103 protein-coding genes, 1 tRNA gene and 1 riboswitch (2 of these 105 cut by a window edge) are annotated in these 115,343 nt (G+C 44.0%); of the genes, 38 read left to right on the top strand and 66 right to left on the bottom strand.

What is annotated here, in order from left to right:
• The 13 genes from R7Z50_RS04280 to R7Z50_RS04220 form a co-directional block, all read right to left on the bottom strand.
• Positions 1-324 carry the 5' portion of a serine/threonine-protein kinase gene (locus tag R7Z50_RS04280; protein WP_025888136.1) on the bottom strand. The gene continues 1,146 nt to the left of window position 1, outside the view, so the window shows 324 of its 1,470 coding nt (coding positions 1-324); it begins with the start codon at positions 322-324; the stop codon falls past the left edge of the window.
• Complete coding sequence (locus R7Z50_RS04275; protein WP_198596168.1) at positions 321-878, bottom strand: hypothetical protein; 558 nt, start codon at positions 876-878, stop codon at positions 321-323. Before R7Z50_RS04275 ends, R7Z50_RS04280 begins: the two co-directional genes overlap by 4 nt.
• Complete coding sequence (locus tag R7Z50_RS04270; protein ID WP_017188276.1) at positions 871-2,556, bottom strand: helicase HerA domain-containing protein; 1,686 nt, start codon at positions 2,554-2,556, stop codon at positions 871-873. Before R7Z50_RS04270 ends, R7Z50_RS04275 begins: the two co-directional genes overlap by 8 nt.
• Positions 2,546-3,703, bottom strand: a complete 1,158-nt coding sequence (locus R7Z50_RS04265; RefSeq protein ID WP_026000123.1) for a hypothetical protein — start codon at positions 3,701-3,703, stop codon at positions 2,546-2,548. Before R7Z50_RS04265 ends, R7Z50_RS04270 begins: the two co-directional genes overlap by 11 nt.
• Positions 3,704-3,705: 2 nt before the next feature.
• Entirely contained in the window at positions 3,706-4,554 is an 849-nt protein-coding gene (locus R7Z50_RS04260; protein WP_318148904.1) for a hypothetical protein, read from the bottom strand.
• A 10-nt stretch (positions 4,555-4,564) separates the two neighbouring features.
• Positions 4,565-8,851: a hypothetical protein gene (locus R7Z50_RS04255; protein WP_318148903.1), complete on the bottom strand. Its 4,287-nt coding sequence runs from the start codon at positions 8,849-8,851 to the stop codon at positions 4,565-4,567.
• A gap of 20 nt (positions 8,852-8,871) precedes the next feature.
• Positions 8,872-10,182 carry a hypothetical protein gene (locus R7Z50_RS04250; RefSeq protein WP_318148902.1) on the bottom strand — a complete coding sequence of 437 codons (1,311 nt, stop codon included), beginning with the start codon at positions 10,180-10,182 and terminating at the stop codon, positions 8,872-8,874.
• Between the two features lie 2 nt (positions 10,183-10,184).
• A complete protein-coding gene (locus R7Z50_RS04245; RefSeq protein WP_318148901.1) occupies positions 10,185-11,720 on the bottom strand; it encodes a hypothetical protein in 1,536 nt (511 codons plus the stop codon).
• The gene (locus tag R7Z50_RS04240) at positions 11,717-13,864 is read right to left on the bottom strand and encodes a class I SAM-dependent DNA methyltransferase (RefSeq protein WP_318148900.1); all 2,148 of its coding nucleotides are present in this window, start codon (positions 13,862-13,864) and stop codon (positions 11,717-11,719) included. The genes R7Z50_RS04245 and R7Z50_RS04240 overlap by 4 nt, the downstream gene beginning before the upstream one ends.
• Positions 13,865-13,916: 52 nt before the next feature.
• On the bottom strand, positions 13,917-14,300 hold the full coding sequence (locus R7Z50_RS04235) for a hypothetical protein (RefSeq protein WP_318148899.1): 384 nt from the start codon (positions 14,298-14,300) through the stop codon (positions 13,917-13,919).
• Positions 14,301-14,308: 8 nt separating this feature from the next.
• The gene (gene mads1 / locus R7Z50_RS04230) at positions 14,309-14,491 is read right to left on the bottom strand and encodes a methylation-associated defense system helix-turn-helix domain-containing protein MAD1 (protein ID WP_132699715.1); all 183 of its coding nucleotides are present in this window, start codon (positions 14,489-14,491) and stop codon (positions 14,309-14,311) included.
• 204 nt (positions 14,492-14,695) lie between these two features.
• On the bottom strand, positions 14,696-14,854 hold the full coding sequence (locus R7Z50_RS04225; RefSeq protein WP_186584364.1) for a hypothetical protein: 159 nt from the start codon (positions 14,852-14,854) through the stop codon (positions 14,696-14,698).
• Positions 14,855-15,021: 167 nt separating this feature from the next.
• On the bottom strand, positions 15,022-15,225 hold the full coding sequence (locus tag R7Z50_RS04220; protein WP_186584366.1) for a helix-turn-helix transcriptional regulator: 204 nt from the start codon (positions 15,223-15,225) through the stop codon (positions 15,022-15,024).
• Positions 15,226-15,496: 271 nt separating this feature from the next.
• On the opposite strand from R7Z50_RS04220, the gene radC reads away from it, so the two are divergent.
• From radC to R7Z50_RS04190, 6 genes are all read left to right on the top strand, one after another.
• Positions 15,497-15,973 carry a RadC family protein gene (radC, locus tag R7Z50_RS04215; RefSeq protein ID WP_017188287.1) on the top strand — a complete coding sequence of 159 codons (477 nt, stop codon included), beginning with the start codon at positions 15,497-15,499 and terminating at the stop codon, positions 15,971-15,973.
• Entirely contained in the window at positions 15,970-16,410 is a 441-nt protein-coding gene (locus R7Z50_RS04210) for a DUF2787 family protein (RefSeq protein ID WP_186584368.1), read from the top strand. The genes radC and R7Z50_RS04210 overlap by 4 nt, the downstream gene beginning before the upstream one ends.
• 72 nt (positions 16,411-16,482) lie before the next feature.
• The gene (locus R7Z50_RS04205) at positions 16,483-16,923 is read left to right on the top strand and encodes a DUF2787 domain-containing protein (protein WP_318148898.1); all 441 of its coding nucleotides are present in this window, start codon (positions 16,483-16,485) and stop codon (positions 16,921-16,923) included.
• A 386-nt stretch (positions 16,924-17,309) separates the two neighbouring features.
• Positions 17,310-18,170 carry a hypothetical protein gene (locus R7Z50_RS04200; protein ID WP_318148897.1) on the top strand — a complete coding sequence of 287 codons (861 nt, stop codon included), beginning with the start codon at positions 17,310-17,312 and terminating at the stop codon, positions 18,168-18,170.
• 373 nt (positions 18,171-18,543) lie between these two features.
• Entirely contained in the window at positions 18,544-18,828 is a 285-nt protein-coding gene (locus R7Z50_RS04195) for a hypothetical protein (RefSeq protein ID WP_186584374.1), read from the top strand.
• 245 nt (positions 18,829-19,073) lie between these two features.
• Positions 19,074-19,238, top strand: coding sequence for a hypothetical protein (locus R7Z50_RS04190; protein ID WP_176134350.1), 165 nt, complete (start codon positions 19,074-19,076; stop codon positions 19,236-19,238).
• Between the two features lie 72 nt (positions 19,239-19,310).
• On the opposite strand, the gene R7Z50_RS04185 is transcribed toward R7Z50_RS04190, so the two are convergent.
• The 5 genes from R7Z50_RS04185 to R7Z50_RS04165 form a co-directional block, all read right to left on the bottom strand.
• Positions 19,311-19,967: an inovirus-type Gp2 protein gene (locus R7Z50_RS04185; protein WP_318148896.1), complete on the bottom strand. Its 657-nt coding sequence runs from the start codon at positions 19,965-19,967 to the stop codon at positions 19,311-19,313.
• 204 nt (positions 19,968-20,171) lie between these two features.
• Positions 20,172-20,411, bottom strand: coding sequence for a helix-turn-helix transcriptional regulator (locus R7Z50_RS04180; protein WP_318148895.1), 240 nt, complete (start codon positions 20,409-20,411; stop codon positions 20,172-20,174).
• Positions 20,412-20,442: 31 nt separating this feature from the next.
• Positions 20,443-21,921 (bottom strand): YfjI family protein, encoded by a 1,479-nt coding sequence (locus R7Z50_RS04175; protein ID WP_318148894.1) that lies wholly within the window; start codon positions 21,919-21,921, stop codon positions 20,443-20,445.
• Positions 21,922-21,961: 40 nt separating this feature from the next.
• Entirely contained in the window at positions 21,962-22,198 is a 237-nt protein-coding gene (locus R7Z50_RS04170; protein ID WP_078531841.1) for a helix-turn-helix transcriptional regulator, read from the bottom strand.
• A gap of 144 nt (positions 22,199-22,342) precedes the next feature.
• Positions 22,343-23,416, bottom strand: a complete 1,074-nt coding sequence (locus R7Z50_RS04165; protein WP_318148893.1) for a hypothetical protein — start codon at positions 23,414-23,416, stop codon at positions 22,343-22,345.
• A gap of 353 nt (positions 23,417-23,769) precedes the next feature.
• Between R7Z50_RS04165 and R7Z50_RS04160 the strand changes: the two genes are divergently transcribed.
• Complete coding sequence (locus R7Z50_RS04160) at positions 23,770-25,941, top strand: hypothetical protein (protein ID WP_318148892.1); 2,172 nt, start codon at positions 23,770-23,772, stop codon at positions 25,939-25,941.
• A 120-nt stretch (positions 25,942-26,061) separates the two neighbouring features.
• Positions 26,062-27,027 carry a viperin family antiviral radical SAM protein gene (locus R7Z50_RS04155; protein ID WP_186584384.1) on the top strand — a complete coding sequence of 322 codons (966 nt, stop codon included), beginning with the start codon at positions 26,062-26,064 and terminating at the stop codon, positions 27,025-27,027.
• A 449-nt stretch (positions 27,028-27,476) separates the two neighbouring features.
• On the opposite strand, the gene R7Z50_RS04150 is transcribed toward R7Z50_RS04155, so the two are convergent.
• The gene (locus tag R7Z50_RS04150) at positions 27,477-28,715 is read right to left on the bottom strand and encodes a tyrosine-type recombinase/integrase (protein WP_017188305.1); all 1,239 of its coding nucleotides are present in this window, start codon (positions 28,713-28,715) and stop codon (positions 27,477-27,479) included.
• Positions 28,716-29,700: 985 nt separating this feature from the next.
• Here R7Z50_RS04150 and R7Z50_RS04145 point away from each other — a divergent pair.
• The 3 genes from R7Z50_RS04145 (at position 29,701) to R7Z50_RS04135 (ending at position 33,237) form a co-directional block, all read left to right on the top strand.
• Positions 29,701-31,377 carry a hypothetical protein gene (locus R7Z50_RS04145; RefSeq protein ID WP_318148891.1) on the top strand — a complete coding sequence of 559 codons (1,677 nt, stop codon included), beginning with the start codon at positions 29,701-29,703 and terminating at the stop codon, positions 31,375-31,377.
• 176 nt (positions 31,378-31,553) lie between these two features.
• Complete coding sequence (locus R7Z50_RS04140; protein ID WP_031781197.1) at positions 31,554-32,108, top strand: recombinase family protein; 555 nt, start codon at positions 31,554-31,556, stop codon at positions 32,106-32,108.
• 190 nt (positions 32,109-32,298) lie between these two features.
• Positions 32,299-33,237, top strand: a complete 939-nt coding sequence (locus R7Z50_RS04135; RefSeq protein ID WP_244265812.1) for a hypothetical protein — start codon at positions 32,299-32,301, stop codon at positions 33,235-33,237.
• A gap of 127 nt (positions 33,238-33,364) precedes the next feature.
• On the opposite strand, the gene R7Z50_RS04130 is transcribed toward R7Z50_RS04135, so the two are convergent.
• The 4 genes from R7Z50_RS04130 to R7Z50_RS04115 all read right to left on the bottom strand — a co-directional run bounded on the left by R7Z50_RS04130 (position 33,365) and on the right by R7Z50_RS04115 (position 38,766).
• Positions 33,365-35,068 carry a site-specific integrase gene (locus R7Z50_RS04130; protein ID WP_318148890.1) on the bottom strand — a complete coding sequence of 568 codons (1,704 nt, stop codon included), beginning with the start codon at positions 35,066-35,068 and terminating at the stop codon, positions 33,365-33,367.
• 93 nt (positions 35,069-35,161) lie between these two features.
• Positions 35,162-35,249 (bottom strand) — tRNA-Ser (locus R7Z50_RS04125).
• Positions 35,250-35,393: 144 nt separating this feature from the next.
• Complete coding sequence (locus tag R7Z50_RS04120) at positions 35,394-35,843, bottom strand: L-alanine exporter AlaE (RefSeq protein ID WP_054575116.1); 450 nt, start codon at positions 35,841-35,843, stop codon at positions 35,394-35,396.
• A 502-nt stretch (positions 35,844-36,345) separates the two neighbouring features.
• Positions 36,346-38,766, bottom strand: a complete 2,421-nt coding sequence (locus R7Z50_RS04115; RefSeq protein WP_258479503.1) for an ATP-binding protein — start codon at positions 38,764-38,766, stop codon at positions 36,346-36,348.
• A 51-nt stretch (positions 38,767-38,817) separates the two neighbouring features.
• On the opposite strand from R7Z50_RS04115, the gene R7Z50_RS04110 reads away from it, so the two are divergent.
• Positions 38,818-39,429, top strand: coding sequence for a YecA family protein (locus tag R7Z50_RS04110; RefSeq protein WP_203345782.1), 612 nt, complete (start codon positions 38,818-38,820; stop codon positions 39,427-39,429).
• A gap of 73 nt (positions 39,430-39,502) precedes the next feature.
• On the opposite strand, the gene R7Z50_RS04105 is transcribed toward R7Z50_RS04110, so the two are convergent.
• The 21 genes from R7Z50_RS04105 to aspS form a co-directional block, all read right to left on the bottom strand.
• Positions 39,503-40,669: a glutathionylspermidine synthase family protein gene (locus R7Z50_RS04105; RefSeq protein ID WP_203345781.1), complete on the bottom strand. Its 1,167-nt coding sequence runs from the start codon at positions 40,667-40,669 to the stop codon at positions 39,503-39,505.
• A gap of 8 nt (positions 40,670-40,677) precedes the next feature.
• Entirely contained in the window at positions 40,678-41,247 is a 570-nt protein-coding gene (locus tag R7Z50_RS04100) for a DUF1190 domain-containing protein (RefSeq protein WP_025766906.1), read from the bottom strand.
• A gap of 8 nt (positions 41,248-41,255) precedes the next feature.
• On the bottom strand, positions 41,256-41,672 hold the full coding sequence (locus R7Z50_RS04095) for a DUF350 domain-containing protein (RefSeq protein ID WP_005378281.1): 417 nt from the start codon (positions 41,670-41,672) through the stop codon (positions 41,256-41,258).
• Positions 41,672-42,715 (bottom strand): potassium channel protein, encoded by a 1,044-nt coding sequence (locus tag R7Z50_RS04090; protein ID WP_258479491.1) that lies wholly within the window; start codon positions 42,713-42,715, stop codon positions 41,672-41,674. The genes R7Z50_RS04095 and R7Z50_RS04090 overlap by 1 nt, the downstream gene beginning before the upstream one ends.
• 118 nt (positions 42,716-42,833) lie before the next feature.
• Entirely contained in the window at positions 42,834-43,895 is a 1,062-nt protein-coding gene (gene nadA / locus R7Z50_RS04085) for a quinolinate synthase NadA (protein ID WP_064367997.1), read from the bottom strand.
• 251 nt (positions 43,896-44,146) lie between these two features.
• Positions 44,147-44,899 (bottom strand): tol-pal system protein YbgF, encoded by a 753-nt coding sequence (ybgF, locus tag R7Z50_RS04080; RefSeq protein WP_005378285.1) that lies wholly within the window; start codon positions 44,897-44,899, stop codon positions 44,147-44,149.
• 15 nt (positions 44,900-44,914) lie between these two features.
• The gene (gene pal / locus R7Z50_RS04075) at positions 44,915-45,439 is read right to left on the bottom strand and encodes a peptidoglycan-associated lipoprotein Pal (RefSeq protein ID WP_005378293.1); all 525 of its coding nucleotides are present in this window, start codon (positions 45,437-45,439) and stop codon (positions 44,915-44,917) included.
• Positions 45,440-45,469: 30 nt separating this feature from the next.
• Positions 45,470-46,822, bottom strand: a complete 1,353-nt coding sequence (gene tolB, locus R7Z50_RS04070) for a Tol-Pal system beta propeller repeat protein TolB (protein ID WP_318148889.1) — start codon at positions 46,820-46,822, stop codon at positions 45,470-45,472.
• Positions 46,823-46,834: 12 nt separating this feature from the next.
• Positions 46,835-47,902 carry a cell envelope integrity protein TolA gene (gene tolA, locus R7Z50_RS04065; RefSeq protein WP_042522108.1) on the bottom strand — a complete coding sequence of 356 codons (1,068 nt, stop codon included), beginning with the start codon at positions 47,900-47,902 and terminating at the stop codon, positions 46,835-46,837.
• A gap of 13 nt (positions 47,903-47,915) precedes the next feature.
• On the bottom strand, positions 47,916-48,359 hold the full coding sequence (locus R7Z50_RS04060) for an ExbD/TolR family protein (protein ID WP_005378298.1): 444 nt from the start codon (positions 48,357-48,359) through the stop codon (positions 47,916-47,918).
• A 3-nt stretch (positions 48,360-48,362) separates the two neighbouring features.
• Positions 48,363-49,061, bottom strand: coding sequence for a protein TolQ (tolQ, locus tag R7Z50_RS04055; protein ID WP_005378301.1), 699 nt, complete (start codon positions 49,059-49,061; stop codon positions 48,363-48,365).
• The gene (gene ybgC, locus R7Z50_RS04050; protein WP_017820044.1) at positions 49,051-49,470 is read right to left on the bottom strand and encodes a tol-pal system-associated acyl-CoA thioesterase; all 420 of its coding nucleotides are present in this window, start codon (positions 49,468-49,470) and stop codon (positions 49,051-49,053) included. The genes tolQ and ybgC overlap by 11 nt, the downstream gene beginning before the upstream one ends.
• A gap of 172 nt (positions 49,471-49,642) precedes the next feature.
• Entirely contained in the window at positions 49,643-49,945 is a 303-nt protein-coding gene (gene ybgE, locus R7Z50_RS04045) for a cyd operon protein YbgE (RefSeq protein WP_005378304.1), read from the bottom strand.
• Complete coding sequence (gene cydX, locus R7Z50_RS04040) at positions 49,938-50,045, bottom strand: cytochrome bd-I oxidase subunit CydX (RefSeq protein WP_000270284.1); 108 nt, start codon at positions 50,043-50,045, stop codon at positions 49,938-49,940. The genes ybgE and cydX overlap by 8 nt, the downstream gene beginning before the upstream one ends.
• A 12-nt stretch (positions 50,046-50,057) precedes the next feature.
• On the bottom strand, positions 50,058-51,194 hold the full coding sequence (cydB, locus tag R7Z50_RS04035) for a cytochrome d ubiquinol oxidase subunit II (protein ID WP_006742909.1): 1,137 nt from the start codon (positions 51,192-51,194) through the stop codon (positions 50,058-50,060).
• 17 nt (positions 51,195-51,211) lie between these two features.
• On the bottom strand, positions 51,212-52,798 hold the full coding sequence (gene cydA / locus R7Z50_RS04030; RefSeq protein WP_005378311.1) for a cytochrome ubiquinol oxidase subunit I: 1,587 nt from the start codon (positions 52,796-52,798) through the stop codon (positions 51,212-51,214).
• 462 nt (positions 52,799-53,260) lie between these two features.
• Positions 53,261-54,265: a Holliday junction branch migration DNA helicase RuvB gene (gene ruvB / locus R7Z50_RS04025; RefSeq protein WP_005378312.1), complete on the bottom strand. Its 1,005-nt coding sequence runs from the start codon at positions 54,263-54,265 to the stop codon at positions 53,261-53,263.
• A gap of 287 nt (positions 54,266-54,552) precedes the next feature.
• Positions 54,553-55,164, bottom strand: a complete 612-nt coding sequence (ruvA, locus tag R7Z50_RS04020; protein ID WP_005378313.1) for a Holliday junction branch migration protein RuvA — start codon at positions 55,162-55,164, stop codon at positions 54,553-54,555.
• Positions 55,165-55,231: 67 nt separating this feature from the next.
• Positions 55,232-55,753, bottom strand: coding sequence for a crossover junction endodeoxyribonuclease RuvC (gene ruvC, locus R7Z50_RS04015; RefSeq protein WP_005387909.1), 522 nt, complete (start codon positions 55,751-55,753; stop codon positions 55,232-55,234).
• Positions 55,754-55,845: 92 nt separating this feature from the next.
• The gene (locus tag R7Z50_RS04010; RefSeq protein ID WP_017635061.1) at positions 55,846-56,592 is read right to left on the bottom strand and encodes a YebC/PmpR family DNA-binding transcriptional regulator; all 747 of its coding nucleotides are present in this window, start codon (positions 56,590-56,592) and stop codon (positions 55,846-55,848) included.
• Between the two features lie 143 nt (positions 56,593-56,735).
• Positions 56,736-58,514, bottom strand: coding sequence for an aspartate--tRNA ligase (gene aspS, locus R7Z50_RS04005; protein ID WP_005378401.1), 1,779 nt, complete (start codon positions 58,512-58,514; stop codon positions 56,736-56,738).
• Positions 58,515-58,787: 273 nt separating this feature from the next.
• On the opposite strand from aspS, the gene R7Z50_RS04000 reads away from it, so the two are divergent.
• The 7 genes from R7Z50_RS04000 (at position 58,788) to R7Z50_RS03970 (ending at position 65,430) form a co-directional block, all read left to right on the top strand.
• Entirely contained in the window at positions 58,788-59,654 is an 867-nt protein-coding gene (locus tag R7Z50_RS04000; protein ID WP_042522110.1) for a DUF72 domain-containing protein, read from the top strand.
• A gap of 93 nt (positions 59,655-59,747) precedes the next feature.
• On the top strand, positions 59,748-60,485 hold the full coding sequence (cmoA, locus tag R7Z50_RS03995; protein WP_017635063.1) for a carboxy-S-adenosyl-L-methionine synthase CmoA: 738 nt from the start codon (positions 59,748-59,750) through the stop codon (positions 60,483-60,485).
• An 81-nt stretch (positions 60,486-60,566) separates the two neighbouring features.
• A complete protein-coding gene (gene cmoB, locus R7Z50_RS03990) occupies positions 60,567-61,538 on the top strand; it encodes a tRNA 5-methoxyuridine(34)/uridine 5-oxyacetic acid(34) synthase CmoB (protein WP_053307473.1) in 972 nt (323 codons plus the stop codon).
• Between the two features lie 276 nt (positions 61,539-61,814).
• The gene (locus tag R7Z50_RS03985) at positions 61,815-62,561 is read left to right on the top strand and encodes an ATP-dependent zinc protease (RefSeq protein WP_005378391.1); all 747 of its coding nucleotides are present in this window, start codon (positions 61,815-61,817) and stop codon (positions 62,559-62,561) included.
• An 11-nt stretch (positions 62,562-62,572) separates the two neighbouring features.
• Positions 62,573-64,078, top strand: a complete 1,506-nt coding sequence (locus R7Z50_RS03980; RefSeq protein ID WP_005378389.1) for an inactive transglutaminase family protein — start codon at positions 62,573-62,575, stop codon at positions 64,076-64,078.
• 3 nt (positions 64,079-64,081) lie between these two features.
• Positions 64,082-65,050 carry an alpha-L-glutamate ligase-like protein gene (locus tag R7Z50_RS03975; RefSeq protein ID WP_005378387.1) on the top strand — a complete coding sequence of 323 codons (969 nt, stop codon included), beginning with the start codon at positions 64,082-64,084 and terminating at the stop codon, positions 65,048-65,050.
• A gap of 227 nt (positions 65,051-65,277) precedes the next feature.
• Positions 65,278-65,430 (top strand): hypothetical protein, encoded by a 153-nt coding sequence (locus R7Z50_RS03970; protein ID WP_005378381.1) that lies wholly within the window; start codon positions 65,278-65,280, stop codon positions 65,428-65,430.
• A 143-nt stretch (positions 65,431-65,573) separates the two neighbouring features.
• On the opposite strand, the gene mukB is transcribed toward R7Z50_RS03970, so the two are convergent.
• From mukB to cmoM, 4 genes are read right to left on the bottom strand one after another with little or no spacing between them, the layout of a single operon-like run.
• A complete protein-coding gene (gene mukB, locus R7Z50_RS03965; protein ID WP_318148959.1) occupies positions 65,574-70,037 on the bottom strand; it encodes a chromosome partition protein MukB in 4,464 nt (1,487 codons plus the stop codon).
• A gap of 2 nt (positions 70,038-70,039) precedes the next feature.
• Positions 70,040-70,765 carry a chromosome partition protein MukE gene (gene mukE, locus R7Z50_RS03960; RefSeq protein WP_005378379.1) on the bottom strand — a complete coding sequence of 242 codons (726 nt, stop codon included), beginning with the start codon at positions 70,763-70,765 and terminating at the stop codon, positions 70,040-70,042.
• Positions 70,746-72,083, bottom strand: coding sequence for a chromosome partition protein MukF (gene mukF, locus R7Z50_RS03955; protein WP_318148888.1), 1,338 nt, complete (start codon positions 72,081-72,083; stop codon positions 70,746-70,748). Before mukF ends, mukE begins: the two co-directional genes overlap by 20 nt.
• Before the next feature lie 2 nt (positions 72,084-72,085).
• Positions 72,086-72,877, bottom strand: a complete 792-nt coding sequence (gene cmoM, locus R7Z50_RS03950) for a tRNA uridine 5-oxyacetic acid(34) methyltransferase CmoM (RefSeq protein ID WP_005441671.1) — start codon at positions 72,875-72,877, stop codon at positions 72,086-72,088.
• Positions 72,878-72,991: 114 nt separating this feature from the next.
• Here cmoM and elyC point away from each other — a divergent pair, with 114 nt between their 5' ends.
• The gene (gene elyC / locus R7Z50_RS03945; RefSeq protein WP_318148887.1) at positions 72,992-73,777 is read left to right on the top strand and encodes an envelope biogenesis factor ElyC; all 786 of its coding nucleotides are present in this window, start codon (positions 72,992-72,994) and stop codon (positions 73,775-73,777) included.
• 72 nt (positions 73,778-73,849) lie between these two features.
• On the opposite strand, the gene torR is transcribed toward elyC, so the two are convergent.
• Entirely contained in the window at positions 73,850-74,560 is a 711-nt protein-coding gene (gene torR / locus R7Z50_RS03940) for a two-component system response regulator TorR (RefSeq protein ID WP_213868326.1), read from the bottom strand.
• Positions 74,561-74,826: 266 nt separating this feature from the next.
• Between torR and torD the strand changes: the two genes are divergently transcribed.
• The 5 genes from torD (at position 74,827) to R7Z50_RS03915 (ending at position 79,174) form a co-directional block, all read left to right on the top strand.
• Positions 74,827-75,474: a molecular chaperone TorD gene (gene torD, locus R7Z50_RS03935; protein ID WP_005378369.1), complete on the top strand. Its 648-nt coding sequence runs from the start codon at positions 74,827-74,829 to the stop codon at positions 75,472-75,474.
• Between the two features lie 469 nt (positions 75,475-75,943).
• Positions 75,944-76,948, top strand: coding sequence for an HTH-type transcriptional repressor PurR (gene purR / locus R7Z50_RS03930; RefSeq protein WP_005378368.1), 1,005 nt, complete (start codon positions 75,944-75,946; stop codon positions 76,946-76,948).
• A 287-nt stretch (positions 76,949-77,235) separates the two neighbouring features.
• Positions 77,236-77,325: riboswitch (cyclic di-GMP riboswitch) on the top strand.
• Between the two features lie 116 nt (positions 77,326-77,441).
• Positions 77,442-78,032, top strand: coding sequence for a TfoX/Sxy family DNA transformation protein (locus R7Z50_RS03925; RefSeq protein WP_005378367.1), 591 nt, complete (start codon positions 77,442-77,444; stop codon positions 78,030-78,032).
• Between the two features lie 114 nt (positions 78,033-78,146).
• On the top strand, positions 78,147-78,833 hold the full coding sequence (locus tag R7Z50_RS03920; RefSeq protein ID WP_318148886.1) for a TVP38/TMEM64 family protein: 687 nt from the start codon (positions 78,147-78,149) through the stop codon (positions 78,831-78,833).
• A 20-nt stretch (positions 78,834-78,853) separates the two neighbouring features.
• Positions 78,854-79,174, top strand: a complete 321-nt coding sequence (locus R7Z50_RS03915; protein WP_017820033.1) for a DUF2007 domain-containing protein — start codon at positions 78,854-78,856, stop codon at positions 79,172-79,174.
• A gap of 31 nt (positions 79,175-79,205) precedes the next feature.
• On the opposite strand, the gene R7Z50_RS03910 is transcribed toward R7Z50_RS03915, so the two are convergent.
• From R7Z50_RS03910 to topA, 4 genes are all read right to left on the bottom strand, one after another.
• Positions 79,206-80,009, bottom strand: coding sequence for an alpha/beta fold hydrolase (locus R7Z50_RS03910; protein WP_017820032.1), 804 nt, complete (start codon positions 80,007-80,009; stop codon positions 79,206-79,208).
• Positions 80,010-80,118: 109 nt separating this feature from the next.
• Positions 80,119-81,576 carry a glycogen synthase GlgA gene (gene glgA, locus R7Z50_RS03905; protein WP_017634725.1) on the bottom strand — a complete coding sequence of 486 codons (1,458 nt, stop codon included), beginning with the start codon at positions 81,574-81,576 and terminating at the stop codon, positions 80,119-80,121.
• Positions 81,566-82,783 (bottom strand): glucose-1-phosphate adenylyltransferase, encoded by a 1,218-nt coding sequence (gene glgC / locus R7Z50_RS03900; RefSeq protein WP_017634726.1) that lies wholly within the window; start codon positions 82,781-82,783, stop codon positions 81,566-81,568. Before glgC ends, glgA begins: the two co-directional genes overlap by 11 nt.
• A 608-nt stretch (positions 82,784-83,391) precedes the next feature.
• Entirely contained in the window at positions 83,392-86,022 is a 2,631-nt protein-coding gene (gene topA, locus R7Z50_RS03895) for a type I DNA topoisomerase (protein ID WP_213965357.1), read from the bottom strand.
• A 434-nt stretch (positions 86,023-86,456) separates the two neighbouring features.
• Between topA and R7Z50_RS03890 the strand changes: the two genes are divergently transcribed.
• Complete coding sequence (locus R7Z50_RS03890; protein WP_005387884.1) at positions 86,457-86,705, top strand: YciN family protein; 249 nt, start codon at positions 86,457-86,459, stop codon at positions 86,703-86,705.
• Positions 86,706-86,768: 63 nt separating this feature from the next.
• On the opposite strand, the gene aroA is transcribed toward R7Z50_RS03890, so the two are convergent.
• Together aroA and R7Z50_RS03880 are read right to left on the bottom strand one after the other, a co-directional pair.
• Positions 86,769-88,049, bottom strand: a complete 1,281-nt coding sequence (gene aroA, locus R7Z50_RS03885) for a 3-phosphoshikimate 1-carboxyvinyltransferase (protein ID WP_005387883.1) — start codon at positions 88,047-88,049, stop codon at positions 86,769-86,771.
• Positions 88,050-88,339: 290 nt separating this feature from the next.
• Positions 88,340-88,816: a glycine zipper 2TM domain-containing protein gene (locus R7Z50_RS03880; protein ID WP_005378348.1), complete on the bottom strand. Its 477-nt coding sequence runs from the start codon at positions 88,814-88,816 to the stop codon at positions 88,340-88,342.
• Positions 88,817-88,855: 39 nt separating this feature from the next.
• On the opposite strand from R7Z50_RS03880, the gene aat reads away from it, so the two are divergent.
• The 3 genes from aat (at position 88,856) to infA (ending at position 90,561) form a co-directional block, all read left to right on the top strand.
• On the top strand, positions 88,856-89,563 hold the full coding sequence (gene aat / locus R7Z50_RS03875; protein WP_182038218.1) for a leucyl/phenylalanyl-tRNA--protein transferase: 708 nt from the start codon (positions 88,856-88,858) through the stop codon (positions 89,561-89,563).
• Positions 89,560-90,261, top strand: coding sequence for an arginyltransferase (locus R7Z50_RS03870; RefSeq protein WP_213965358.1), 702 nt, complete (start codon positions 89,560-89,562; stop codon positions 90,259-90,261). Before aat ends, R7Z50_RS03870 begins: the two co-directional genes overlap by 4 nt.
• Before the next feature lie 81 nt (positions 90,262-90,342).
• Positions 90,343-90,561 (top strand): translation initiation factor IF-1, encoded by a 219-nt coding sequence (gene infA, locus R7Z50_RS03865; RefSeq protein ID WP_001040192.1) that lies wholly within the window; start codon positions 90,343-90,345, stop codon positions 90,559-90,561.
• A gap of 133 nt (positions 90,562-90,694) precedes the next feature.
• On the opposite strand, the gene clpA is transcribed toward infA, so the two are convergent.
• Complete coding sequence (gene clpA / locus R7Z50_RS03860; protein WP_005387879.1) at positions 90,695-92,962, bottom strand: ATP-dependent Clp protease ATP-binding subunit ClpA; 2,268 nt, start codon at positions 92,960-92,962, stop codon at positions 90,695-90,697.
• A 50-nt stretch (positions 92,963-93,012) separates the two neighbouring features.
• Positions 93,013-93,333 (bottom strand): ATP-dependent Clp protease adapter ClpS, encoded by a 321-nt coding sequence (clpS, locus tag R7Z50_RS03855; protein WP_005378419.1) that lies wholly within the window; start codon positions 93,331-93,333, stop codon positions 93,013-93,015.
• A 704-nt stretch (positions 93,334-94,037) separates the two neighbouring features.
• Between clpS and cspD the strand changes: the two genes are divergently transcribed.
• The gene (gene cspD, locus R7Z50_RS03850; protein WP_005378407.1) at positions 94,038-94,256 is read left to right on the top strand and encodes a cold shock domain-containing protein CspD; all 219 of its coding nucleotides are present in this window, start codon (positions 94,038-94,040) and stop codon (positions 94,254-94,256) included.
• Positions 94,257-94,439: 183 nt separating this feature from the next.
• Here cspD and R7Z50_RS03845 read toward each other — a convergent pair whose 3' ends face one another.
• Positions 94,440-96,665, bottom strand: a complete 2,226-nt coding sequence (locus tag R7Z50_RS03845) for an NADP-dependent isocitrate dehydrogenase (protein WP_005378404.1) — start codon at positions 96,663-96,665, stop codon at positions 94,440-94,442.
• 311 nt (positions 96,666-96,976) lie between these two features.
• Between R7Z50_RS03845 and R7Z50_RS03840 the strand changes: the two genes are divergently transcribed.
• Positions 96,977-97,678, top strand: coding sequence for a pseudouridine synthase (locus tag R7Z50_RS03840; protein ID WP_005387874.1), 702 nt, complete (start codon positions 96,977-96,979; stop codon positions 97,676-97,678).
• 85 nt (positions 97,679-97,763) lie between these two features.
• Here the strand turns inward: R7Z50_RS03840 and R7Z50_RS03835 are convergent, their stop codons facing one another.
• Positions 97,764-98,441 carry a DUF2057 family protein gene (locus tag R7Z50_RS03835; protein WP_130546618.1) on the bottom strand — a complete coding sequence of 226 codons (678 nt, stop codon included), beginning with the start codon at positions 98,439-98,441 and terminating at the stop codon, positions 97,764-97,766.
• A gap of 76 nt (positions 98,442-98,517) precedes the next feature.
• The gene (locus tag R7Z50_RS03830) at positions 98,518-99,597 is read right to left on the bottom strand and encodes a porin (RefSeq protein ID WP_005378424.1); all 1,080 of its coding nucleotides are present in this window, start codon (positions 99,595-99,597) and stop codon (positions 98,518-98,520) included.
• Between the two features lie 515 nt (positions 99,598-100,112).
• Here R7Z50_RS03830 and dinG point away from each other — a divergent pair.
• The 5 genes from dinG (at position 100,113) to xthA (ending at position 104,596) form a co-directional block, all read left to right on the top strand.
• A complete protein-coding gene (gene dinG, locus R7Z50_RS03825; protein ID WP_285399667.1) occupies positions 100,113-102,188 on the top strand; it encodes an ATP-dependent DNA helicase DinG in 2,076 nt (691 codons plus the stop codon).
• A gap of 14 nt (positions 102,189-102,202) precedes the next feature.
• Positions 102,203-102,988, top strand: a complete 786-nt coding sequence (locus R7Z50_RS03820; RefSeq protein ID WP_005387866.1) for a sulfite exporter TauE/SafE family protein — start codon at positions 102,203-102,205, stop codon at positions 102,986-102,988.
• The gene (locus R7Z50_RS03815) at positions 102,985-103,530 is read left to right on the top strand and encodes a primosomal replication protein (protein WP_005378431.1); all 546 of its coding nucleotides are present in this window, start codon (positions 102,985-102,987) and stop codon (positions 103,528-103,530) included. Before R7Z50_RS03820 ends, R7Z50_RS03815 begins: the two co-directional genes overlap by 4 nt.
• Positions 103,530-103,694 carry a pleiotropic regulatory protein RsmS gene (gene rsmS, locus R7Z50_RS03810; protein ID WP_005378432.1) on the top strand — a complete coding sequence of 55 codons (165 nt, stop codon included), beginning with the start codon at positions 103,530-103,532 and terminating at the stop codon, positions 103,692-103,694. Before R7Z50_RS03815 ends, rsmS begins: the two co-directional genes overlap by 1 nt.
• A gap of 95 nt (positions 103,695-103,789) precedes the next feature.
• Positions 103,790-104,596, top strand: a complete 807-nt coding sequence (gene xthA / locus R7Z50_RS03805; RefSeq protein WP_005378433.1) for an exodeoxyribonuclease III — start codon at positions 103,790-103,792, stop codon at positions 104,594-104,596.
• Between the two features lie 93 nt (positions 104,597-104,689).
• On the opposite strand, the gene R7Z50_RS03800 is transcribed toward xthA, so the two are convergent.
• From R7Z50_RS03800 to R7Z50_RS03775, 6 genes are all read right to left on the bottom strand, one after another.
• A complete protein-coding gene (locus R7Z50_RS03800) occupies positions 104,690-107,413 on the bottom strand; it encodes an ImpA family metalloprotease (protein WP_170897177.1) in 2,724 nt (907 codons plus the stop codon).
• A gap of 154 nt (positions 107,414-107,567) precedes the next feature.
• Positions 107,568-108,245 (bottom strand): ABC transporter permease, encoded by a 678-nt coding sequence (locus R7Z50_RS03795; protein ID WP_053349436.1) that lies wholly within the window; start codon positions 108,243-108,245, stop codon positions 107,568-107,570.
• 3 nt (positions 108,246-108,248) lie between these two features.
• The gene (locus R7Z50_RS03790) at positions 108,249-108,989 is read right to left on the bottom strand and encodes an ABC transporter permease (RefSeq protein ID WP_005378436.1); all 741 of its coding nucleotides are present in this window, start codon (positions 108,987-108,989) and stop codon (positions 108,249-108,251) included.
• Positions 108,990-109,070: 81 nt separating this feature from the next.
• Positions 109,071-109,841, bottom strand: a complete 771-nt coding sequence (locus tag R7Z50_RS03785) for an ABC transporter substrate-binding protein (protein ID WP_005378437.1) — start codon at positions 109,839-109,841, stop codon at positions 109,071-109,073.
• Positions 109,842-109,924: 83 nt separating this feature from the next.
• Positions 109,925-110,695 carry an ABC transporter ATP-binding protein gene (locus R7Z50_RS03780; protein ID WP_005378438.1) on the bottom strand — a complete coding sequence of 257 codons (771 nt, stop codon included), beginning with the start codon at positions 110,693-110,695 and terminating at the stop codon, positions 109,925-109,927.
• Positions 110,696-110,936: 241 nt separating this feature from the next.
• Positions 110,937-112,400, bottom strand: coding sequence for a 54K polar flagellar sheath protein A (locus tag R7Z50_RS03775; RefSeq protein ID WP_170897178.1), 1,464 nt, complete (start codon positions 112,398-112,400; stop codon positions 110,937-110,939).
• A gap of 454 nt (positions 112,401-112,854) precedes the next feature.
• On the opposite strand from R7Z50_RS03775, the gene R7Z50_RS03770 reads away from it, so the two are divergent.
• Together R7Z50_RS03770 and pflB are read left to right on the top strand one after the other, a co-directional pair.
• Positions 112,855-114,402, top strand: coding sequence for a DUF3360 family protein (locus R7Z50_RS03770; protein ID WP_005378441.1), 1,548 nt, complete (start codon positions 112,855-112,857; stop codon positions 114,400-114,402).
• A 303-nt stretch (positions 114,403-114,705) separates the two neighbouring features.
• Positions 114,706-115,343: the beginning of a formate C-acetyltransferase gene (pflB, locus tag R7Z50_RS03765; protein WP_170897179.1), read on the top strand. 1,639 nt of this gene lie beyond the right edge of the window; 638 of the gene's 2,277 nt are visible here — the first part of the coding sequence; the start codon lies at positions 114,706-114,708; its stop codon lies beyond the right edge, outside the window.

The raw sequence follows: 115,343 nt of genomic DNA, 5'->3' as shown, positions 1-115,343 counted from the left end.
ATCGTCAAGTTTTTGTGCCAAAGTCTGACTAGGGAAATACTCCATTTCAATATAGAACCATTCGTTATCGATTCGGCCCATATCAAAAATTTGTACAATGTTATCGTGAGGCTCGACTTGCAATAACTCTTTACCTTCAGCAAGCTGACGGTCTTCCCTCGTTATATCTTTAGGTATTTTTACAGCAACAATCTGACCATCATTTAAGCGCTCAGAACGCCATACCCAGCCATGACTGCCATCACCAAGACATTCGAGCAATAGGTATTTATCACCTAATCGCTTGTTTGTACCTGGTAAAAAGTGTGCTGATTTTACATTCATATCAACACCTCGTAGTGAATTCTATCCAAAGCGATAGTGTTTAGATTTTTAACAAACTGGAAACGGCTAAACACGACTTCAACATCGTTCGATGCCCTTACTTGGGTTCCCGCGGATGAAGTAAACCCTGAGCGGCAGATCTCTTTAAGTTTTTGCGTATCAGGGGCGTTCACAAGCCCCTGACTCCAAGCACTCAGCACCAAACTTTTCGGTGAATGGTCCCAACGTTGAGCTGCTTCCATTAAGTTCTTCAATTTTTCTTCAAGTTTTTGCTGGCCTCGGGAAGTGCCATCAAAGCGTTCAAACTCAATTAAACACAATGGTGTTGATGCGTTTTTATCAAACCAGCCTGAATCTGAACGGATATCAGCGCCGGAAGTGCCCGGAGCTGGGCACTCTACTACTGCCATATAAGATTGCTCATGACCATACGTATTCCAAACACTGCAGCCCAAACTATGGACCAGAACATCCTGGTCCAACAACTCTCCGCTAGTCATAAGAGGAAACGCTTCACCTACCCAAGAAAGCGCTGGCATGGGTAGATTAGCCATTAAATGACCCCCAAACTCGCAATACTTCCGGAGACTCACCGCCATGAATAAGTGCCTTGCTACCGACCTTAACAAGTAATGGGGCCGGAATAGAACGACCACATACTAAAGCTTCACCGGTTGATAAACTCGGTAACTCATCCAGGTCGGCCTTGCTGACCATATCGGAAGCTTTGGCAATAAAACGCTGATCGTCTGGGTTTTTCAAACGCATGGTAATCAACGTATTGCACTGAGAGGTAACATCTGAGTCCAATTTGGATGGGCGCTGACTCACAATGCCAAAACCGACACCAAACTTACGACCTTCACCGGCAATTTTCTTAATGATCCGATGACTTACTGCGTTACCACCAGCTGGCGCAAAGTTATGGCCTTCTTCGTACACAATAAAGCAAGGGCGAAGTGGGTCTGTTTTGCTTGAAGCCGCTTTTAGAATCTCACTTGAGAGCAGAGCACAAACAACTTGCTTCGCGGTATCACTCAAGCCTTGTAAATCGACAACGACCAACCGGCCTTGTTGATTACTTGGACGACCGACCATTTTGTAAATGTCAGTTGGCTCAGCCATCGTTGCACTGTAAAAGCTTTGAGCTTCATTTAGCACACGAGAGAGCTTCATTGATGCTACAGCAGCACTTCGACCTGACAAGGCTTTAGCTTCCGCTTCAGAGAGATCGTCCCACTCTTTAAGTTCTTCAATACCATCACCTAAGAAGTAGCGTAGGCGGTTAATATCACGTGGTTCTGTCTTATCCACTGAGCGCCAATAGCGAATAGCCACATCCAACACACGTTGTTGCGGCTCGGTTAGCCCAGGTAAGATCTCGGCAATATCGTCCATTTCAAAATGGTCGAATTGAAGCGCCAGTGGTGTGTTTTTGCTGGCATATTTGTGTTTAAAAGATTCATGCTGTGGCGAGAAAACTTTAATGCCCGCACCTGCAGCTTGTAACTTTTCAAAAGTATGTTTAATCAGAGGTAACGCTTCTTGATCGCGCTTATCGTCTGTTGCATCCAAAAGGCTAGAGAATTGCAGATTACCACCAGCCAGAGCTTTGCCGTATTCACCGTGAGGGTCAAACACCACGACAGTACCATTGTTAACGGCAACCAAGCGCTCAATAATACGGCCAACTGTGTAAGACTTACCTGAGCCTGTCATCGCTAGAACAGCCATGTGCTCAGTCACTAGCTTGTTTACATCAATAAAGACCGGAACCGTATTTTCACCTTTGTCGTAACCAACCAAATTACCCAGGTGCAAACTGGAGTGCTCATTGAACTCGTAAAAGTCACTCAAGAACTGAAAATCGACGGTTTCAACTGCAGTACCAGGATTAAGCGGGCGACGCGGGATCTTGATCTGACGAGAAACAGGATCGCGGTATCCCACCAGCTCTACCTGCGCAAACATGTTCTCACCAGTAACATTGGCTCCTGGCAATAGCTCCAACTCAGTCACGCCATCACCAAAGCCTGCGTTGTAAAGCATATTGGTTCGGCTGATCTTCGTTACACGGCCTAATACGGCCACTTGCCCCTCGTCTTTACGCTCTTGGTGCATAATTCGAACAAATTCACCACGACGCACTGAAAACGAATCTTGCACCACCATAGTTAACTGGCTGGCATCGCCGGTATTACCGACTAATTTACCTAAAACTTTATAAGCCATTGTTCAATCCCTCATCCAAGCCAGCCAACCAGCCTGCTTCAATATCATTATTCTTAAGTGCGCCGTGCAAACCTTGACGGTAAAATTTGGCAAACTTCGGCAAAATGCCGAGCTGCTGATAGCCTAGTAATTGCGGCAAAGGCATGGCATTGCCTTTGTTCTGCATATCAAGCACCATCAATCGAGATGCGACTAAATCAAGATCTGCGCTCTGCCAATCAGGTTCATCACCAGCTAGCTGCACCATTTTGATTTGGCCACCACGCGCGCTGCGAAAATGAAAGCCAATTAGGCCTTGCTTCGCTTCGACACTTGGTTCTATGCGGTTCTCTTGTTCAGATAAACGAAACGCAATGGTCCGCGAGTAGTTGCCTAAAATGCCATTAATAAAACGTAAATCCCCAACACCCACTAAGCTTTCGTCCAGTCCAGCCAGATTTTGCATTAACTCACTAGAGAAACCGTCCGAATCTAAAATCTGCTTTCGCCCCTGCTCAGTGCGTAAATCTTGTTTGGCAATACTCACAATTGCACTAAAACGCTCGGCCAAAATGCTTGCTAACACCACCCCCGTCTTATTCCATGGGAACAGCTTTGCACGGTGGTTTTGCCAAAAGGATTCTATTGCTCGCTTGGTTTTATCATATTCCTGCTTATGGCGAACATTCCGCTCCAGTGGCGCCATATCGCGCGCTAAAAACAGAGGGGTATCAAGTAAAATTAAATCACAGCGCTCTTGGCTCAACAGTTGTTTCTCAACCAACTGATACGCCTGGCGAATTTCAATCAGGTCAAGCCGCTTTCGTTGCGCTTCGAAATCAATATCATCCAGTTCAGATACTGAATCACTACCAGAAGTACTGACCTTGTTTTCTTCTATCAATAAATCTGTTCGTACAGCTGCGCTGGCATAAATAAATCCCCCTAGAGCTTTATCTAGGCACGATTTAGTGGCGATACCCGCCACGCTTAAATTCACTACCGTGGGCTTAGGAACAGCCTTAACTAAACCAGCATCACGAAACAGTGGTGCTACCTGTTCAATATCACGAATTTGCTTGAGTAAACGCCCCGCACTGCCTGGTAAACGAAGCTGACTGTCTATGGCAAGTGATTGCGCTAAATTCATTGTTTTATTTTCATTCATGCTTATAGCGCTCCCGTATCTAACTGCTCGCTGAGTAGCGGTGCATAAGCCCAAAATTGCGAGGCTTGTAAGCTGGCTTTGCCCGAATCAGTTAATCCTGCTTCATTGATAAAACCGTGCTGCTGCAATGTTTCGCTCCGCTTGATGGCATCAAGACTATTTACATCAAACATCAACTTAACTGTGTCATTGTCAACAAGTGCCGCCAGGCTCTTACCGTGTCCGGCGTAAAGCAGCAACAGAACAACCAAATCGTATTTGTTAGGCAAATACGCCGCCAATTCTGCTTTTTCCTCAGCAACCGGTGTTGCGACGCCTGCATGATCAACGAACCAGTTTAACCAGCCGACTAAAGCCTCAGTATGATCAAGCAGATTTAGCGACCACAAAGGCAAAGTCGTCACTGCAAACAAACCACTATTGCTGTGTTTTCGGACATAGCGAGTATGTACCACATCACCCGCCATATGCTGCCTCTGATCTGCACTACCAGCAAAACCAACAACGGCTTGGTTGGTTTCACTTGCCAGCACTGCCGTTAATCCTGCGTCTTCAGAGATCAAGCTAGCGGCTGCAAATGTCCAATCCAGCGTTGGTTGCAGTTCGGCAAACTCAACATGCTGTTCAGGCTGCGGGTTAATAACTAAAGCCGAACACCCCGTTTGCATCGCCCATTGGAACAAGCCAATTAAAGCTTGTTTCTCGTTCAACTCTTCAGCTTGCACCAACAACAAACCGCTGGCTGGTGGCGAGCTAAGCCACTCCGTATCGAGTGGTATTGCTCCTGCAACCGTTTGTAAAAAGCGCCCTTTACGATTGCTAGCCAATGCCGACGACAAATAAAAGCTCATCGCATGACCTCTACAATACTGAAGCAAAAGTTAAGCGCATTTTGACGATGCCTTTATTGACTAAACCTTGTTGCTGCTCAGGTGTTAACATCGGCTCTTGGTTTTGGCTTAACGCATCATAAACCGGCTGCCATTCTGCCAGCGTTAGCCCAGTGCCTTGTAAAATCGCTTCACCTTGGTTTTGCCAATCTGATAGGGTTTTATCACACACCATCACAAGCTCACTGACTCCTAACTTGTCCACATCGGCGAGAGTTAACTCAGCAGGCAGTGGTTGCTGCTGCGAAACCAGTAGTGGTTTTAATAGAGGCAACCAACTATTTACCTGAACGATGGCATCGCGTTTTACAGCTGCAAGGTTATTTTCAATATTGTTCAGTCGACCTTGAATAGGCGCAATTTGTCCACGCGCCGATTTCATTAGCTCTTCCGGTAAATCACGTAATCCCGCGAACTGACCATTGCGCAAACTGGCTTGCATGCTTTGACGTTTACTTTCAGCATCAACAGGTAAATCAGCAATTGCGTCTTCAATCAATTGCAACTTCATTACCAGTTTGGGAAGTTCAGCAATATCATCAGCATATTCATACGCAGCAGTTGCACTACTGAGCAGTTGCTGTAGTTTTTGAGCACGTTGGCTTTGCTCATCTAAGTTATTGATCAGCTTCTCAAAGCGCTCTTTACAATTTCGGTAGCTGGATAAAATACTGCCTTGGATTTCAGCCACCGGTAACTGCTGTTCCGTGTGCAGATTTAACCCGACTTCGGTAGCAAGGGCAGAAAGCTTATCTTGCGCTTTACCCAAATCGAGTTTGCGCAGGTAGTGCAATAAGGTATCGCTGCCCGCCTGCTGCTCCTTTTTCCCCGTTGCGCTGCTGGCATCCTCTTTTAAAGCACCATCTAAAATATGCCCAACCGTGCGCAATGTATTGGTATACAAACTTTTAGGGAAATGGCTGAGTGTTGCACAATCTGCGTCAACATCATTGATTAAGTCTGTGAGCCGATTACTGATGCGCTCAGCGTTTCGCTCAACAAACTCAGCAAATAAGCAAGCCTGTTCAACTCGCTGGTAAAGCGAGGTGCCTTTGTCTTCCAAATCCAGAATATGCGCATCTTTAAGCGTAGGTTTGCTACTGTTCAACGGCTTAACTTTGGCTACCAAGTCCAACACTTCAGCGCGCTTATTAACAAGCCCTGCTAAAATATGAGCCTCACCCACTTGGGTAATCTCTTCCAGCTGTTCTTCTTGTTGCTTAAGAGCACTAAAGAGTGTTTGTGCTTTTTCCAGCTGTTCTTTGGCTTCTACCGTGGCGTAACCCAGTTGGTTTTTACCTAGCGGCGCAAAGACTTCATTGATGCGTCCATAGCCATACACGCGGCTCATTACTTCTACTTTGGCTTTGTAACTGTCTTGGTCGTTACCACTGAACCAGTTTTGCGCCTCGGTAATCGCATTTTCTAAACGGGAACGCGGGTAGCTTTCCCACGTTGCTTGTTTTTCGTTTGGATTGGTTAAAGTGAGCAAATTCAGCTCGCCACACCACCACATCCAGTCGTTGAATACACCTTTGGCGGTAATATTGGTTTCAGCAACATAGGCAAAATAGAACTGCTGTTTAAATCGTTCGAACTGCCATTTATGCTGTTTGTTTGGGTGAGCAATACGCGCTAAAAACAGCGGGATTTGTGCTTGGCTGCGCTGTACATTATTTAGCTCTGTAAACAACCCAGCGTGCTCATCAGCGGTATAACCCTTCGCCATATAGCTGCCTGGCACTTTGAGTTTATCTAGCAAACCGCTGAGCTCATCCACCGGCACACCATGTTGCTGCTGCAAATCCAGCACACCGTTAAGTTCTGGGTGTGCGATAGCTAGCTGATACCAGCCTTTGAACAACAGTTCGCGATCATTTTGCGATAGCTTGCCGTCCACTTTTAGTGGCCAAGCAATTAAACCGCGCTTTTGCAAACGCTGGCGCCATTTATGGATTGCCTCGTTGGCAAAAGTACTCAGAGCATGCAGCTTGTTTTTGAACTTAGCCGTGAAACTCTCGGGACTCAAAGACACGCCATGCTGTTGGCAGACTTCCACACTTAAACCAATACGCTCTAACTGATCCGCTTCACTTGGGTTCACGTAGTGCAGCAGTATCGCATCGCGCAATGCGTTGTTTTCTTCAAGACGGCTATATTGCTCCATTAAATGCGCAGAGGCCGTGAGTGCCAATACCGGCATACGTCCAGACTTACGGCAGTATTCGGTGGAAAAAGAATGAAGATTCTCCAACTCGTTTAGGTTACTCACCCATGCAAACAAGGCTTTACCTTCTGAGTGCAACTTAAACCCTTCCAGCGTGAAGAGGCCACCTTGGCGGCTTCGCGGTTCGGTTAGAATCGCCAGTGGCGCATCGTCTTGCCCGGCTTTGTTGTCCAACAGGCTCTCGTCATAGCCCCAGTTGTTGTCCAGCAAACGCACAAAGCCAGTTACTCGGGTTAACGCTTTTATGATTGGCTTTTGGCTGCTTTGTTTACCCAGCGCCACCATTGCCTGTTCGTGACCATCGCCCATGCTTGGGTCTTTAAAGATCAACGAGTTCTGTTGTGCACTTCGGTAGCGCAAATCCAAGCGTAATAACATGGCCACGCTCGGGCCAATGTGAGTCGCTTCGCTGGCATCTAGCTCGGCAGTTTCTCCGACCAACTTGTGCCATAGGGCATCGGCGGCAAATTCAATGGCGGGGTGATCGTACAGTAAGCTCAATAAGTACTTAAACTCACCTTTAGACAGCGGTAATAACACTGCACCTATATCACCACTGGCAGCCTGCTCTTTAATCGAGAACGTACGCAGGTTATCCAGTAAGGTATCTAAACTGAGCGCTTGTTCTACCGCAGGGTAATACCATTCATCGTTGTCGCGGCGAAATTTAGCTTGCTCTAGCGCTTGACGACACTGCAAGCGGTCGATGCTCAGCTTTCGATAGTGCGCGGCTATCGGCTCTTGATCTTCATTCTTCAGTGCCAAAAGTTCAGTTGCTTGGCTCACCTCAGCCAAACGCACAGGTAGCTGGCCATACAGCAAACTTCGGCACTGGCCTAATAATGCTCTATCGCGAGTTTGAATTCCTTCTATGGCGCCTTTATCGAGCACGTGTTTGGCCACACGGCCAGAGCCAGCCAAGACGGCTTCAAACAATTCACCCACATCATTAATGCTGCGGTCCGCTTGTTGATATTGGCTAAGTACCGCATCCACATTGGCCATGACCACGTTAAACCAACCAAAGTTAGCGCCACTCATGGCATAGGCGGCTTCGACCAAACCAGCAGGGTAATCAAAACCCAGTTTGCCATCTTTTAGTAGGCTGGCTACATAGTCTGATACATCGGCAAATGCATTGTGCTCTAGCTCGACCAATTCAAAGCGGCGCGCCACTGATTGAATTTCTCGCAATTGCTGACCCAAAAGTGGCGAACATAGCGCCACATAACGTAACCAAGGCAGTTTACGGCGTGGATCTTCTTCTTTAATGGCTTTACCAATTAAGCGAATGGCTTGGCCATCGAGGCGTTTGTCTTGTTCATCTTCCAAACCAAAGGTGGCGGCTTCGGCCACGGTTTCTAGCTCATCGAGTACGACTAACACATACTGCACACCAAAACGTTTGAGCACCTCGTAAGCCGCTTGCACTAATTCAACCACCAGGGTTTGGTCGGTGTATAGATCTTCTTCGCTGTGCTGTTTGTCCAGCTGCAGCGCCTCTGCCAATAGTGCAGCAGTAAAGCCAAACGGCATTAGGCGTTCGTAGGCTTGTTTAGCGATCTCACTTTGAATGGAGCCATCAAAGGATTGGGTCGCCAGTGGCAATAGCGCCTGGTACAAACCAAAAGCAAACCAGTTATCGGAGTTTTGATAGTCTGATGCGACCTGCGAATAACGAATATACAAAGCCAAATACTTGTCTTGCGCTTCGCTATTAAACAACTGTTGATCGTGCAATTGGCCTTGCTCGTCACGTACAAACCACCCTTTCGAGCAGTCGTTAATTTGCGCCACCAGCTCATGGCCTAAACGAGATTTACCGCGCCCCCACTCCGCCTCTACGGCAAATACATGGGCGAAACGATCATCGTCATGGTCAACCGTGTGTAAAAAGGTTTGAAAGCGCTTAAAAAAACGACTTTGACCAACCAATGGATCACGCGGTGGATAGTCCGATACACCCGTCGCCGCCCAGCGGTGTTGCTTGGCTAGCTTATCGACGACGACATCATCTAATTCAAAACTCATCACGAAAATCCTTTAACTGTTTATTCTGTTAGCCGAGCTGGCACTTTTTTATTGGCATAGCTGGTTTGCGCCAGTTGCTTAATCGCCTGTTGTAAATGTTGGCTTTTATAGCCAAACAGCGGCGCTAGCGGCAGGCTGTAACAGGCATCGCTAAAATCGGGGTGAATGCGGTACTGGCCGAGTTCGCCTCGGCCTGCTTCAGTGAACTGCCAGATTTTGTTTGCCAGTAGCTCGGCAATTAATGGGCTAAGTGCACGATTCAATCGCTGAATATCTTCTGCGCTATTCGTTAGCTCGGGGTAAAGCGCAATATTCAACTCGCCCTGCAACTGCGTTAAAAACTCGGCCAAACTGCCTAGGCTGACTTCATCACCATCAATGCCTTGCACCGCCACGTTCACTTGGCTTGGGGAAAAGGCATTTTGTCCGGCGGGCAGAGTCAGTAATAAACCGCCGCGCTGCTCGGCAGCCCACGCATCTTGCACAAAACTCACTAGGCTTAATAAAAACCACCAAGGCTGGTGGGCGAAGCGCTCAATAAGCTTCGCCTCATCATTGACAGGACGAGATACCAACAACCAGTCAGCATTAGGGTTGATCGGCTGATTGAAGTTGTATTCGCTAAGCAAAGCGTCCGGCAGTGCCTGCAAACGACCTTGGCACCAGTTGTTGGCGAGCTGTTTTGCGCTAAGATCGACCGGTTGGATAGGCGTTAAGGCTTCAGTTTGCTCGCCCAAAGAGTGCAACTTAAAACAGGCACGCAAAATGCGGCATAACGCCGGAGTGGCAGCGTTATCGTTTAGGCTGTGGCCGAATAAGTCTCGCTCTAGTTGAGCCAAGGGTCCCGCCGCAATTTGTGGCGTAGCCCCGGTGGTAACACTTGTGTTTTCCAACCGCGCTAACACCCACTCACTGGCATTGCCCAATTGTTGAATGAGTTTAACCAACACCTGTGAGTCACTCATGGCTCCGGCTTCACGGCAACGGGCAGCGGCTAAGTTTAGCCAATGCGAGCGCACTTCTGGGTTTAAACCCAAAAGTGCTAATTGCCATTCACCTATTTGGCTGAGTTGGCTGTAAGCATCAAGCAAAGGGGCGCTTAGGCAATAGGCGATGCTCTCTCCCTTTAAATCACCATCTATATCACCAGCTACAATCGGCTGCAACAGCTTTTCTAGCGCAGGAATGGCTGTCAATAACGCTGCGGCTTTATCGGCTGATAACCCGCCACAGGACAAAAGCTGGCTTAGTAACTGGCAACCGCTTTGGGCGATGTCGTGGGATAACAGGTTACTGACTTGCGCGTTACCGTCCATGTTGCTCGCCACCATAGCTACTCCTCAGTCTCGGCTTGTGCGGCGCTTTCCAGCAAGCGGTACAGCTCATCGATATCACTAAACAGTGGTGTCGCATCGGCAATACCGTAACCTTCGCCGCTGAGTTTGCTTAAAATCGCTTGGTCTAAGGAGTTGTCGCCATCGTCCAAGGCTTGCTGGGCTTGGATGAGTTGTTGTTCAGTGAGTTGGCCTTCGATTAGAGCTTCGACTAGGATTTTGGCAACTTCTGTAAGCTTTCTTGCGCATACATAAGCAAATTGCGCATCCAGTAGCTTTTGGCCCCTGCTATCGACAAAATCTTGTTCAAATTCAGGAACAATAATGTTTAGTGGTACATCATCATCAATCGCAGGGTATGCACTTCCCGAATTCCAACGCATCAACTGAGCGGTCGCGTCATCAGTTCTTAACCACGAGTGATAAAAAGCAGCTTGTGCTAAAGACGAAAAGCGAAGCACGCTAAAGCCAGATGTCGCAACCATTTCTGAGTCAGTTACGCTATCAACAATAAATCCAACATTCTTGCGATTTGGCCTTACGGTGGAAACCAGCACATCACCCTGCTGGACCTTTGTTTTAGCTCGTGAGGGTGCTCCAACTGTTTGCGTTCTTGTTGACGAAACTTGCCCCGTTGTAATGTCTAAACCGCCAATCTCATAATACTCAAACGTTTCAGCCTTCTTTTTATTCCATGAATCTTTGATTTGTTTTGCAACCAATCCAAGACGATTACAGCCTTTAGCCTTCATTTTACGTTCTAAAGCGATGTAATCTGGATGATAAAAAAGACTATCCAAGCGTTCTGGGACTATGTCCTTCGCTCTATAACTTTTAGCCTCATATCGTTGGATTTCACGAATATATGCTGGAAGTAACTCTGCTGCTTGTTGCTGTATAGACTTCGCCCAAGCGCGAAGTTGCTCTGCTTTGCGAACTTTATCTCCGATATATTTCTGAGATTGTTGGTCAAATACAGGCACCGGAAGCCGTTTAACATGCTCGACAGATAAATTTAGCTGCCCCGTACTCCCATATACTCCTTTTTCTATCAACCTGTGACCAATAAAAGTGCTTAAGAATGCGCAAACATAAGCACTATCAGCCTTATCAATGGAAATTTTAAAAAGAGAATCATTAGTGTAAGCACCAGCACCCAAATATAAGCCAGCTCGCCCAATAGTTCCCGTGCCCTGCCTTGTTAAAAGAACATCACCTGTCGACACTTTACTCTTCAGGTTTTTTTTTGCCCACTCCTCATCTACGCATGTATCGGTGAAGTCACTCACTACAATTTCACCAACTTGCTTGGATTTGAGGCAAACTGGCCCTATATTTGCGTAAACAGGAGTTGAGCCCTGCTGAATTTTAGAAGCGCACAGCTGTTGAAGTGTTTTATTTCGTAACTCAAAGATTTTCTGATACGAGATCGTAATATCTGGCCTATAAGTCTGTGCAGTTAAAAAATCTTGTAACTCTGAGGGAGCAATTTTGTTTATATGAAAATTTTCTCGCAAATCATCAACAGCCATCATTCACCTCGCTTATAAGCCGAAACAATCTTATCCAGATCGTTAGCAACACCGGCGTTGTAATCTTCGATATTGTTTTTCACCAAATAACCTAAAGTTTCGGCTACCGCCATAAATACGTCAGTTTGTGGCTCAGGTAAAAACTGCTCCGGTTGATTTGGGTTAACATAGCGTTTTTGTAAGTACAAAATAGAAGTTTTTGCGTTTGTTCCAGATAGTTGGAAACAGTCACTCGGTAAAGAGATCACAGCTTTTACGATGGCTTTACCGCCAACAAACTCACCGGTTTGCTCATCTTTTTTGCCCATTATGTATTCACGAACATAACGGTCGCCCAAGTTACATAAAATCCCATCGGGCAAGACAATCATTAAACGGCCACCGGGTTTAAGCAGTTGCAAACACCGGTCAATAAACAGCACTGCGGGATCAATGGTGGAGCTTACAGGTTGCCAGTTCCCTTTGCTGTCAGGTTTACTACCAAGTGCCAAACCTGCTGGGCTAGGCTGCAGACTGTAAACTGGCTTTTTGTCGGTACCGCCAGTACGGCGTAAATCTGTACGGTAACCGGCCCATTTTGGGTTGCCATGCTCATCCAGCTCTAAATCGCCAGTATCTACCCACTTCATTTTTATGTGGTCGTAGTATGCGTTGTAACTATCGACGACTTTTTGCGCAGGGCGAATACCCCCTAGAATTTGCTCCATCTCGTATTCATAGTTCTTCTTAGATGCCTGACTGTTTTTGTCTTTGCCAAATTTTGGTGTACCAAACGGTGGATTAGTACAGATCAAGTCGAAACTATTCGGTTTAAGAGCTGGAGTGTTTAAAGAGTTGTATGCATGGATAATTTGCGCTTTAGGCGCGTTTTGCAACGCCATATTCACACGCGCAAGCATTATCATATCTGTGGAATTGTCAGCACCTGTAAATGCAGTATCTCTCAGTTTTTTCTTAAGATTTACTTTCTCATCATCACTTAGGCCACCCAATTGAACATCAACAAGCGTATCAATTTGACTCAAGGCAACTGAGCCAAAGCCAAATGAACCACAAGTAGGATCACAAAACTTGAAATCACCATTTGAAAGTTTGGCCATGATGGTATCGTCATTGGCAATGTCGTGCATTGCAATTTCGATCATTGCTTGCTTTACTGGGTTTGGGGTCAGGTAAACACCTAGCCCACCTTTAGATTCAAAATTCGCACGTAAGAAAACGTCAAAAACTCGGCCAAGCAAATCCCCAGACACATCTCCCAAGGTGCCTTGTTCTTTAACGGTTTTACCGTCGTTAGACTTCACAGGCCCCAAGTTTTGAATTGCCTCGAGCAAGTCAACATAGTTTTCTGGTACAGAAAGCTTTAAGTATTCGTCTTCATCAAATATGCCATTGGGAGTCCCATCATCCGCAGTCACAATGTAATCTGGATGCGACTTAAGTGATTTAAAGGCTACTTTAATTTGAGATACTGCCTTTTCCCCATTATCGCGAACGTAGTTATGGTCAAATACTTCGTTAAATAGGCAAGTGTTGCCCTCATGATCGATAAATGTTAGGTCCTTCGGGTGATGAATACGAAAGCTCTCTAAAAACAAAATCTTAGCAACTTCATATATAATGCTGTTTTTGTTCGTCACCTTATCTCGTCTAACCCTATATACGCTTTCATGAAATGCATCAAAGCGTTGCATCAAACGGGTATAAACTCGCATAGACCAACGAAACGTAGGATCTCGCTCTAAGCGGTCAAAATTTCGCAGCTCTTCTAGTGTTGGAAGTGCATCAACGCCATGGGTGCCGTCTGAACCATCCGCACCAAAAAGGGCAAGAATACGATGGTTGTTACCGTCTGCTACAACAGCGAACACAGGCCAGTCGCCTTCAATATCACTTAACAGCTGATATGCCAAATCATCAAATTTTGCAGTATCAGCGGCATATTCCCAATGACCTTCAAGCAGGGAAACCAGCATCACTGGTGGCGTCAAGTTACCCTCGACCAATCCTTGAATAAGGCCAGCTTTGGCAAACTCATGCTCCGGCAGTTCTACTAATGGCTGAGTGAACTCGCTATGCTGCGCCACCAGCTTTTGAAATTGCTCGTCGAGCGCAACGGTTGGGTCTATCTTTTTTTGTTTTGCCATGATGTCTTCTTAAAATCTGTTCTCTAATGATCATTTGAGTTGAATGCAGCAATTAATTTTCCAGAACCAAAAATGGCCCTTTGACTTGAAGCTGGCTGTGCTGCTGCACCAATTTGCGAATTTGTTGTTCTGAGGTCACGACCCCGGCAGGAAGCTTTTTCAACACTTGCGCCAAAGGCATTCGCCCACCTGCTTTCTGCAATAACTCAATGAGGTGCGAAGAAATATCCGGTGTGACGTTGTAATCTGCGCCTGGATAATTAATCTCGTTGTCGACTCGCAATGATGCAAGCCACAGCCCCACTTGAGCTTGGCTGAAGTTTAATGTGCGCCAAAGTTCTTGGTGCTCATCAAAGATGACTTCTGCCGTATTCGGCTCCGCTCTTAACTGCACTAACAGCTGGTTTAGCTTTGCCTTCTGAATCTCTTGGTCCACAGAGAGCCTCACCGATCAGTTTGTTGGATTTGCGTATTAATCCATGCATCTAAGTCTTCACGCTTGAAGCGCCAAGAACCACCGACTTTAAAGCCCGGTAGCTTTCCTTCGCTTGCTAATCTGTATGCAGTTTTTTCAGCCAGCTTTAGGTAAGCGGCCACCTCTTTCAAGGTTAAAATTTGGTCTACCATTCAGAGTGTTATCTCATTTTGGTTTAATTCATCAGAATTGATAGTGAGAGAATATGGGAAAATTGGGCAATGGACAATGATCTAGGTGGGGTTATGAGATTGGGCGCTTATTATTTGTACCGCACTCTTAAAGAGTGCGGTGACGATAACTCTTGGTTGAGTTGTAACATCAGTTCAATACAAGATAGTCATGACTAGATTAGCTTATTCTTCAGACTCACAGTCATCACAAGGTCCTTCAGAGCTACCTTCAGTAGTAATAACTTTATATTGTTCAACACAATCATCACAAAGCGTCTTCGTCGGATACGCTTCACTGCTTTTATCTGAGCTCAAATCACCTTCTACCATATACTGCTTCATTCGCGCTTATCCTTGTAAGAGTTAGTTTCAAAACAATTTCAAACTTTACAAGTAGATAGCATCTACATTCTGATAAGCACCTCACACTTCACCTAAACCACAAAAGGCAGAAATTACCTATAACAGCAATACCATTTGAGGTTTGTCGGTTAACAGAATCACCAGTTTCAGCTAAAGAAGCCTTTCACAGCGCGATCTCGAACCTGTACCCGCCATTCCAGCCATTCGTTTATGTCGCTTTCAAGCCAGGCGACTGTTCGTGAACCTATTGGTACGCTCACCGGGAACTCTCCTTTTTTAATTTGGTTGTAAATAGCTGATTTACTTAAACCAGTCCTATCTCTCACTTCGTCTAGTCTCAAGAACCTCATTTCATTTCCCTCATATTAGTTTTCAACAGACGCTAAGCCCCGGCTAGGGGTATAGGGAGGTCCGAGTAGGTCCACATAAAATAAAATGGCCCTGCTGAATGACTCAACCTGACCCATAAAGTCTGTTTCTTACACCCCATCCCTACATAGATTAAGTAAGTCCCAGTAGGTTTATTATCCCCAGCTAAATACGACTAGGCATTTAGTCGATTCAAACAAATTTCAGGTACATATCATCCAAGTGCGTATACCCACTAACAGGAGTTTCTATATGCACGATTTAAGTAACCGACACTATTCGTTCCATGAGCCAATATCTGCTCACCAAGTACTAGAAAAAGCCGCTGAAATAATCGCGGAGAAATATCTGAGAGGAGATGCTTTCTGCAATCCAAATGCAACGAAGGATTACATCAAGTACAGACTGGGAAGCTATGAACGGGAAGTGTTCGCTCTCATGCTTCTCGATAACCAGCATCGCCTGATTGAGTTCAACGAGCTGTTTTACGGCACGATAGACAGCGCCAGTGTTTACCCAAGAGAGGTGGTCAAAGTCTGCCTAGAAAAGAATGCAGCCGCTGTCATACTGGCTCACAACCACCCTTCAGGAGACGCAACACCATCACAGTCCGACAGGCGAATCACGCAAAGACTCAAAGACGCATTGGCCCTGATTGATGTTCGCGTACTGGACCATATCGTAGTGGGCGAAGACTGCTACTCGATGGCGGAAGGAGGCATGCTATGAGCAATATTTTGAAAGAGATGGCGTCAACCTTTCAGCTTGCAAGCCTCCACCAGCTTACTGAGCTCATCCTGAGCTGTTACCAGATTCCAGAAGACAGCAAACGCGTGGTCCTTAACTTTAAGGTCTCGAGCTTCTACACCGAGCGCTGCGGCATCCAGCCAGTAGAGATACAGCTTGAACGAGCCACACCAGATTCACCGTGGGAGCTTCGCTTCATTGCTACCTTTGATTACCCAGATGAGAAAGCAGAAAGCGTCGATGTCGCGTTGTACTTCAACTTTAAGTACCGCTGGTTCTATCAACCGGATATCGAACGGTGCGAGTTATTCCGCCCGGAAGTCATCGCACTATTCATCGCTTGGCTTAAGGCCTTTATCGGTCACCTTCAGGACAACCAGTTCGACACGCAGACTCTGAAGGTCGTCAGTCGCTTCTGAGCAATCCAATTCAAACGATTTTCACATCGACATTATCAACCTGACCATACACCTATTACCAAGGAAACCGTTATGTCTACCACAACCCGCGCGAAAGCGTTATTTAACAAATGCCCTTTGTCTATCTCACCTCAGCTACAAACCGTACTGATAGACCACATCAACACTAAAGCTAACGACTCCGTCACAGCAATCACGCTGAACTTTCGTGATACCAGTTACAGTGCTGAGGCTGGTGGCTTTCATCCGGTAGAAATCGCCATGCAGAAAGACAGCAAACAGCGTTGGTCATTTCTCTACATCACTGACTTTGCCTATATGGGTAGCTATTACCCAGAACTTGAACGTAATGTCGATTTCGATATCGGTAACAACATGGCCTTTTTCACTGGCGTAGGCTGGCAAGCTATCGATGCCTATGGCGTAAATGATTTCTATCAGATGTGGGAATCTAACTTTCTGTCGTATCTGGAGATGGATGCATTTAATGAGATAAAGCTATCCAGTCATTGAATAGGTCTATTGAGTAGTAGCAGGTGCGATAAGGCACCTGTTACCTGTCACTGTGATTAGGGATTAGAGAAAATCACTATCTCACTCAGAGTAGAGTTAACACTGTCCTACTAACGGGTTCTAAACAAAAAGAAGAACCAAGAAAAAGGAAGTCGCACTCCGTGCTCCACTACTTTATAGAGGCCCCAGCGTTTTGATACCCCACCTGACCCCAGCAAACGTCTGTCTACTGAGGCCAAGAGCTGTGATGACTCACTGCTCTCATAGATATAGGTAAGTTTGAGTAAAAAAATTCAAACAATTCGAATTCCCAGCACAACCAAGGAGGAACAACACCGTTCACCATTCATATCGGCATAAACGCCCCTGATAAATCAGGAGCAACGTTGAGTATCGATACGGCAAGTATTGCCTCTTTGCTCATTAGCATGTGCAGCTTTCCGCCAGCTAAAGCACACAGCCTATACAAAAACGCCATGACAACCAAACGTAAACCCACAACTACCGAACAGTTGTCTTTCGCTTTTGAGCTGTATCATCGCATCCCCAGAGGCCGCAAAGTCACTGCTCAAGAGCTACAAACCGAATTGTCCCACGTTGGTATCACTCGAGACATCCGCACCATACAGCGCAATCTGGATGTGGTGGCGCAATATCTCGATGTGGACAAAGATACGAGAAACAAGCCATACGGATACAGCCGCCGATTAACGAGTCAGTTTGTATTAGGTCCCCGAGAGTTCATCGTTTTAGAGCTCGCCAAAGCCATGATCACAGACGCTCTTCCGGACCAGCTACACTACGCCGTTGAATCGGCTTTTCAACCGATACTCAACCACCAGCGCAGTTATCCGGGCTTACAACGAAAACAAGGAGAAAACACAAGGGCTGGTACCCATTCTACTTTCTGTCCAGTTGAGACAGTTGAGGAGTTGGTCACCATTTTTGAACCGCTCTCGTTAGCCCTAACGTATCAGCGGCTCATAACCATTACCTTAAAAACTGGAGAGACTATCGAAAGCATGATGCCACTTGGCCTTTTACTCTCGATTCACTCTTTCCATCTTGTCTATCAATCAGACGACCACACATTCGACATTGCGTTGCACCACTTAGCAGAAGTCAAGGTTTTAACCTTCCACTTTGACTACCCCGCCGACTTTCAGTTGCATCAGTATTCTCTACAACCAGAGCTCTACGTTAAACATATCGATTTGGATTCAGACAGTTACCTGACGGAAAACTAAACCGATCCGGCAAGTAATGCCGCAGCAGGTTTTTCTCTATACCTGTTTCAATTTTCTGCGGAACTACAGGGCTGCTTACTTCCCTAATTCCCGCAGAGCCATAGCACAAGACTTGATGAGTCGGCGCGTAAGTTAACCAGCGAAACTCCACTGGCTGGCTTACAAAGGCAGAAAGCGTCAGCTCTTCGATATTGTGCCTTGTTTTCGCTTTACCTAAGGAACTCAAGTCGAGGGGAACGGCCGTCCCCTCAGTATGGCTCTCAGGCATATCCCGCATACCCATCTCCGACAATATATCCCGCGCACAACCTGTCGTCTTATCACTTACTAATTCAATGATTTATTCATCCATTTAGCTAATAAGGAACACACTATGAAATCTATAATCAAAACTGTCGTTATCGCTTCTGTAGTGCTATCTACGAACGTTTTTGCTGAAAGTGCGATTGAGCGTTTATGCATTGAAACCATTAAGCAGGAGCTCACACCAGCTCAAATTGAAGTGACTTTAAAACAATGGAAAGCAGAAGAACTGACTGACCTTGAGCAAAAGGCGCAGGCCATCTCAGATCGTGCACCGATAGAAGCACGTCGCGAAATGGTCAAACAACAAATCAATCAAGAGTATAAGCAAGCGCTAAATGCGTTTGGCTTGTAAGTGTGTAGGGGAGCATGATGCTCCCTATTTTTTTGGACTTCCTTAATCACGAGTGCAAACCACAAACCTAGGCGGAGCACGACAAGATCTAAACGCTGCTGCTACGATCCTAAACTAGCCTCCTTTGAGACATATATTATTAAAGAAAAAGGCTTTTTTGCGAGAATTAGACCAGTATCATCAAATGTAGGGCTACCTCATTGATAACATATCTCTTCAACAGATCTGTTAAAGGACTCCGTGCTATGCCCCATGATTTTCGTTTAGAAGAGCAAGAACAAGATTACGCTGAAGAGAAAGAAAGTAAAATTAAAAAACTAGTCACAAAAGGTAAGGATGAGACTGACGTGAGGCAAAAGATTCATGATAAAGAGAATCACGACCCAGCTAAAGGACCATTTCTCGAATAGTCACCCCTTAGCTGTAACCCTCGCGTCAATGAAATCCAACAGGGGAGTATGACTCCCCAAATGCAAAACTTCTTAATTTCGACTACACCCAAAGTTTCTCTCATTATATCCATATCTCTTCGTCTGAATTTTGCAAATGTACGTCATCCAGTGAAAGGCAGATTCAAAAGAGTCGCGCACAACACCATCACGTTCTTTCCGATGGCTATCTGGTATACGTTTAACATCCACTTTTTTTGAACCGGAGAATTCAACTAATCCAGAAACGCTCTCTTCCATTAATCCAATTGAGCTAGCCCATGCAGAACTGACCATCCAGCTTAATTGACCAGGCATAGAAGAGTTGGGATGACCGATTCTGTAATATGTATCGTTGTTAACCAAAATGAATACATGATAATGTTCCTTCTGAGATTCATTCACCTCTCGAACCCATACATAACGAACTCTAGTCTGATGCGGTACCCTTCCTTCTCTACGCTTACTCTGTAAATCGGCTTCAACCTTGGCTTTGAATGCCCTAATAAACCGACTGATAGCACCATCTCTACCAACACACCAGTTGATTGGATACCGCAATATCGCATGAAACAGAAATGTCCTCTTGTGGTCGTTTAATGCGTTTATCAATGTCTGATGAACAGACTCTAAATAACGTCCATTAAATTGACAATTACGATTAAGGGTAAGCCCAGAGTATAGTGTTCCTTGATATGGTTCGAAATACATACCAACTCCAATAGTTTAATAATAGATAATAAATCTTAGAATAAAAGAAATTTAATTTTTAAAGATACTTATGGAATAGATAAACTAGCAGAAGATAAAACCTAATAGTAAATAACCTTTTCCGAAGTCACCATTCAGGTAAAATAGTTATCATTTAAAAATAAGAACAGAGAGATGACGCAATAATTACGGACAAGCAACTCTCTATTTATTCCCATCATTAAAGACATAGTTTATTTTTTTCTGGGCATTCGTTATTTCAGGGAAGTTTGATAATAACCGCTCTGTCCTTGACCATTCAATTACCTCACTCTCTACCCAGCGACTAGACCTTTTCCCAACTTTAATATTTAATGGAAAGCATCCGTTTTTCATTAGCTTATAAATACTCGTTTTACTGAGCCCTGTTAAGTTCTTAACCTGAAGTAGCGTAATCAAATTCATTCAACATCCTCATCGCTAAAGAGTAGAAACGCTAATAATCCCATTGATGCACAATATCTAATAGCAAATCATCTTTGAGCTTAACTTCATCGTGTGAATAATGGGGGAACAAATCTATAACCTTAGTTTTCTTTACTAGAATCTCCCCAAATGGCTCTATCGTTTTAAGGTAGTCCAAAGCAATATCGAGTGATTTTTTATTCCTTGTTCCATTAGGCCCAAACTGAAGAACCTTGTTTCTCTTTATATATCTAACCCCCATATCAGCTTGTTCTCTGAACCAATAATATAAATTCTCAGCATCTATCTCATATTTAGGCTTAGTTGAAAAAACTTTAATAAACTCATTAGAGAAATAAGCGATGAGATCAATAGCCTCAAATAATGCCTCTTTAGAAATTTCTCCCTCTGACAAATCATCAAAACTATGAATGAGCGCAGCTAAGCGAGCTATATTCTCAGGTAGCTTGGAAGCGTGATCTTTTACATGCTCAAAAACACCTTCTGGCGCCATCTTGAATTCGATATCATTAGCGATATCGAGCCAGATTTTTTTTGCCTCATTAGAGAACCGAACAACCCTCCTAGTTGTGTAGTCTGTTAGCTCTGACGCTTGAAACATTAATTCGCTAAGTCTTTTGTTGAAGGCAACAAGGTTTTCCGACGAGTATTCGATACCATTGGATTGCCTAAAACCACAATTTGATTGAGGTGCGCAGACTAGGAATCGAGACAGGAAGCCATTGCCACGAACATCGTCTTTGTTTTTCGTTAAAAATCGTTCTAACGCACTCCATTGCGTCATAATGTTGATAGTGAGTCGAGCTTGTTCCAGCGTAAAAGTACCCGATGTTTTCCTATTTACCGTTACTTCATCGCCACTCCATATGGCATTGAGGCTTGCTGTGTGGGACATTACTCGGCTGTTTAAAAGTACTCCTCCTTCACTAGAACCAAGGTAAGCATTAGGAATATGTTCACTTAATCCAGTAAGCAACGCCTCAATTGTGCTGTCCTCAAAGCTGAGACTATCAAGCGTAGGCTTCTGCGGAGCATTGTTTTCATGCTCTAGTAGAGCTCTAACCATTGGCTCCAAAGATGCTTCATCTTCCAAATCAAATGACTTTTCGATTTGAGTTTTTCTCTTCTCGAAAAGCGTTTCTCTGATCTTGTACTCCTTTAACTTGTTTTGGTATTGCTCAGCATTTTCCTTATGAAATGATTTAATCCCCTTCGTAAGTAAATTTTCTAGCGATGACTTCCGCTCTCCAGATTCCGCAATAATTAATGACATCAGAGAAACCGGCGCCACCTTTCTCGTTGGCATTTCAACATTAATCAAGCCCTGCATAGCAACGGACACAGCGCTAATGGTTGCTAAGTACACCATTGGATCTGGTGCTTGAGTTATTGTCTTCGCCTCATTGAACGCATTAGTGATCAACTTTGAATATTCAACCTTAGGTGTATGCCCTCCATCAGTAGGAAATTGATATCTATAGTGATTCACGATGTCCTCCTCCTCATTCGGTTTAATGAACAATTGCTTGCTATTTGGCGCCCAGAGTAGGTCCACATCTCATAGAGTTGATCCACTCGATGATGTCCTTTTCTCGCCAGCCAACAGCTCTTGCCCCAAGCTGGATCTTCAGAGGAAATGTCGAGTCAAACCGCGGGGACTTAGGGTTTTGCTTGTCATAAATCGTTGACCGAGACAAGCCGGTCAGCAACGCTATGTCTTTCAAGCGAAGGATTCGATTTGAATGTGGTGTGTGGTGGTTTTGCATATTGCTTCTCCCAAATTGATTTGATGGGAGAAGTAAACACTAAGTCAGGGAATAGGAAAAAGGAGCCACCGATAGGAAATCCCTATAAACGGAATCCCTAAGCCTGTAAAGACAAGGCTCTGGACTCCTAAAAAATTTTTTAATTTATTTGTATTTATCCGGTCTCAATATCATTTCAACCCCGTTGGCACTGCTCGACTTGAGCCCCAGTTCTGTCTCTAGTATGTAAATGACGTTTTGAGTTACTCTGCGCACTTCAGCATTATCTTGGTTGTGTTTTCCGGCCCAATATGTTTCAAAAATCCCCTTCAGCTTCTCAAAGTAATTGTTTCCAGGTTCTTTTTTACTACGATTGATGATCAACGTCCCCCCTTCTCTGACATACTTTGGCTTGAAACACTTATGTTTGCTGCCCAAGTAGCCAGATGTTCCACCAGATATAGGCTTTTTACCCATTTCCAGAAGCTCAAAAGCAGCTTTTGAAAGCTCCACGAATGCTGTTGATATATGGAACCTAGGTTCCAGAAAAAATCGACTAGTTTCATAGCTAGAGTTATCAAAGGTTAAAAGTGATAGATGCTCTTCCAAGATCCAACATTCAGACTGAGTTACAGAACAATTTTCGATGATATCAACCGGGTGATTATACTGTTCCTCTCCGCTGTATTGGTTACAAACTACATAATCCAACTCTCGGTCCGAAAACTTGATCTTTCCTATTAGAGCGCTTTCAAGGTTCGCTCGGCTATCAGTTTCATCGATACTAAAACTGTATCTTGATACAGGCACAGACTTGCACAAACTGTATTCACAAGTCTCGTTGTCGTAAACGAAAACAGCATCAAACTTACCAAGCTCCAACTGGTGAAGCGCCAGTAACCTGGGGATATCGCTATGCTTCAACTGCAAGTATTCGACATGCGCTAACTTTGTTGATGCTACCAAATTCGAAGTGTGAATATGAGGTTTCTCTGAAGGAGGAAGAGATTGCCCACCTAAGAGATGAATTCTTAGCGGAAGCTGCGTAACAACGTTTGACTCACTTAAAACAACATCCTTTTTCGTTAACTGGTTTAACTTTGGGTCTATCGCCCATACATCCATGGATGCCGGAACTTGGATTAGCACCGGAATGTCAAGCTCAAGACACTTCCTCAACTTGTCACCAATTGAAGTATCCGAATCTACTTCATCAAGTCGGCGGGGTCTTTTCATCATGTAGTTCTCTGCCCTTAAAACTATAGCTATTTGTTGCTATTAGTAGCAGAAATAGCAACAGTACGCCGCTAGAGAGATCAAAACTTCACAGAGAAACAAGATTCGACACTACTTGGTGGTGAGCTTTCAAACGCCGATTAGAATGCTCATCTTTTCTTATTGTGTCCCCAAGATGTTGACAATGTTAAGAAATTCACTTAGGGTTTCTTGGACTAAATTGCAGTCGGCTACCGAGTACGTTACTCACTTTTCCGCTCCCCTCTATTGCACGGGAGGTTTCAGCTGCAAATCCGGACACTGCTCCGGTTAATTCTATAAGTGAAACCTAACTCCCATTTTTATTGGAGAAAACTATGTGCAGGATAGATGCGCCATTTGGCAATCGCTCCCTCGATGAAAAAAAAGATCCCGTTGAACGTTTCGTGCAAGCACTTGATGAATTTGAAATTCAAGGTAATTTCCGAACGTTATTGATTAAACACTTTTCAGAAAACTGGATTGATGTCTTTTATAACTCGTCACGCCTTGAAGATGCGTTGACTACCGCTAACGAGCAGAACTCTGAACCAGAAAAGTGCGTGGCGCTAGCGTTTTGCCAAAATATAAACATTCGTTTTCGCTTACAGCCATTTCGTGCTGACGATTCCTATAAAGAGTCATCACTATTCAAATTTTTGACTGACGTAGCAAACACATATTTTCCAACCTCTCCTTACAGCTTCTATAAAGCGGGAATGGAAAAACACTTTAGCTCATATGGTTGGTTTGTTCGAAATCACTATGATGATGAGCTTTTTTTCACCACAGAGTTTTTCAATGATGATGCGTTTTGTTCCCTCAATGGAAATGAGAGACTGCACATTCTTTGGGATTGCTTGTACTTTATTGCTCCACCGTTTGACAGTTTAAGATACCACTCAGACGAGTCGACCTTATTTAAAGGACTACTATCGCTAGCTTCATCAGAAGATGATTCTAGTTCCCCTTGCGAACACGCTCAATCAATCCGACTTGGCCTAGAATTCTTACAAACATGGCTCAAACATGATGCAGAAATGGGACGAATTTCTTGTGACTTATCTAGTTTTTTTTGGGGCACGCCATGGGAACGGCTTGAGTCACTAGTTTGGCAGAAAGACTTTGATGACGAAGAGATCAAAAGATCTCTAACTAACTGGCTCAACCACACAAAGCAGGAGCTTGAGAAGGTTTTGATTCTAAGTTTTAACTTAGATAATGCTTCAGGCCCAGAACTTGAACAATGGGCTAATCAAGTTGACCGGTACTTTAACCATATATCCCATGGTTTCTACAGAGAATTTGATTGGGAGACACAACGTCATGAAGAACTGGACATTCGTCGCAACAACGAGCTGGAAGCATTATGTTCTCAATTGAGCTCACAGCAATTAGAAACTTGGATAGGATGGTCGATCCAGCAAGACTTTGACCGCATTTTGGGCGACAAGCAAAGAGCGCCAGAGTTATCTAGTAGCTCTGAAAAATGGGTATGCGAAACTTTTTTTGCTACCTGGAAAGATCTTTTCTTGGCGAATATAAATGAGTTAGAAATTGAGAAGCAACTTCGCATTTTATCGGCTCATGCCCCTGCAAGAAGGGGAGTCTCTTCTGAGTTCTATTCCGCCTGTTCTGAATGGTGGCGCGAACTGTTTCGAGGGCTTCCTGAAACAGTTAATTTTCCAAAGAGGTTAATCCCTGAATGGACTACTACTGCTATTCGTTGTTTACATGGTGAAAATCTAACTCCGTATATTGATAAAAGCATTGGTATTTTGAGAGGAGAAATCTCTAAGTCTGACGAAACAGAAACACCTCTCTACTATAGTGATCTGCTCAGGGTTTTATTGGAAAGACTAGACAAGGTTCAGCCAAGCAAATCTTTTCGTCATCGTATGTTATTAATGCGTTCTTATTCGAGTTCCTTTGCTGATGAGGCGATTTCGTTACGAGATCGTTCCTTCAATACGAGCACGAACCAGTGGTATGAGCCTATTAGCGACCTTGCTAAGAAACTTTTTGATAATAATGAAGTCATCAATTTGGGCGAAGCACCAGAAAACTATGAAAAAAAGTTATCGCAGCCCTATATAGCTTGTACTCACGAATTAGCTGAGTTTTGTCTGAGCCGTTTACGCCTTCGCAAAGGCGAAAAAGCGCGTGATAAACAATACGCAGTTGAACAAATAGTCGAACGATCTTCAGTTTGGCGACAAGGATACTTAAAGGCACTAACTGAGTTAGGGGTTGATCTTAACGGCAAAGTTCATAAAGCAGTGTATTTCATCAAACAGTCAGATCCTGATCCGGATGTACGTGCAATCGCAAATGAATGTTACAAAGCTGTCCGAAGAAACACAAAAAAGAACTCTACTATCGCAGATTTGAAGCGAGGCATTATTGCCGCTGAATGGTGGTTACTTATCTGCCAGCGACAAAATCTCGGTATGACAATAAATCATGAGGGAGCCCTCAAAACCAGACGCACCTTAATGCGTAACCCATAAACTACATTCAACTCATTCCATCTTGGTGTACTGGAGCCCGATGCTCCTACTCCGACGTTTGCCGTCCGCCATGTAAAAACTTTACGGCCTACTCTTGTAGGCCAGTCAAGGAGTATACGTATGCCTACAAAAACTCACGGTGTTGCTAACGCCAACGCAGCGAACAGAATGACCTCTAGTCAGTTAAATGAACTCGTAATCAACTGGCACATCACAGAAGCTTGCAACTATAACTGTACCTATTGCTTTGCTAAGTGGGGAAAACCCAATGAGCTGCATTGCTCATTGAGCTCTATTGAACAACTGCTCGACAAACTAGCTAACTACTTCATTCTTGGTAACCCAGAGATCAAAAGAATGCTTGGTTACCAGGATGTACGTTTAAATTTTGCTGGTGGTGAGCCAATGATGCTAGGTAGCGCATTCTCTACTGCTTTAGTAATGGCGAAACAAAAAGGATTCCAAACTTCAATCATTACTAATGGTAGCTACCTGTTAAGACGGCGTTTCGAATTACCCGTTAATACACTGGATATGATTGGCATTAGCTTCGATAGTCAACAACCCTCCGTAAGAAGAAAGTTAGGCCGCATTGATAGAAGAGGCAATTCACTAAACGAAGATGAACTTCAGCTCGCACTACAACTTCTATCGCACACCCAAAAAGGATTGAAGACAAAAATTAACACCGTTGTAAACGCTCTAAACTGGGAAGAAGACTTTACTCATCTAATTTCAAGCATAGCAGTAGACAAATGGAAAGTGCTCCAGGTGATGCCTACTGATAAGCATGAACTGTTAATTTCAGATGATCAGTTTCGTAGGTTTGTTGAGAAACATTCAGGTAAGGGCTTACCAATATCTCCTGAGTCAAACAATACAATGACTGAGTCATACTTGATGATTGACCCAAACGGACGTTTTTATCAAAACAATAATGGTATGTCTGGTTATAGTTACAGTGAGCGTATTACTGATGTAGGTGTAGAGGCGGCATTGAGCCAAGTAAACTTCAATTGTAATCGTTTTAAGTCTCGTTACCATGTCAAAAACATGTCCAACATCTCTGATGAGGTGCTGATATGAAAAGTGAGACATGCCTAGGGAAAGTGTCCGGAAAACCTCTAAGTGTTTACTATACGGAGTTTGAGGCACAAGTTGCCGCTGAATACTCTAGAAATGTATATGGGAATGATCTAGCACCCTATAAATGCGAGAAGTGCAGGCAATGGCATTTATCTCCAAAGTCTAGGCTTACACCTAGTAAAAAGTGCTCCAGATGCACTTCCGCTATCGGGGAATACAAAAATTCATACCCTACAAGCAAAGAAGCCAGGCTCAGAGCTAATATCATTTACGAAGAGCAAGGCATTGAGTTAGAAGTGTATAAGTGCAAGCACGGTGAAGGTTGGCATTTGACCAAAGCCAAAAGATACTAATTGATTGGGTTAAATGTAAACATGAAGTGATGTGACGATAGAGAGAGGGCTGTACCGTAGCACGGCCCTTTTTTTAATTTCCTGTTGGTTTCCCTCTCAGCCGATAGCCCTTAAGTGCACTGCGCCAGTTACAGATAGTGAACCAACTGCCGCATCATCGATGTAACTACTCCACCACTCCATCATTTTTCGTCGGCGTTCCAGGTAATCTGTTCGATTATAGGCAGAGCGGATAGCATTACGGTCCTGGTGAGCTAAAGCTGCTTCAATGATATCCGGATCAAAACCTCTTTCATTCAACGTAGTACTGGCGAGAGAGCGCATACCATGCGCGGTGGTGCGGTCTTTGAACCCGATGCGTCCCAGGGCCTTATTGATGGTCTCAGAGTCAATAGACCGCTTAGGGAAGCGCATAGATGGAAATACATGCACCCTATGCCCACTGATAGGATGTATGCGCTCCAGTATGGCAATAGTCTGATCAGTCAATGGAATGCGATGTTCACGTTTCATTTTCATCCGTGTGTCTGGAATAATCCAGAGTCGATTTTCTATGTCAATCTCATCCCAGCGAGCACCAGCAGCTTCACTTGGTCTAGTCATGGTGTGCAGCTGCCACTCAATTAAGCATTTGGTAGCCAGCTGCATATTTGCAGTTGCAACTGTCTGTAGTAACTCTGTTAGTTCATCAGGTTTAAGTGCCGCCATGTGTTTCACATCAGGAGAAGCAAAAGTTTCCCCAACTCCAGATAAAACGTTGTGTTGGATCAAACCGCTATTAATGGCAAAGCGCATGATTTCATTTACCAACTGGATGGTGCGTTTTACTGTCTCCAACTTGCCTCTACGAGCAATCGGCCTAAACGCTTCCTGAACTATTATTGGCGTCAGTGACTTAACCGGGATCTCACCGAACTTAGGAAAAGCATAAAGCTCGAGCTTTCTCCAGTTACCTTGGACGGTTTTAGGTTTTAGTTTCGTCTTGGTCTTAACCCATTCATCAGCGACTGACTTGAATGTACAAGCTTGCTCTTGTTGAATCTGGGTCCTCTTCTCGATCCTGTCTAACTTAGGGTCAATACCTTCCTTCAGAAGTTTGCGCATCTCAAACGCTTTGTCACGAGCACCATCAACATTGAGCATGTCTAGGCTACCCAATCCCAAGAAGGTTCTGTTTTTTGTACCTGGCTTTGTGTAACGAAACTCCCAGTATTTGAGGTTGTTGGGTTTCACCAGTAGATAGAGACCACCACCATCAGGTAAACGATAGATTCGATCTCGGCCCTGTGCTTGTTCGATTTCCTTGTCTTTCAGACGATGTATTAAGTGCGACATATTGCCCCCTGGTATGACTAAGCTACACTCAGAAAAAGTTAAGTTTTTCGCGTCATACCACTTAAACCTAAGCTATTGATTTATTGAGAATAAAAGCTGCAACTCATGTAATTCCTAAGTTTCTAATCACTTGAATAGGAGCTAAGCAGATCAGGTTAAAATGGTATATTCCCGAAGTCGGGAAAGATTAAAACATACACTTTGTCATACCCCAAAATGGCGAACCAACTAGGACATCTTTGGACGTTATCGGACGATAACTTATTGATTTAGAAGTATAATAGGCATAAAAAAAGACGTCCTAGGACGTCTTTCTTCAAGAATGTGGCGGTGAGTGAGAGATTCGAACTCTCGATTGCAAGCTACCAAGCATAAACCATTTAATATCAACAAGTTAATGTTATTCTAATACTTAGATTTGTACCAGTTTTTTGTACCACTTATTTATAGACTATATGACCCCTGATACCAAATGAGGAGCACGCTTTGTAAGTATTATCCCTTGGTTCATTTTGTTACCTGCTTTGTTCGAAGCTGATGGTTTACCTCTAGCAAACTTCTTACTTAAAACTTCAAGGACGCCTTCTGAAAAAGGAACATTGATTTTGTCTGCACTTCGAGCCAAGGCTGATACGGGAGCTATCTAGTCTTGAGATTGATGTGTAACCAAGAAGAAAAATATCAATATATATGAACAATATATAAGGTATAAAAACCGTGAAGTTGGAAGCAGGCCGTGTACTGACTAAAGACAGAACCCTCGAAAACCTCGAAGGTGCTGCTGATATATTCGAAGTCGAGGTCTCTCCTCTCACAGGATGGACATAGAAGCTGTTGTATACCTAGGTAAGCCGCTTGCTTAAAACAATAATTGTTTGTAAATTCATTGCATTAATGTCAAATCAACGTCAAAAGTAAACCGTTTTGATAGAGACCACCTGTTTTTAGTAGCAGCATTTCCTACGAAATAAGCAAAGAGATTTTTATGAATAGTCAAGAAATCGTTCACATTTCCGAAGTAGAAAACATTGTTGATGAAGAGTTTGATGGATTTGATCTGCCCCATCCTCTAAGAGACATCTCAGTATGGCACCTTCTGACAGTGGGAGAAGATAGACTCCGAATGTTGTTTTCTGGAATTGTTGATAAAGACCCGATGGATCTTTTTGTCTTTGCAAACGATTATAAATATTCATTACGCCACTGTATGAAACGCGTGACCGATTTATCAATGAATGAAAAAATATCGCTTCCGAAAGATACTATTCCACAAGCATACATTAAATCCTCAAACCTAATCGAAGCTGGCTGCAAATATGAAGCTCTCAGTAGATTGATAATGGCTGTATACAACGACAGCGGGAACTTTATAAAAGATGGTTCTGGTTATAAATTGGAGTATAGCAGTAGGCTAGATGCAAGATATAGCGCCCTAGAAGCACTAGGCCATGGAGGGGAATCTTCTCCCGATATTACAGGGCTTTTACATTATTGGCTAAGAAATGACGACGATATTGAAATAGCTTCTATATTATCTGAGATGTTGAACAGTGCTAAGGTAAAAAAAAGGAAAGTCACATACCAATATAATGCAAAAGCTCTTGCCAAAATATACAAATACATTCCTCAAAGGGAAGAAATTATACCAAGAGAGTTTGTCTTTCCTTGGGGAGGCGGTTTCGAGACTCAGAGCTTAGTCAACTCTCTATTGATTAGATGCTTTTACCACATATTGACGGTACATAAAGTAGCAGAGCAGAAAAAAATAAAAGGTGGCGCAGATTCTAGCCTTTTACTTTCGATGTCAAAAGATGAGCTTTGCAATGACTTAGAATACCTCGCTGACATAGGCAGGGAGAATGTGATGAAGTTCATAGATTTTTTAACCTATGGTCATAATACTGAAGCTCCGGATCCAGCACTTCAACCGCTTTATAGAACCAAAACAGATTTATTGCTCATACCATGCCTGCATATTCTAACTAGTAACGTTCAACGTAACATTCTGTCCTTATCTGCAAGAATAATGAAAAGTGACTTTGATAGACAAAGCCAAATTTTTGAAGATAAGATGGTCGAAAACTTATCTAAAGAACTTAACAAATGGAAATATGTTGCGCTTAACAAAGAGATAAAAATAAAAAAGCAAAAAGAAGAGATTGATGTTTTAATTATTGATGAAAAAACCAAAACAATCTTACTACTTGAGTTAAGGTGGATTCTTCAGCCTGGAGATGCAAGAGAAGTCTACAATAAAATTAAAGTAGTCCAACAGAAAGTTCAGCAATTATCTAGGAAGATTCAATTCGTAGATAAAAACCGTAAAGAGGTCATTAATCGCTTGTTCGCAGACTATGATAATAACAGTGATTACAGTAGCTGGAATATTGAAGGTTTTGTAGTTGTTCAAGGGTTTGGTGGGGCAGTATCTAAAGATGACGACATCCCAGTGATTACGCTCGATGTTTTACGTGAAGGCTTTCAAAATTTTGAACACCTCAAAGAACTAGTATACTGGGCAAAATCACTTGAATGGCTACCAAGAGAGAATGTTCACTTCTCGAAAACAATACATACCGAACATGTTAATACTATACCTTTATCAAGATTAGCCTTTGTTCCACTGGTAACTCCAGATCAGTATGTCAAAGACATTTTATAGTATGAAGCAGATACAGTTTTTTTTAGTGGAAGCTCCAAAAGACGAATTTAGTGTACTCATTAGGTATACCCAAACGACTACGGTCAAACCTTGATCAAACAGTACCCAATAGGGTTGAATTTGCATTGTGACCACAATAAAATTTCTAACATCTTAGAGTTAAACGGGTACACCTAATGGCACACATAGCTTATCTGCGTGTTTCGACCACAGACCAAAATACAGACCGTCAACTTACAGATTCTGGTATCACCTTTGATAAGAGCTTTACAGATAAATGCAGTGGTGGCTCAACTAAACGACCAGCATTAGAAGCTCTTAAAGACTACGTTCGAGAAGGAGATACAATCCACGTTCATAGCATCGACCGCCTAGCTCGTAATTTGGTTGATTTGAAGCAACTAATAAACGACTGGACTAGCCAAGGTGTTAGCGTGAGATTCCACAAGGAAAACCTAAGCTTTAATGCTGGTGGAAGTGATCATATGTCTGAGCTCATGCTGAACATGCTAGGAGCTGTAGCTCAATTCGAGTTAGCAATGATTCAGGAAAGACGTCAGGAAGGCATTGAGAAAGCTAAAGCAGCAGGGAAATATAAAGGTAGACCAACTAACACAACTAACCACCAGCGTATCGCTGAGCTACGTTCACAAGGTTTTTCCTTGAGAAAGATTGCCTCCGAAATAGGAGTCTCCTTATCCACAGTCCAAAGAGCCTTAGCAAAGACTTAGTACACCGTAATTACCAAAAAAATGAAGTTTTATAAATCCCGTTTTGTGTGTGCGTAACGGTACGCCGCAATCGTATTCGATATGTATTACTCCGAACCCTCCCCCTCCTAGGGTTCCAATCAAACCAAAAAGAGAAACATTAATAATTAATCATATACCTACAGGTACATAACACACTATGAACCAATTCATGGCAGATAGCAGATTTGCGTATTTAGACCCTCGAACTCTCATACTCGATCCCGCGATGCAAGCCCGTGACGTTGAACTCATAAAAGACAAACGAGAACGTTCAGCGCAAGAGATTAAGCAAGAGAGCCAAAGTAAGGAGATTCTTGAAGACCTTCGTAATGGACAGCCTATAAGGCAACCTATCACTGTTTTTGTGATTGATGACAAGTATTACGTAGTGGATGGTTTCCACCGCACTGGAGCTTGTTTGAAGTACCTTGAAGAAAACCCCGATGCTGAATTGATGATTAACTCGTTGATCATAGAAAACCGTACCTACGCTGAGGCATTCTCAGCAGCCCAAGATGTCAACCAAGCACATGGGGTTGGAGTTACTAAAGATGAAGCAACGCAAGCTAAGTTTCGCAAGCTAATTGTTAACCGAGAGTTTGACCTAAGCGTCTCTCAAATAGAGGAGCTTGTTGGGTGTAGCCGTGGTCAGGCTGGACACATCGCTAACGGCTTAAAAGCTTGCAAAGAAGCATTAGGGAATGCCATCGAGATGAACGACTTAGAGAGCTTTGTTGAAAGCCTCAAGTTTGGCTTGGAGTCACGTTATTACCTACCCCAAAGCTGTTGGGACTCTAAGGGTTTCCCGAAGATTAGACGACTCTCAGATGCTTTTAAGGGTAAGGAGTATGTGCCTGACAAAGATGATGAGCAGTGGGAGCAAAAGCAAATTAAAGACGTCTCAAAGAGCATCAGCCGCCTCGTTGAGTTCTTTGGAGAGGACATCTTCAGGGAAGGCTTAAGGAAGTTCACTAGGGGCTCTCAACTAGGTATCTCGATATCTCAACGGAGTAAGTGGCTGGAAAAAGCTGGGACTATCGAAGGAAGTATTCAAGATAAAAATAGTGGAAATAAAGCCCCTAATGTAACAGAAAACTACGAGTTATAGAAATGACATTGTGAGCTCGTAAGCCTTATACTACAAGGCCTACGGGCTAATTCAAACCAAAGTGTACACGTGTGTACAGTGGGGAGACTTTAGGTGTACACAACAGTGTAAAGACATTAACGAAAAACTACCAAAGACGTGGGACAGCCAGCCTAGGCAAACAGTCTATTGCTTTCTTCTTAGCCTTCATATCAACCGTACCGTATGCTGCTCCGATATTAGCCGGAGCGTGACCAGTGATAGCATCACTAACAGAATCAACTACTCCTAGACCACGCAAAGCTGTTCTCAAAGAGTGCCTAAACGAGTGTGATGGCTGCTTGGTTATGCCTAACCTCTTGACCTGTTTACTCCACCACTTACCAATAGCACCAGACCTTTTACCGTGTTTGTTTGGCTTGTGCTCAGGGAATAGAAACTCTCCACAGGACGCCACATAATCCAAAAAACCCAAATCAATGAGATGATCATGAATCGGCACTTGTCGAACTGACTTAACGTTTTTTACGTTCTGCTCTTCACCCTCACGAACATAAATAAAGTGAATACCTTCGTCTGATCGTTGTATATCTGAACTTCTAAGTTGAACCATTTCTTCAATCCGAGAACCCGTATATCTGCATAGAAGAGGCACCCAATAACAAGCCATGCCATAAGGCTTACTAGCAGTAACATCAGTGAATATATCTAGCTTAAATAGCTGATTGATCTCGCTAGGCGTAAACCCTTTAGCTTCAGCTACCGCAGACTTATTCTGTACTTTAGGAAGTGTTACGCCTTTGTATGGGTTGACGTCTATCAAACCAAGCTCAACAGCATAGCCAAATACAGGAGAAGTCTTTCTGAGAATAGTCTTAACGGTTGAAGGAGCGATTGTTTCAAGCCCTTTTGTTTTAACAAGCTCAAGCTGCTCAGGTATTGATTTGTTTCTAATCTCTTTGGCTTTAGACTTAGGCAATTGTAACAGGGTATCTTTGTATTTTGAGATATGACCTCTCGTTACATCAGCAACGTCTAGATCCCCTATTATCTCTATAAGACGCTCTATCTGAGACTCAACCTCTGCCAAGGATTGAGAAGCTTTGCCATTAATAGATGCAGACTCAAGGTAACGCTTCAATAGGCTCGAAATGGAGTTCTGAGATGGTTTCAAAGTCCTAGACGGTATCTTATCAGGCTTAAGTACTGAAAGGGACTCACTAGCGATTGGAGTGGTCACTGGCTCATACCCAAAGTCTCGCTTGTGACGAGCCAAACAGAGAGACTCAACTCGACGGGCGTAATCGTAAAAAGCGTAAACCAAACGTCTATATGAAGCGCTTGTCTCACATACAACTAAACCTTCTATTTTTAGCTGTTCTTCAATGAAATCTTTCAAGCCTTCCAAAAGCTCTTGGTATTCTACTTCCGTAGCTTTTGATGCATCTAGACCACTAAACTCAAATGTGTCAGACAAGCCGAATACGTGGAGACGCTTATCGCCCTCAACGCCATACCATTCATATCGAAGATAGCAATCATAGTTACCATTACCATCAACCTCATCTTTGACACGTAGATACCAACGCTCGGCAATGATCGCGCAATCACGGACATTAAGCTCAATATCAGATGAATTAGATAGCTTTAAATTAGCGAAGTCGATTTGCTTGAGCGCATCATCAAGATGCTGAGGAAAGCGCTGCTTTGCTTCAGAAAGGTTTTTCGTTTGAAGAGATTTCTTGAAGACTGTCTTACCGATTATAGGAACCAGCTTTTTTGGGACAGCCATTCTAAAGTAGTAAACACCAGTTTGGGGATGCTTATAAGGACTTGCCATGATGTTCGACATTGTACCTACTCTTTGTACCAGTAGGCAGCTTACATTAAAACACCAAACCCCTGTATTATAAGAAGTTCTTACACTACAAGGGCTTATAGAATGTGGCGGTGAGTGAGAGATTCGAACTCTCGATACGTTGCCGTATACACACTTTCCAGGCGTGCTCCTTCAGCCACTCGGACAACTCACCGAATCAAATTTTGGTTAGCATCATTGGCTAACGAGGCGCTAATTTAATGATTATGTGCCTGATGGTCAAGGCTAAACATAAAAAAAAGCGCCCTTTTCGAATCGATTGCTCACTAAGTAACTAAATTGAGCAAAACTGGGGCATTTAGATGCTTTGAGAATAACCGGGAACACGGAACCAACGGCGGCACATGTCCAAGAAGTACCCATACAACACACCCATGCCACAAGAAATAACAGCGTTACTTGCTACTGCGGTCACAATTTGATCTGTAGATGCGCCAACTGCGAATAAGATACCCGCATAAACTGGAGATTGAAATAGTACATAAGCGACCAGATCAGAGATATTCTTCATAAAGGAAGACGGTGACACCTTACTACCTTGATGCAGCACCCAATCACGAAAAACCCCATACGGCCAAGCAATGGCGATATTCACTGGAATCGATAGCGTACGCGATGCTAGAGATTGCTCAAATGTCATCCCTGAAATCAAAATCTCGACAATCATCCCTGTGATAAAGCAAAAAACAACCATAGCAAAGGTATCCGCTGCGGCGTGACGAATACAAAATGGTCCACGAGACTTCATTTACAAAACCCTTAAAATCAAACACTGCAATTAATGAAAATAATAAAACTATTAACCACCAAAAAGACATCAAGCCAGTTAATGATGCAATTAGAACACACAAAAACTAGCTTATGGCTCTGTATTTAAAATTAAGTTGTAAATTTATAACCAACTTTTAAAGTAAAAGTAGTTTTTTTCACCAATGGCGAGTAAAAACGCCTAAAATCACGTAAAAATGGTACAAAAACACGGATTTCACTTACATAAAAAGGGGTTACGATAATTATTTTGACGTAAAGTTAGAACAAAACTCGGACCGAAAACAGTCACTCCTATAGCTTATGCTACCAAGCTGCGAAAATTCAGAGTATTACCGATATAATCACAGTAGAAGGTCTTGCTGTTTTACTCGTAAAAGTAAAACTGCAAGCCTGTTCATTGCGGGTTAGAAGAGTTTGTCACGAAGCTGGATGACGTATGAATAGTAAGAACAATTCACAGTTGCGCCATATTGATTAAATTATGGTGAGGCCAGCAAAATCGTTAATGTATCGATATCATCTTGGTCTGGGGATTGCTGACGCTTTAAGTTACTTCTTATCCGTTCGGCGACTGAAGAAACGTCGCCACTGAGTTCAAGGGGAGCCTCCGCAATGATCGCTGAAATAGCCTCAAGTGCTTCATTAAGATGTCCATTATCTAGAGCGACATAGAAGTTGAGTAACCACTTTTCAGCATTAAAGCTATCTGCTGCATTTCCATCAAAGTCCGATTGGTACTGATATAACTGTGTCGCATGAAGATACAGTGCATCATTTAATTCAGACTCCACTATTGGTTTCGCTATTATGTGATCTGCTCCTACATTAATCATACGCTCTTGTGTTTCTTTGAACACATCCGCTGTACAGCCAAAAATCAGTACCGACTTAGCAGGTGAACTCATTGCTCGAATGGCTGATATGGCCCCAACGCCATCTAGAACAGGCATATGATTATCCATCAGTATCAAATCAAATGGTTTGATCGCAACCTCATCGACTGCAAGCTGACCATTTTCGACACTTGTGCACTCAAAGCCCTTGGCTCGGAGGAAAGTTTCCATAATGATCGCATTTGTTCGGTTGTCTTCAACAATGAGTGCTTTCAACCCTTTACAGTTCAATTTATGTGTATTGATTGACTCTACTTTACCTGGCTTGCAAGGTGTAAGGGCAATTTCGACAGTAAAAGTCGTTCCAGCGTCCTCCTGACTCTCTACAACCACTTGCCCACCCATATGTTCCGCGATTTCTTTGACTATTGCTAAACCAAGCCCTGTTCCACCAAACCGTCTAGTCGTTGATGACTCCGCTTGCTCAAAAGGACGAAAAATGCGTTTTTGTGCCTCTTTTGAAATACCAATTCCTGTATCTTTTACCTTTAGTATCAGCTTGGTGCCTGCCTTACTCGATTTCTCGGCTAGCTCTACCTCTACGATGCCACGATCGGTGAACTTAACAGCGTTATTGAGTAGATTGAACAGTACTTGACGCAAACGGGCTTTGTCATTGTTGTACCAACGACCCGTTGGTAAATGCGAGACTACTCTAAAGCGAAGACCTTTTTCTGCACATAGAGTTTGATAAACACTCTTGATACTGCCGATAATCGACTCAATTGGGAAAGGCTTATTTTCAAACTCAACATGCCCTTGTTCAATTTTTGAGTAATCTAAAATCTCATTGAGTAATGTCATCATGTGATCACCTGAATCATAAAGTGTTCTCAGGTGCTTACGTTGCTCATCGGTAAGTGGTGTTTTTAACAGTATCTGGGCAGTTCCTAGTACACCGTTCATTGGTGTGCGAATCTCGTGGGACAATGTGGCTAAAAATGCCGTTTTAGCGTTTGTCGAAGCCTGAGCTTTTATTCTCTCCTGCTCCAAATAGATCGTCTTTTCATTGAACTTCTCGATAAGCTGTCCGATTTCGTCATCGCTATCGTACTCAATATCTATGATCCCACCTGTTTTAGAGTCGTCAATCTTAGCGGCAATGCGAACAATTGGTTCAACAATATAGCGATTCAGTAAGTAGTAACCGACCAAGACACACAAGAGCAAAAATGGAATGATCCTCCCCTCAACGCTCATCACTTGTTCAAACACTTGATCGGCGACTTTAGCTTTTGCGTTGACAACTTCCATGCGCCAGTCGAACTCTCCGAAATCAAGCTCGCTGACATAAATTTCGTCCGTCAGTAGAAAGTTGTGTTCAATAATCACGTTTGAGTCAGCATCGCGAACCACTACCCCCAAAGAATGCTGGTTCGTGTGCTCTCGAATAAACTGAAAAAGTGCATCAAGTGATAGGTCTACCGTTACAACTCCAGCGAATCGACCGTTTTGGTAGTACGGAGAAGACGCGGTAATCATCTGGACCTGAGTAAAGGTATCGATGTAAACCGTAGACCAACTAACAGAACCTACCGGAGCATCGGCGGCAGCGACATACCAGGGTTCATTATCATAACCGCCAGATTCGGGGTTATTGTAGGAGTGAATTTGGTCAATACCACTATCACTGTTTTTATTGAAGAATAGACTTTTATATCTCCATTGTTCTGCTTTGAGTTCGGGTTTAGGCCATACGCCACCACTAACAAGCATCTTGTCACTCAATTGAAGTATATGTGGAATTATTGTGTTGAGAGATTGAATATTTTCAGTCCCTTGGGCTAGCCCTACTAAGCTGCTCAATACACCTGTAGAACTGAGGAGGGGCTCTTTGATCTCAAGAGCCAGAAGTTGGGTACGTAACTCTAGGTTTTGCTCTAGCTTTTGTCTAACCGGTGGCTCAACAACCAAATAGGCGACAGAACCGATAGTGGCGATAAAGAAGCACAGGTAAAGTGTTAGGGCGAGAATGCTTTTTTTTCTAAGTGATGAGCGAATTTCCATAGATGTGTGAATCATTCCCTAATATCGATTTATCACTAATTGATTGGTAAGATGAGCGCAATCAACCAGCCCATTAACAAATGGTATTCTATTTTGAAACTACAAGACATCCTTTCTCTCCCAGAACTTGACGGTAAACTACTAAACCTAGCAAAAACTCAAGGCTTTGTAACAGCGATGGCTGCAGCGCCAAACGTATTAATGCCTCAAGAGTGGTTGCCATTCTTATGGGGTGGAGAAGAAACAGCGCCATTTACTGACGGTGAACAACTAGAGCAGTACATTGACGAGATTGTACAAATGTGGAACCAAACTCGTCCCGCTCTCCTAGAAGGCACTTGGCAGTGGCCTGCAGGGTGCGCGCTAGATGAGCAAGACATTGTAACAAGTCAGGCTCGCGATTTCTGTGAAGGTGTATTACAAGGCTGGCAACTTGCGCGTGATGACTGGGAAACGTTGATGCCTGAGGATAGCGAAGATAATGCCCTACTCGGTGGTCTTTTACTTTCTCTTACTATGCTTTACGACCCAGAAACAACCATTGAAACATTGGCCGAACAAGGTATGGAAGGCTTAGAGCAGTTTGAGGAAATCTTCAATGCAATGCCAGTGATGTTATGTGGTCTTACCCAGCGCGGTGTTGCATTAGCTGAAGAACAATAGACGCAACGCTGTCGACCATCAAGATTGAACGGCTGAATAGACAAAAAGCTCTCCAAATGGAGAGCTTTTTTGATCATGTTAAAATTACATGTGGAATATACCGCGCCATATCTTGAGTCACTAAGCTACTGTCTTCCCTAATCGAAATACCGGCAGCTCTATCATTGACCAACCAACTGCCAATTAACGTATGGTTTTGCCCAAACTTAGGTAGTGGATGGTATTGCTGGACGATATTAAATTTAGATTCATAAGGCCCTGACGTTTTAACAAAACGTTTTCCATCGATGACGATCTCGATGTTCGCGCCCTCTCGAGAAAATAGTGGCTTGATGACATAATCTCTCATAGTGTTCGCTTTTGAATCGTTAGCAAAATAAGCGGGCAAAAGGTTCGGGTGGTTAGGAAAACGCTCCCACAATAACGGTAAAAGTGCTTTATTGGATAGAATCGACTTCCACATCGGTTCTAACCAGTTTACGTTCGCAGTCGCTAAGTACTTCGCATATTCCTCTTCAAACATAAACTCCCAAGGGTAAAGCTTAAACATCCAACGAATCGCTCTGTCGTCAGCATCCACAAACAGACCATCTTCCGTCACTCCAATATCTTCGACATGCACGAATGCCGTTGCTAACCCTGCCTCTCGCGCGCAATCCTCTAAATACTGGACAGTCCCTTTATCTTCTTCAGTGTACTTGCAGCAGCTAAAGTGAAGTGTTTGTCCTGGTTGGTATTTTGCTATTTCGGCAAAGCGCTCGATCAAAAAGTCTTGAAGAATATTGAATTGATCCGCGCTCTGGTGAACTCGACCTTTATTTACAACATCTTCTAGCCACACCCACTGCCAAAAGCCAGTTTCAAACAAGCTGGTTGGCGTATCCGCATTGTTTTCCAGTAATTTTGCTGACGAGGTCCCGTTGTACGCGAAATCCAGCCGCGAATAAAGCGAAGGTTCGCTTCGTCTCCATGAAGAAGCGACCTGCTCCCACATAGATTCAGGGATCGCACATTGCGTCAGCAACCGCTCACTCCGAACGACTTCATCCACAATAGCCAGGCACATCTGATGCAGCTCTTCAGTGGGCGCTTCTATATCGCGCTCAATTTGCTCCAGCGTGAATTGATAGTAAGCACTCTCATCCCAATACGGTTGGTCATACATGGTATGGAAACCAAAACCAAACTGGCGTGCTAATTCACGCCAGTTTTCGCGCTCTTGTATTTCTCGTCGAAACATAGTTCTTTTTAACCGCCTCGACTGACCGACACCGCTTTACCAAACCCGCCTCGAGACATCGCCCTGCCAATGGTGCCGCCACCACGTTTATTAAGGCTATTCGTCGCAACTTTGGTCGGCTGATTTCGGTAGGAGCCAAAGAATTGTCCTGCTCCATTATAGAATTTGGATTTATAACGGTACATCGGCTCTGAGTAATAGCTCTTGTTATAACCTTTCAACCCGCTTAATGAGCGACTGTAAAAAAAACCGCCAAAGTTAGGTACATAAGCTCGGGAACTGGAACTGTAGTAACAATCATCCTCGTAGAAATCATTCTCGCATTCGAACTCGCTGCGGTAGCGAGGGGCATTTTGTTCGGCACGAGCTAAAGCTTCTTGGTATGCAATGTCACACTGTTCACTAAACTCAGGCGAGTTAGATTTACACTCATCAGCATCAGAAAAAATGTACCCTTCTGTTTTTGACTCGTACGTAGCAAAGAAGAAAATACCACCAAAGGCAGCAAAGGGAAGAATTTTCCCAAGCTTTAAGCTTTTGTCCATGGAAGAACGTTTAACGTTAGAACTCCGCTTCATCGTTCCTCCTAGTAGGTCATGCACGCGGCATTCAATACGCCAACCGAAACAGAAACTGCTGCTAATACGATACCGGCTGGCAGTTCATCTTTTTCGATACGCTCTGCCACTTTCGGAAGTAAAATAAAGCGTACAATTGCAAATGCGATAATTTGAGCAAGCATTGCGACAACGCCCCACACCATAAAATCGACGATATTGACCGAGTTTTTTGCCGCCCCCGAAATCGCGAGACAGTAACCAAGGAAAGCCCCACTTAGCGCAATCGCTGCTGCTGTATTTTGTTTTTCTTTGATCAGATGCCACTCATCGTATGGCGTCAACTTGACGTAGATGAACTTAAACGCCAATACAAAAATAATAGAAACAGAGAAATAGAGTAAAAAGTTTGGGAAGCCTGCTAACAGGCCGGCAATCATGTGCATTATTGTTCCTTGTTCATTTCTTTCCAGGCAAAATCTTCAATACGTTCATCTGCAATGTAAAACAGCTTGGTACTCGCGGGTACTTCAGCATCTAAATCTGGGTTGAGTTGAATACCATCGCCAATATCAAAAGCAATCAGCGTGGCATGATGGCGTCTTTTGAGAAAAACGAAGAGATTCTCAATAGTGGTGGCAGACTGCCCCTCAGGATAAATAACTGAGTATTGCGTCATACCTCGTGTTGAAGCCAAAAGCTCCTGATGAAGCGCACTTGAGCCCGGGTCAACCGCCGCTTTTGCCAACATTTCTGCGCCAACAGCAGGTATGCATTCCGCTTTCGGGCAATGCTGACTTAGAAGTCGGCCTAGCGCTTCATCTTTAAAGTAAGCGACCAAATGAGCGGAAGGGTTTACAGATGCGCAGTATAGAGCGGCTGACAAGGTAATGTCGTCCGAGAGATTATCCACAATAATGCAAGCGGCTTCGGCAATATTGGCGTTTTTCATTTCTTGCGAATCGGTATAACTGGTCACTTTGATAAAACTGATTTCGCCAGGTAACGGGTTCTCTATTTCTGAACGGCTGCATAAAACAATCGGACGCTTTCCCTCTTCTTCATGTTGTAACATGCGAATAAGGTGCATCGTTCTCGATCCATTCCAGCCCAACAATACAATATGGTTTTCCACTCTTACTCTCCGTTTTCCTAAAATACCCGCTCGCCAATAGTCCATCGCTACTCCAGCGACACGCCCCAATAATGCGGCGAATAAGCTCAAACCGCCGGGGATTACAAATAGTACGACAACCCATTTACCCAAATCTGTTACAGGAGAATGGTCGCCATAACCCACCGTACTCGCCGTAACCATGAGGTAATAGATAAAGTTAGCGAAACTGTCTGTTAATGCGGTTTCACCAGCGAGAACCAGCAGCCACCATGAAAGGCTCACATATAAGCCACTAAAGATGAGAAGGCTTCGGTTGCTCAATTTAAAAAGGTGGGAACTAAGCCACTTTTTAACTACTAACCACACCGCCATAAATTTATGACCTCGATATTCATTGATTGCATCAATAGTAACTCATTGATAGTAAGACACAAAAAAACCAGCCATATTCGGCTGGTTTTTGAGATTTACTTTCAGTTACGCCTACTTTTTAAGCATTACCTTTCACTTGCATATTTAGCTGCTCAGCAAAATCTAGCATGCGGTTAAGCGGTATAAGGGATTTAACACGCAGTTCTTCGTCAACAAAAATCTCGTGCTCTTCACCACCTTCACTAAGCGCTTTCTCAATTGCTTTCAAACCGTTCATTGCCATCCAAGGACAGTGTGCACAGCTGCGACATGTTGCGCCTGCACCTGCGGTTGGCGCTTCGATAAGTTCTTTCTCTGGCACAAGTTGCTGCATTTTAAAGAAAATGCCTTTGTCTGTCGCAACGATCATTTGTTTGTGAGGAAGCTCTTTCGCTGCTTTGATCAGCTGACTCGTTGATCCAACGGCATCGGCAAGTTCTACGACGCTTGCTGGTGACTCAGGGTGAACCAAAATAGCCGCATCTGGATACACGCTCTTCATTTTTCGTAGCGCATCAGCAGAGAACTCATCATGAACCACACACTCACCCTGCCAAAGCAGCATATCTGCGCCAGTTTTGTTAGCGATGTACGATCCTAGGTGACGGTCTGGTCCCCAAATAATTGGCTTATCTTCAGCGTCTAAGTGTTCCACGATTTCAAGCGCAATGCTCGATGTAACGACCCAGTCGGCACGGGCTTTAACCGCTGCTGAAGTATTTGCGTAAACTACAACCGTATGATCAGGGTGAGCATCACAAAACTCGCTGAACTTATCCGCAGGACAGCCAAGGTCGAGCGAACATTCCGCTTCCAACGTTGGCATTAGAATGCGCTTTTCTGGTGTCAGAATTTTGGCCGACTCGCCCATAAAGCGAACACCACCAATAATCAATGTACTTGCAGGGTGACGATTACCAAACTTCGCCATTTCCAACGAGTCACCAACAAACCCGCCAGTGTCTTCAGCTAGGGCTTGAATCTCAGGGTCGGTATAATAGTGCGCGATAAGTACCGCATCTTTTTCTTTGAGTAACTTTTTAATACGCTCAATGTAAGATGCTTTTTCTTCTTCGCTTAATGGAACTGGTTTCGGTGGGAATGGGTAAACAGTGTCGATTTTATCTAATATATGGCTCATTGCTCTTGCTCTACGCAACTTCCTTTAATCCGAGTATTGTAACCTCGTTAATTTTCAAAAACCAACTTGTCGCGGGGATTTCTAGCGGTCTAGCCGTATATCTTTGTTACAGGTAGCATTTCCGAGTAGCGAAATTCGGTGCAACATAAGGTCAGAGGCTCTGCATCATTGCTATCGACTTAGCCGTTCTGCACCAACAGAAAATGGAAAAGAAAAAGGAAGCCGAAGCTTCCTTTTTAAAACATAACGTCTTACAGCTTAGAGCTGGCAAGTTTTGCAGATGCACTACCTGGGTATTCATCAACCACTTGTTGGTAGTACTTTTTCGCTTGAGCTGCATTGTTATTACGCTCAGCGATTTCGCCTAACTTAAGCAACGCATCGGCTCGCTTATTGGAGTCTTTATAAGACACCACAGCGGCAAAACTTTTCACTGCATCCTCATCCTGCTTTTTAGCGAAGTACAACTGACCTAACCAGTAGTGAGAATTCGCTGAATATGTAGAATCAGGATAATCTTTCTGGAACTGCTGGAACGCTGCAATTGCGCCAGTGTAATCACGCTTTTTGAGAATGAGGTCAACTGCATTCTGATATGCCGTTTGCTCATCAACATTTGGAGTGTACTGGCCACCTGTTTTCACAGGTTGTGCTTCTTGTGCAGGTGTGGATTTTATCTCTCCACGAACACGATCCAGCTCGACAAACAACTCACGTTGACGTTGCAACATTTGTTTCATTTCGTAGCTATTTCGCTCTAATTGACCACGCAATTCACTGATCTCTTGTGACATTTGGTCAATTTGCTGTTGCATTTGGAGCTGAACGCGATTGCGATTTTGTAGCAAACGTTCTAGACGTTCTACTTCCGTTTCAGATGAACGGCTCTTAGAGACAGATGATGTGCTGTTGAGATCGGATACTGGAGCTGGTGCAGCGAACGCAAAGTTCGCTGCACTTGCCAGTAACGTAAGCGCAACAGCGCGCTTAGTGTTACTGAACATGAGGATTACCTCGAATTAGTATACTAGAACCGCGCGACGGTTCTTAGCGTAAACTTCATCTGATTGACCTAGAAGAAGTGGCTTCTCTTCACCGTAGCTAACGATTGAGATTTGGTCAGCTTGAACACCTAGTGCTTGTAGGTAGTTCGCTACTGCTTGTGCACGACGCTCACCTAGAGCAATGTTGTACTCAGGTGTACCGCGCTCATCAGCGTGACCTTCGATAGTTACGTTAAGTGCTGGGTTCTTGCTTAGGTAAGAAGCGTGAGCCGCTAGCATCTCTTCGTAATCTGCTGCAATTGTTGAGTTGTCAAAAGCAAAGTAGATTGTTTGAGTTTCACGTAGCGCTTGCTCTTTTAGCTCTTGCTCTGTCAACTGACCGCTTTGATCAATTGGCGTAGCTACTGTTGTTTCCACTGCGCCATTGTTGTTTGTTGCTGCACCAGTGTTAGAAGCAGCGTCGTCGCTTGAACTACACGCTGTAACAGCCATTACAGGAAGCGCGATTAGTAGCCCTTTTAGAACCTTGTTCAGTTGCATCTTATTTTCCTTTATTAATCAAACTTATTACTACAAAAACGGTGACCATGCAGGCGCTCGAACACGCCCATTTGTTGCCGGTAATCTAGCTTTGAATCGACCATCAATTGACACCATCGATAGTACGTTTTTCTTGTTGTAAATCGAGCTATACACAACCATGCCACCGTTTGGGGCAATACTAGGAGACTCATCAAGCAAGGTCTTAGTTAAGACTTGAAGAGCACCAGTTTCCAAATCTTGTTTCGCCAAATTAAATCCTGCGTTGCTGCGGTTCACCATAACTAGGAATCGCCCATCAGGAGTAATCTGACCACCCAAATTTTGGCTGCCTTGCCAAGTCAAACGGTCAATAGAACCGCTGCCCAAATTTACTTGATAAATCTGTGGTTTACCACCCCTATCCGATGTGAAAATCAACGATTTTCCATCCGGATGCCAGAACGGTTCCGTATTATTTGATCTGCCACGCGTAATTTGCGTCAGCTTACGAGTGTTAAGGTCAAACGTATAAACATGAAGCGAGCCTGTTTTAGAAAGAACAATCGCTAACTTATTGCCATCTGGCGAAAATCTTGGCGCACCATTGTGACGTGGGTATGAAGTAATTTTCTCACGTTCACCGGTGTAGATGTTCATGATGAAGATTTCTGCTTGGCCATTTTGGAAGCTAACATACGCAAGCTTTTTACTATCTGGTGACCACGCTGGTGACATTAATGGTTGCTTAGAACGTAAAACCAGACGCTCATTATAGCCATCGTAATCAGCGACTCGAAGTTGGTAAGGGAAACGGTCTTTATCGTTCACTACCACATATGCGATACGAGTCATGAAAGCGCCACGGTCGCCAGTTAACTGTTCATACACCAAATCAGAGATACGGTGAGCGTACTCACGCATACGAGGCCCTTGAACAGTGGCTACTTTATTGAACAGCACATGATCTTTTGACAGAACCAATTCACCGTCACTACCAAGCGCCTTACTCTTCCCACCTGTTAACTGACCACGCACAATATCAACAAGTTGATAGTTGATAACGTAGTCACCTTGGTCGTTTTGCTTGATTGAACCAGTCAATAGCGCATCCACACCTAAATTGGTCCAAGCATCAAAATTAACTTCTGATTCACTGAACGGTGTTTGTGGCATTTTGCTCGTTGGAACTGGGCTGAATTTACCACTACGTTGTAAATCCGAGGCGATAACAGCAGAAACATCCGTTGGAAGCGCTTGTGTGCCCTCCCACTTAAACGGAACAACAGCAATTGGTCGTGCTGAATCAATACCATCGGTAATGACCAACTCTAATGCGGCATTCGCCACATTTGTCATACTGCTAAACAGTACAAACATTCCTAGTAAAAGGCGTCTAATCACGTCTTATTCCTTTTAGTCCAAAGCAACAGTTATGTTGATGTCTTTTAGTCTTTCATTGACCGCTGATTCTGAAGATTTAGGGAACGTCCCTACCTGAGCTATTGCTCGCTTCGCCGCAGCACATACTCGAGTATCGCCACTCAAAACGGTAACACCAGAGACCATCATATCAGTTCCTGTCGGAATCAATTTGATGTTTACCCTACACTCCTTTCCCAGCAAGTAGTCATCCTTAATCAGCTTTTGCTGAATATTTTGAGTATAGATGGATGACATACGAGAAAGTTCGTCGTCAATAAATTGATTGCGCGCAGCACTGTTTTTACTGACCTCATCCTCGAGACCCGCAAAAATATCATCTAACGCGGCTTCTTGAGCTTTACGCTCACGCTCGGCACGCTCAGCTGCTTCTCTCGCTTTACGCTCTCGCTCCGCTGCCTCTTTTGCCGCTTTCTCTTTTGCAATGCGCTCTTGTTCAGCTTTTTCAGCAGCTTCACGCTCACGACGTGCTTTTTCTTCCGCTTCTTTTGCTGCTTTTTCACGAGCCAAACGTTCTTGCTCAGCTTTTGCTATAGCCGCTTCTTTTGCTAAACGCTCCTGCTCAGCTTTACGCACGGCTTCTTCTTTTTCCTTGCGCTCTTTTTCTAGCTTAGCAGCTCGCTCTTTTTCTTTGCGAACACGTTCTTCTTCCTGCTTGCGCTCTTGCTCTTTTTTCTTACGTGCAGCTTCTGCTTCTCGCGCCGCTTGAGCATCTTTCGCTTGCTGCTCTTTCAACTTGCGAATTTGCTCTTCTTCAGCTTTGCGGTTTTTTTCTAGCTGCTCTGCTTCGCGTCTCAGTTTATCAAGACGCTCTTGTTCTTTTTTCGCTGCCTTTTCGCGTTGCTGGCGAATTTCTTTCGCTTGTTGCTGCACAAGTTTTGGATCGATGACAACAGCTTGAACCATTTGCCCTGTAGGCTCTGGTTTAGACATGTTGAAGTCCGTCCCCCAAAGCAGGGCTGCAACTAGAATTGCATGCAAACCAACCGATATTGCTATCGGTTTGGCGTATTGGTTGGGTTTCTTCTTGTGATCTTTCATAGATAATTGATGTCTATTCCCTGATATCGGTCATTAGACCTACCTTAGGGATACCAGCTCGACTTAGTTCATCTAGCAATAGAACAACATCGGCATATGGTGTTGCCGCGTCGCCACCTACCGCAACTGGTGAATCCGGCTTAACCTCTCGCTCCGCTTTCACTCGCACAATAACATCTTGCAACGACAAACCTCGCTGAACTTCTTCATCATTTACGCTTAGGCCTAAATTACCCTCGCTATCAATTTCGATGATAATAAAGCTACTGTCAGTCTCGCCAGCAAGGTCTTGCATAGATTCTGCGGTCGATGTTTTCGGAAGATCAACGTCGACGCCTTGAGTCACAAATGGAGCGGTCGCCATAAAAATGATCAACAGTACGAGCATTACGTCGATATACGGAACAACGTTGATCTCCGCTGTCATTTTTCGCTTTTTAGGTTGATAACCCGCCATGCTTTATTCCTTATCCGCGCTGTCTCGGCCAGCCATCGCTTGACGATGAAGGATGCTGTGGAATTCTTCAGAAAATGTTGCGTAAGTGTGCTCTAGTTTACTCACTTTATTACTTAGGCGGTTGTACGCCATTACTGCCGGAATAGCCGCAAATAGCCCCATCGCTGTCGCGATAAGTGCCTCGGCGATACCCGGTGCAACCATAGACAACGTAGCTTGCTTTACTTCACCCAGCGCAATAAAGGCGTGCATGATGCCCCAAACGGTACCAAATAGGCCGATATAAGGGCTTATAGAACCGACTGTTGCCAAAAACGGTAAGCTTGTTTCTAGCTCATCTACTTCACGAGAAACAGCAACGCGCATTGCGCGGCCAGTGCCTTCCATGATGTAAGCTGGTGAATTTGCGTTGCTCTTACGTAGGCGAGCAAACTCTGTAAAACCTGCGTAGAAGATTTCTTCTGTGCCTTCAATTTCGTCTTTACGCGCTTTTACTTTTTGGTAAAGCTGAGAAAGATCAGTACCCGACCAAAATTTGTCTTCAAACTGCTCTGCATTTTTTGATGCTTGAGAAAGCACTTTGCTGCGCTTGATGATCATTGCCCATGACACAATTGACATGCCAAGCAACGTCAGCATCACAAGCTTTACCAACAGACTGGCCTGAAGAAAGAGATCTAAAATGGAAATATCAGCAGTCACTATTTGTTAGCTCCGAATTTATAAAGGTTGGAATAGCTATTGGTTTCATTTTCTTATTATCGATACATGCTACCTTAACCGAGGCCTTGCACAATATCTTGCCTTGATCATTGACCAACTCTTGACAGAATTGTAGAGAAGCACGTTTTATTTCTGACACTCGGGTTACGACTGTCAGATGCTCGTCCAGCCTAGCCCCTTGGTTGAAATCGATATCCATGTGTCGGACAACAAAGCCGATATTTTGTTCCAGTAACACATGTTGAGAAATGCCTTTAGCACGTAACATCTCTGTCCGTGCGCGCTCAAAGAATTTTAGATAATTAGAATGATATACAACACCGCCCGCATCAGTGTCTTCATAGTAAACAGTGATCGGCCAGTGAAAGAGATTTGATGTGCCTTGCAAGGGAGTACCAATATATTCAATTCTTTAAAGTAATTACTATAACTGAAGCGACAGCAATTGGTACCGAGCTAAGGAAATATTTTTGAAATTTGTAGAAAAAATAAAAGCTAGGCGAGATACCTAGCTTTTATTCGATGATTTAGTAACCGACTTTATTACAGCATATTTCAGCCTAAATGAAATAAAGTGCCGTTAGATAAATTAAGATAGCTAACGAGAAATAAGGACTAAACAAAACTTGCCAGTACCAGTTTCTTGGCTTGAAGCCCACCCCATACACCATGCTTGAACATACAGACCAAATCAGTGCTGGTGCGATGATTGAGTTAAAACCACCAATTGCTTGATGGTAAGCTTCAGGGTCCCACATCACCAATCCTACGTGCATAAAGCCAAGGATGAGAGATAAGACTCGTAGCAGAGTCTTATCCATTGGTGCGTGAAGTTTCGCTACCTTATCAGCGAGGTTACTCACTGTCTTTATCCATCATTTCTGAGTGCTCTAGCCAAAGAGCGTTGATGATACCGAATGCACAAGCAAGTAGTACACCTAGAATCCATGCGAAATACCACATAGTAAATGCTCCTTAGTAAAGTGAGTTTTTGTTGTCTTCAATGTACTGGTCATCAAGGCGACCAAACATCTTGTAGTAAGTCCAAGATGTGTAGCCAAGGATGATTGGCACCATAACAAACGCAACGCCTGTCATTAGGTTCAGAGTCAGCTCAGATGACGTTGCATCCCACATTGTTAAGCTGTGGCTTGGCATTAAGTCTGAAGGCATGATGAATGGGAACATCGCAAAACCTGCAGTAAAGATAACACCAGCAACACCCAAGCTTGAAGTAATGAACGAAATCGCACATTTTTCAAGACGAGATGCCAATACAGCGAGAAGCGGCATTGCAACACCTAATACAGGAGCAGCCCATAGTAGTGGGTAGTTTTCAAAGTTCTTCATCCACGCACCAGCTTCACGGATAACCTCTTTGTTTAGAGGGTTAGAAGCAGCGTTAGTGTCGATACCGCCAACAATGACGTAACCATCGATATTTTGGATCCAGAAACCAGCCGCTACAAACGCAGCAACCGTCAGTAAACCAGCCAACTGAGCAACGTTGCGCGCACGCACATGCACTTCGCCTGTTGTTTTCATTTGTAGCCAAGTAGAACCTTGCATCAAAATCATGAACAAGCTTACTAGACCACACAACAGTGCAAATGGGTTTAGTAGACCAAAGAATGAGCCATGGTATGTTGGCATCAAGAACTCACTCAATTGGAATGGTACACCTTGTAGAAGGTTGCCAAACGCTACACCAAAGATGATTGGCGGAACAAAACCACTGATTGAGATACAGATATCCCAGGTATTGCGCCATTTTGGATCTTCGATTTTAGAACGGTAGTCTAGGCCCAGAGGACGAAGCCATAGCGCTGCTAGTGTCAAAATCATCGCTAAGTAGAAGCCTGAAAATGACGTTGCGTAAACCAAAGGCCAAGCTGCGAACAGTGCACCACCAGCAGTGATAAGCCAAACTTGGTTACCATCCCAGTGAGGAGCAATTGAGTTAATCATGACACGGCGTTGCGTGTCGTTTTTACCGATGATAGGTACAAGCGCGCCTACACCCATATCGAAGCCGTCTGTTACTGCAAAACCAACTAGTAGAACACCGATTAGTACCCACCAGATGAGTCGCAAGATTTCGTAATCAAACATCTTGTTATCTCCTTACCTTACGCTTCTACTTGGCGACTAACTTTGTCTTCAACAGAGTCAGCATTTTGCTCGAAGTGGTAGCGACCCGTTTTCAGGCTACTTGGACCTTTACGAGCGAATTTCAACATTAGGTAAACTTCTGCAATCAGGAATACCGTGTATAGCGCCAGAATTGCGAAGAGTGAAGTCCAGATTTCACCTGCAGTTAGTGCAGAAGCTGCAACATGCACTGGTAAAATTTCACCTACAGCCCAAGGTTGACGGCCGTACTCAGCGACGAACCAACCCGCTTCAATTGCAATCCAAGGTAGTGGAATGCTAAATAGTGCAGCTTTTAGAATCCATTGTTTCTGCTCAATCTTCTGACGACACGTTTGGATAAACGCCGCACCAAAGACAAACAACATGATGAAGCCACAAGCAACCATGATACGGAATGACCAGAATAGCGGCCATACTGTTGGGATTGAGTCGTCCGCAGCAGCTTGGATTTGCTCTTCTGTTGCATCAACAACATTGTCTGTGTAGCGTTTTAGAAGTAGACCGTAACCTAGGTCACCTTTCACTTCATCAAACGCAGTCATGTTTTCTTCTGACTTATCGCCCGCACGAAGCTTCTCTAGAAGTTCATAAGCGTACATGCCGTCACGAATACGATCGACGTGTTCATCACGTAAATCACGAAGACCTGTTACTTGCTCATCAAAAGAACGTGTCGCGATAATACCCATTACGTAAGGGATCTTAATTGCGTAATCGGTATGCATCGTTTCCTGGTTAGGAACACCAAATAACGTAAATGCGGCAGGTGCAGGTTCAGTGTGCCACTCTGCTTCAATTGCAGCGAGTTTCACTTTTTGAACTTCACCAAGCTCGTAGCCAGATTCGTCACCAAGAACGATGGTAGATAAGATAGCTGCAATACCGAAAGAAGCAGCAATAGCAAACGAACGACGAGCAAACGCAATGTCACGACCTTTTAATAGGTAGTATGAACTGATGCCTAGAATAAACATTGCGCCACAAGTGTAACCAGAAGCAACCGTATGCACGAACTTAACCTGAGCAACTGGGTTTAGTACAACCTCAGAGAAGCTCACCATTTCCATTCGCATGGTTTCGAAGTTGAAATCTGCGCCTACTGGGTTTTGCATCCAGCCGTTTGCGATAAGAATCCAAAGAGCAGAGAAGTTAGAGCCTAGTGCCACAAGCCAGGTAACCGCTAAGTGTTGGCGTTTAGATAGACGATCCCACCCGAAGAAGAATAGACCAACAAAAGTTGACTCCAGGAAGAATGCGACAAGTGCTTCGATCGCTAGCGGTGCACCGAAGATATCACCTACATAGTGGGAGTAGTAAGACCAGTTCGTACCAAACTGGAACTCCATGGTAAGGCCTGTCGCCACACCAAGTGCAAAGTTAATACCGAATAGCTTACCCCAGAACTTGGTCATGTCCTTATAGATTTGCTTGTTCGTCATTACGTACATCGATTCCATAATGGCCAGAAGGAAGGCCATACCAAGGGTCAATGGTACGAATAGGAAGTGATACATCGCTGTCAGTGCAAACTGCAACCGCGATAGATCAACTACGTCAATCATGGTAACTCCTATGTGTCGGCTGAATGACACTCTCTACATATTGCAATCCATATTCAGGTGTTATTTACACTTGAAAAATGTTGAATTATCACAACTCATTGTTGCAAAAATGTGCTTCATTGGTTAGTTAATTGTTAAGCATCAGCTAATATAGCTGGGGCTAATATTACTTGTAAAAACAGATTGTTTCAAAAGGTTTATAGCCGTAACGCGCTTTGATATACATCAATGTTTATGCGCGGAATTTGCACAAAAATCCATCACATTGATCTAGATCAACCAGTATTGGATACGGATGTTAAGAGAGAGTAATCAGGAGAGAAATTAACCAGTTGCAAGCAAACATCGAGTTAACAATCAATGCTTTTTACTTACTAAACCAGTATGAGAAAAAATTCAAAAAAATGTGAGTTTGGTCAACTTTAATGAAGCGCTGGGCAACAAAGGCCCAGCGAGGGAATCTTATTTTTCAATTCCGAAATGCAAATACGCACGATCTGTCGCGATTCTTCCACGCGGAGTGCGTTGTAAATAACCTTGCTGAATAAGATAAGGCTCAAGAACGTCTTCAATAGTGTCCTTTTCTTCACCTATTGCCGCTGCCATGTTGTCGAGCCCGACCGGACCACCACCAAATTTTTCCATAATCGCGAGTAGTAGCTTACGGTCCATGTAATCGAAGCCTTCCGCGTCCACATCAAGCATATTCAACGCCTTATCGGCAACATCGGCGCAAATGTGACCATTGCCTTTTACTTCCGCATAATCACGAACACGGCGTAGCAAACGGTTAGCAATACGTGGTGTGCCACGCGCACGTCTTGCCACTTCCAATGCACCTTCAGGTTCCATTGATAAACCTAAACAATCCGCGCTTCGCTGCACGATATCTTGGAGGTCTTTTATCTTATAAAACTCAAGGCGCTGAGTAATACCAAAGCGGTCGCGCAATGGTGACGTCAAAGAGCCCGCTCGGGTCGTCGCACCAATTAACGTAAACGGTGGTAAATCGATCTTAATAGAACGAGCGGCCGGACCTTCACCGATCATAATATCCAGTTGATAATCTTCCATCGCCGGATATAGCACCTCTTCAACCATCGGACTCAAGCGGTGAATCTCATCGATGAACAACACATCGTTTTCTTCAAGGTTGGTTAACAGCGCGGCCAAATCGCCTGCTTTCTCAAGTACAGGGCCTGAAGTAGTGCGAATGTTCACTTCCATTTCATTGGCAACGATATTCGCAAGTGTGGTTTTACCCAAACCTGGGGGACCAAAAATCAAAAGGTGATCAAGTGCTTCGCTACGTAACTGAGCAGCTTTAATGAAGATCTCCATTTGGTCACGGACATGGTCCTGACCTTGGTAATCCGCTAATTTTTTTGGCCGAATAGCACGATCAATGACATCTTCATCACGAAAGGCAGGGTTTTCTGGCGCGATTAAACGATCGGCTTCAATCATCTTTTTACCTTGAAAAATGGTTACCTGAGAGAATAATGCCGCTCGTTTAACAGCAAGTGGCATATTTCTATATCTCGTCATCCTGTACAGCGACGAAGGAGCGTGATACAGGATCTTCTATCCGAGCGATTTATGGTCAAATTGTTTCATTAACCGCTCAGCGTGCTGCTATTAGATTCCCAGTCTCGCCAGGCTCGCTGGAATGACACAAAAAAACATCGTTAAGCGATTGGCATTAACCTTAGAGAATGAGTTATCTTGAACAAATATTCACTGTGCAACCAGCGTTACACCATTGATTTTAGAGCTTCACGGATCATTTGCTCACTGCTCATGTCCGGTTTAGCGATCTGAGATACCACTTTCGACGCTTGAGTCGGCTTGTAACCTAGAGCTAGAAGCGCACTGATTGCCTCTTCTTCTGCGTTGTTGGATGTTGCACCAGAATCCGCAGGAGCAGCATCCGTAAATGGCGTAAATAGATCGCCAGCGCCCCACCCTTTCAAGCGGTCTTTCATTTCAACAACCAATCGCTCTGCGGTTTTCTTGCCAACGCCTGGAAGCTTAACCAGCGTAGAAACGTCTTCATGTTCCACACAAGTAACAAATTGCGTTGCTGTCATACCAGAGAGAATACCAAGACCGAGTTTAGGACCAACGCCATTGGCTTTGATCACTTCACGGAAAAGTGCTCGTTCTTTTACTGTGTTGAAACCGTATAGCAATTGCGCATCCTCACGGACAACAAAGTGAGTATAAATAATGGCTTCTTCGCCAACATTTGGCAGTTCGTAAAAACAGCTCATTGGCATCTGGACTTCATAACCAATGCCATTAACTTCAATTAATACTTCAGGTGGTTGTTTTTCAATCAGTATGCCACGAAGACGTCCAATCACTATAAATACTCTTTGGAAATGAATTTGCGACAGGATAATAAAGAACTGGATAGACATCCAGTTAATTTTAACGGTAGCGCCCTTTTCTGGCACTGGTTGCTTTGCCCGCTAACGCAACGAGAGTCTTGTTAGTATTGGCATGACAAATCGCCACACCCAAAGCATCGGCTGCATCCGCTTGAGGCTTGGCGGGCAATTTAAGCATCTGCTGAACCATATGCTGAACTTGCGCTTTGTCCGCGCCACCAGTGCCGACGACAGCTTGCTTAATAAGACGAGCCGCGTATTCAAATACCGGCAACTCCGCATTCACCGCAGCAACAATTGCACTGCCACGAGCTTGGCCAAGTTTTAGCGCTGAATCCGCGTTTTTGGCCATAAACACTTGCTCGATCGCGAAAACGTCCGGTTGAAACTGGGTAATGATTTCCGTGACGCCTGCATAAATCTGTTTAAGCCGACCCGGAAGTTCTTTTTCTGAAGTACGAATGCAGCCACTACCAAGGTATTGCAAGTGGCGTCCATTTTGACGAATGACCCCATAGCCGGTAATGCGCGAACCTGGGTCAATGCCCAAAATAATTGACATGAATGTTCCTAAAAATGAGGCCTAATTCGGCCTCAGTCTTTTTATTATTACTTGCTAACTTCGGAGCAAATACCGCTACCGACACCTTGAGTTTAATCTAGCGTAGCCGCAACGTCGTCAGAGATATCACCATTGTGATAAACCTCTTGAACGTCGTCCAGATCTTCCAAAGCGTCAATCAAACGAAGTAGTTTTGGCGCAGTATCCGCGTCCAAATCTGCTTTCGTAGATGGGATCAGCGACACCTCAGCGTTCTCTGCCTCAAACCCTGCGGCATCAAGAGCATCTTTTACGAGTCCAAAATCGCCTGGGGCCGTGTAGACATCAATCGAGCCATCTTCTGCCGTTTCAATGTCATCAGCACCACTTTCTAATGCTACTTCCATTACCCCATCTTCATCTAAACCTGGGCCATATGAAATCACGCCTTTCTTGTCGAAAAGATAGTTGACGCTACCATCCGTCCCCAGATTACCGCCTGACTTTGAGAATGCATGACGTACGCCAGATACCGTACGATTTCGGTTATCCGTCATACATTCGACCATGACCGCCGTACCACCTGGACCATAACCTTCATAGATCACGGTTTCCATGTTGTCGTCGCCTTCACCACCAGCACCTCGGCTGACAGCGCGGTTGACAGTGTCACGTGTCATGTTGTTAGACAGTGCTTTATCAATTGCTGCTCGCAAACGTGGGTTATTTTCTGGCTCACCGCCCCCCTCTTTTGCCGCAACAACGATTTCACGAATTAATTTAGTAAAGATTTTGCCGCGCTTCGCATCTTGCGCTGCTTTACGGTGACGAATATTCGCCCATTTACTATGACCAGCCATAATTCACCTTTTAATGTATTTTGACGCTTAATAACAAAACATGTTCTAAAAAGCGTTGCTTGGGAAATTGCTTTGGAAGTTTCTTGGGTTTATTTAAACAAAAACTCCCGCAGTTGCGGGAGTTTTCTTCAAATGTTGTGCGCTTATTCTGCGTCTTTTTCTTTCGCTGCAGTTACTGCGATTGCTAGCTCTTCTAGCGCTGCTGGGTTCGCAATACTTGGTGCGTCTGTTAGTAGACACGCCGCTGCTGTTGTTTTAGGGAACGCGATAACATCACGGATGTTCTCTGTGCCACATAGCAGCATTACTAGACGGTCTAGACCAAATGCAAGACCAGCATGTGGAGGCGTACCGAATTTCAGCGCATCAAGCAGGAAGCCGAACTTAAGCTGTTGCTCTTCAGGTGTGATACCTAGAATATCAAATACGGCTTCTTGCATATCTGCGTTGTGGATACGAACAGAGCCGCCGCCCACTTCGTAGCCATTTAGAACCATATCGTAAGCGTTAGAATTTGCCGCAGCAGGGTTTGCTTTTAGCTCTTCCGCAGTCACACCTAGAGGCGATGTGAATGGGTGGTGCATCGCGTGTAGGTTGCCTTCGTCATCTTCTTCGAACATCGGGAAGTCAACCACCCATAATGGAGCCCAAGCAGATTCATCCGTTAGCTCTAGGTCTTTACCTAGTTTCAAACGTAGCGCACCCATTGCTTCTGCAACGATACCCGCTTTATCAGCGCCAAATAGGATAATGTCACCAGATTCCGCTTGAGTACGATCTAGAATGCCGTTGATCACGTCTTCATTTAGGAACTTAGCGACTGGAGATTGGATACCTTCCATGCCCGCTGCACGGTCATTAACCTTCATCCAAGCTAGACCTTTCGCACCGTAGATGCCAACGAATTCACCGTAGCCATCAATTTGCTTACGAGTCAAAGATGCACCACCTGGAACGCGAATAACGGCAACGCGGCCTTTTTCGTCGTTTGCTGGACCTGAGAATACTTTGAACTCAACATCTTTCACTAGGTCAGCAACGTCTACTAGTTCCAGTGGGTTACGTAGGTCTGGCTTGTCCGAACCGAAACGACGAATCGCTTCGCTGAACGGCATTACTGGGAATTCACCTAGGTCAACATTTAGTAGCTCTTGCCACATTTCACGAACCATTTTCTCAGTCGTTGCACGAACTTGGTCAGCCGTCATGAATGACGTTTCGATATCGATCTGAGTGAATTCTGGTTGACGGTCAGCACGCAAGTCTTCATCACGGAAACACTTAACGATTTGGTAGTAACGGTCAAAACCAGACATCATTAGAAGCTGTTTGAATAGCTGTGGAGACTGAGGAAGCGCGTAGAAGCTGCCTTTGTGAACACGGCTAGGTACTAGGTAGTCACGAGCGCCTTCTGGAGTCGCTTTTGTTAGGACTGGTGTTTCGATGTCTAGGAAACCGTTGTCATCTAGGAAACGACGAACAAAGCTAGACGCTTTAGCTCGTAGCTTGATGCGGTCGCTCATTTCTGGACGACGTAGATCTAGGTAACGGTACTTCAAGCGCTGCTCTTCAGAGTTCTTTTGGTTGAAGTCTAGAGGCAGAACATCAGAACGGTTGATGATTTCAAGACCTTTCGCAAGGATCTCAACTTCACCTGTTGCCATGTCTTTGTTTGCTTGGCTCTCTGGGCGAACGCGCACTTCACCCGTTAGTTTGATACAGAATTCATTACGAAGTGTGTTCGCCACTTCATACGCATCCGCCATATCTGGATCAACAACTACCTGAACGATACCTTCGCGATCTCGCATATCAATAAAAATAAGACCGCCTAAATCACGACGACGGTTAACCCAGCCGCAAAGTTCTACAGTTTGTCCTGCAAGGGACTTGTTCAGGTGACCACAGTAATGGGTACGCATAATGAAATTCCCAATCTCTCAAATGTTGTTAACTACGCTCTGTCAGCCTCATTGCTAAGCAGAGTAAAGATTCAGTTATACGCTGAATGTCCACGAAAATCGACTACTCAACATACAATTACGTGTGTTTTATCATTCACTGGTGCTTTTTAGTACAACAAATGTTCAAAAGCGCACCAAAGCGAAAAAATTGGGGAGGATTATAGCGTGAAATTACCTATTTCAGCAAAACTCTCGTAAAGTATTCACACGAGTAGCAAGCAGTAAAGAATAATGGATAACTTACCTCTTCGACTTGGATTGACGATGTGGTCGCACAATCAATGGCAACAAAGTTTTTACGGCAGCGGGACAAAGCCCGCTGAACGTTTAGAAAGGTATGCGCAAGTGTTTCATACCGTGGAAGGCAACACGACATTTTATGCCACACCGACGCTCAATACAGTGCAAAACTGGAGAGCCGCAACCCACGATGATTTTCGCTTTACTTTCAAACTTCCTAAAGCCATCACTCATGAGCAAATGCTAAGAGGTTGCAGCGAACAACTGAGAGACTTCATGAAAGTCATGGAGCCTTTGCATGACCGTGTGGGCCAATGGACAATTCAATTACCAGCCGCATTTGGTCCTGAGCACCTTGATCGGCTGAAAAAGTTCTGTGCGAACTTTCCACCTAACTTCCCTCTCGGTGTTGAGGTTCGCCATATGGCATTTTTCTCCAAAGGCGAAGAAGAGCGAGCACTTAACCAATGGTTAGTAGAGAATAATATTGACCGCATTATTATGGATAGCCGCCCAGTCTTTGCCGCTAAGCCCGACAATGAGGCGATTATTGATGCACAAATGAAAAAACCACGAGTCCCTGTTCACGCCATTGCTACCGCTTCACACCCTTTGATTCGCTTTATTGGTCATCCAGAAGAACAGCAAAATTACGAGTTTTTTAAACCATGGCTCAACAAGTTGCCACAATGGATTGCCGAAGGTAAACAGCCATATGTCATGATCCATACCGCAGACAATATAATTGCGCCAGAGTTGGCCGCAAACCTATATAAAGACATACAAAAGCGTATCACACTCCCTGAGTTATCACCTTTCCCAGCTGACGATGGCAACTCGCAGTTACAGATGTTCTAACGCAACACATGACAGAGGCGCGAAATTCCCATAAAATACGCGCCTTTTTTGGTGCCTGACATTTTCAGGCGGCTTGTATGCAGAGACTTAGTTATGAACCCTAAGAGCAATCCAGATACTATTTTTTCGGCTCCAATCGATAAAATTGGGGATTTCACGTTCGATGAACGCGTAGCGGAAGTATTTCCTGACATGATTCAACGATCGGTACCGGGTTACAGCAATATCATTTCTGCAATCGGTATGCTGGCAGAGCGTTTTGTAAAACCTCACTCAAACATCTATGACCTTGGCTGTTCTTTGGGTGCTGCAACATTGTCTATGCGTCGCCATATCAAACAAGAAGGTTGCCAAATCATCGCAGTGGACAACTCTCCTGCGATGGTTGAGCGTTGTAAACTTCACGTCAACGCTTACCGCAGTGACACTCCTGTGGATGTAGTAGAAGCAGACATTCGCAATATCGAAATTGAAAACGCGTCAGTGGTGGTGTTGAACTTCACTTTGCAATTCCTCTCTCCAGAAGATCGTTACTCCTTGCTCGAGAAAATTTACGCAGGCCTGCGTCCAGGCGGCATTTTGATTCTATCGGAGAAGTTCGTCTTCGAAGATGAAGTTTCGAACGAACTGTTAATTGACCTTCACCACGACTTTAAACGTGCGAATGGTTATAGCGAACTAGAAATCAGCCAAAAGCGCAGCGCGATAGAAAACGTAATGCGCCCAGATTCAAAGAAAGAACATAAAGAGCGTTTCGCTAAAATTGGCTTTTCTAGCTACGATGTTTGGTTCCAATGCTTTAACTTCGGCTCCATGTTCGCGATTAAATAGACCATGCATACAAAGCCTGAACCATACCGATTTCGGCTTTTGTTAATAATTTATACCCATCAACTCAGCGATTAACTAACTATGTTTAACTTTGCAAATTTCTACCAATTGATTGCCCAAGACACCCGTCTTCAACCTTGGCTTAATGTGCTTCCACAACAGCTAACGGATTGGCAAAATGCAGAGCACGGTGACTTTGGTCGCTGGTTGAAAGCCCTGAACAAAATCCCAGCGGGTAGACCGGACAACATCAACATTGTTGATTCTGTCACGATTTCAAACAATGAGCCCATGCCTCAAGGGGAACTTAAAAAGCTAGAAAGCTTACTTCGTACATTCCATCCTTGGCGCAAAGGCCCATACAACGTACACGGCATCCATATTGATACTGAGTGGCGCAGTGATTGGAAATGGGACCGCGTGCTTCCGCATATTTCACCATTAAAAAATCGCAGCGTACTCGATGTAGGTTGTGGTAACGGCTACCACATGTGGCGCATGCTAGGCGAAGGTGCACGCTTAACTGTCGGTATCGATCCATCTCACCTGTTTCTAATTCAGTTCGAAGCAATTCGTAAACTAATGGGCGATGACCAACGTGCACACCTATTGCCATTGGGTATTGAACAACTACCTAAGTTAGAAGCGTTCGATACGGTATTCAGCATGGGCGTGCTTTACCATCGCCGCTCGCCTCTCGATCATTTAGTGCAACTAAAAGATCAATTGGTATCTGGTGGTGAACTCGTATTGGAAACACTCGTGATTGAAGGTGATGAGAATGCAGTACTGGTCCCGACTTCTCGTTACGCGCAAATGCGTAATGTCTATTTCTTCCCTTCAGCAAAAGCCCTAAAAGTGTGGTTAGAATTGGTCGGTTTTGAAGATGTTCGTATCGTTGATGAAAACATCACATCCGTAGATGAACAACGTACCACAGATTGGATGACGCATAACTCTCTACCTGACTACTTAGATCCGAACGACCCAAGCAAGACTGTAGAAGGCTACCCTGCCCCTCGCCGCGCGGTTCTTGTCGCTCGCAAATCATAATTCGCTGAGATTCCTGACATTGTCTTAACTCATTTTACGAGTTAAGACATTACCCTCTTTCCTCGTAATGAGCGAGTTTGATTTTTGAATCCATTTTTCACGTCAAAATATAAGCACGCTCTAAATAAGGATGCGCTTTTATGTCCTTGATTTTTGGCTTTTCATCACTATTCCTCAAACAATAAGTAATAGAGAAACATTCTTACTTGTGAGGCTTTATCGATATAAGCTAAACTCCTAAAAAATAAACAACTTAATCCAATCCCAAGGTTTTCAATGTTATTACGATTGACCCCGATTGTTGCCATCGCCTTACTATCTGGATGCTCACTAACCAAAGGCGAACAGTACCACCAAGAAACGTTAGCGGCGATTCAAAATTCAGAAGCGAATGTCAATAATCGCATTACCAACCTAGAGCTACAGCTCAGCAACCAATCGGACTATATCGACAGCCTTGAAGAACAAGTCGATAAACTACAGGTTGAACTTCTTACATTTCGCGATGAAGCAATGGCAGAAGTAAAAAAACCGAAAGAGCCGATTATTGTCCAATCTCCCGCTCCTGTGGAACCAACCCCAACTCACGATATTGTCCTTGGCTCTATCGAAAAGGTCACTGTAGAGTCGATTAAGCAAACTTTTGATGCACGTATCGACACTGGTGCCGCGACGTCGTCTTTAAATGCCGTTGATATTGAAGAGTTCGAAAGAAATGGCAAAAAATGGGTCCGATTCCACTTAGCAGACACCAGTAAATCCGAAGAAGAGAAAAGTACTTGGATCGAAGCTCCTGTCATTCGCTACGTCAAAATCCGCCAGGTTACCAGTGAAGAGTTAGAACGCCGCGCTGTGGTAGAACTTTGGGTGCGCGTTGGAAAAATTCATGAAAAAGCGCAATTTACGTTGGCAGATCGCTCACATATGAACCATCCTATTTTACTGGGTAGAGAATTTATGCGCGACATAGCACTTGTCGATGTAAGTCGTACCTATATCCAAACGGACGAAGATAAAAAATAATAAGGTAGATTATGACGTCAAAAATACCGTTTTACCTTTCTATCATCTTATTGGTGATTGCGGGCATTGCTCTGAGTGTTTTCAGACATGAAAACTACGGCGTGCCTTGGACGCCAGGCGAAACTCGCCAGGTATGGGATGTAGAAGCTCGTATTGAGTTCAATGCTAACGGCAACGAAGTAAAAGCGTCACTTGCAGCACCTCATACACAAAGTGGTTACACACTTATCGGTGAATCTGCTTCCTCATCAGGTTATGGCGTTTCCTACATCAATGACGATTCAGGCCGTCGTGCAGAATGGTCAATTCGCCAAGCTCAAGGGCCACAAACCATATACTACAAAGCCCAGTTCTTAGTAGACCCTCAGGCTAAAGTCACTCCTTTACCGCCAACGGAAGACATTACGCCACCAACGCTATCAGCACCACAAGCAGCAGCGGCAAATGCCCTTATCGAACGTGCGATGAGTCGCTCAGCCGATAATGTGACGTTTACTCGTGAGCTTATCAAAGCGCTTAATGACCCAGATAGCCAAAACTCGTCGCTACTACTGAACGATTTCAGCCGTACTGATGCACTGCATAATATTTTGCTTACCGCAGGTATACAAAGCAAAACCGTCGGTGTTATCGAACTAGAAGATGGTCGTCGACGCCAAACAATTCAACCAATGGTTCAGGTTTGGTCAGGTAAAGATTGGGTACTGTTTTCGCCAAAATCCGAACAAAAAGCAGTGAAACCCAACTTGTTAGTGTGGGATGAATCAAACGTATCCTTACTTGACCTTGTTGGTGGTAAAAATAGCCAAGTGCATTTCTCGATGATTAAGCAAGAAATGACACCACAACAAGCTACAAACAACAAAATAGAAGCAGATGGATTACTGAATATTTCAATTCATAGCCTACCTTTGGAAGAGCAAGCGATGTTCAAAACCATCATGCTCATCCCTATTGGTGCTCTGATCGTTGTGTTCTTGCGTGTGATTATCGGCCTGAAAACATCCGGTACCTTCATGCCTGTGTTGATTGCCGTTGCTTTTGTTCAAACTCAACTATTAACGGGTATTGTCGGTTTCTTGCTAATTGTAGGTACAGGCCTGATTATTCGAAGCTATTTGTCTAGGTTGAACTTATTGCTGGTAGCAAGGATATCTGCGGTCATTATTACCGTTATCATGATCATCTCGGTGTTCACCGTTGTTGCATTTAAGATGGGCTTAACGGAAGGCCTAACAATTACCTTCTTCCCTATGATCATCTTGTCTTGGACGATTGAACGTATGTCAATCCTATGGGAAGAAGAAGGTGCGAAGGAAGTTGCTCTGCAAGGTGGTGGTTCATTGCTGACAGCGGTATTAGTTTACCTTGCAATGACGAACTCATACATTCAACACTTAACCTTTAACTTCATTGGTCTACAGTTGATTGTTCTGGCCGGTATTCTATTACTAGGTACTTACACAGGTTACCGCCTCACTGAGCTACGACGCTTCAAACCACTAGCGGAGGACTAAACGATGTTCGAAAGTTTTACTTCGCCGTCTAAGCTTCGCCATAAAGGCATTATGGGGATGAACAAGCGTAACCACAGCTATATTGGCCGTTACAATGATCGTTCTAAATACCCACTTGTCGATGACAAGCTAAAGACCAAAATTATTGCACAGGCAGCAGGAGCAACAGTTCCTGCCCTGATCGGTGTCATTCATAACCAAGCTGAAGTTAAGACTATCCACAAAATGGTTGAGAACTGGCCTGGTTTTGTAATCAAACCTGCACAAGGTAGTGGCGGTAAAGGCATTCTGGTTGTTACGTCTCATAAAAACGGGGTATATACCAAACCCTCCGGCTCTACAATTGGTAGGGATGAGGTCGAGCGTCACATTAGTAATGCGCTTGCTGGCCTTTTCTCTCTTGGTGGTAAAAATGACGTTGCTGTGGTTGAAAACTTAATCAAGTTTGATGACTGTTTTGATGGCTTCAGTTATGAAGGCGTACCAGATGTTCGGATCATCGTATTTAAAGGTTATCCAGTTATGGCGATGATGCGCTGCTCTACAGCGGCTTCCGACGGCAAAGCAAACCTTCACCAAGGTGCGGTAGGAGTAGGCATTGACATCGCGACAGGTAAAGCCGTCAGAGCGGTGCAGTTCGATCATCCAGTGACTCATCACCCTGATACAGGTAAAGACCTTTCGACCCTTCAAGTACCGCATTGGGAGCGCTTGCTGGAGCTTGCGTCAAGTGCCTGGGAAATGACAGGTTTGGGATACATGGGTACGGATATGGTGCTGGATAAAGATGAAGGGCCTATGGTTTTAGAGCTTAACGCTCGCCCTGGTCTGGCAATCCAAATCGCTAATGGTGCAGGCTTGCTTCCTCGTTTGAAACACATAGAGAGCCTTGGCACACCTGCTGAGTATCCAAAACCGATTGAACGCGTCGCTTACGCGGCAGAGCAATTCGGTGTGAAGCCGTTGTTCTAACCCTCCGACATAATGTTCGTTATTACTCGCCAGTAATTGTCATGATTACTGGCGTTTTTGTTCCCGCATCCAAAAACCTTGCACTTGCTCTCCTTATTAAACACATCCTTCTCATATATAAGTTGAATCAATGATCGAGCTAACAAAATCAACATAGATCGTTTCTTTTCTACTTTGCCTTTTGAGTATGATGAGAGCTCCCCTTACTCAACTTGAGAGGTTGGGAAATGCTAATAAAAGAAACAAATAATGATGAACCAGAGCTTGAAGAACAAGAGAGCTTAGACCAACACCTACAACGCTTGTCTGAGCTTTCTGTCCAAGCACTTGAAGAACTTGCTGAAATGATCGAAGTCAGGGACGATATTCCAGAGGAATAAACGTCGCTTCCTCATTAAGTTCCGCTAATAAGCCGAGACTGCCGTCCTACAGTCTCGGCTTGTCTTATGTTGTTCGAAGCCTACCTCGTAAATAGATACAAAAACGCCCGCGTTCATTGCGGGCGTTTTGTTAGATTCGAAGTTTACGATTCAAACTCTTCAATCATCTCTTGTGCTTCAGTCTTAGGCTTATCCGTTTGACCAAAACCACGCAAGCCAACCACGTGTACGTGTTCGTGATCTTTAAACACCTTACGCACCAGTTTGTAGGTCGTACCTTTCTCTGGGCTGATGTTTTCAGGCGCCGCGATAAGAAGCTGCATATCCAGACGGTCACACAATTCGAACAATGTCGCGATCGATTTCGCATCCAGACGCGCGGCTTCATCCAAGAAGAGCAGACGACAAGGCACAATGTCTTTGCTGCGTAGACGACGAGACTCTTCTTCCCAGCTTTGAACAACCATAAGAAGGATTGACTGACCGGTACCGATCGCTTCACCTGTTGATAGCGCGCCAGACTCAGCCTGTAGCCAACCATCTGTACCACGGTTCACTTCTACACTTAGCTCTAGGTAGTTACGGTAATCCAGTAGCTCTTCACCCAGAACTTGAGGTGAACGTTGACCCATATCGATGTGTGGGTTCACGCGTTGGAACAGTTTCGCCATTGCTTCAGAGAAGGTAAAGCGAGTCGATTCAAACAGGTCTTTATGCTGCTCTTGTTGTGTCGCTAGGCCGTTCAGTAGCACTTCGTGACTTTCGCGGATCTTCACGTTTAGACGTACGCCCTTCACCTGACCGAACGAAATATTCGACAGGCCTTGGTTCAGCATACGAATACGATTTTGCTCACGCTGAATCGTCTTCTTAATGATGCTCGCTACTGACTCAGAGCTGATCGCTAAGCGGTTTTCACGTTGGGTTAGCTCTTCCGTTAGACGCGCTAGCTCAACTTCCATCTCTTCGATCGCTTCAACTGGATCATCAGTACGGATGATATCCTGACGAATGCGCTCGCGAAGATGTTGGTAAACCGCGATGTAGAACAGAACTTTACGCTCTGGACGTGCATTGTCTTCTGATAGACGCAGCGCATCACGCAGGTCGTCATTGTTCGCAACCGCGAGACGCAGCGCACCCAGTGATTTATCCGACATTGAACGCAGTTCATCCGCTGACATATAAGCCAGTTCACGCTTGTGTAGACGACGCTCAACATCGTTCTCACGCGCCAGACGAAGTACTGAACACCAGCCAGCTTTCGCTGCAACCACGAACGTACGTAGCTCAACGTATTCTTTCTGAACTTTCTTCAGACGTTTCGCCAAGCCTTTCATCTCTAGTTCAGTAGAGGTGATCGTGCGCTCGTATTCGCTCTTACGACTGCGAGACGTGTGTAGACGCTCGTGCAGTTCGTCACGACGACGCATTGCACGTTCTTCCGCACCTTCGTCCGCATTAACACCAAACTCTTGAAGTTCTTGTTTGAACTCTTGAACCGTTTCCAGTTTCGCTTGGTGTGAACTCTTCAATGATGCCAATACTTGGTTGTATTGGTTCATTTGACCCTGCGATTGCTTCAACTCTTCACGAGAGCGAGTACGCATTTGTTCAGCTTGAACCAGTTTAGCTTTTAGCTGCTCACTCAGTTCGCTACTCTTGTTCAGTAGGTCTACTGAATCTGAGTAAGCGAAGTAGTGACGACGTTCAACGAGATCCGAGAGTGCAAAGATTTGCTTCTTAAGATCTTGTAGCCGCTCGTCTGCCGCTTTGTATTCTGCTTCTAGTGCATCGAATTGCTCTGGGTCAGCATCAAGCGCAGACGCAATATTCTCTAATTGCGTGACGGCTTTTGCATGGTTGTTTAAGAAGTTTTTTGCCTCTGCAAGATGAGCGATTTTCTCTTCTAGCTCATCAAAACGCGCTTGCAATGACTCATCTTCAACAAGCACCATGTGTGACGCTAGCTTGTCCAGAGAAGACAACGCTTGCTTGCTGGTTTGAAGCTGAGAACGTTGTTGTTGCTCTTTCACATCCAGATCCGCCAACACGCGAGCAATTTGGTTACGCTTATCACGAATAGTTGCCAGTGCTTGTTCTGGATCGGCGTCAAAAGCAACCTGAATGTGGTTAGACACAAATAGGTTAAACGCTTGGTACAAGCGCTGCATTTTCTGAGAATCAAACGCCGCTTTTGCGTGTTTCTCTACCACTTCTTCTCGTTCGTTACGCAGCAACTCTAGACGCTGCTCACGTGCCGCACGGCCAAACAATGGGATCTCAGGCAAGCGGGAGTAACGCATTTGGCGATCGTTCATACGAACGCAAACCGCGCCCTCTAACTCTTCTGCATCGAACGAGCTGTCATCAAAGGCATCGATGTCACCTTCAATGATGTACAAGTCTTCTGGACAGTCGTCTAGCTCTACCAGTTTCTCTTCGATGCCTGACAAGTCAGAAACAACGATAGCGTGACGAGCCGGACCGTACATCGCACTGAAGTAAGGCGCGTCATCAATCGTGATGTCATCGTAGATCTCAGACAGCAATACACCGCCCAGCGTATCTGCCAAACCTTTCAGGCGAGGGTCATTTGAACCACCAGGAGAAGCAAGACGCTCAATCTCAGCGTCTAGCTGGCTACGGCGCTCAGCAAGCTTATCTTTAGCTAAAGACAGCTCCCTTTCTTGTTCAAGGACAACTTGCATGTGGTTCATTACCGCATGGCGATCCTCAAGCTCTTCACCGCTCTGCTCTCTCAGTTTCTCTAGCGCATCGTTCGCCGCAATCCAAGCTGGTGCTATTGCTTCAAGCTTACTGATTTCTGCCGCCGCGTTTTGCTCTAGACGGCGCTGTTCACCACGCTGATCACGAACTTCTTCTTGAGCTATCTCTAGTGATTCGATTTGCGTCGCATGACGTTCACGTTCTTGTTCAAACGTAACCTCATCGGTTAGTTCAACGTGATATTGCTTTTTGTATTCAGCAACCAGTTCACGTGCTTGACGCTGCTGGTTAAGGCTGCGTTCGAGATCACGGTGTTGTGCTCGCCATTGCTGTTCGTTTTGTGCGATTTGTTGTGACTCACGCGCTTTCGCGATTGCAGTTTTCGCATGTTCAGACGCGTCTTTGCGCTCAACTTGACCAACGATGCTTTGTACCAGTTTAAGCGCGGTTTCAAACTGCTCTGCCGCTGCAGAAGACATGTCCAGCTTGTGCTTAACCGATAGCAACGCATTGGTGTTTTCTGATTCTTTGCTCTTAAGCTCAGAGACAAGCGCTTGAGCCGATTCCGCCGTTAGGCTGTCATCGCCAAGTAGCTGCTTCGCTTTCTCCAGAGCTTGAACCGCTTGTTGATATTGAAGGGCACGAGTTTGCTGAACGTCAAGAGCTTGCTGGTAATCAGCAAGTTGCGTCTTAAGGCTATCCACCTCTTCTTCTGCAACGGTAGCTTGCTCTTCAGCCATCATCACGCGTTCTTGCGCTTCTTCGACTACCATCATTTGTTCTTCAAGACGCTCGCTCAGCTCTTCAAGATCTTCTTGGTAGCGTTCGATCTTCTCTTGCTGACGCAGCGCGTTTTGCACCAGTTGCAAGTGATCAGAAGCCGCTTGGTAGTCTTGCTCTAAAGAAGATTCTGACTCGATCAGCAGTTCCAGCTCTTCTTGAACGCGGTTAAGCAGATTGTTTTGCTCAATCAAGGTCTCGCGAGAACCAAATAACTCTGAACGCAAAGACAATGTCTGTTCTAGTTTTTTACGGCGCTCGTTGGCATGGCGCATATAGTCCGCGGCCACGTAGTTGGTCGACTCTGTAATCAAGTGTTTGAACAAGTCACGATCTGCTTGCGTGGTTTTGATCGCTTCTAGCGTCATGCGGTTTTCACGCAGTGCCGATTCCATATCTTGGAACGCTTTCTTCACGCCGCCGTTTTGTGGCAGAAGGTAGTCACGAAGCGAGCGCGTGATTGCACTTGAGATACCACCGTAAAGCGATGCTTCGATCAGGCGGTAGAATTTAGAACGGTCACCAGAGTTACGCAGTTTCTTCGGAATCACACCGAATTCGAACATCTGCGAGTGGTAATCCACGATAGAAGAGAAGGCTTTAAATTGAACGCCTTCAAATTCTGCGATCGATTCTTTTACTTCATTGATTTGACGTACACGAGCTTGAGTCGCAGATACGCTTTCAATCAAGATATCCGTTGGTTTCACATGGCTTGGAAGACCTTGGATAACAAACGGTTTGATGTCTACTTTCTTATCACGACCCGCTACTTGCTGCAGTTTTACTGCAAACAATAGGCGTTGGTTACGTGAGTTCACCACATCTAGCGCCGCATAACATGCGCCCGGCTGTAACTTACCGTACAGACCTTTGTCGCGAGACGATTGGCTGCTGCCTGCTTCTGTGGTGTTACGGAAGTGCAGTAGCGTTTGGTCAGGAATCAATGCGGTGATGAACGCCGCCATTGTGGTTGATTTACCGGCACCGTTACCACCTGATAGCGTGGTGACCAGACCATCGATGTCAAACGTACGGGCAAAGAAGCCGTTCCAGTTGACCATGGTCAGCGATTGGTATTTACCGCGTTCAATCATGCTCATGCTTCACCCTCTTCTGTTGTTTCTTCTTGGGCTTGGTCGTCTTGATCTTCTTCAGACAATAGGCTGCCTTGGCTTGGCTCTTTGGTGTGCACTACCGCTTCACCATCGCGGATCAGACGCAGTTGCGCTTCACGCATATCATCGCCAATACGTACATCGGCACCAAAACGGAATACTGCTTCACTGATGCTGAATTTACCGGTTTCACCGATATTGATGATCATGCCTAGGCGACGCAGACGACGAAGTGACGTACGTACTTTTTCAAACAGCTTCTCTTTATCAAGGTCAGAACCAGTCGCACGGTTCGTCACTAGCTTCATCAGCTTGTTTTCATCTGCTAGAGCAAGCAGTTCGTCGTACAGCTCTTGGTTAGTGAAGATGCCTTCGTGCGCAAGACGCTCTGGGCTTAGGTAAAGGAAACACAGTACCTTGCCCACCAACATGTCCAGTTCAGAAAGAACACTACGGCCAATCAGAGACGTTGAACGTGGACGAAGGTAGAAGAAACCTTCTGGCGCTTTCACCAATTCGGTGTTGTAGCGTTGGTAGAAAGAAGAAAGCTCAAGTTCGAAATCCGACAACAACGCGTGGTTGTCTAGATCTTCACTTGAGATATGACGCCCTGCTCGAAGCATGCTGTCTAGCGCTGGGAACAGAGGGTTAGAAATTGCTTTTGCCAGATTCTCTGACATGTATTCATTAGTATCGGTCGATGACATTCGCTTGTACCTTTGCCCCAAATTCGTTGATTGCTTTCCAGTCTGGCTGAGCAGCTTGGTAGTCGGATTCTGAGTAACCCAGACGTACTGCCTGATCAACGACAATGCGAGCTAAATCAAAGTGATGAGTGTATGGGTGTTGTGCAAGGTAATCTCGCAGTACCACGCTCAAGTCGATTGGCGTGCCTTGATCTTTATGCGCTTTCAGCATGTCACCAATTCGCTCAGCCAACTCATCATTGACTTGTTGAAACTCTTCGTATTCTACTTCCATCGGAACTTGACCCGTTACCTCGTCGTCACGCAGTACTAGGGCTTCATCACGAAGGTCAGAAAGCCTTTCCGCATCTGCATAAGTCAGATACCAAGGCGCATCGAAGTAATCTTTGACGGATTGACGCAGACGCGAACTAAACGCACGGTTCTTATCCATATCAATGGCAGTACGGATAAACTTGTGTACGTGTCGGTCGTAACCAATCCAAAGGTCAATCGCTTGCTGGCCCCAGCTTGTGATTCGGTCCAACTTCATTTGCAGACCAAATAAGGCTTCTTCGATGAACTCAAGCTCTGGATCGCCGTAAACAATTTCTTGAATATCTAGGATCTGAGTTTGCAGTTCATCACTGGCGGCTTGCAGCGTATCTTGAAGTTCACGCAACGTGCTCGATGTTTCTGACAGTAGCGCTTCACAGTTGTTGATCGCTTCACGCCAGTCTTTGTTAAGCAGATCAGCAATCTGTTGTTTTACAGACTGTTGCTGCTCATCCATCACACGTTGGTTAAGGTCGATTTGATCGAAGATCTCGCCTACAGAATATTTCAAAATCCCGTAAACGTTTTTCTTCCAGTGGCCCGGAGTGCCACCCTTTTGTGCCGCTTCAATCGCTTTTGCCATTTCATCCGCTACCATCGACAGCTGGATAGAAAGACGCAGTTTTGAGAACTCGCGATGACGCACGTAGTAGTCGGTAATTCCTATCGCTAATGGCGACAAGCGGTAAATGCTCGCTCCGTCAGTAATCTCACTGACAAAACGGCTCATAAGACGCTGCTTAACCATCTCGTTGATGGCATTGTTCGCACGGAAAGCCGAAGCTTCGCCGGTCTCATCAAAAAGTCGAGTGACGATGGCAAATGCGTCGTGCAATTCACCTTCACCCAATTCTTCATCGAACCTTTCATTACTTAGTACAGCGATGGCAATCAAAAATGCCAATCGCTCAGTGGTCAGGTTCAACGAGAAATCGTGCTGCTTAACCCAGCCAACCAACTCATCGATTGGTTGCTCTGCAGCATTGAGAGTCATCTCACTCATCGTTATTCCTGTTTATCGTTCTTCTTAGCCCACACGTGTATGTAGCGGCCTAATGAGAGGTATGGCTCTTGTCGACAAAGTTGTTTTTCTAGCGCCAACACATCTTCAAACTCGTAATCGCCCATGTATTGCATATTACCTATGTAATCACTGAAGGAACGAATACCAGATTTGCCACAAATACTAAAACCAGAATCTTCTATCCATTGATAGACCTCTTCGGGTTTTAGGCCTTTCTGTGGCTGTAGTTTAAATCTTTTCCGGTGAGGCATGCCGTCTAAAATATGAGGAATGTTGCCACAAACCACATTTTTATAGACTAAGCCGTGGTGGTTATAGAACATAACCGAAGCAATGCCCCCCGGCTTGACCTGTTCCAAAACGGTCTCGAGTGCGGTTTTCGGGTCGACCAACCACTCCATGACGGCATGAAACATGACAAGGTCCACCTGTGTTTCCATATGGTCACCAATGGATTGGACAGGTGAATGAATCAGGCGATACTGCTCAAGCAAACCGTTTTTTTCAATATCCTGCTTTGCTAGTTGCAGCATTTCCGAAGATAGATCACATAAAGCGACATGATGTCCGAGCTTAGCAAGCTTTTGCGACAATTGTGCTAACCCACCCCCCGCATCAAGGACTTGCAGGGCTTGATGGTCGGCGTCTAATTCACTTAGAATCTGTAGAAAATCTTCCCACACAATGATTTGGCGGATCTCCCCTTTATCGGAGCCGTAAATATTTTTTGCAAATTTGTGGGCGATATCGTCGAAATTGCGGTCTTCTGTCACTTCTGCTGAGTTATCATAACGGATTGTGCCGCTATTCTGTCACAAGGAAAGCAGGAATAAAGAGGGTTATCCTCATTTTTATTATCAATTGATGTTTTTTCGGACTATTTATGTATGTTTGAGCTGAAAAAAGTTATGTCAGCCTTGTTAATGCCCCTTCCGGCATTGCTAATCATAGGCTTGTTAGGTCTTGCTCTCATTAGTTTTACCACCAAACGTAAAACTGGCTGCTTTGTTGTTCTATTCTCTTTTGTCGGCATTTTTCTTGTTGCCTTCCAACCTGTTTCAACCAAGCTTCTTATGCCGTTAGAGCGAGAGCATAAAGCCTTTTTGCCAGTTTCTGGCACCATCGACTACGTGATGGTTTTAGGGAATGGTCATGTTATCGATGACGAAATTCCACCCACCTCGCAGTTAAGCCGTGCAGCATTAATGCGCTTAACTGAGGGCATTCGTATTTTAAGAATGTATCCAGGCGCGAAATTAATCTTATCCGGCTATGCTGGCGGATCTGAAATTAGCCACGCGCGAATGATGGCGAACGTTGCCCTTGCGTTGGGAGTCGCGAAATCCGATATCATTTTATTAGAAGATGCGAAAGATACGTGGGAAGAGGCGCGTCAAGCGGCTGCATTCGTTCAACAAAAGGAGATTGTGTTAGTCACTTCTGCGAGTCACATGAGCCGTGCATTGTATGAGTTCAACGCGGCAGGCATTAAACCAATCCCAGCCCCGACCAACTTCTTAGCTATTAGCGAAATCAGTCAACCTTGGGATAAATACTCACCTAAAGCGCGTTACTTAGAACAAACAGAGCTTTATTGGCATGAGTACTTGGGCAGTATTTGGCAAAGGTTGCGTGATACTGTCGGACAAACACCAATGGTTGAAGCAAACTAGTATTATCTTGAAGCCACAAAAAAGGAGAGCCGAAGCTCTCCTTTTTCTTTTTACGATTGAGTTATGCTCAAACTAGTCACCAGCAAACATATAGCCTTCGCCGTGTACCGTTACAAAAATCTGTGGGTTCTTAGGATCGAACTCCATTTTTGCGCGCATACGTCGAATAAGAACATCAATGGTGCGGTCATTCGGCGCATCCACTCGATGGCTGATCATGTTCAAAATACGCTCACGACTTAACACCTGGTTAGGATAAGACGATAATGCCACCAAAAGTTCATACTCTGCTTTAGTTAGTTTTACTGGCTCACCGTTGCGGCTAAGTGCGCGACGTTGAATGTCGAATGTCCACTCCCCAAAGCGCACAATGTGCTCTTCACTGATTTCATTCGCTTTCGAGCTGCCACTGCGCGCTGCTGAAATACGCCACAGCAAGTTTTTAACGCGAACTAACAGCTCTCTCAGTTCAAAAGGTTTTGTCACATAATCGTCAGCACCCATTTCTAGGCCTACGATTTTATCAATGCTATCCGTGCGTCCTGTTACTAATATGATACCAATATCCGATTGGCTACGTAACTCACGAGTAAGCATCAGGCCGTCTTCACCAGGCAGGTTAATATCCAGCATGATCAGGTCTACATCGCCCGCTTGCAAAACTTCACGCATTTCTGCGCCACTCTCTGCTTCGCTGACTTGGTAGCCCTCATTTTGGAAATATCCCGCAAGCTTACTACGAGTTACAACATCATCTTCTACGACTAATACGTGATAGCTCATTTACACCACTTTTCTGTCTTCTTATTATCCAAGACGTATTCTATTCATAACTAGTAACATTTCTAGTCATAGATACATTAAAACGCAAGATTTAGCGTTTTTATTGATTCAAAACAAGCTTGCCCATTGCTATTAATAAACGGTCATTTTTGACCATAAAACATAACAATTATAGTTACTGCTATTCATTTTAATTGATTACACTTAGGGGATATCCCTAATTGACTTTGTGATGCATGACTTGAAGCATCATTCAGGAGCCCAAAATGCAAGAAGTGAAAGCTTTTAATGAAAAACGCGCTGAAATTTACTGGTGGTTTTCGAGCTTGTTCGCAAAAGAACTAACAGAGAAAGAATTGGAAGCCTATCACAGTGTTGAAATTCGCAGTTTTCTCGCAGGTTTAGGTGAAAATGAGTCGCTGAAACCAGCTGTTGATAGCCTAGTTGATGCATTGAATCGGTTACAAGATCGTGAAGATGCACAACTAGAGCTTGCAGCTGACTTTTGTGAACTGTTTTTGAAGACAGAAAAATACGGCGCTCTTCCTTACGCATCCATGTACATTGGTGAATCAGGTTTACTGAATGACAAGCCAGCTGAGGAAATGGAAAAGTTGATGGCTGAATTTGGCGTTCAAGTAGACGAAAACCTAAAGGAACCTGCGGATCACTTAGCCGTTGAGCTCGACTTTCTCGGGAACATGATTATCCGCTCAAACGAGCTTGAACAAGAAAAACACATGGAAGAAGCCTTCGTTAAACAAAACGACTTTATCCAGCAACAATTGATGTCTTGGTTACCTCAGTTTTCAGACAAATGTAAAAAATTCGACGAATTTGGATTTTACTCGAGTGTCGCGAAACTATTAGTTGCATTTTGTAAACTAGACAGCGCCTACCTTCTTGGTGAATAATTGCCGCCTATTTTTAGGGAGCCTGCCTATCGGGCTTCCTGTATGCCTGAAAGTGACCAATTGTAAGTAACTTGGGTATAATATTCGTTTGCCTTAACTTAGCGCAAAGACGCTTGGTTATTTAGCAGTCAAAATGTGACTTCAAATACACAAATCTCTTGCTGAAAACATTGCTAGTCAGTCCACATAGGGCTAAAATGTGAGCGCAAACGATTAAATATGATTTATATGTAAACCGCTGAAATATAGCGGTTTTTGTGTTTTCTTAACAGGTTGATGGCAATTTCTCATCAGATAGAAAAAAAGATAAAATTCATCGACCGATGCTGCTACGTACCCTTTTGTCGCACTTGGATCAACCGCTGCCGAGACACTTAGCGCCAATTTTATATTGCTAGGTGTGAAACCATTAGAGCATCAGGTACATCCAATACGACATATTTCAGTAGCTCGATACAGGACACCATTTATGGCCACGATAAAAGACGTTGCTCGCTTAGCCGGCGTTTCCACTACGACAGTTTCGCACGTTATCAATAAAACGCGTTTCGTTGCAGAAGCAACGCAAGAAAAAGTAATGAAAGCCGTTGACGAGCTGAATTACGCGCCAAGTGCCGTTGCACGCAGCCTAAAATGCAACTCAACTCGTACGATTGGCATGTTAGTAACTCAATCAACTAACCTATTTTTCTCAGAAGTGATTGATGGCGTTGAGAGCTACTGTTACCGCCAAGGCTATACTCTGATTTTATGTAACACAGGCGGGATTTACGAAAAACAACGCGATTACATTCGTATGCTGGCTGAAAAGCGCGTTGATGGCATCCTAGTGATGTGTTCTGACTTAACCGAAGAACTAAAAGAGATGCTTGACCGTCATGCGGACATTCCTAAAGTGGTCATGGATTGGGGCCCAGAGAGCTCACAAGCAGACAAGATCATGGATAACTCAGAAGAAGGTGGCTACATTGCAACCAAACATCTGATTGATAATGGTCATACGGATATCGCTTGTCTAAGCGGTCATTTTGAAAAGCTTGCTTGCCAAGAGCGCATTGCAGGTTTCCGTCGCGCAATGAGCGAAGCGAACCTAGCTGTAAATGAAGACTGGATCCTTGAAGGTAACTTTGAATGTGATACGGCCGTATTAGTTGCAGATAAAATTACCGCAATGGACAAGCGCCCGACGGCGGTATTCTGTTTTAACGACACAATGGCTCTAGGCCTAATGAGCCGCTTGCAACAAAACGGGATCAAAATTCCTGAAGATATTTCAGTGATCGGCTACGACAACATCGAGCTTGCGGAATACTTCTCTCCACCGCTAACGACTATCCACCAACCTAAACGTCGTGTTGGTAAAAATGCATTCGAAATTCTACTTGAGCGTATCAAAGATAAAGAACACGAAAAACGAATTTTCGAGATGCAACCTGAGCTTGTAATTCGAAATACTGTGAAAAAAATGAACTAAATTTCACTGTATTTAACCGTGTTAAATAAGCGCTCTACAGGGGCGCTTATTTTTTTGGAAAAATTAAGCATTCTCTAATACTTCACACCACTCTAATAACAATTGACTAACGTTAACTCCCTGTTTTATATAAATGTAATATATATTAAGAACTCCTTTTCAAAGGCCAATTTGCACCTTTCCATATGCAAAATAGAGCATTCAATCTATCATTTTTATTGAACCGAAATCACACTTTTAACGCTAAACCGTGATGTTAATTCAATATAAGAAGTATGCTCATTGTGTCACGCACAGGGCAAACCATTCGAAAGAGTGGGACGCAAAGCCTCCGGCCTGAACCATATTACGATATGGAAGGTAGCGGGGTTACCGATGGCAAGTGTGTAAGCAATGACTTTACTCTGTAATGACATTGTTTTTACGCATGTTTGCTACTCTCTCGGACCTGACTTTTGGTGGCGTAATATTAATTACACCGAGATAACAAAACATGGATAAACCGATACTCAAAGACTCTATGAAGCTATTTGAGGCACTTGGTAATATCAAGTCGCGCTCAATGTTTGGTGGCTTCGGACTATTCGCTGATGAAACAATGTTTGCACTAGTGGTAAACAATCAGCTTCATATCAGAGCAGACCAAAAAACTTCATCTGACTTCGAGAAACAAGGGCTAAAGCCTTACGTTTATAAAAAACGTGGCTTTCCAGTCGTTACAAAGTACTACGCTATTTCCAGCGATTTATGGGAATCAAGCGAACGCTTAATCGAAGTAGCGAATCAATCATTGAAAAAGGCAAAGCTTGAGAAAGAACAGCAAGCAAGTACAAAGCCTAACCGTTTGAAAGATTTGCCTAACTTACGACTGGCTACCGAGCGCATGCTAAAAAAAGCCGGCATCGAATCCGTAGAGAAGCTTGAAGAGGAAGGTGCGCTTAACGCCTATAAAGCGATAAGAGATACGCACTCTGCAACCGTCAACATTGAGTTGCTATGGGCACTAGAAGGTGCTATCAACGGCACTCATTGGAGTGTGGTACCTCAAGCTCGCCGAGATGAGTTGATGAACGGCCTCCAATAAAAGTCGGCCTAAAAACTATCTTGTAAAACCGCAGTCTAATCTGCGGTTTTTTTGTGAAATTTTTTCGGTTTTCCTACTGTCTTATTACATATATCCCAAATTGGAATCAAAATTATGAATAAGAAACTGATTTTAGGTCTCATCCTACTAGCGGCTATCGTCTTTTTAGGTATTAACTTTGGCCAGTATTTAACCTTAGAGAATGCAAAAGCCCAACAAGAAGCACTAACTACATACATCGATCAGAATTTTGTATTCTCGGCTGCGATTTACTTTTTTACCTACATTGCAATTACCGCTTTTTCTATCCCAGGAGCGGCAGTAGTCACCTTACTTGGTGCAGCCTTATTTGGTTTTTGGACAAGCTTGCTACTGGTTTCTTTCGCTAGCACTATGGGGGCAACACTGGCCTTCTTGAGCAGCCGATACTTATTGCGTGACTGGGTACAAAACAAATTCGGAAATAAACTCAACGCAATTAATCAAGGTGTCGAAAAAGACGGAGCTTTTTATCTATTTTCCTTGCGTCTAATCCCTGTATTCCCTTTCTTTCTAATCAACTTAATGATGGGCTTAACGCCGATGTCTGTAGGTAGATTTTATCTCACTAGCCAAATAGGTATGCTGCCAGGCACAGCCGTATATCTGAATGCAGGTACTCAATTAGCAACAATTGAAAGCCTATCGGGCATTGTTTCACCCGCAGTATTAGCGTCTTTTGCGCTATTGGGACTATTTCCAATCATCACTAAATGGGTTATGAATAAAGTAAGGCCGACACCAAGTCAGCAAAACTCGTAATTGGTGAAGTGGGTATTTTGATGAAAATATTTATCGCTAAAAACCCAGCAGAAGCACACATTGTATGTGAGCTGCTTAAAGTGGAACAAATTTACTGTGAAGTTCGTGGAGAAGGTATTTTCGGCTTAAAAGGAGAACTGCCGTTTGGTGATGATACCGATCCTTATGTGTGGCTTTTTGACACTGCACAAAAGATGAAAGCTGAAGAAATAGTAAAAGCATATCGAAAACAATCCGATAGGCATGAGTATCAAGATTGGCAATGCCCAAAATGTCATGAAATAAACGAAGGGCAATTTGGTGCATGTTGGCAATGTGGATATCAACTAGGAGAGCTATAGCGGCTCTCCTATTCAGTGGATGCACTCAGTTTTAAGCACATACAGCTTGCTGTTTAATAAACTCGATGGAGTGTTGATTGAAGTCTTCTGGACGCTCTACATTGCATACATGACCACAATTCGGGATTTCTCGTAGAATGCTGAGCTTATGTGCTGCAACCATTTCTTTGACAGGTTTAATAAACATGTAATCCCTGTCGCCCATTAAGTAAAGAGTCGGAATGGGTAACTCTCGATCTTTAAAATATTTCATTAACGGATTTACATCAGCGGCGAGAATAAACCAACGTTTAAATTCTTTTTGGCAAAGCTTCTTGGCTTCGCGAATAAAAAGGTGGCGAGATTCTCGTTGGCTTCTTTGAGGCATAACAATATAAGCGAACAGTTTGTAGAGCCACATGTACGGTAGGATATGCTTACAAAAATTACCTAATTTCACCAATATCTGAGAGCGAGTGTTAAGCCTTGTGACAGCACCGCCGAGCACCATCGAACGTACGCGCTCTGATGACAATTCAGCAAGGTTTCGAACAATAATAGTACCAAGCGACATACCGACAAAATGAGCGGATTGGATCTTTAAATGGTCCAATACTTTCAAAATATCTTGGGTAACTTCCGTAAAGGTATAACGGCTAGCAATGAGCTCTTTAAGTAACTGATTTGACTTTCCATGACCTCTTAAATCGATCAGCAATAAGTTAAAGTGTTGCTTGTAAGCTTTAATTTGCTTGAACCAGATAGAAGAGCTACCACCAGCACCGTGCACAAATACAACCCACTCATTACTAGTAGGGTGCAAATAGGTTTTATGAAAAAGTAGCGGCTGGGTCATATTGAGTATCAAAAAGATCGTGCTATTGAGTAAAAAGCCATCCTACCACACTCCCCTTACTCAAGATAATAAAGGCACCTCATTCGGTGCCTTTCGTTACAATTTTAAGTCAAACTAACGCTGAGTGGTAAAGCTGCAAATAAGATTCTGCGGCCTTTTGCCAACAAAAGTCTCGTTGCATCGCGTGCAACTGTACTTTATTCACTTCAGGCTCGTTTTGAGCGTAGAGCAACAGTGCCCTTAGCATCGTTAACAACAATGCCTGCGGTGTCGGTTCGAAAAAAACAAACCCCGTTGCTTCAGATGGGTTTACATCATAATCGCTAACGCTGTCCTTTAAGCCACCAACACCGCGTACTATCGGTAATGTCCCATAAGCCATACTATAGATTTGGTTTAAGCCACATGGTTCAAACTCAGAAGGCATCAAGAAGAAATCAGAACCAGCTTCAACGATATGCGCAAGTTCATTGTCATACGCTTCTACAAAGGCAAATTTGCTAGAAAACTGCGCGGCAACCTCTCGTAACTGAGCGGCAAGAACAGGGTCTCCGGTCCCAACGACAACTAGCTGAACATCGTGCTTTAAAAAATCGGCCAAAGCAGGCAACAAGTAATGAACGCCTTTCTGCTGGGTCAACCGACAAACCATACCGAACATAGCTACATTTTTTTCGGGCAAATTTAGTCGTTGTTGTAATGCTTTTTTACAAGCTTTCTTCCCTTGCGACATACTTTGCTGGTCGGCGCAGTAATTAACCGGCAAGTAGGTATCAGTTTCCGGATTCCAAGCACTGTAATCACAACCATTCAAGATGCCGACTAAGTCCTGCGCGCGTTGCTGAAACTCCCAAGCCATGCCGTGACTGCCAAGCTCTGTTTTTAGTTCCTCTGCGTACGTAGGGCTAACCGCGTTTATCTTATCTGCATTCATTACACCAGCTTTAAGCATCGTAATATGCGTTGCACTCACCGCAGCATCGGGAACGTTTCTACAATGAAACTCTGGCAAACACTGCACGTCTTCATAACTAAATACGCCTTTAAAGACCGCATTGTGAATTGAAATGACGCTTTTAGTATGAGCAAAAAACGGATCATTGCCATACCTGTGCTTGAGCAAAAATGGAACAAGACCTGTGTGCCAATCGTTCGCGTGTATGATATTAGGTTGAAAGGCGAGCTTGGGTAACATATCGAGACATGCTGCACTAAAAAACGCAAAGCGCTCGCCGTTATCAGTATACGCTTGGTTGTTCTCCGCATACATTGATGGTCGATTGAAATACGGCGGACAATCAATCAGGTAAACAGGATTTTGACCTAACATGAGCCGCAAAACTCGATACTCCGTATGCGGCCATGATGTTAATTCTGTTTCTAATACAACTTCTGCGTCTGCGAGTTTATCAATACTGCTGTACGCAGGGATGGTAATTCTTACGTCTTGCTGTAGGTTTTGAAGGGCTTCCGGTAGTGCCTTGGCAACATCTGCCAAGCCACCACTTTTAATGAGGCCTTCAACCTCAGAAGCTACAAACAGAATAGATAAGTTGTTAGTAGCCAACTCGAGCTCCTTTCGGAATAACAACAATGCCCTCCTCAGACACGTGGAAGTGTTTTTTATCTTCTTGAAGATTCACACCAATCTGAGTACCAGGAGCAATATCGGCATCCTTGTCGACAATCACACGACGTAAAACACATCCTTCGCCAATTTTTACGTCACCAAGAAGTATACATTCGCTGATATCGCAAGCAGAAGCAATATTACTGCGAAAACCAAGCACCGACTTTTCGATTCTTGAGCCTCTAACATAGCTGCCATTACACACTAAACTATCGATTATCTGCACACGACCATTATCAGAGTCGGTAAATGTCGCAGGTGGCAATGGTGGGTAGTAGGTATGCAATGGCCATTTACGGTTGTACAGCGAAAATGGTGCATCTTTTTCTAGCAGATCCATATGCGCTTGCCAGTACGCATCAATAGTTCCGACATCACGCCAGTACACCTCTTCTTTTTCGCCACTGATTTTGTTGGTACTGAAGTCATACACGAACACATCACCTCTAGGGAACATCTTTGGAATGATGTCCTTTCCAAAATCATGTGATGAAGCTTCATTATCCGCATCTTCGACCAACTCTGAGAACAGTACCTGAGCTTCAAAAACATAGTTACCCATTGAAACTAAAGCGTAATCAGGGTCACCAGGAATCGACTTCGGATTTGCTGGTTTTTCTTCAAAGCCAATCATACGGCCTTCGCTATCCACTTCGATAACCCCAAATTGCGACGCCTCTTTTAGTGGCATGCGCAATGCAGATACCGTCAGAGAAGCCTGTTTTTCTGAGTGGAAGTTCAGCATTTGTTTGATATCCATCTTATAGATATGGTCAGAGCCAAAAATACAAACTTGCTCTGGTTCCTCTAACTCCATAAAACGCAGGTTTTGATAGATCGCGTCCGCCGTCCCTTCGTACCAACGTTTACCAGTACGCATTTGAGCGGGAATAGGATCGATAAAGCGGTCTGTAATGCCGTTGATGTTCCACCCCTTTTTTAAGTGATGGAATAAAGATTGAGATTTAAATTGGGTTAGGACGTAAATGCGCATCAGATCCGCATTAACAAAATTGTTTAGAGCAAAATCGATCAATCGATAACTACCACCAAACGGTACCGAAGGTTTACTGCGAGATTCCGTTAAAGGTCTCAAACGAGAGCCTTCACCGCCAGCAAGAATCATTCCCAAAACACCAGCCATTTGTTGTTCTCCATATCGTTATAGCTTGGATTTGGTACTCGCTTGAATGAGTCATACTCGGGGAGTCAAGCGAATACATTTAGCAACCGTCTCTGAGTTTCTGTGAACTCTTACAACACGGATAAAAAAGCTACGGCACTTCCAGTATGCAACGTCCACTCTTTCCTTATTTTTTGACGCAAACAATGCACACAGTTGCACTAATTTTTGTAATAAATTATCTAAGCGGGTTCTAAATTACAATTTTTAATACGCCATTCTGTGTACCATACAGCTCTTGCGTACTCAAGACGATATCTAGATCACACATGGAAAAGCAAACGATTACATTGTGAAAACAATTTACGAACGGATTCACTACACCGCCGATTTTTTAGCCCAATGTATAACAAATATGTGAATGCAAAATGAAAGTTACAACGAATATTTTTTACATAAAAAATACATCAGCGACTACGAAATATTGATACTGGGATCTTCTCGCGTCAGCAAAACTCAGTCAAAGCAGCAAAGATCTATACGAACAACACAGTGGCCTTTACGCAAAAACAAAACGCAAAAAAGGCAGCGATATCGCTGCCTTTTTACATTACTTAGATCGTACGCTTTTATGCTTTCGCTTTTTTACGCTTATCAGTGACTTCCCACTTACCGTCAACAAAGAGCGCTGTCCAACCAGATGGTTTGCCATTCTCTTCCGAACGAACGTAGTTCTCTTTTGTTTTGCGACTAAAGCGTACAACTGCAGGACGACCATCAGGATCTTCTTGCGGTGCGGTCGCTAGGTATTTGAACTTCTCAGGTAAACGCTCTTCAAAACGTGCCAGTTCAGCAACCAAAGGAGCACGTGTCTCGCGCGATTTCGGGAAGTTGCTTGCCGCCATAAATAGACCTGAAGCACCATCACGAAGTACGAAATACGCATCTGAGTTTTCACATGGCAACTCGGGGAAATGAACAGGATCTTCTTTCGGGGGCGCGACTTCGCCATTCTTCAAGATCTTACGAGTGTTCTTGCACGTTTCGCTCGTACAATCCATGTATTTACCAAAGCGACCGTTCTTAAGCACCATATCAGAGCCACATTTGTCACATTCAACAACTGGACCATCGTAGCCTTTTACTTTGAACTCGCCGTATTCAACAAGGTAGCCTTCACAGTTCGGGTTATTACCACAAACATGCATCTTACGCTTGTCATCAATCAGGTATGCGTCCATCGCTGTTTCACAGATCGGACAACGCTTTTTAGCACGAAGAGCTGCGGTTTCAACGTCTTCTTCTAGAACGTTAATAATACCTTCTTCGTCACCCAAGTTGATGGTTGTCTTACACCGCTCTTTTGGTGGTAACGCGTAACCTGAACAGCCTAAGAACACACCTGTCGAAGCAGTACGGATGCCCATTGGACGGCTACACGTCGGACACTCGATATCCGTCATGACGATGTGGTTTAACTTCATACCGCCTTCTGACTCATCCAGCTCCGCTTTTTCAAGATCGCCAGTAAAATCAGCAAAGAAGTTGTCTAACACAGCTTTCCAGTTCACTTCACCTTCAGCGATTTGGTCCAATTTCTGTTCCATACGCGCAGTAAAGTCGTAGTTCATCAAATCGTTAAAGCTGTCATCAAGGCGGTCAGTAACAATTTCACCCATTTTTTCAGCGTAGAAACGGCGCTGATCAACTTTCACGTAGCCACGATCTTGAATCGTAGAAATGATCGATGCGTAAGTCGACGGACGACCAATACCTCGTTTCTCCAGCTCTTTAACCAGTGCTGCTTCAGTGTAGCGCGCAGGTGGCTTTGTAAAGTGCTGTTTAGGGTCAAGTGACTCTAAGCTTAGCTTATCGCCAAGTTGTACCGCAGGAAGGATTGTATCCTCGTTTTTGCCCATTGGACGCTGTACACGAGTCCAGCCGTCAAATTTAAGGATACGGCCTTTCGCTTTAAGCGTGTATTCTGCCGCTTTTACACTGATGGTTGTTGAATCGTATTCTGCTGGCGTCATTTGACACGCTACAAACTGATTCCAAATCAAAGCGTAAAGTTTGTGCGCATCAGCATCGACACCTTGCAGGTCTTCCGCCTTAACACCCACATTTGAAGGACGGATCGCTTCGTGCGCTTCCTGTGCCCCTTCTTTGCTACCGTACGTCAATGGTTTCGCTGGCAGGTACTTATCACCAAACTCAGAACCAATAAAGTCACGTACAGCGTCCACAGCCTCGGCACTTAGGTTAGTCGAGTCAGTACGCATGTAAGTGATGTAACCGGCCTCATAGAGGCGCTGAGCTAGCATCATGGTCTTTTTCACGCCGTAGCCCAGACGTGTACTCGCTGCCTGTTGAAGCGTAGAGGTGATGTAAGGTGCAGAAGGCTTGCTCTTTGTAGGACGGTCTTCACGCTTACATACTTCGTAACTTGCATTCTCAAGTACAGACATCGCTGCTTTGGTTTCTGCCTCATTAACTGGCTTAAACGCAGAACCGTCTTTCTGCGCAACAAGCAGTTTAAAGTCCGCTTTGTCTTTCGTTTTCGTATTCGCATGAATGTCCCAGAATTCTTCTGGTACAAACGCGTTAATCTCACGCTCACGCTCAACTAACAATTTCACCGCAACAGACTGCACTCGACCAGCAGATAAGCCACGAGCCACTTTTTTCCAAAGTAAAGGTGAAACCATAAAACCAACGACACGGTCCATGAAGCGACGTGCTTGTTGGGCATTTACACCATCCATGTTCAGCTCGCCAGGTGTCTGGAAAGCTTGTTGGATCGCGTTTTTCGTAATTTCGTTAAAAACTACACGTTTGTATCGCTCTTCATCGCCACCGATGATCTCACGAAGGTGCCATGCGATTGCTTCCCCTTCGCGGTCCAAATCGGTTGCGAGATAAACGCAATCTGCGTCTTTGGCGAGTTTTTGTAGTTCGTTGACAACTTTTTCTTTGCCTGGAAGGATTTGGTAATTCGCTTCCCAGTCATGATATGGGTTAATCCCCATTTTTTTGATCAACGCTTTGCGGTCTTTCTCTTTTTTAACGCGCGCTTTCTCGTCCGGACTCATCCCTTTAGTTGAGATGGCTGCGGCTTTTTTCTCACCAGTGCTTTGACCGGCCGTAGGCAGATCACGCACATGACCAACACTAGACTTAACAATAAAGTCTTTACCAAGGTACTTATTTATCGTCTTTGCCTTGGCTGGTGACTCCACTATAACGAGTGATTTACCCATAACTGACTCTAACGTCCTTCATAATAATGCGGGTAGAAACCTTGTTTAAAGGCCACCCGCATAATGTTCTATTTCATTGCTTCTTTTTTTACTATTGTGCGAGATGAAAAGAAGATCAACTGCTTTTTTGAAATTCAGATCCGATTGGTTGACAATTCATCGTCTTTATACTTCAAAGAGACAGGGTTCTGAAAGGTATTGAGCGGCATATCTAAACAGGCAAACTTAGCATCCGCTAATCCAATGCAATAAATTTTGTTACCCATCACAAAATAGTTTGGTTCAATGCTCTGCCATCTTCCTCCGCATCATGCTTATACTCTAAAAATTGATCTGTTTAGTCTTACTGAACGATTGACTGAATTAATCATGCAAACCCATTTTAGTTGTAGGTATACTCAGCATTCTTAACTAAATAGAATGGTAGAAAGAATATGTCTGATAGAACGTTTATCGAAGAGTTCGACCTTCTTTTGATCGCTAACCAAATCATCCAAGAGCACGATGATTACATCGAGGGAATGCGAGCAACAAGTGTAGAAGAAAAAGAAGGTGTTTTAGTTTTTAAAGGTGAATACTTCCTTGATGACAAAGGTTTACCAACTTCAAATACGACTGCAGTATTCAATATGTTCAAATACTTAGCGCATCACCTTTCTAAGGAATTTACGCTGGTTAAATAGTATTGGGAAACAAAAAAGCCAGAGTGTTATTCACTCTGGCTTTCCTGTTTTAGGTCAGAATATTTAGCAGCTTAAAGCCTTAAGTTTGTCGAAGTAGTCAGGGAACGTTTTCGACGTACACTTTGGATCGTTAATCGTCACAGGCGTATCACTAAGTGCCACCAGCGAAAAACACATCGCCATTCGATGATCATCGTAAGTATCAATCGCAGCATGCTTTAACTGAGAGACAGGTTTGACGATGATGTAGTCTTCCCCTTCTTCCACTTCCGCACCGACTTTACGTAACTCAGTCGCCATAGCTGACAAACGGTCTGTTTCTTTTACACGCCAGTTATAAACGTTACGAATAGCGGTAGTGCCTTCGGCAAATAGCGCTGTTGTCGCGATGGTCATTGCAGCATCAGGGATATGGTTGTAATCCATATCGATGCCTTTCAATTGACCAACACGTGAAATTACGTAGTCATCACCCCATTCAATTTCTGCACCCATTTTTTCAAGCGCATCAGCAAATTGAATATCACCTTGAATGCTGTTTTTACCGATACCCGTTACTTTAACTTCTCCACCTTTGATGGCTGCCGCCGCCAAGAAGTAAGAAGCAGAAGACGCGTCACCTTCAACCAAGAAATCACCTGGAGCGATGTATTGCTGACCGGCTGGAATCACAAACTCTTGATAGTCGTTGTTGATCACATCGACCCCAAACTGCTTCATAATATGCAGGGTGATATCGATATAAGGCTTAGAAACCAAATCGCCTTCGATGTTGATGCGAATTTCACCTTCAGCCAATGGCGCAGACATTAAGAAAGCGGTCAAGAACTGACTTGAAATGGACCCATCGATAGAAACTGTACCTGCTTTTAGGCCAGTACCAATTATTTTGAGAGGTGGAAAGTTCTCGTTTTCCATGTACTCAACGTTCGCACCAGCATCTTTCAGTGCCGTGACAAGGTGACCAATTGGACGCTCTTTCATACGAGGTTCGCCCGTCAGTACATACTCCCCTTCTCCAAGACAAAGAGCCGCAGCTAATGGTCGCATCGCAGTGCCAGCATTGCCGAGAAATAATTCTACTGGTTCTGAGACAGAAAACGGACGCCCAAGGCCTTCAACGAGACATTCTGTTTTATCTTCGGAAAGTTGGTATTGAACGCCTAGTTTAGTCAGCGCATTCAGCATATGACGAATATCATCACTGTCGAGGAGATTAGTAAGGCGAGTTCTGCCTTTAGCAAGAGCAGCAAGTAAAAGAGCTCGATTAGAAACGCTTTTAGAGCCAGGAAGGTTCACTTCCCCTTGAATTTTATTGATAGGTTGTAACGTTAGGCTTTCCATTAAAAGTTGATAATCCTTTGTGCCCTCAACATACGATTTTTTATGAGGGCTAAACAATTCTTCGTGAATTCAGACTACCCAAAAAAACACGACAAAACCAGAGTAAATCGGCGCTAATTTATGAATATCCTCAAGCAGCCTAAAGATACAGAATTAAAGGCATTGCCAGCGATGTAAATAAGAGCGAAAGAAGTACGGCGAAACAGCAAACTATTTCGACTTTATTTGACGATAAGCCAGCCCGACTGTACATGCCTGATTAAGCTTCGTTAGGCTAAAACAACCTAGGGTTAATAAGTGATATCAACCCTGACTCCATCATCAAAATATAAGATACGAACTTCATCCCCTCGACTAAATAACATATTTTTATCAACATCTTGGATGACATTAATTAGCTTATCACCCTTCACTTTGATGAGTAGCTCAACTAACTTATATTCAACCGTGTATTGGTAATTACTTTGGTTTTGAGCAACTGCGGCACCTGCAAGCGCACCCACTGCCGTCGCGACTTCTCTTCCCGTACCGCCACCAAATTGATTACCGACTAAACCACCGATAGTGGCACCAAGTAGTGTCTTCCAACCGTTACTTTTCGATTGAACAACCTCTTGTTGAGTAATATAACGGACAGAGTCAATCTTCCCGTAAACTACTTCATTAACTGGCTTGGCAACATTTCTTTCATAGGCTGCGTTGGCGACAAGTGGTAAAAACAGTATGATCCCAAGCCATACTTTTACGATATTTCTTAACCAGGTCATCATAAACTCCTCTGACTCCAATGTTGGTAACGACTTCTTATGGCTATTTATTTAACTGAACTCGATGAAACGTTCAACTTTCCCTCACCCTATAAAGCACTCAGCGACCCCAATGGTTTGCTGGCTTTTGGTGGTGACTTAAACCCCATGAGAATCCTCAATGGTTACTATCAAGGCATTTTCCCTTGGTATGGTCCTGGTGAACCTATTTTATGGTGGAGCCCTTCTCCGCGCGCTGTGTTTGACCCATTGCAGTTTAAGCCATCTAAAAGTCTCAAAAAATTTCAGCGTAAACATAACTATAAAGTAACACTCAATTTCGCGACAGAAGAAGTGATTAGACTATGTTCTTCAACACGCCCTGTAGAGGAAACATGGCTCAACGAGGAAATGCAAGCTTCCTACATTGAGTTAGCCAAACTTGGTCACTGTCACTCTGTAGAAGTATGGCATGACAACAACCTGATTGGCGGACTATATGGCATCTGCGTGGGCCAACTTTTTTGCGGAGAGTCGATGTTTAGTCTAAAAGATAACGCATCCAAAATTGCATTGTGGTACTTATGCAACCATTTGGCGTCAAAGCAAGGTCAATTAATCGATTGCCAAGTTATGAATTCTCACTTGGCATCACTTGGCGCATTTGAACTTGAGCGTGACGAATTTATGCAAAAACTACTATCTTTAAGAGAAAAGCAAACACTATTTGATGCCTATCAGCCCCAAGTTTTGCAGGATTCAGTATGAGTACGGATATACAACATATTCGAATAGGGTTGACGAATAATCACCCTTGTAGTTATTTGCCTGAACGGCAAGAGCGGGTTGCGGTGGCGCTTGATGAAAGGCTGCATACTGAAGAAAATTACCAGTTGCTCATAGCTAACGGTTTTCGTCGTAGCGGAGATACCATATATAAACCGCATTGCGAGCATTGCACCGCTTGCCAGCCAATTCGAGTCTCGATTCCAGACGTTAGACTATCAAAAAGTCAGAAGAGGCTGCTTAATAAAGCACAGTCTTTACGCTGGGAAATGAAACCTGAAATGGATGAGGAATGGTTTGAGCTTTACAGTCGGTACATCTGCAAACGGCATAAAAACGGCACTATGTACCCACCAAAGCGTGATGAGTTTGCTCGATTTGCTCAAACCAGCTGGCTGACAACGTCGTTTTTACACATTTACGATGAATCAGATCAATTGCTCGCCATTGCAGTGACAGATTTGATGCCACAATGCTCGAGTGCTTTTTATACTTTCTTTGACCCTGACTACGAGTTATCTCTTGGCACGTTAGCAGTGCTTTATCAAATTAAATACTGCCAAGAAAACAAACAACAGTGGCTATATTTGGGATATCAGATTGATGAGTGCCCAGCAATGAGCTACAAAACACGCTTTCAACGCCACCAAAGGCTAGTAAATCAGCGTTGGCGAGGGTAGAATACGCCTCAACTTTACATAATTACTATTTAGCGGCAGAATATAGCCCGCTAATATTGCCTAATTTCTAAAGAGGATTAAATGGCTAAAGAAGACGTAATCGAGATGCAAGGCACAGTCCTTGACACTCTACCAAACACTATGTTCCGTGTTGAACTTGAAAACGGTCACGTTGTGACTGCTCACATCTCTGGCAAGATGCGTAAGAACTACATCCGTATCCTAACGGGTGACAAAGTAACTGTAGAGATGACTCCATACGACCTGTCAAAAGGCCGCATCGTCTTCCGCGCTCGTTAATCTCTGATTTTCGGATGCAATAAAAAACGGAGCAAGCTGCTCCGTTTTTTATTGCACAATTTTTTCCGATTTAGTTCAGATAAAAAAGCGCACGATCTTCTCGTGCGCTTTTGCGTTTGTTACCGAATAACGATTAATGCATCGCTGTCTCTTTCTCACTTAAGTATTCAAACTCAAGCGTATCGTTGACCAGCGTTACTTTCACTGTACCGCCGTCAACTAAAGATCCAAACAACAGTTCGTTAGCTAAAGGCTTCTTAAGCTGTTCTTGGATAACACGCCCCATTGGGCGAGCCCCCATAGCTTTGTCATAACCTTTATGTGCTAACCAATGGCGAGCGTCTTGCGATACTTCCATTGAAACGCCTCTCGCATCAAGTTGCACTTGCAGTTCAACAATGAACTTATCAACCACTTGATGGATAACGCTTTCATCAAGGCTGTTAAACCAGATGATGTTATCAAGACGGTTACGGAACTCAGGAGTAAACACCTTCTTAATTTCCGCCATTGCATCGTGACTGTTGTCTTGTTGAATCAAACCAATTGATTTCTTCTCGGTTTCCGCCACACCTGCGTTAGTTGTCATAACAAGAATGACATTACGGAAGTCTGCTTTGCGACCATTGTTGTCCGTTAGCGTACCGTTATCCATGACTTGCAACAGCAGGTTAAAGATATCAGGGTGCGCTTTTTCAATCTCATCAAGTAATACGACTGAATGTGGGTGCTTAATAACAGCATCAGTTAGCAAACCACCTTGGTCATAACCGACATAACCAGGAGGCGCACCAATTAAGCGACTTACGGAGTGACGCTCACCATACTCAGACATATCAAAACGAAGTAGCTCGATACCTAGAAGCTTAGATAACTGCACCGTCACCTCTGTTTTACCAACCCCTGTTGGGCCTGCAAACAAGAATGAACCAACAGGTTTGTTGTCTACACCTAAACCTGCACGTGTCAGCTTGATCGCCTCGGACAATGCATCAATCGCATTATCTTGACCGAATACCAACATCTTCATTTTGCTATCTAAGTTTTTCAAAATGTCTTTATCTGAAGAAGAAACCGACTTCTCTGGAATTCGCGCCATTTTGGCAACCATTGATTCGATATCAGCCACTCCGACCGTTTTTTTACGACGGCTTGCAGGAGCAAGACGACTACGCGCACCAGCTTCATCAATGACATCAATGGCCTTATCTGGTAGATGGCGTTCATTAATGTATTTAGCCGACAGTTCTACCGCGGCACGCAGTGCTTTATTGGTATAACGTACTTCATGGTGAGCTTCGTACTTCGGCTTCAAACCCATCAAGATTTTAGTTGTATCATCCAATGAAGGCTCTACAACGTCTATCTTTTGGAAACGGCGAGACAACGCACGCTCTTTCTCGAAAATGTTGCTGTATTCTTGGTATGTCGTCGAACCAATACAACGCAACTTACCGCTACTTAAAAGAGGCTTAATAAGATTTGCTGCATCGACTTGACCACCAGATGCCGCGCCTGCACCGATGATGGTATGTATTTCATCGATGAACAAAATGGCATCTTCTTCTTTTTCAAGTTGTTTCAAAATCGCCTTGAAGCGCTTTTCAAAATCACCGCGATATTTGGTACCAGCGAGCAAAGAGCCAATATCTAGTGAATAAATCACGCTGTTTTGAATGACCTCAGGGACCTGCCCTTCGACAATTCGCCATGCAAGACCTTCCGCAATGGCTGTTTTACCAACTCCTGCCTCACCCACTAGTAGTGGATTATTCTTGCGGCGTCGACAAAGTACCTGAATAGTGCGCTCTAACTCTTTATCACGTCCAATGAGTGGGTCGATGTTTCCATCTTTAGCGACTTGATTAAGATTCGTCGCAAAGCTTTCTAGGCGTTCTTCAGAATTAGGCTCTTCAACACTTTCTGAGCTAAACGAGTCTGATGATGAATCCTCACCTGCACCTGATGCTTTAGTAATACCGTGGGAGATGAAATTAACAATATCTAATCGGGAGATGTCATTTTTCTTCAGTAAGTAAGCGGCATGCGACTCTTGTTCACTGAAGATAGCAACAAGCACGTTGGCGCCTGTTACTTCATTACGACCAGACGACTGTACATGAAAGACGGCGCGTTGTAGTACACGTTGAAAACTCAAAGTCGGCTGCGTTTCACGCGTCTCATCACTATCTGGGATAAGAGGCGTAGTTTGATCGATGAAAATATCGAGTTCGTTGCGTAAAGCGTCAAGATCCGCCTTACAAGCTAGAAGGGCTTCCTTAGCTGCATCATTTTCCAACAATGCAAGTAGGAGGTGTTCGACAGTCATAAACTCGTGGCGTTTATCTCGCGCCCGAGCAAATGCACCGTTAAGGCTTGACTCTAGTTCTTTATTTAGCATAAGTACCTCCCGAAAAAACAACTGGGGTTGTTCGAGCAAGTCTTCTTTGTTTACGCTTGCTCCATAGTGCAAAGTAGCGGATGTTCATTTTCCCTTGCGTACATCGTAACTTGCGCTACTTTTGTTTCGGCAATTTCTGCGCTGTATGTGCCGCAAATTGCCTTTCCTTCATAGTGGACCTGAAGCATGATTTGAGTTGCTTTATCAATATCATGTGAGAAAAATCGCTCAAGCACCTCTATGACGAAATCCATAGGTGTATAGTCATCATTATTGAGTACGACATTGTACAGCTTAGGTGGCTGGACTTTCGTACTTTCTCGCTCCAGAAGATCAGAGTCCGGAGTGACCCATTCAAAATTTTTACTCATGGCAATCTAAAGATATCGTATCAAAGGGTTGATGTTTTCGACCTATAAAAACAATCTACCACAAGCGTGCAGCGCGGTGTAGTGAGTTATGGCACCGAATTCGATCTTTGATCGATAAAAGTTGCTACCTAATATAGAGACTAATGCACGTCTTGATACGGCGCAAATAAAAGATGCTTGTCGATAAGTTACACATTTTTTCTTATAAAAGAACTTTCTATTTATTGCTTTCGGACTATTGCAAACCACCCCATCATCTTCTATCTGGATCACACTTCCTCATTGAGAATACGGTAATTATCACGAAAACTTCATTTTTTATTCAGTCAGAGGATTCTTCTCCCATAAGCAACACGGACAGTATGGCTTTTTCAGTATGAGCCACTTCATAGGCAAATTGACTAAACTTCTGCGTATATACGAAAAACTGTTTGCAAATTTGTTAATCTCAAAAGTGATTTGTTTTCAATTATGTTTCTGTTTGTTGCTCACTGCTATTGACTGTCGAAATTCATTGACTACAGTGGAAAGTGTCGATGCATAAATCATCATTTTGAAACTTCTCTTCTTTAAGTGGTTTGATGAATGTGACTTATCATTGATTTGACGTTTGTTGGCATTCGCTGACAATGGTAGTACCAAGTTAAAGGTATAACTTGGTTGCAGTAACAACATCAGTAAAAAATGCATGAGGGATGTAAAGCATGGCTACAGGTACAGTAAAGTGGTTTAACAATGCCAAAGGATTTGGGTTTATTTGTTCAGATGAAGAAGAGGGAGATATCTTTGCCCACTACTCAACTATCCAGATGGACGGTTATCGTACACTGAAAGCAGGCCAACAAGTCTCTTACGAGATTGAAAAAGGTCCCAAAGGCTGTCACGCGAGTAGCGTCGTGCCTCTTGAAGGCCAAGCCAAATAATTAGAGCGCTGTCGAAATATAAAAATATTGCTCTCGAAACGCCACGTTGATGTTTTGAAGAGAAAAATAAACCCGCCAAGATAGCGGGTTTCTTACTATTTAGAGCACGTGTTACAAAAGGAACACTTACAACTCACTTACAGGATAGGAAACACGCCGAAAACGACGTGTTTTTACACTAACTTACTTGTTAATGATTGCGTTAAAGGTTTCGCTTGGACGCATCAATTTAGAAACCAATGCATCGTCTAGTAAGTAGTAACCTCCTAGCTCACCTTTCACGCCTTGCGCATTATTTAGCTCAGCAACGATCGTTTCTTCCTGCTCTGACAGCGCTTTTGCAATTGGTGCAAATTCAGCAGCAAGATCCGCATCATCCGTTTGCTCTGAAAGCGCTTTCGCCCAGTAAAGTGCAAGATAGAAGTGGCTTCCACGGTTATCTAGCTCACCCACTTTACGTGACGGAGATTTGTTGGTGTCTAAAAACTCACCGGTCGCTTTATCTAGTGTATCTGCGAGAACCTGAGCCTTAGGATTGTTTGTCGCTACACTTAAATGCTCTAACGAAGCTGCAAGCGCTAGGAACTCGCCCAAAGAATCCCAACGAAGGTGATTCTCTTTTTCTACTTGTTGAACGTGCTTAGGAGCAGAACCACCAGCGCCTGTTTCAAATAGACCACCACCATTCATCAATGGAACAATAGATAGCATCTTAGCAGACGTACCTAACTCGAGAATTGGGAACAAGTCTGTTAGGTAGTCACGAAGAACATTACCTGTAACAGAGATAGTATCTAGGCCCGCTTTCATACGCTCTAGTGAGTACTTACAAGCTTCAACAGGAGATAGGATCTTAATCTCTAGACCGTCAGTATCGTGATCTGGTAGGTAGGCGTTTACTTTCTTGATGAGCTCAGCATCGTGCGCGCGGTTTTCATCTAGCCAGAATACAGCTGGAACACCTGTTGCACGTGCGCGAGTCACTGCTAGTTTAACCCAATCTTGGATTGGTGCGTCTTTAACCTGACACATACGGAAGATATCACCTTCTTCAACCGCTTGCTCTAACAGTACGTTACCTGAAGCATCAACAACGCGAACAGTACCCGCAGCGTCTAGAATGAATGTCTTGTCGTGAGAACCATACTCTTCAGCTTTCTGAGCCATTAGACCAACGTTAGGTACGCTACCCATAGTGGTTGGATCAAATGCGCCGTGCTCTTTACAGAAATCAATAACCGCTTGGTAAATACCTGCGTAGCTACGATCTGGAATCATCGCTTTGGTGTCTTTTTGTTTACCATCTGGTCCCCACATTTGACCCGAAGAGCGAAGCATTGCTGGCATAGAAGCATCTACAATAATGTCACTTGGTACATGTAAGTTTGTGATACCACGATCAGAGTCAACCATCGCAAGTTCTGGTTGAGTTTGGTAAACCGCTTGAATGGCCGCTTCAATTTCTGCTTTTTGCGCTTCAGGTAGAGACTCAATTTTTGAGTAAACATCACCGATGCCATTGTTTACATCAACACCTAGCTCTTCAAACAGCTTACCGTACTTATCGAAAACGTCTTTGTAGTAAACTTTTACGGCATGGCCGAAAATGACAGGGTCAGAAACTTTCATCATCGTCGCTTTCATATGAAGAGACAGCAGCACGTCTTGTGCTTTCGCTTCAGCAATCTCTTTCTCGAAAAATTCAACCAACGCCTTCTTCTTCATTACTGAAGTATCAATGACTTCTTTATCTAGTAATGGGAACGCAGACTTAAGCTCTTTAACTGTACCATCATTACCGACAAACTCGATTTTGACCTCTGTTGCACCAGAGATAGTTGTAGACTTTTCGCTACCAAAGAAGTCATTGTCTGACATGCTCGCAACATGAGACTTAGATTCTGCTGACCATGCACCCATTGAGTGTGGGTTTTTCTTCGCGTAGTTCTTAACCGAAGTCGGTGCACGACGGTCTGAGTTACCTTCACGAAGTACTGGGTTAACCGCACTACCTTTGATTTTGTCGTAAGCCGCTTTAATCGCTTTCTCTTCGTACGTGCTCGGCTCTTCTGGGTAGTTTGGTAAATCGTAACCTTTCGCCTGAAGCTCTTTAATCGCCGCTTTAAGCTGAGGAACTGAAGCTGAAATGTTAGGTAGCTTGATGATATTTGCTTCTGGAGTTTGAGCTAGTTCACCAAGCTCAGTCAACGCATCGCCAATGCGCTGTTCTTCTTTTAGATGCTCTGGGAAGTTAGCGATAATTCGACCTGCTAGTGAAATATCACGAGTATCTACATTGATGCCAGACGATGCTGTGAATGATTGAATGATTGGTAGTAATGAATAAGTTGCTAGCGCCGGCGCTTCATCAGTGATGGTGTAGATAATTGTAGGTTTTTCTGTAGGCATGAAATTTCCCTATTTTTTAATCAACTTGTTGGCTGATCAACTCAGCGTCTGAGTTGGTTTAATTGACGCATTGCTGCACGTTAGCAGTACATGTCTCCTCACTAACGCCACATGCGGTTCGCACTCTTTGTTGTAGTTTGAAGCTCTAAGCTCTGAATCCATGAGTGCACTGATATAATTAAACAAATAACACGAATTAGTCTATCATTCTGTGCGCGTTTGTTAGTTTTAGGCGCGCAAATCATATCCGATCATGAGAAAACTTAAAACTTTCAAACACAGTTCATTTACATTTTTGCAGGGTAGTTAACATGTCATCTCGTACAGGTCAGGAAAAAGGTCGTAGTCGTAACCAGTCTAAAACGGGCCATTTTAAACACTCAGGAGCTCGCAATGGCTCGAAGACTCGTACTCAGCAAGACCGCCGCCCTAATCGTCCAACAAAAAGCCAAAAGCCAAAAGTGGCCCCTAAAGATCGTAAAGTCATTATTTTCAATAAGCCTTACGATACGCTCAGTCAATTTACCGATGGCGATGGTCGCAAAACGTTAGCGGACTATATCCCAATCAAAAATGTCTATGCGGCTGGCCGATTGGACCGAGACAGCGAAGGTTTGATGGTACTCACTAACGATGGCATCTTGCAGGCGAAGCTAACGCAGCCAAAGTCAAAATCGCCGAAGACTTATTGGGTTCAAGTTGATGGCGCTCCTCAGGAGCAAGATCTTGAAAAATTGAGAAAGGGAGTAGAGCTAAAAGATGGTATGACTCTACCAGCCGAAGTTGAAGTTATTCCAGAACCACAAGTCTGGGACAGAACGCCTCCGGTTCGTTTTCGCGCAAATATCCCTACCACTTGGTTAGCCATTACCATTATTGAAGGAAGAAATCGTCAGGTGCGTCGCATGACTGCGCACATTGGCTTCCCTACTTTGCGCCTCATTCGTCATTCGATGGGTGATATCGTCCTTAACGACCTAATGCCTGGTGAATGGAGAGAAATCTCTCTCTAATAAGCAGAAAAGATAAAAGCAGGCTTAAAGCCTGCTTTTTAGATTCGTACTTTTTCAGTTAAGCCCTATCTAATGAACTAAGGGATTACTGCTCAGCAAGCCAGTTTTTAAATGCCTCTTTTTCCGCCGGAGACGCTTTCTGGTACATAGTTTTTAATACATCAACCATTGGGCTGTCGTTCGATGCGGCTGTTGAACGGGTATCACTAGTCTCAACTCGAGGCTCGATATCACTTACTGATTGTTGATGCTGATTCACAGTTACATAACTAACGGCAACACTCGCGATACCGCCAGCAATATTGTAGTTGCGAGATTCTTGAGGGTAATTACGACCAATTTGAACACCATCTGACTCTAATACATCTTCGACCAAAGCAATAGGTTGGCCTTTGGTATCCAGTAATTGCCAATCTAGAGGCGAGATGTTGTTTTGCGCTTGGCGAAGAGTTTTAAACTCTGGCAGTTCAAACATTAGCTTTTCGCTTTCAGCATCAAATTTAGCAACGATTACATCACTGTAAACCGTCTTAAGGTTTTCGTTAATTTCGAATGTAGGTTGATATTTGAAGACAATTTGATTCGTTCCGTCAGGTAGTTCGATTGTCTTCTCACTAGAAAAAAGACCACCTTCTAGATCTGGCTTCTCCATGTTGACGGCCAATAACTTCACGTCTTCTGGAACCACTAAAGTCGTTGCAGCGTAGAGGTTTGTACTGGCAAAAATAGACAGTGCCATTGCCACTTTTAATGATAACTGCATAGAATTTTTCATCCTTATCTTCATAGTAAAAGACCCAGCATATAGCTGGGTCTTACAATATCAAACTGGGTATTGATTACCAGTAGAAACGAGCACCAACACCGAAGTTAGTTGCATCGTCTGTGTCTTTGTTGTCGAAGTCAGTACCTTCGAAAGTGTAACCCGCTTCTGCGAATACACGTGCCCATTTAGAGAACTTGTATTCAACACCAGCGTAGAACCAAGAAGAGTCTGCGTCTACTTTACCTGCTTCGTCAGTAGACTGAGCTAGGTACTCGTAACCAGAGTATAGAGTTGTTTTAGGAGCAACAGCGAACATACCAGCTACAACGATGTAGTGTGAATCAACTGTTGATTTACCTAGCTTATCTTCGTTTTCGTTGTAGTAGTACGTAGCACCTAGAGTGTGCTCGTTTAGTGCGTACTCAGCAGTTACTTCAAAAGATAGGTTTTCGTTATCAGTACGCTCTGTGTGAGAAACTGTTTGCTCTACACCATTAAGAACTAGTTTTTTCTCTTTAGTTACGTTGATGTCGTTGTTCGCAGTAAGTACACCAGCGTGTAGAGATAGGTCGTTGAAAGATTTACCAACGAATACTTCTAGTACTTCTTCGTTAGAATCTTTTTCGCCTAGCGCGTAACCAGCTTTTAGCCAGAACGCGTCATTTTCGTAAGCGTATTTGATTTGAGAATCGTTGTTCCAAGCATGACCGTATGCAGTTTCCGCTGCGTTACCACCGAAGAAGTAAGAGTAATCTGCGAAGTATACGTCATCAGCCCAAGTACCTTCTTTACCGAAGCGAAGAGTACCCATATCACCCATATCAAAACCGATGATGTGGCGACGTACGTATACAGAGTCATCTGTACGCTCGCTTGAATCAGCACCTGCGTCGTAGTTGTCACCTAGAGCAACACCGATTTCAACTTCACCCAGAACTTTTAGGCTTTCGTCAACAACGTAAACCGCGTTCACACCAGTACGAGAAGAGCTAGTGTTTAGCTCTGCTGTGTGATCAGTTTTTTCTGTGAATAGAAGAGTTGGACGTAGCTGACCGTAGAAATCTACAGAACCTTCTTCAGATTTGAATACTTCAGCTGCGTTCACTGAAGTTGCAGACGCAACTACAGCTAGTGCTAATAGAGTTTTTTTCATAATTAATCCACTGCCTTTTCTTAGTTCGGGATATCCTTGTCCGGTTCCCTTTTTTTATATGTTTGAGGTAGAGCGTTAACAAAACGTTATACAGCACCTCCTCAAAATCTGGAGCTAAGAGTGCAAAAGATTATTCTGGCTGTCAAATTTTCTAAATACCAATGTAAAAAAAACAAAATACCATTACAAAACAACAACTTGATAAGATTACCTTTATTTATTCGACGAACATCTAACCAATCTCCATTATTATTTGTAATTTACAAAATTATTAACAAATGGTTTTTTAATCCAATAAGTAAATTTAAAAAAAACAAAAAAAGAATAAAAACCTACAAATCAGACAAAGTTGGAGTTTTATATTTTTCATATAATGAAATTAATTTCATTAAGATAAGGTTCAATATTTTTTTGTGAAGGAGATCTACATTCCTTATAAAAGCATTCCGTTTTGTGAACTACTGTACAACTAGTGATGTGTGCTACTATTCGCCTCCAACGCATTTGAGGCCCGTATGCTGACCAGTAACATTCAAAAATCGATTCGTAATAGCTATCAAAACCTTCAAGATCAACTTGATAACTTTGTGCCTAGAAGAGCACAAAACTACCTTGTTGCAGAGATTGCAAAAACGCTGTGCGGTCAGTATCACAAATCTAACCGAATACTCGTTGCAGAAGCAGGGACTGGAATTGGTAAATCGCTCTCCTATCTAATGGCGACCATTCCCGTGGCTGTACATAACAATAGAAAAGTGGTTATCTCAACGGCGACCGTCGCTCTGCAAGAGCAGCTCATAAATAAAGACCTCCCTCTTTTTCGTCGGATTACCGACCGAGAGTTTTCTTTTATTTTGGCAAAAGGCCGTCAACGCTATTGTTGTGCAGAAAAGCTCGCTACTGCTAGCGGTGCTGATGGTGGCCAGTTAGCCATGTTTGAAACCAAACCTAAGCAAAAAGATATAGAGCTGTTAGAAACAATGCATCGCTCTCTTGCGCAAGGTAAATGGGACGGTGACCGTGATTCTTGGCCTAAACCCATCGACGATAAGCTTTGGCAACTGATTGTCAGTGATAAACACAGTTGCAATAACAGTTTACCAGGCCACCGCGGCTGCCCATTCCAAAAAGCGCGCTCAGAGTTGGATAAAAACGATGTCATCATTGCTAACCACTCTCTCGTCATGGCAGACGCAGATTTAGGTGGCGGCGTGATTTTACCTGAGCCAGAAAATACGATATACGTCTTCGACGAGGCACATCACTTACCTCACGTCGCTCGTGACCATGCTTCAGCATCTGCGAGTTTAAAAGGTGCGGCAGCATGGCTTGAGAAGTTAAATCAGTCGATTAGTAAGTTTTCATCACTCGCAGACGAGAAACGCGTAGCTCGATTTCGCAACGACCTTCAAGACGCGGTTCAGAACTTGATACCGGCACTGACTCAATTGCCCAAACAGTTCGACCCGGCTCAATTTGAAGAGGGTATCTACCGCTTCGAACACGGTGAACTACCAGAATGGCTAGAGAACCAATCCAAAGAACTAAAACAGTTCAGTAAAAAAGCAAATCAGAGTGTGGCAAAAATTGCCGACCTTATTGCGGAAAGAGTAAAGGACGGGGAGCTTGCGACAAGGTTGGCTGAACCAGCGCTTGCAGAGCTCGGTTTCTACATTCAAAGGTTAGAAAACCTAGCGCAAGTATGGCATTTAATGGCTGAACCAACTCGTGAAAAAGGTGCGCCTTTAGCTCGCTGGTTAGAAACCCACCCCGATCGCGAGGGTGATTTCATTGTGAGTGTTTCGCCACTTGAAATTGGATGGCAACTCGACCAACAGATTTGGAGCAGATGTATTAGCGCCATTTTGGTTTCCGCAACGATGCGTGCATTAAACTCTTTCCATTACTTTTGCCATCAGGTTGGTATTGATGGAAAACCAGAATCAGGCACTCAGTTTTTAGCGCTTGCGTCACCATTCGATTACCAAAACCAGGCAGAATTACTCATCCCTGCGATGAAATATGAACCACCAGCGCCTCAATTTACTGAATATCTTATTGAGATCTTGCCTAAGTACTTGGAAGACAAGAAAGCCAACTTAGTATTATTCTCATCCTATTGGCAGATGAACCAAGTCGCGAAGGCACTCTCTTCGGAGTTCATAAAAAAAGGCTGGGCGTTGCAAGTTCAAGGTGAAAGCTCACGTCAAGAAATTCTAAAAAAACATAAAAAGTTAATAGAATCAAATAAAACCAGCGTCTTATTTGGTACTGGCAGTTTCTCTGAGGGGCTAGACTTACCTGGCGAATTACTTGAAAACTTGGTGATTACAAAAATTCCATTTGGCGTTCCAACCTCCCCTGTTGAGCAGGCTCATTCCGAATACATTGAGAAAAAAGGAGGAAACCCGTTTATGCAAATAACTGTACCAGACGCAAGCAAAAAGCTGATCCAGAGCGTAGGTCGCTTACTGCGTAAAGAGAGAGATTCTGGTAGAGTAACGATTCTTGATCGACGCCTAGTCACTAAGCGATACGGACAAGCCTTAATCGACTCACTACCTCCATTTAAACGTAAAATAGAATATTAGAAGAATCACCATTTATGGAAATGATTGAGCCAACCATGCTGTTGGTGTTGGCGCTTGTCGCTTTTGTCGCAGGATTTATTGATGCAGTTGCCGGTGGTGGTGGCATGCTTACCGTACCTGCTCTACTTTCGCTAGGCTTGCCGCCTCATATTGCACTAGGCACCAATAAACTTGCCGCTACCTTTGCTTCTTCTACTGCAGCATTTACGTACTACAAAAAACGTCTATTCAAACCTCAATGCTGGAGGCGTGCATTCGTGGCAACACTCGTCGGAGCGACATTAGGTACGCTATTTGTAGATGCGATTAGTACGGATTGGCTGGAAAAAGGATTGCCGCTTGTTATTTTGGCGGCAGCGTTGTATACCGTTTTTCATAAAACACCCCACTCTGCTCATCAAAGTCCAATACCCGAGCCTTGCCCAAAACTTCATAAAAAACAGTACATGCAAGGCTTATCCATAGGATTCTACGACGGACTCGCAGGGCCTGGAACTGGGGCTTTTTGGACAGTAAGTTCAATGGCGCTGTACCGGCTGAATATCTTGCTCGCCTCTGGCTTAGCAAAAGCAATGAACTTTACCAGTAACTTTACCTCTTTGATCACTTTTGCATTCCTCGGACATATCAACTGGGTGCTAGGCTTAACAATGGGAGTATGTTTAATGGCTGGTGCTTTTGTTGGCGCGCACTCCGCTATTAGATTTGGTTCTAAATTCATTCGTCCTGTATTTGTTACTGTCGTCAGCATACTAGCTATTAAATTGGCTTATGACGCATGGTTTGTAGGTTTGTCATGAACATTTCTCAACTCCAGGAAAATCTAGAACAAATGGCGAAGCAAGCCGCTGTTCTTGACCGTCAAAGAGGCGAACATCATGTTCCGCTTTTTGATGAGCGTTTATTTGGTTGCCGCTCTCGCTTACTTACTCCTTGCGTAAAAGAAGCAAAAGCCACGCTGGATGCGATTGTGCGTGAGCAAAATGAAGGTAAGCTCACCGCTTTGCGTGCTGAGTACCTCACTGAACGGTTAGTGGCGCAAATCGGTGCGATTCAACGCGAGATTTCTACCACTAAAATTCGTAAGAATGAAATCAAACATAGCAGCCATTTCCGTAAGCCTATCAACGTGCTTTATCAGGAGCTCGCTCAACATCAAGAGTGGGCAAGACGCTTGCGCGAGATGGTGTTAGAAAAAGAACGTGCTGTCGAAAGCGCTCCTAGTTTTATGCGTGCCGACGCTCAAAAAGTATTACTAGCAACCGAGCAACGTTTAGCGCGTTGTGAAGCAGCACTTCTTAAGCTAGAGAACCAAATTACACATAGGGAAAAACATCAATAATGGCTGATCAACCAACCTCGCCTTTAGATGACGCACCTGAAGAGATCAAACTGGCTGTCGATTTAATCTATTTGCTTGAGAGCAATGAGATAGATCCAGAAGTTGCGCTTAACGCTTTAAAGATCGTGCAAAACGACTTAGAAAACAAATTAAAAGCAAAGTAGCTCAGAGCGTTTCACTCCTTTCACCGAGACTCGTTTTCAGTGCTCTTACACAATGATACTATTCATACAAAAGTACGCCCCAAAAAGGATAAATAATGAAAGTAATCAGCTTTAACATCAATGGACTACGTGCGCGACTGCACCAACTCCAAGCGCTAATCGACAAACACCAACCTGATGTGATTGGTCTTCAGGAAATTAAAGTTCACGATGAAGCATTCCCGATTGAAGCTGTCGAAGCCATGGGCTACAAAGTGTATTTTCATGGTCAAAAAGCACATTACGGCGTAGCAATGCTTTGTAAGCAAGAGCCTCTACACGTACAAAAAGGGTTCCCGACGGATAACGAGGAACATCAAAAGCGCATGATCATGGCAACGTTTTTAAATGAAAACGGCGAAAAGGTCACTGTGCTAAACGGCTATTTCCCTCAAGGGGATAACATCAGCCACGAAACCAAATTCCCATACAAGCGCCAATTCTATAAAGATCTGATGACCTACCTAAACGATCATCACAATAACGACGAGCAATTGATTGTTATGGGTGACATCAACATCAGCCCTATTGATGCAGATATCGGTATCGGCGAGCCAAACCGTAAACGTTGGCTAAAAACAGGTAAATGTTCATTCCAACCTGAAGAGCGCGAATGGTTGAAAACCTTACTAGACTGGGGCTTTGTGGACACCTTCCGTAAGCTATACCCAGAGGTGAACGATCAATTTTCGTGGTTTGACTACCGTTCTCGCGGTTTTGATGATAACCGTGGCCTACGAATTGATGTCATTTTGGCAACCCCTTCTCTAGCGGAAAAGTGTATTGAATCTGGTATCGACTATGAGCTTCGTGGTATCGAGAAGCCTTCAGATCACGCACCAATCTGGTCGACATTTAAGTAATTTATTGCAAAGCTATAAGCGAGACTCAACGCTAAGCTTAGTCCAATAAAAAGGGAGACTCAGTCTCCCTTTTTCATACAAATTACTATTTAATCACTGATTCAGCGGCCAAACCGTTTGACCATCAATAGTTATCGGTGTTTGAGCAAATTCGTTCAGACAGTAGCCGGTATTGCTGCTTGCAAAGTAAGTGAGCGGCATCGGCGGTAGATTCAGCGCCATAACCTGCTGTTTCGCTTTTTCTGTGAACGAGAAGCCCCACATATCTAAATAGCTCGTCATGTCTCGCTGAGAGATGTAGCTCAGAGCAATAAGCAACCAGTCGTTGTTTGAGATGCTATTTGCTTCTTCCCGAGAGTAGTTGGCGAAACCAATACTCAATCGTCTCTCATCCCAAAGCGCATCGTCCGATTTTAAGCGGTTAAACTCACGTTCAATCAGGTGCAAGCGCGCCAATAAATGCCAACCATTTTTAAGCACACCTTCATGCTGCGCCGCCATCATCATTTGAATGTAAACACGAGCGCCCCAACTCCAACTGGTTTGATTTTGCGCAGCCATGTATGCGTTTGGATCCGCTTGAGTTCGACTAGCTTGCAATAATTCAAACTGGCCTTTGAAATCCAAGCTTTGGCAAGTTGAAACTTTCCCCGTATTCTGGAAAAAACGAGACTTACTATAATACGAGTAGTAATTGGTCGTTGAATGCCCTTCCCAGCCTGAAAATCGGAATCGACCTTTTTCTAAACCATGGCCAAGCTCATGTAAATCACCGTGACCGAGTGGGCTGAATGACCAATAAGCATCGTAAGGGTTACCCGAACAACCATAACCACACGTCGCTTGGTCGGCGTTCATGTGCTTCACTATATCAATATTGGCGATTTCCCAACCTTGGTTTTGGGCGTATTGAATAATTTCAGGCACTTCATCTATGCCCGGCCCTTGGAAACCTGCCAGCACATGCGGGTAGTTGTGAACATATTCTTCTGTTGCAAGCGCCATTTCCGAAGGGGTAGACCACATTTCATCGTTGACCGACTCCAACATTTTGTCGCGCTTTGAGTGTACTTCAAACCCAGGAGTGATCAGCTCAGCCCAATCGAATAAATTGGCTTCTAACTGTTGAATAAAAGCGTCGTTGTCCTTCTCACTTCTCCAAACTGGATGCTGTGCCACATGATTAAATTTCAGTTCAACCGGAACATCATTTTTGTCAAAGTGAACCTGTACTGGACCACCATAAGGAGAAGTCAGCGTGATGGTTTCACCCGGCTTCACTTCATAGCCGAATGAAGTCAGCAGTTTTGGTCGCGTGTATCCATCTTTGCTGAACTCATGAGTTGCACCATTTCTTAAAGTGTTGATGACAATCTTAGTCGCCACATCATTGCTGTCATTACGTTTAACCGTAAAGGTTTCCCCAGGAAGCGCATACACACCAGCCGAACGGAAGTTACGCTTTGATTCCATATTAATCGTTGCACTGATTCTCTTTATGTCAGGGCTAAACTCACTACGGCTGAAGTTCCCCATATTTGGTTGTTTTGGGTTTACGCTTCGGCTGTTGTATTGCACGTAATCGGCAAAGTACGACTTTAGGAATTCGGTCGTTTGGGTTGATTGTTTGTCCATCGGGAAGACAACCGTTTGACGATAATGATCAGCCAGCAATACCATGAGTTTTTCGTATTGGTAGCCGTTTTGATTAAACAAATCTACTTTTTGTTCATCAAGCTTTTGCAACCAATGGCGAATGCTGTTTGCCCCTACATAAAATTGACTGTCCATATTCGCAGTGTCAGGACAAGATTTGTCATCACACTTTGACAAGTCAACGTTGAAATTTTGAGATTCAAAACGAGACAACAGCGCTTGTTGTGTGATGACAGAGTCCGGCACAACGTTCATCAACGATGAAGGTTCCCAGTCGACCAAGCCTAACTTACGCCAATAGTTATCTCCCACATAATCAACATGGAATTTTTCCAAAATGTCTTGGCCAAGATAAGTTAGTCCTCCATCCCAATGCAGGTATAGAACAGGAATTTGGGCTTGCTCAGCGTATTCCAAAGCTTCGAGTACTGGTTTGTTGGTATCTCCAGATTGCAGATGCTGTGACAAGATCAATAAGTTTGGAGTATTGGTTTGCAAGCAGCTAAGTAGCTTCGAACCATCGCATAGGTTGGCCTCGTTAAACGCCAGCTCTTGTGAAACATTGTCTTTCAGCCAATTCCGAGTCGCTTGCTCATCCGGAAAGTAATAAGACTGATCCATTTGCGCGATGACGACGTTTGAAGTAACTCCGCCCGACAACCAAGTGACCAGGTTACTTAACCATTGCGTCATCGCTGCGTTGGAAGAGTCGGGAAAACGTTGTGCCGTTCTAAATGGGTTACTACCTAATAGTGCGTAACGTTGACCATTAGACTTTTCCCCGGCAACGCCAATTGACAGAGCTTGATCTTTGTAACCGCTTGCCATGGCCTTATTGGTCATCAAGATGGTGTCGTTGAAGCCATACTGAGGTGCCAAGATCGCGGCATCATGGGTTGGATCCCAATAAAGACCTGAAAGGTTTTTCGCAATTGCAGATTTGATCGTATTCGACTGCATCTTGTGAGCTTCTACAACCTGACGACTTTTACGAATGAATTCGCTCGGGTCAGAAACGAGCAGTGCATTACCAGTTTCAAGAGCTTGTTGAACTGGAGCTGGCGTTGGTTTTACTTGAGCATTAGGTTGTGATTCTCCCTCTCCCCCACCACATCCTGTGGCTAAGGCGGCAATGCCCAACGATAGAATTGTTTTTTTCATTTTTACTTACTAAACAATGAGTTTACCGAATGTTAATGTAAGTTGATGAATAATAAGAAAGAGTCTTTTACATCGACTGAAAAAATAGGAATGAAGATAACAAAATTATCAAAAGCAATAGCACCCACTCCGATGCTATTGCCTCTATTGATAATTAGCTTAAAGGACGCAGATAAGCTAAGAAACGCTTCTCTGCCACTTTGAAACACCACAAGATCATAAACGTCAGTGCCATGTAGAACAGCCCCGCCGTCAGGAAAGACTCAAATGGTGCATAGTAGCGCGAGTTAACTAGACGCGCAGCACCAGTTAAATCCATGATGGTAACGATGCCCGCGACTGCACTTCCGTGCAGCATAAATATGACCTCGTTGGAATAAGCTGGTAATGCTCGACGCAATGCACTCGGCAAGATAATACGTCTGTATGTCATAAACTTACTCATGCCATAGGCTTTCGCAGCTTCCACCTCACCTTTCGGCAAACCATTAATCGCACCACGAATAATTTCTGCGGTGTAAGCCGATGTATTCAGAATAAAAGCGACCAAAGCACAGAACCAAGCGTTCTCCCACAAGGTATCTTTCACAGGGAAAAACTGATCCATGCCGTAGTAAATCAAATACAGCTGAACCAATAGCGGCGTTCCACGGAAAAAGTAAATGAATCCCCAAGAAGGTAAGCTTAGAGCGTAATTGGTACTATTGCGTGCCACGGCTAATGGGATAGAGACAAACAAGCCAATAACCAACGCTAATCCCACTAACCAAACTGTTGTCCAAAGTCCCTGAAGATAAGTTGGAAAGCTTTCAATAATCAAAGAAAAGTCCATAACTTACCTCGCATGAATACTGAACTTACGCTCAACAAGCTTGAGTAGCCCGGTCGAAACGCTGGTAAAAAATAGAAAGATGAGCGCGACAGCCATGTAAAAGGTGAACGGCATTTTCGTTGTACCTGCTGCCAATGAGCTCATTCTCACCATGTCATCCAGACCAATAATGGAAACTAACGCTGTGGTCTTAAGTAACACTAACCAGTTATTACCAAATCCAGGTAATGCATGACGAATCATCTGAGGAAGTAAGATTCTTCTAAACGATAAAGCAGAACTCATCCCATAAGCTTTCGCCGCTTCTAATTCACCCTTGTCCACCGCCATGATCGCTCCACGAAAAGTCTCCGCCATGTAGGCGCCAAAGATAAAACCAATCGTGAGTACACCAGCTATAAATGGGCTGACATCAATATAATCAGGTAAGTAAGACGTCCATTCATGGTTTGGATCACTCGAGGCAAACCACTCGTTGAGCGTTTCGTTGATGGAGTAAAGGCTGTTATTTAAAAGTATTTGTCCACCAAAGAAAATTAGCATCATCAGAACCAAATCTGGAATGCCGCGAATGACGGTGGTGTAAAGAGTGGCAATCGCCCTTGCCCATTTGTAAGGCGCTAACTTAGCTAGTGCGCCAAGCATGCCTAAGACCATGGCGAGAATGAGTGAAAGCACTGCAACTTCTATTGTTACTAAAGCTCCTTTCAAAATCGAAGCTTCGTATCCTTGTAAATCTAGCATAGGTGAGTTCCTAATCCCTAAACTCAAAAAATCGACCGTTGACTACTTCTAGGAACAAGCCAACGGTCGCTTAATTACGGTTTATTCACCGTACACATCGTAGTTAAAGTATTTACCAGCAATTTCTTGGTAAACACCTTTCTCACGTAGTGAAATAATTGCTGCGTCGAGTTTCTTCGTCAGATCTTTGTCTTGTTTACGAACAGCGATACCCATACCTTCGCCAAACCATTTTGGATCGGTTAACGACGGTCCAACAAACTCATAAGCTTCGCCACCGGCTTTGTTGATCACACCCTCTTCTAGAGCAGAAGCATCACCTAAAACAGCAGCAATTCGACCATTTTCTAGATCAAGATACGCTTCATCAAAAGAGCCATAACGCACAATTTCAACATCATCGCCGTAGTTGTCAGTTAAGTACTTGTCATGTGTCGTCGCACGTTGCACGCCAATTTTGACATCTTTAAGATTATCAAAATCTAGACCCGCACCTTTCTTAGCGATAAATTTATTTGGAATTTGTGCGTACTTGCCAGTGAAATCGACTTTTTTCTTGCGCTCTTCAGTGATAGACATTGCTGCGATGATGGCATCGTACTTACGTGCAAGCAGAGAAGGAATAATACCATCCCAATCTTGAGCGACGATTTTGCACTTCACTTGCATCTCTTCACAGAGTGCATTTGCCATGTCTACGTCAAAGCCTTTTATTGAGCCATCAGTTTCTGTCCAGCTAAACGGAGGGTAAGCACCTTCGATACCAAAGCGAACTGTTTTCCATTCTTTCGCTTGGGCAACACCTGATACTGCCGTTGCAGCAATCGTTGCTGCTAATAACCACTTTTTCATTTCCATACTCCTGTGATTGCTATTTTATTTCGTTTTGTTTGTTGTGTTGGCTTAGGAGGCAATAGTCTGCCGCCTAACAAATATTAGTAAATGGATGAGATAAACTGCTGTAATCGTTCTGAATCCGGGTTTGTAAATAGCTTAGCTGGATTTCCCTGTTCTTCCACTAAGCCTTGATGTAAAAACATCACATGGTTTGATACGTCACGCGCAAACGCCATTTCGTGCGTGACCACCAGCATGGTTCGTCCTTCATCTGCCAAATCTCTCATTACCCCCAGAACTTCTCCTACAAGTTCTGGGTCAAGCGCAGAAGTTGGCTCGTCAAACAACATCACCTCTGGGTCAACTGCTAGCGCACGGGCAATAGCTGCACGTTGCTGCTGGCCGCCAGATAAGTGCCCAGGGTAATAATCTTTACGCTCATATAGGCCTACTTTCTTAAGCAAGACTTCTGCGTTTTCAATCGCTTGAGCTTTTGGCACGCCTAAGACATGAACAGGCGCCTCAATCACGTTTTCTAGTACGGTTAGGTGAGACCAGAGGTTGAAACCTTGGAAAACCATTGCCAGGCGTGAGCGAATACGTTGGACTTGCTTTTCATTAGCAGGAACAGATTCACCTGCTCTGTTGTTCTTCATTTGGATTAATTCACCATTTACCCAAATTTCGCCCGCGGTAGGCGTTTCTAGCAAGTTGATACATCTGAGAAAGGTACTCTTACCTGAGCCGGAAGAGCCAATGATGGAGATAACATCTCCTTTGTGCGCGGCAAGTGAAATGCCTTTTAAAACTTCATTTTGTCCAAATGTTTTGTGCAGGTCTTTTATATCTAGCGCTGGTACATCATTCATGCGCCCTACTCCCTGTGTTTTTGTCACTGCAATTAAGGGACTCCGCCCTCTCTAATTCGGAACAAATTAGCACCGCCCTTTGAAACTTGCAACAAATTATTAACCTAAATAATTCGAATAGAAAGATACGATAGGCAAATTAATATGCAATATATAGCAACATATTCTTCAAAAGTTGAATATTAAATATAAAAAAGCCCCTTTCAAAGGGGCTTAATTAATTTACAAAAGTGTTAAGACGCTACTTAACCAATACCATAAAATCAGATTTCTGAGCATTCGTATTGACCTTCTCAGAATCAACTTCACTGATCACAAGACCATCGTGATCCACTTTAAGATCGGTCACATCACCATGAGAGAAAAGAGAAACAAAGTCATAGCTATTTAGGTTTGCTTCAGCAGACTCCACGACAATAGATTGTGAGTAATCACTGGTAGAAGAAACTTTCAAATCTTGCTTCACACTGTCATCGAATGTGTAGTAGTACAATTCCGGAACAACGACATCACTCTCTAAAGTTGTAAATATCTTGTGTGTTACTCGGTGTAGTGTTCCAGAGTTAGACTCTGCACGATATGCGAGGCGGCTAAAGCCTTTATCTTGGTCAGTGAAAGCAAAACCAGTATCAATAGTTGAGCCTCTCACCACATGCGACGCAGGCAGAGCATTTAGGTTGTAGTAAGCGCTTGGCTCAATTGAGATATCCCAATTTGCGTCCTGATACATCTTTTGGTTCAGCACTACCGTCCAACCATTGATAGGTTTTTCAGCTGTAACACTGTAAGTCCAAGTTTCCGTTTTTGGCTCAAGCGGGTGGTAGAACTTCGTCGTTGACATAGGTAGCTCTGCAACTTCGTAGTTGTAATCACCAACAAGTACACTGATGTCTAAAGTGTCATATTTAAAAAGTGTTGGGTTCAAGATTGGAGAAGAACCATTCATGCCAACCAACGGCAATGGTGATTCACTCGACCAATCGCGAATACCATACTGGTGCAGTTCTGTTTTCGCTGCGTCTGCATATTGTAGCACGACTGTCGACTCCATCTTCGAACCAATTGCTCTTACATCCAAAGAATCAATAGAATAGGTAGGCTTAGACTCTTTCGCAATTTTAGATATGAAGTTGTACTCTAAGCCACCAGCCTCCGTTGCTTCATATTTAAGGTCAGTTCGGGTAGCCTTACGGAAGTTGCCATTTTTATTGCAAGCAGACACCGCCTCTCGATTCATTGAGAACGTTGAGTTTCTAAGGTTATTGTCCTTTAAAAAATCTCGACCGAAGCTGTTTGCCGTAAATACTGTTCCAGAAGCATCAAGCAACTGATAAGTAAAATAGCCGTCCTCAGGAATGTCTTCTAGAACAAATTTCAAAGTAGTGCCTGATGGGTAGATAAAGTCGCCTTGACGGACACCATTCTTGTCTGAATAGAAACCGACGACCTTACCTCCTGTTAGCTGTGCACTTACGGCTGGTTGATAGGTCAATACCTGCTCGATGCCGTTGCCATCTACTCTTCGGTCGTAAATAGTACAGCTGTCTTTTTGTGCATTTGTTTCACTAATGACATTTGGAGCTGCAAAAGTAAAAGTGAATGTAGTTCTTGGTGTGGAACTACCGCCACCGCCGCCACCGCCGCCGCAACCGACCATTAACCCTGAGATGATTGCCACTAGTGGCAGTACTTTAAGCTGTTTCATGTCTTTTTCCTAAACTGAGCGGCAATGATTAGCCAAAAAATTGTCTTTGCTCTGCCCAAAGCAAGAATAAAGCCAGCTTTATATAATCACCGTGAATATTGACATTTAATCTGCATCTCGTGCAAAAGGACAAAAAGTTCTAATTTTATGCAACTTGTGTAATGAAATTACACAAGATCTCCGCATCTCATTCGCATGCCAGAAACTTTCTGTAGTTTTATTTCACAACCATTCTTAAAGTGATCTAAATCAATCACCCTAAATGGCTATCTTGCTAGACTCCTGCCAAAAGATGAGGCTTTTTTTTGCGCCTCAACACAATAAGTTATTAGCTATGCTTAGGCACAGTGTCGACGTGTAACAAATCTAACAATAGCTAGCATAAGCGTGCCGCAGGATGCGGATTAACACAATTGAATGAAGAATTCATAACTTTTAAATATATGAGGAATCTATGTCAGACGCAGTTAACAAAACGCACTCTGATTCAGATATCGAGACCAAGAGCTACCGTGAGCTTCATCGTCCAGCATCTGAGTTCGCAAGCCGTTCAGACTACCTAGACCACGAACTACAAATTATGAAACCACGTCGTTTTGGCTTGAACTTGCCAGGTCGTGACTTCCGCTTTGAGCTTGAAGACCTTGTTCCAGCGCTTGCTGGTACTATCGGTATTATCGCAATGTACTCTGCGGTAATGATGTCTTGGGCTGAAGGTCTTACTGCAGCATGGGACCACGTAAACTTAGGCAAGGACTTTGCTATCGAAGTTGCGCGTGTAGAAATGCTCATCCCTGCACTTCTTTTCTGTGTACTTGCCTCTGGTTTTATTAACCCTAAAGCCAACCTAGCAGGCAACCACGGCCCAATGATCCCTCTTATTGGTACCATCGCTCTTGCTGGTGCTCACCCTCTTGCATTAGCAATTCTCATTGGTGTGTTTGGTTTGATTTTGAGCCTCTTAAAAGGTGGGTCAAAACTGGTTAACCTCACCTCTGAAGGTACGGCTGGTGGCCTTCTTATTTTCTTAGGTTTAACCGGAACCATGAGCCAAATTAACTCTATTCAAGCTTGGGCTGTTGGTTTGCAATCCGATACGGTTGCCGCTGGTAGCATGGGTTACATCGGTCTAATTGTTCTTGCGGTTACCATTGGCTTATACGCGTTCCTTGCTAAAGTGAACAAACGCTGGCTAGCGATCCCTGTTTGTGCCTTCACTGGGCTTGCAATCGCACTTGCTCTTGGCGCAGGCTTCGATATTAAATTCGTAACCGAGACAGGCCTTCCAAACCTAAATCCAATCTACTGGTGGGGTTCAACAGAAGAAGGTTGGATGCTTGGTCTTCCTAATATGGAACACTTCATCGCTTCTCTACCATTCGCCATTCTTGCGGTAGCAATGTGGTCACCTGACTTCTTGGGTCACCGTATCTTCCAAGAGATGAACTACCCACGTAAGAGTGAGAAAGTGCTGATGGACGTTGATGACACAATGACAATGTGTTCCGTTCGCCAAATGGTCGGTACTGCAGTGGGTGGTGGTAACATCACATCATCTTGGGGGACTTACATGATCCCTGCTGCAATCGCGAAACGCCCTATTCCTGCTGGCGCCATCTTACTAGGCTCTCTATGTATTATTGTTGCAATCCTTGGTTTTCCTATGGACGTTGCAGTATGGCCTCCAGTTATGCGCGTTGCTCTTCTCGTTGGTGTATCTCTACCACTGCTTGAAGCTGGCATGCAGATGGTGAAGGACTCGAAAGACTCACAAGCAGCAGGTATCTGTATCTTTGGTTCTGCCGTTGTTAACCCAGTTCTAGCTTGGGCACTAACTATGCTTTTAGATAACAACGGTTTAATTGGAGATAAAGAGCGCGCGTCTCGCCTATCATTTGTAGACAAGATTGTGATCCCAGTAAGCGTACTTGTTATCTGTTTAGTTGCTATGCTTGCAGTTGGTATGCTTGAAGGCCAGTATGGCATCCAAGCTTGGCTATAAGCTAGCAGTCCAGAAATTTGTGGGTAGCGCTCGTCGCTACCCCATTTTTATCGAGATTTTTGAGGATTTATTGATTTAGTTTAAGGTTTGCAAAAAAATTTTAGTTTAACCTCTAACTGTTGCTTAAAAAGAGAAACGTTAAAACTAGTGACAATATTTATAGTTTTGTAAATCAAATACGTAAATTTAAGACTATAAATATTGTTATTCATAAGAGTGTACTGTTCCCCTCTTTTATCTGGGGATAGCTGGCTCAACGGCGAAGCAGTACGTATTTTTTTCTACTAAAAAGGTAGGTATGTCATGGCAGAGCAATTTGCTAAAGCTTGGGAAGGTTTTGCTGCAGGCGACTGGCAAAACGAAGTAAACGTTCGTGATTTCATTCAGAAGAACTACACTCCGTACGAAGGCGACGAATCTTTCCTAGTTTCTGAAGGTACTGAAGCGACTAACAAGCTTTGGGCTAAGGTAATGGAAGGCATCAAACAAGAGAACGCGACTCACGCTCCTGTTGATTTTGATACTTCAGTTATCTCTACCATCACTGCTCACGATGCAGGCTACATCGAAAAAGACCTAGAAACTATCGTAGGTCTTCAAACTGACGCTCCTCTAAAACGTGCGATCATCCCTAACGGTGGTATCCGCATGGTTGAAGGTTCATGCAAAGCCTACGACCGCGAGCTAGACCCACAAGTTAAAAAAATCTACACAGAATACCGTAAAACTCACAACCAAGGCGTTTTCGATATCTACACTCCTCAAATCATGGCGTGTCGTAAATCTGGCGTACTGACTGGTCTTCCAGATGCATACGGTCGTGGTCGTATCATCGGTGACTACCGTCGTGTTGCTCTATACGGTATTGACTTCCTAATGAAGGATAAATTCGCGCAGTTCTCTTCTCTACAAGAGCGTTTTGAGAACGGCGAAAACCTACA

It is taken from the genome of Vibrio sp. 1249-1 (genome assembly GCF_033340495.1).
This window is presented reverse-complemented; position numbering and strand designations above follow the sequence as displayed.

Excerpts from the sequence above, each read along its gene's own strand:
- glgC (WP_017634726.1), bottom strand. The coding sequence starts at position 82,783 with ATGGCTGGTGTTTTGGGAATGATTCTTGCTGGCGGTGAAGGCTCTCGT.
- R7Z50_RS03830 (WP_005378424.1), bottom strand. The coding sequence starts at position 99,597 with ATGAAAAAAACTCTATTAGCACTAGCTGTAGTTGCGTCTGCAACTTCA.
- R7Z50_RS04245 (WP_318148901.1), bottom strand. The coding sequence starts at position 11,720 with ATGATGGCTGTTGATGATTTGCGAGAAAATTTTCATATAAACAAAATT.
- R7Z50_RS03880 (WP_005378348.1), bottom strand. The coding sequence starts at position 88,816 with ATGACCTGGTTAAGAAATATCGTAAAAGTATGGCTTGGGATCATACTG.
- R7Z50_RS03795 (WP_053349436.1), bottom strand. The coding sequence starts at position 108,245 with ATGGACTTTTCTTTGATTATTGAAAGCTTTCCAACTTATCTTCAGGGA.
- xthA (WP_005378433.1), top strand. The coding sequence starts at position 103,790 with ATGAAAGTAATCAGCTTTAACATCAATGGACTACGTGCGCGACTGCAC.
- radC (WP_017188287.1), top strand. The coding sequence starts at position 15,497 with ATGCACGATTTAAGTAACCGACACTATTCGTTCCATGAGCCAATATCT.
- R7Z50_RS03840 (WP_005387874.1), top strand. The coding sequence starts at position 96,977 with ATGTCATCTCGTACAGGTCAGGAAAAAGGTCGTAGTCGTAACCAGTCT.
- R7Z50_RS03925 (WP_005378367.1), top strand. The coding sequence starts at position 77,442 with ATGGATAAACCGATACTCAAAGACTCTATGAAGCTATTTGAGGCACTT.
- aspS (WP_005378401.1), bottom strand. The coding sequence starts at position 58,514 with ATGCGTACCCATTACTGTGGTCACCTGAACAAGTCCCTTGCAGGACAA.
- R7Z50_RS04115 (WP_258479503.1), bottom strand. The coding sequence starts at position 38,766 with ATGGAAATTCGCTCATCACTTAGAAAAAAAAGCATTCTCGCCCTAACA.
- R7Z50_RS03890 (WP_005387884.1), top strand. The coding sequence starts at position 86,457 with ATGTCTGATAGAACGTTTATCGAAGAGTTCGACCTTCTTTTGATCGCT.
- R7Z50_RS04260 (WP_318148904.1), bottom strand. The coding sequence starts at position 4,554 with ATGAGCTTTTATTTGTCGTCGGCATTGGCTAGCAATCGTAAAGGGCGC.
- torR (WP_213868326.1), bottom strand. The coding sequence starts at position 74,560 with ATGAGCTATCACGTATTAGTCGTAGAAGATGATGTTGTAACTCGTAGT.
- R7Z50_RS03975 (WP_005378387.1), top strand. The coding sequence starts at position 64,082 with ATGTTCGAAAGTTTTACTTCGCCGTCTAAGCTTCGCCATAAAGGCATT.
- purR (WP_005378368.1), top strand. The coding sequence starts at position 75,944 with ATGGCCACGATAAAAGACGTTGCTCGCTTAGCCGGCGTTTCCACTACG.
- R7Z50_RS04270 (WP_017188276.1), bottom strand. The coding sequence starts at position 2,556 with ATGGCTTATAAAGTTTTAGGTAAATTAGTCGGTAATACCGGCGATGCC.
- mukF (WP_318148888.1), bottom strand. The coding sequence starts at position 72,083 with ATGAGTGAGATGACTCTCAATGCTGCAGAGCAACCAATCGATGAGTTG.
- R7Z50_RS04225 (WP_186584364.1), bottom strand. The coding sequence starts at position 14,854 with ATGAAGCAGTATATGGTAGAAGGTGATTTGAGCTCAGATAAAAGCAGT.
- R7Z50_RS03835 (WP_130546618.1), bottom strand. The coding sequence starts at position 98,441 with ATGCAGTTATCATTAAAAGTGGCAATGGCACTGTCTATTTTTGCCAGT.
- tolA (WP_042522108.1), bottom strand. The coding sequence starts at position 47,902 with ATGAAAGATCACAAGAAGAAACCCAACCAATACGCCAAACCGATAGCA.
- cmoB (WP_053307473.1), top strand. The coding sequence starts at position 60,567 with ATGTTTAACTTTGCAAATTTCTACCAATTGATTGCCCAAGACACCCGT.
- R7Z50_RS03845 (WP_005378404.1), bottom strand. The coding sequence starts at position 96,665 with ATGCCTACAGAAAAACCTACAATTATCTACACCATCACTGATGAAGCG.
- R7Z50_RS04265 (WP_026000123.1), bottom strand. The coding sequence starts at position 3,703 with ATGAATGAAAATAAAACAATGAATTTAGCGCAATCACTTGCCATAGAC.
- torD (WP_005378369.1), top strand. The coding sequence starts at position 74,827 with ATGCAAGAAGTGAAAGCTTTTAATGAAAAACGCGCTGAAATTTACTGG.
- dinG (WP_285399667.1), top strand. The coding sequence starts at position 100,113 with ATGCTGACCAGTAACATTCAAAAATCGATTCGTAATAGCTATCAAAAC.
- cmoA (WP_017635063.1), top strand. The coding sequence starts at position 59,748 with ATGAACCCTAAGAGCAATCCAGATACTATTTTTTCGGCTCCAATCGAT.
- R7Z50_RS04060 (WP_005378298.1), bottom strand. The coding sequence starts at position 48,359 with ATGGCGGGTTATCAACCTAAAAAGCGAAAAATGACAGCGGAGATCAAC.
- R7Z50_RS04155 (WP_186584384.1), top strand. The coding sequence starts at position 26,062 with ATGCCTACAAAAACTCACGGTGTTGCTAACGCCAACGCAGCGAACAGA.
- R7Z50_RS04205 (WP_318148898.1), top strand. The coding sequence starts at position 16,483 with ATGTCTACCACAACCCGCGCGAAAGCGTTATTTAACAAATGCCCTTTG.
- ruvB (WP_005378312.1), bottom strand. The coding sequence starts at position 54,265 with ATGATTGAAGCCGATCGTTTAATCGCGCCAGAAAACCCTGCCTTTCGT.
- pal (WP_005378293.1), bottom strand. The coding sequence starts at position 45,439 with ATGCAACTGAACAAGGTTCTAAAAGGGCTACTAATCGCGCTTCCTGTA.
- R7Z50_RS03780 (WP_005378438.1), bottom strand. The coding sequence starts at position 110,695 with ATGAATGATGTACCAGCGCTAGATATAAAAGACCTGCACAAAACATTT.
- mads1 (WP_132699715.1), bottom strand. The coding sequence starts at position 14,491 with ATGGTAGACCAAATTTTAACCTTGAAAGAGGTGGCCGCTTACCTAAAG.
- mukE (WP_005378379.1), bottom strand. The coding sequence starts at position 70,765 with ATGTCATCGACCGATACTAATGAATACATGTCAGAGAATCTGGCAAAA.
- R7Z50_RS04255 (WP_318148903.1), bottom strand. The coding sequence starts at position 8,851 with ATGAGTTTTGAATTAGATGATGTCGTCGTCGATAAGCTAGCCAAGCAA.
- R7Z50_RS03800 (WP_170897177.1), bottom strand. The coding sequence starts at position 107,413 with ATGAAAAAAACAATTCTATCGTTGGGCATTGCCGCCTTAGCCACAGGA.
- R7Z50_RS03775 (WP_170897178.1), bottom strand. The coding sequence starts at position 112,400 with ATGAAACAGCTTAAAGTACTGCCACTAGTGGCAATCATCTCAGGGTTA.
- R7Z50_RS03915 (WP_017820033.1), top strand. The coding sequence starts at position 78,854 with ATGAAAATATTTATCGCTAAAAACCCAGCAGAAGCACACATTGTATGT.
- aat (WP_182038218.1), top strand. The coding sequence starts at position 88,856 with ATGGCTATTTATTTAACTGAACTCGATGAAACGTTCAACTTTCCCTCA.
- ybgF (WP_005378285.1), bottom strand. The coding sequence starts at position 44,899 with ATGTTCAGTAACACTAAGCGCGCTGTTGCGCTTACGTTACTGGCAAGT.
- R7Z50_RS04150 (WP_017188305.1), bottom strand. The coding sequence starts at position 28,715 with ATGTCGCACTTAATACATCGTCTGAAAGACAAGGAAATCGAACAAGCA.
- cspD (WP_005378407.1), top strand. The coding sequence starts at position 94,038 with ATGGCTACAGGTACAGTAAAGTGGTTTAACAATGCCAAAGGATTTGGG.
- cydX (WP_000270284.1), bottom strand. The coding sequence starts at position 50,045 with ATGTGGTATTTCGCATGGATTCTAGGTGTACTACTTGCTTGTGCATTC.
- R7Z50_RS03910 (WP_017820032.1), bottom strand. The coding sequence starts at position 80,009 with ATGACCCAGCCGCTACTTTTTCATAAAACCTATTTGCACCCTACTAGT.
- R7Z50_RS04210 (WP_186584368.1), top strand. The coding sequence starts at position 15,970 with ATGAGCAATATTTTGAAAGAGATGGCGTCAACCTTTCAGCTTGCAAGC.
- R7Z50_RS04100 (WP_025766906.1), bottom strand. The coding sequence starts at position 41,247 with ATGAAGCGGAGTTCTAACGTTAAACGTTCTTCCATGGACAAAAGCTTA.
- R7Z50_RS03815 (WP_005378431.1), top strand. The coding sequence starts at position 102,985 with ATGAACATTTCTCAACTCCAGGAAAATCTAGAACAAATGGCGAAGCAA.
- R7Z50_RS04010 (WP_017635061.1), bottom strand. The coding sequence starts at position 56,592 with ATGGCTGGTCATAGTAAATGGGCGAATATTCGTCACCGTAAAGCAGCG.
- infA (WP_001040192.1), top strand. The coding sequence starts at position 90,343 with ATGGCTAAAGAAGACGTAATCGAGATGCAAGGCACAGTCCTTGACACT.
- R7Z50_RS04220 (WP_186584366.1), bottom strand. The coding sequence starts at position 15,225 with ATGAGGTTCTTGAGACTAGACGAAGTGAGAGATAGGACTGGTTTAAGT.
- cydB (WP_006742909.1), bottom strand. The coding sequence starts at position 51,194 with ATGTTTGATTACGAAATCTTGCGACTCATCTGGTGGGTACTAATCGGT.
- R7Z50_RS04185 (WP_318148896.1), bottom strand. The coding sequence starts at position 19,967 with ATGTATTTCGAACCATATCAAGGAACACTATACTCTGGGCTTACCCTT.
- R7Z50_RS04170 (WP_078531841.1), bottom strand. The coding sequence starts at position 22,198 with ATGCAAAACCACCACACACCACATTCAAATCGAATCCTTCGCTTGAAA.
- R7Z50_RS03970 (WP_005378381.1), top strand. The coding sequence starts at position 65,278 with ATGCTAATAAAAGAAACAAATAATGATGAACCAGAGCTTGAAGAACAA.
- R7Z50_RS04240 (WP_318148900.1), bottom strand. The coding sequence starts at position 13,864 with ATGGCAAAACAAAAAAAGATAGACCCAACCGTTGCGCTCGACGAGCAA.
- clpS (WP_005378419.1), bottom strand. The coding sequence starts at position 93,333 with ATGAGTAAAAATTTTGAATGGGTCACTCCGGACTCTGATCTTCTGGAG.
- R7Z50_RS04135 (WP_244265812.1), top strand. The coding sequence starts at position 32,299 with ATGGCAGATAGCAGATTTGCGTATTTAGACCCTCGAACTCTCATACTC.
- R7Z50_RS04275 (WP_198596168.1), bottom strand. The coding sequence starts at position 878 with ATGGCTAATCTACCCATGCCAGCGCTTTCTTGGGTAGGTGAAGCGTTT.
- ruvC (WP_005387909.1), bottom strand. The coding sequence starts at position 55,753 with ATGTCAATTATTTTGGGCATTGACCCAGGTTCGCGCATTACCGGCTAT.
- rsmS (WP_005378432.1), top strand. The coding sequence starts at position 103,530 with ATGGCTGATCAACCAACCTCGCCTTTAGATGACGCACCTGAAGAGATC.
- elyC (WP_318148887.1), top strand. The coding sequence starts at position 72,992 with ATGTTTGAGCTGAAAAAAGTTATGTCAGCCTTGTTAATGCCCCTTCCG.
- cydA (WP_005378311.1), bottom strand. The coding sequence starts at position 52,798 with ATGATTGACGTAGTTGATCTATCGCGGTTGCAGTTTGCACTGACAGCG.
- R7Z50_RS03985 (WP_005378391.1), top strand. The coding sequence starts at position 61,815 with ATGTTATTACGATTGACCCCGATTGTTGCCATCGCCTTACTATCTGGA.
- R7Z50_RS04090 (WP_258479491.1), bottom strand. The coding sequence starts at position 42,715 with ATGGCGGTGTGGTTAGTAGTTAAAAAGTGGCTTAGTTCCCACCTTTTT.
- R7Z50_RS04190 (WP_176134350.1), top strand. The coding sequence starts at position 19,074 with ATGCCCCATGATTTTCGTTTAGAAGAGCAAGAACAAGATTACGCTGAA.
- R7Z50_RS03785 (WP_005378437.1), bottom strand. The coding sequence starts at position 109,841 with ATGAAAAAGTGGTTATTAGCAGCAACGATTGCTGCAACGGCAGTATCA.
- R7Z50_RS04000 (WP_042522110.1), top strand. The coding sequence starts at position 58,788 with ATGGATAACTTACCTCTTCGACTTGGATTGACGATGTGGTCGCACAAT.
- R7Z50_RS03820 (WP_005387866.1), top strand. The coding sequence starts at position 102,203 with ATGGAAATGATTGAGCCAACCATGCTGTTGGTGTTGGCGCTTGTCGCT.
- R7Z50_RS03790 (WP_005378436.1), bottom strand. The coding sequence starts at position 108,989 with ATGCTAGATTTACAAGGATACGAAGCTTCGATTTTGAAAGGAGCTTTA.
- R7Z50_RS04160 (WP_318148892.1), top strand. The coding sequence starts at position 23,770 with ATGTGCAGGATAGATGCGCCATTTGGCAATCGCTCCCTCGATGAAAAA.
- R7Z50_RS03920 (WP_318148886.1), top strand. The coding sequence starts at position 78,147 with ATGAATAAGAAACTGATTTTAGGTCTCATCCTACTAGCGGCTATCGTC.
- R7Z50_RS04165 (WP_318148893.1), bottom strand. The coding sequence starts at position 23,416 with ATGATGAAAAGACCCCGCCGACTTGATGAAGTAGATTCGGATACTTCA.
- R7Z50_RS04195 (WP_186584374.1), top strand. The coding sequence starts at position 18,544 with ATGAAATCTATAATCAAAACTGTCGTTATCGCTTCTGTAGTGCTATCT.
- clpA (WP_005387879.1), bottom strand. The coding sequence starts at position 92,962 with ATGCTAAATAAAGAACTAGAGTCAAGCCTTAACGGTGCATTTGCTCGG.
- R7Z50_RS04130 (WP_318148890.1), bottom strand. The coding sequence starts at position 35,068 with ATGTCGAACATCATGGCAAGTCCTTATAAGCATCCCCAAACTGGTGTT.
- R7Z50_RS04180 (WP_318148895.1), bottom strand. The coding sequence starts at position 20,411 with ATGAATTTGATTACGCTACTTCAGGTTAAGAACTTAACAGGGCTCAGT.
- nadA (WP_064367997.1), bottom strand. The coding sequence starts at position 43,895 with ATGAGCCATATATTAGATAAAATCGACACTGTTTACCCATTCCCACCG.
- topA (WP_213965357.1), bottom strand. The coding sequence starts at position 86,022 with ATGGGTAAATCACTCGTTATAGTGGAGTCACCAGCCAAGGCAAAGACG.
- R7Z50_RS04140 (WP_031781197.1), top strand. The coding sequence starts at position 31,554 with ATGGCACACATAGCTTATCTGCGTGTTTCGACCACAGACCAAAATACA.
- R7Z50_RS04105 (WP_203345781.1), bottom strand. The coding sequence starts at position 40,669 with ATGTTTCGACGAGAAATACAAGAGCGCGAAAACTGGCGTGAATTAGCA.
- R7Z50_RS03770 (WP_005378441.1), top strand. The coding sequence starts at position 112,855 with ATGTCAGACGCAGTTAACAAAACGCACTCTGATTCAGATATCGAGACC.
- mukB (WP_318148959.1), bottom strand. The coding sequence starts at position 70,037 with ATGATTGAACGCGGTAAATACCAATCGCTGACCATGGTCAACTGGAAC.
- aroA (WP_005387883.1), bottom strand. The coding sequence starts at position 88,049 with ATGGAAAGCCTAACGTTACAACCTATCAATAAAATTCAAGGGGAAGTG.
- R7Z50_RS04145 (WP_318148891.1), top strand. The coding sequence starts at position 29,701 with ATGAATAGTCAAGAAATCGTTCACATTTCCGAAGTAGAAAACATTGTT.
- R7Z50_RS04110 (WP_203345782.1), top strand. The coding sequence starts at position 38,818 with ATGAGCGCAATCAACCAGCCCATTAACAAATGGTATTCTATTTTGAAA.
- R7Z50_RS04120 (WP_054575116.1), bottom strand. The coding sequence starts at position 35,843 with ATGAAGTCTCGTGGACCATTTTGTATTCGTCACGCCGCAGCGGATACC.
- R7Z50_RS04095 (WP_005378281.1), bottom strand. The coding sequence starts at position 41,672 with ATGCACATGATTGCCGGCCTGTTAGCAGGCTTCCCAAACTTTTTACTC.
- R7Z50_RS04250 (WP_318148902.1), bottom strand. The coding sequence starts at position 10,182 with ATGGTGGCGAGCAACATGGACGGTAACGCGCAAGTCAGTAACCTGTTA.
- R7Z50_RS03870 (WP_213965358.1), top strand. The coding sequence starts at position 89,560 with ATGAGTACGGATATACAACATATTCGAATAGGGTTGACGAATAATCAC.
- R7Z50_RS03980 (WP_005378389.1), top strand. The coding sequence starts at position 62,573 with ATGACGTCAAAAATACCGTTTTACCTTTCTATCATCTTATTGGTGATT.